Annotated in this window: 103 protein-coding genes (1 of these 103 running past the window's edge); 45 read left to right on the forward strand and 58 right to left on the reverse strand. The window is 58.0% G+C overall.

Features of this window, described 5'->3' with window-relative positions; all coding sequences use genetic code 11:
• Nucleotides 1–407: 407 nt before the first annotated feature.
• Complete coding sequence (gene gmhB / locus CBW22_RS10630) at nucleotides 408–968, reverse strand: D-glycero-beta-D-manno-heptose 1,7-bisphosphate 7-phosphatase (RefSeq protein WP_058759541.1); 561 nt, start codon at nucleotides 966–968, stop codon at nucleotides 408–410.
• Between the two features lie 188 nt (nucleotides 969–1156).
• Here gmhB and metN point away from each other — a divergent pair, with 188 nt between their 5' ends.
• The 6 genes from metN to proS all read left to right on the forward strand — a co-directional run bounded on the left by metN (nucleotide 1157) and on the right by proS (nucleotide 6730).
• Entirely contained in the window at nucleotides 1157–2188 is a 1032-nt protein-coding gene (metN, locus tag CBW22_RS10635) for a methionine ABC transporter ATP-binding protein MetN (protein ID WP_088516617.1), read from the forward strand.
• Complete coding sequence (locus CBW22_RS10640) at nucleotides 2181–2834, forward strand: methionine ABC transporter permease MetI (RefSeq protein WP_021507464.1); 654 nt, start codon at nucleotides 2181–2183, stop codon at nucleotides 2832–2834. Before metN ends, CBW22_RS10640 begins: the two co-directional genes overlap by 8 nt.
• A 37-nt stretch (nucleotides 2835–2871) precedes the next feature.
• Nucleotides 2872–3687, forward strand: coding sequence for a MetQ/NlpA family lipoprotein (locus tag CBW22_RS10645; protein ID WP_021507465.1), 816 nt, complete (start codon nucleotides 2872–2874; stop codon nucleotides 3685–3687).
• Between the two features lie 127 nt (nucleotides 3688–3814).
• Complete coding sequence (gene rcsF / locus CBW22_RS10650) at nucleotides 3815–4216, forward strand: Rcs stress response system protein RcsF (protein WP_021507466.1); 402 nt, start codon at nucleotides 3815–3817, stop codon at nucleotides 4214–4216.
• Nucleotides 4213–4920, forward strand: a complete 708-nt coding sequence (gene tsaA, locus CBW22_RS10655; RefSeq protein ID WP_058774790.1) for a tRNA (N6-threonylcarbamoyladenosine(37)-N6)-methyltransferase TrmO — start codon at nucleotides 4213–4215, stop codon at nucleotides 4918–4920. The genes rcsF and tsaA overlap by 4 nt, the downstream gene beginning before the upstream one ends.
• A gap of 91 nt (nucleotides 4921–5011) precedes the next feature.
• Nucleotides 5012–6730: a proline--tRNA ligase gene (proS, locus tag CBW22_RS10660; protein WP_058759538.1), complete on the forward strand. Its 1719-nt coding sequence runs from the start codon at nucleotides 5012–5014 to the stop codon at nucleotides 6728–6730.
• Nucleotides 6731–6762: 32 nt separating this feature from the next.
• On the opposite strand, the gene arfB is transcribed toward proS, so the two are convergent.
• A complete protein-coding gene (arfB, locus tag CBW22_RS10665) occupies nucleotides 6763–7173 on the reverse strand; it encodes an alternative ribosome rescue aminoacyl-tRNA hydrolase ArfB (protein ID WP_021507469.1) in 411 nt (136 codons plus the stop codon).
• Nucleotides 7174–7389: 216 nt separating this feature from the next.
• On the opposite strand from arfB, the gene CBW22_RS10670 reads away from it, so the two are divergent.
• A complete protein-coding gene (locus tag CBW22_RS10670) occupies nucleotides 7390–7590 on the forward strand; it encodes a YaeP family protein (RefSeq protein ID WP_021507470.1) in 201 nt (66 codons plus the stop codon).
• Nucleotides 7577–7840, forward strand: a complete 264-nt coding sequence (gene rof / locus CBW22_RS10675; RefSeq protein ID WP_021507471.1) for a Rho-binding antiterminator — start codon at nucleotides 7577–7579, stop codon at nucleotides 7838–7840. Before CBW22_RS10670 ends, rof begins: the two co-directional genes overlap by 14 nt.
• 39 nt (nucleotides 7841–7879) lie before the next feature.
• Here the strand turns inward: rof and CBW22_RS10680 are convergent, their stop codons facing one another.
• The 21 genes from CBW22_RS10680 to rpsB all read right to left on the reverse strand — a co-directional run bounded on the left by CBW22_RS10680 (nucleotide 7880) and on the right by rpsB (nucleotide 32063).
• Nucleotides 7880–8188 carry a c-type cytochrome gene (locus CBW22_RS10680; protein ID WP_031279691.1) on the reverse strand — a complete coding sequence of 103 codons (309 nt, stop codon included), beginning with the start codon at nucleotides 8186–8188 and terminating at the stop codon, nucleotides 7880–7882.
• Nucleotides 8189–8203: 15 nt separating this feature from the next.
• Nucleotides 8204–9502: a tRNA lysidine(34) synthetase TilS gene (gene tilS / locus CBW22_RS10685; protein ID WP_088516618.1), complete on the reverse strand. Its 1299-nt coding sequence runs from the start codon at nucleotides 9500–9502 to the stop codon at nucleotides 8204–8206.
• A gap of 54 nt (nucleotides 9503–9556) precedes the next feature.
• Entirely contained in the window at nucleotides 9557–9946 is a 390-nt protein-coding gene (locus CBW22_RS10690) for a VOC family protein (protein ID WP_088516619.1), read from the reverse strand.
• A gap of 75 nt (nucleotides 9947–10021) precedes the next feature.
• The gene (locus tag CBW22_RS10695; protein WP_088516620.1) at nucleotides 10022–12172 is read right to left on the reverse strand and encodes a lysine decarboxylase LdcC; all 2151 of its coding nucleotides are present in this window, start codon (nucleotides 12170–12172) and stop codon (nucleotides 10022–10024) included.
• A 278-nt stretch (nucleotides 12173–12450) separates the two neighbouring features.
• On the reverse strand, nucleotides 12451–13410 hold the full coding sequence (gene accA, locus CBW22_RS10700) for an acetyl-CoA carboxylase carboxyl transferase subunit alpha (RefSeq protein ID WP_021507476.1): 960 nt from the start codon (nucleotides 13408–13410) through the stop codon (nucleotides 12451–12453).
• A 12-nt stretch (nucleotides 13411–13422) separates the two neighbouring features.
• Nucleotides 13423–16905 (reverse strand): DNA polymerase III subunit alpha, encoded by a 3483-nt coding sequence (dnaE, locus tag CBW22_RS10705; RefSeq protein WP_058759534.1) that lies wholly within the window; start codon nucleotides 16903–16905, stop codon nucleotides 13423–13425.
• A 31-nt stretch (nucleotides 16906–16936) separates the two neighbouring features.
• The gene (gene rnhB, locus CBW22_RS10710) at nucleotides 16937–17563 is read right to left on the reverse strand and encodes a ribonuclease HII (protein ID WP_088516621.1); all 627 of its coding nucleotides are present in this window, start codon (nucleotides 17561–17563) and stop codon (nucleotides 16937–16939) included.
• Nucleotides 17556–18704, reverse strand: coding sequence for a lipid-A-disaccharide synthase (lpxB, locus tag CBW22_RS10715; protein ID WP_058759532.1), 1149 nt, complete (start codon nucleotides 18702–18704; stop codon nucleotides 17556–17558). The genes rnhB and lpxB overlap by 8 nt, the downstream gene beginning before the upstream one ends.
• A gap of 3 nt (nucleotides 18705–18707) precedes the next feature.
• On the reverse strand, nucleotides 18708–19496 hold the full coding sequence (lpxA, locus tag CBW22_RS10720; RefSeq protein WP_021507480.1) for an acyl-ACP--UDP-N-acetylglucosamine O-acyltransferase: 789 nt from the start codon (nucleotides 19494–19496) through the stop codon (nucleotides 18708–18710).
• Nucleotides 19497–19499: 3 nt separating this feature from the next.
• Nucleotides 19500–19955: a 3-hydroxyacyl-ACP dehydratase FabZ gene (fabZ, locus tag CBW22_RS10725; protein WP_013507953.1), complete on the reverse strand. Its 456-nt coding sequence runs from the start codon at nucleotides 19953–19955 to the stop codon at nucleotides 19500–19502.
• 194 nt (nucleotides 19956–20149) lie between these two features.
• Nucleotides 20150–21175, reverse strand: a complete 1026-nt coding sequence (gene lpxD, locus CBW22_RS10730; RefSeq protein WP_058780471.1) for a UDP-3-O-(3-hydroxymyristoyl)glucosamine N-acyltransferase — start codon at nucleotides 21173–21175, stop codon at nucleotides 20150–20152.
• 3 nt (nucleotides 21176–21178) lie between these two features.
• Complete coding sequence (gene skp / locus CBW22_RS10735; protein ID WP_021507482.1) at nucleotides 21179–21676, reverse strand: molecular chaperone Skp; 498 nt, start codon at nucleotides 21674–21676, stop codon at nucleotides 21179–21181.
• A gap of 113 nt (nucleotides 21677–21789) precedes the next feature.
• Nucleotides 21790–24201 (reverse strand): outer membrane protein assembly factor BamA, encoded by a 2412-nt coding sequence (gene bamA / locus CBW22_RS10740; RefSeq protein ID WP_021507483.1) that lies wholly within the window; start codon nucleotides 24199–24201, stop codon nucleotides 21790–21792.
• A gap of 51 nt (nucleotides 24202–24252) precedes the next feature.
• Complete coding sequence (rseP, locus tag CBW22_RS10745) at nucleotides 24253–25602, reverse strand: sigma E protease regulator RseP (RefSeq protein WP_088516622.1); 1350 nt, start codon at nucleotides 25600–25602, stop codon at nucleotides 24253–24255.
• 12 nt (nucleotides 25603–25614) lie between these two features.
• Nucleotides 25615–26472 carry a phosphatidate cytidylyltransferase gene (gene cdsA / locus CBW22_RS10750; protein WP_010616187.1) on the reverse strand — a complete coding sequence of 286 codons (858 nt, stop codon included), beginning with the start codon at nucleotides 26470–26472 and terminating at the stop codon, nucleotides 25615–25617.
• Between the two features lie 18 nt (nucleotides 26473–26490).
• A complete protein-coding gene (gene ispU / locus CBW22_RS10755) occupies nucleotides 26491–27243 on the reverse strand; it encodes a (2E,6E)-farnesyl-diphosphate-specific ditrans,polycis-undecaprenyl-diphosphate synthase (RefSeq protein ID WP_058759529.1) in 753 nt (250 codons plus the stop codon).
• A 165-nt stretch (nucleotides 27244–27408) separates the two neighbouring features.
• Nucleotides 27409–28611: a 1-deoxy-D-xylulose-5-phosphate reductoisomerase gene (ispC, locus tag CBW22_RS10760; RefSeq protein WP_058774798.1), complete on the reverse strand. Its 1203-nt coding sequence runs from the start codon at nucleotides 28609–28611 to the stop codon at nucleotides 27409–27411.
• A gap of 115 nt (nucleotides 28612–28726) precedes the next feature.
• Nucleotides 28727–29284 (reverse strand): ribosome recycling factor, encoded by a 558-nt coding sequence (frr, locus tag CBW22_RS10765; RefSeq protein WP_021507488.1) that lies wholly within the window; start codon nucleotides 29282–29284, stop codon nucleotides 28727–28729.
• Nucleotides 29285–29432: 148 nt separating this feature from the next.
• Complete coding sequence (gene pyrH / locus CBW22_RS10770; RefSeq protein WP_010616191.1) at nucleotides 29433–30158, reverse strand: UMP kinase; 726 nt, start codon at nucleotides 30156–30158, stop codon at nucleotides 29433–29435.
• Nucleotides 30159–30311: 153 nt separating this feature from the next.
• Nucleotides 30312–31163 (reverse strand): translation elongation factor Ts, encoded by an 852-nt coding sequence (gene tsf, locus CBW22_RS10775; RefSeq protein WP_058780470.1) that lies wholly within the window; start codon nucleotides 31161–31163, stop codon nucleotides 30312–30314.
• Between the two features lie 180 nt (nucleotides 31164–31343).
• Nucleotides 31344–32063 carry a 30S ribosomal protein S2 gene (rpsB, locus tag CBW22_RS10780; protein WP_031279692.1) on the reverse strand — a complete coding sequence of 240 codons (720 nt, stop codon included), beginning with the start codon at nucleotides 32061–32063 and terminating at the stop codon, nucleotides 31344–31346.
• Nucleotides 32064–32380: 317 nt separating this feature from the next.
• On the opposite strand from rpsB, the gene map reads away from it, so the two are divergent.
• From map to CBW22_RS10800, 4 genes are all read left to right on the forward strand, one after another.
• Nucleotides 32381–33175, forward strand: a complete 795-nt coding sequence (gene map, locus CBW22_RS10785) for a type I methionyl aminopeptidase (protein ID WP_021507491.1) — start codon at nucleotides 32381–32383, stop codon at nucleotides 33173–33175.
• A gap of 198 nt (nucleotides 33176–33373) precedes the next feature.
• On the forward strand, nucleotides 33374–36028 hold the full coding sequence (gene glnD, locus CBW22_RS10790) for a bifunctional uridylyltransferase/uridylyl-removing protein GlnD (RefSeq protein ID WP_088516623.1): 2655 nt from the start codon (nucleotides 33374–33376) through the stop codon (nucleotides 36026–36028).
• 172 nt (nucleotides 36029–36200) lie between these two features.
• A complete protein-coding gene (dapD, locus tag CBW22_RS10795) occupies nucleotides 36201–37025 on the forward strand; it encodes a 2,3,4,5-tetrahydropyridine-2,6-dicarboxylate N-succinyltransferase (RefSeq protein ID WP_088516624.1) in 825 nt (274 codons plus the stop codon).
• Nucleotides 37026–37319: 294 nt separating this feature from the next.
• A complete protein-coding gene (locus tag CBW22_RS10800; RefSeq protein ID WP_010616197.1) occupies nucleotides 37320–37712 on the forward strand; it encodes a DUF3461 family protein in 393 nt (130 codons plus the stop codon).
• Nucleotides 37713–37750: 38 nt separating this feature from the next.
• Here the strand turns inward: CBW22_RS10800 and CBW22_RS10805 are convergent, their stop codons facing one another.
• The 3 genes from CBW22_RS10805 to dgt form a co-directional block, all read right to left on the reverse strand.
• Nucleotides 37751–38908, reverse strand: a complete 1158-nt coding sequence (locus CBW22_RS10805) for a CdaR family transcriptional regulator (RefSeq protein WP_021507495.1) — start codon at nucleotides 38906–38908, stop codon at nucleotides 37751–37753.
• 200 nt (nucleotides 38909–39108) lie between these two features.
• Entirely contained in the window at nucleotides 39109–40548 is a 1440-nt protein-coding gene (gene degP / locus CBW22_RS10810) for a serine endoprotease DegP (RefSeq protein ID WP_058759526.1), read from the reverse strand.
• A 136-nt stretch (nucleotides 40549–40684) separates the two neighbouring features.
• Nucleotides 40685–42178: a dGTPase gene (dgt, locus tag CBW22_RS10815; RefSeq protein ID WP_021507497.1), complete on the reverse strand. Its 1494-nt coding sequence runs from the start codon at nucleotides 42176–42178 to the stop codon at nucleotides 40685–40687.
• A 98-nt stretch (nucleotides 42179–42276) separates the two neighbouring features.
• Between dgt and mtnN the strand changes: the two genes are divergently transcribed.
• From mtnN to CBW22_RS10830, 3 genes are all read left to right on the forward strand, one after another.
• The gene (gene mtnN / locus CBW22_RS10820; RefSeq protein WP_021507498.1) at nucleotides 42277–42975 is read left to right on the forward strand and encodes a 5'-methylthioadenosine/S-adenosylhomocysteine nucleosidase; all 699 of its coding nucleotides are present in this window, start codon (nucleotides 42277–42279) and stop codon (nucleotides 42973–42975) included.
• Entirely contained in the window at nucleotides 42968–43774 is an 807-nt protein-coding gene (gene btuF / locus CBW22_RS10825) for a vitamin B12 ABC transporter substrate-binding protein BtuF (protein ID WP_088516625.1), read from the forward strand. The genes mtnN and btuF overlap by 8 nt, the downstream gene beginning before the upstream one ends.
• A gap of 106 nt (nucleotides 43775–43880) precedes the next feature.
• Entirely contained in the window at nucleotides 43881–44132 is a 252-nt protein-coding gene (locus CBW22_RS10830) for a hypothetical protein (protein ID WP_058780468.1), read from the forward strand.
• A gap of 33 nt (nucleotides 44133–44165) precedes the next feature.
• On the opposite strand, the gene erpA is transcribed toward CBW22_RS10830, so the two are convergent.
• On the reverse strand, nucleotides 44166–44513 hold the full coding sequence (gene erpA, locus CBW22_RS10835; protein ID WP_021507501.1) for an iron-sulfur cluster insertion protein ErpA: 348 nt from the start codon (nucleotides 44511–44513) through the stop codon (nucleotides 44166–44168).
• Between the two features lie 221 nt (nucleotides 44514–44734).
• Between erpA and hemL the strand changes: the two genes are divergently transcribed.
• Entirely contained in the window at nucleotides 44735–46015 is a 1281-nt protein-coding gene (hemL, locus tag CBW22_RS10840) for a glutamate-1-semialdehyde 2,1-aminomutase (protein ID WP_021507502.1), read from the forward strand.
• A gap of 35 nt (nucleotides 46016–46050) precedes the next feature.
• Here the strand turns inward: hemL and fhuB are convergent, their stop codons facing one another.
• The 6 genes from fhuB to hrpB form a co-directional block, all read right to left on the reverse strand.
• Nucleotides 46051–48027 (reverse strand): Fe(3+)-hydroxamate ABC transporter permease FhuB, encoded by a 1977-nt coding sequence (gene fhuB / locus CBW22_RS10845; RefSeq protein WP_088516626.1) that lies wholly within the window; start codon nucleotides 48025–48027, stop codon nucleotides 46051–46053.
• Nucleotides 48027–48905, reverse strand: a complete 879-nt coding sequence (gene fhuD, locus CBW22_RS10850) for a Fe(3+)-hydroxamate ABC transporter substrate-binding protein FhuD (RefSeq protein WP_088516627.1) — start codon at nucleotides 48903–48905, stop codon at nucleotides 48027–48029. Before fhuD ends, fhuB begins: the two co-directional genes overlap by 1 nt.
• A 9-nt stretch (nucleotides 48906–48914) precedes the next feature.
• Nucleotides 48915–49709: a Fe3+-hydroxamate ABC transporter ATP-binding protein FhuC gene (fhuC, locus tag CBW22_RS10855; RefSeq protein WP_088516628.1), complete on the reverse strand. Its 795-nt coding sequence runs from the start codon at nucleotides 49707–49709 to the stop codon at nucleotides 48915–48917.
• A 44-nt stretch (nucleotides 49710–49753) separates the two neighbouring features.
• Nucleotides 49754–51952, reverse strand: a complete 2199-nt coding sequence (fhuA, locus tag CBW22_RS10860) for a ferrichrome porin FhuA (protein WP_088516629.1) — start codon at nucleotides 51950–51952, stop codon at nucleotides 49754–49756.
• 328 nt (nucleotides 51953–52280) lie between these two features.
• Nucleotides 52281–54806, reverse strand: a complete 2526-nt coding sequence (mrcB, locus tag CBW22_RS10865) for a bifunctional glycosyl transferase/transpeptidase (RefSeq protein WP_088516630.1) — start codon at nucleotides 54804–54806, stop codon at nucleotides 52281–52283.
• Nucleotides 54807–54904: 98 nt separating this feature from the next.
• On the reverse strand, nucleotides 54905–57382 hold the full coding sequence (gene hrpB / locus CBW22_RS10870) for an ATP-dependent helicase HrpB (protein WP_088516631.1): 2478 nt from the start codon (nucleotides 57380–57382) through the stop codon (nucleotides 54905–54907).
• A gap of 35 nt (nucleotides 57383–57417) precedes the next feature.
• Here hrpB and thpR point away from each other — a divergent pair, with 35 nt between their 5' ends.
• The 9 genes from thpR to panD all read left to right on the forward strand — a co-directional run bounded on the left by thpR (nucleotide 57418) and on the right by panD (nucleotide 64524).
• The gene (thpR, locus tag CBW22_RS10875) at nucleotides 57418–57957 is read left to right on the forward strand and encodes an RNA 2',3'-cyclic phosphodiesterase (protein ID WP_088516632.1); all 540 of its coding nucleotides are present in this window, start codon (nucleotides 57418–57420) and stop codon (nucleotides 57955–57957) included.
• On the forward strand, nucleotides 57958–58674 hold the full coding sequence (gene sfsA / locus CBW22_RS10880) for a DNA/RNA nuclease SfsA (RefSeq protein WP_088516633.1): 717 nt from the start codon (nucleotides 57958–57960) through the stop codon (nucleotides 58672–58674).
• 239 nt (nucleotides 58675–58913) lie between these two features.
• The gene (dksA, locus tag CBW22_RS10885; RefSeq protein WP_021507512.1) at nucleotides 58914–59369 is read left to right on the forward strand and encodes an RNA polymerase-binding protein DksA; all 456 of its coding nucleotides are present in this window, start codon (nucleotides 58914–58916) and stop codon (nucleotides 59367–59369) included.
• Between the two features lie 70 nt (nucleotides 59370–59439).
• Nucleotides 59440–60375 (forward strand): tRNA glutamyl-Q(34) synthetase GluQRS, encoded by a 936-nt coding sequence (gluQRS, locus tag CBW22_RS10890; RefSeq protein ID WP_394802559.1) that lies wholly within the window; start codon nucleotides 59440–59442, stop codon nucleotides 60373–60375.
• A gap of 38 nt (nucleotides 60376–60413) precedes the next feature.
• On the forward strand, nucleotides 60414–61829 hold the full coding sequence (gene pcnB / locus CBW22_RS10895) for a polynucleotide adenylyltransferase PcnB (protein WP_206099480.1): 1416 nt from the start codon (nucleotides 60414–60416) through the stop codon (nucleotides 61827–61829).
• Nucleotides 61826–62311 carry a 2-amino-4-hydroxy-6-hydroxymethyldihydropteridine diphosphokinase gene (folK, locus tag CBW22_RS10900; RefSeq protein WP_088516635.1) on the forward strand — a complete coding sequence of 162 codons (486 nt, stop codon included), beginning with the start codon at nucleotides 61826–61828 and terminating at the stop codon, nucleotides 62309–62311. Before pcnB ends, folK begins: the two co-directional genes overlap by 4 nt.
• Before the next feature lie 82 nt (nucleotides 62312–62393).
• Entirely contained in the window at nucleotides 62394–63188 is a 795-nt protein-coding gene (gene panB, locus CBW22_RS10905; RefSeq protein ID WP_088516660.1) for a 3-methyl-2-oxobutanoate hydroxymethyltransferase, read from the forward strand.
• 15 nt (nucleotides 63189–63203) lie between these two features.
• On the forward strand, nucleotides 63204–64058 hold the full coding sequence (gene panC / locus CBW22_RS10910; RefSeq protein WP_021507517.1) for a pantoate--beta-alanine ligase: 855 nt from the start codon (nucleotides 63204–63206) through the stop codon (nucleotides 64056–64058).
• Between the two features lie 85 nt (nucleotides 64059–64143).
• A complete protein-coding gene (gene panD / locus CBW22_RS10915; protein ID WP_021507518.1) occupies nucleotides 64144–64524 on the forward strand; it encodes an aspartate 1-decarboxylase in 381 nt (126 codons plus the stop codon).
• Between the two features lie 36 nt (nucleotides 64525–64560).
• On the opposite strand, the gene CBW22_RS10920 is transcribed toward panD, so the two are convergent.
• The 4 genes from CBW22_RS10920 to hpt all read right to left on the reverse strand — a co-directional run bounded on the left by CBW22_RS10920 (nucleotide 64561) and on the right by hpt (nucleotide 68195).
• Nucleotides 64561–65568, reverse strand: coding sequence for an acyltransferase family protein (locus tag CBW22_RS10920; RefSeq protein ID WP_088516636.1), 1008 nt, complete (start codon nucleotides 65566–65568; stop codon nucleotides 64561–64563).
• Between the two features lie 151 nt (nucleotides 65569–65719).
• Nucleotides 65720–66490 (reverse strand): ABC transporter permease, encoded by a 771-nt coding sequence (locus CBW22_RS10925; RefSeq protein ID WP_021507520.1) that lies wholly within the window; start codon nucleotides 66488–66490, stop codon nucleotides 65720–65722.
• On the reverse strand, nucleotides 66487–67413 hold the full coding sequence (locus CBW22_RS10930) for an ABC transporter ATP-binding protein (RefSeq protein ID WP_021507521.1): 927 nt from the start codon (nucleotides 67411–67413) through the stop codon (nucleotides 66487–66489). Before CBW22_RS10930 ends, CBW22_RS10925 begins: the two co-directional genes overlap by 4 nt.
• A 245-nt stretch (nucleotides 67414–67658) precedes the next feature.
• Nucleotides 67659–68195, reverse strand: a complete 537-nt coding sequence (gene hpt / locus CBW22_RS10935; RefSeq protein WP_021507522.1) for a hypoxanthine phosphoribosyltransferase — start codon at nucleotides 68193–68195, stop codon at nucleotides 67659–67661.
• Nucleotides 68196–68349: 154 nt separating this feature from the next.
• Here hpt and CBW22_RS10940 point away from each other — a divergent pair, with 154 nt between their 5' ends.
• The gene (locus tag CBW22_RS10940; protein WP_088516637.1) at nucleotides 68350–69645 is read left to right on the forward strand and encodes a cystathionine gamma-synthase family protein; all 1296 of its coding nucleotides are present in this window, start codon (nucleotides 68350–68352) and stop codon (nucleotides 69643–69645) included.
• On the opposite strand, the gene cueO is transcribed toward CBW22_RS10940, so the two are convergent.
• Entirely contained in the window at nucleotides 69632–71230 is a 1599-nt protein-coding gene (gene cueO, locus CBW22_RS10945; RefSeq protein ID WP_088516638.1) for a multicopper oxidase CueO, read from the reverse strand. The two genes, CBW22_RS10940 and cueO, sit on opposite strands and share 14 nt — an antisense overlap.
• Nucleotides 71231–71407: 177 nt before the next feature.
• Here cueO and CBW22_RS10950 point away from each other — a divergent pair, with 177 nt between their 5' ends.
• From CBW22_RS10950 to speD, 3 genes are all read left to right on the forward strand, one after another.
• Nucleotides 71408–71755, forward strand: coding sequence for a YacC family pilotin-like protein (locus CBW22_RS10950; RefSeq protein ID WP_021507525.1), 348 nt, complete (start codon nucleotides 71408–71410; stop codon nucleotides 71753–71755).
• 109 nt (nucleotides 71756–71864) lie between these two features.
• Nucleotides 71865–72719, forward strand: coding sequence for a polyamine aminopropyltransferase (speE, locus tag CBW22_RS10955; protein WP_088516639.1), 855 nt, complete (start codon nucleotides 71865–71867; stop codon nucleotides 72717–72719).
• A 19-nt stretch (nucleotides 72720–72738) separates the two neighbouring features.
• Complete coding sequence (speD, locus tag CBW22_RS10960) at nucleotides 72739–73548, forward strand: adenosylmethionine decarboxylase (RefSeq protein WP_021507527.1); 810 nt, start codon at nucleotides 72739–72741, stop codon at nucleotides 73546–73548.
• A 78-nt stretch (nucleotides 73549–73626) separates the two neighbouring features.
• On the opposite strand, the gene CBW22_RS10965 is transcribed toward speD, so the two are convergent.
• The 3 genes from CBW22_RS10965 to dtnK are packed head-to-tail and all read right to left on the reverse strand — an operon-like array spanning nucleotide 73627 to nucleotide 76639.
• Nucleotides 73627–74388, reverse strand: a complete 762-nt coding sequence (locus CBW22_RS10965; protein ID WP_022547144.1) for a DeoR/GlpR family DNA-binding transcription regulator — start codon at nucleotides 74386–74388, stop codon at nucleotides 73627–73629.
• 6 nt (nucleotides 74389–74394) lie between these two features.
• On the reverse strand, nucleotides 74395–75423 hold the full coding sequence (locus CBW22_RS10970; protein ID WP_441339111.1) for a D-threonate 4-phosphate dehydrogenase: 1029 nt from the start codon (nucleotides 75421–75423) through the stop codon (nucleotides 74395–74397).
• Nucleotides 75368–76639 carry a D-threonate kinase gene (gene dtnK / locus CBW22_RS10975; protein WP_088516641.1) on the reverse strand — a complete coding sequence of 424 codons (1272 nt, stop codon included), beginning with the start codon at nucleotides 76637–76639 and terminating at the stop codon, nucleotides 75368–75370. Before dtnK ends, CBW22_RS10970 begins: the two co-directional genes overlap by 56 nt.
• Before the next feature lie 188 nt (nucleotides 76640–76827).
• Here dtnK and CBW22_RS10980 point away from each other — a divergent pair, with 188 nt between their 5' ends.
• From CBW22_RS10980 to CBW22_RS10995, 4 genes are all read left to right on the forward strand, one after another.
• On the forward strand, nucleotides 76828–77982 hold the full coding sequence (locus CBW22_RS10980; protein WP_058774814.1) for an iron-containing alcohol dehydrogenase: 1155 nt from the start codon (nucleotides 76828–76830) through the stop codon (nucleotides 77980–77982).
• Nucleotides 77983–77993: 11 nt separating this feature from the next.
• Nucleotides 77994–78878: a dihydrodipicolinate synthase family protein gene (locus CBW22_RS10985; RefSeq protein ID WP_088516661.1), complete on the forward strand. Its 885-nt coding sequence runs from the start codon at nucleotides 77994–77996 to the stop codon at nucleotides 78876–78878.
• Between the two features lie 171 nt (nucleotides 78879–79049).
• Nucleotides 79050–80003, forward strand: a complete 954-nt coding sequence (locus CBW22_RS10990; RefSeq protein ID WP_088516642.1) for a phosphoglycerate dehydrogenase — start codon at nucleotides 79050–79052, stop codon at nucleotides 80001–80003.
• A 41-nt stretch (nucleotides 80004–80044) separates the two neighbouring features.
• Nucleotides 80045–81364: an MFS transporter gene (locus CBW22_RS10995; protein WP_021507533.1), complete on the forward strand. Its 1320-nt coding sequence runs from the start codon at nucleotides 80045–80047 to the stop codon at nucleotides 81362–81364.
• Nucleotides 81365–81403: 39 nt separating this feature from the next.
• Here CBW22_RS10995 and yacL read toward each other — a convergent pair whose 3' ends face one another.
• Nucleotides 81404–81766: a protein YacL gene (yacL, locus tag CBW22_RS11000; protein WP_031279698.1), complete on the reverse strand. Its 363-nt coding sequence runs from the start codon at nucleotides 81764–81766 to the stop codon at nucleotides 81404–81406.
• Between the two features lie 168 nt (nucleotides 81767–81934).
• Nucleotides 81935–84532, reverse strand: a complete 2598-nt coding sequence (gene acnB, locus CBW22_RS11005) for a bifunctional aconitate hydratase 2/2-methylisocitrate dehydratase (RefSeq protein ID WP_088516643.1) — start codon at nucleotides 84530–84532, stop codon at nucleotides 81935–81937.
• Between the two features lie 767 nt (nucleotides 84533–85299).
• On the opposite strand from acnB, the gene CBW22_RS26930 reads away from it, so the two are divergent.
• Entirely contained in the window at nucleotides 85300–85446 is a 147-nt protein-coding gene (locus CBW22_RS26930; RefSeq protein WP_021314460.1) for a Hok/Gef family protein, read from the forward strand.
• Nucleotides 85447–85595: 149 nt separating this feature from the next.
• Here the strand turns inward: CBW22_RS26930 and lpdA are convergent, their stop codons facing one another.
• The 4 genes from lpdA to pdhR form a co-directional block, all read right to left on the reverse strand.
• Nucleotides 85596–87020: a dihydrolipoyl dehydrogenase gene (gene lpdA / locus CBW22_RS11010; RefSeq protein ID WP_021507536.1), complete on the reverse strand. Its 1425-nt coding sequence runs from the start codon at nucleotides 87018–87020 to the stop codon at nucleotides 85596–85598.
• Nucleotides 87021–87194: 174 nt separating this feature from the next.
• Nucleotides 87195–89087, reverse strand: coding sequence for a pyruvate dehydrogenase complex dihydrolipoyllysine-residue acetyltransferase (aceF, locus tag CBW22_RS11015; protein ID WP_088516644.1), 1893 nt, complete (start codon nucleotides 89085–89087; stop codon nucleotides 87195–87197).
• A gap of 14 nt (nucleotides 89088–89101) precedes the next feature.
• Entirely contained in the window at nucleotides 89102–91768 is a 2667-nt protein-coding gene (gene aceE / locus CBW22_RS11020; RefSeq protein ID WP_021507538.1) for a pyruvate dehydrogenase (acetyl-transferring), homodimeric type, read from the reverse strand.
• A 126-nt stretch (nucleotides 91769–91894) separates the two neighbouring features.
• Complete coding sequence (gene pdhR / locus CBW22_RS11025) at nucleotides 91895–92659, reverse strand: pyruvate dehydrogenase complex transcriptional repressor PdhR (protein ID WP_021507539.1); 765 nt, start codon at nucleotides 92657–92659, stop codon at nucleotides 91895–91897.
• 512 nt (nucleotides 92660–93171) lie between these two features.
• Between pdhR and aroP the strand changes: the two genes are divergently transcribed.
• The 3 genes from aroP (at nucleotide 93172) to CBW22_RS11040 (ending at nucleotide 97038) form a co-directional block, all read left to right on the forward strand.
• Nucleotides 93172–94527: an aromatic amino acid transporter AroP gene (gene aroP / locus CBW22_RS11030; protein ID WP_058759500.1), complete on the forward strand. Its 1356-nt coding sequence runs from the start codon at nucleotides 93172–93174 to the stop codon at nucleotides 94525–94527.
• Nucleotides 94528–94681: 154 nt separating this feature from the next.
• A complete protein-coding gene (locus CBW22_RS11035) occupies nucleotides 94682–96088 on the forward strand; it encodes a glycoside-pentoside-hexuronide (GPH):cation symporter (protein WP_058780448.1) in 1407 nt (468 codons plus the stop codon).
• A complete protein-coding gene (locus CBW22_RS11040) occupies nucleotides 96085–97038 on the forward strand; it encodes a glycoside hydrolase family 43 protein (protein WP_088516645.1) in 954 nt (317 codons plus the stop codon). Before CBW22_RS11035 ends, CBW22_RS11040 begins: the two co-directional genes overlap by 4 nt.
• Here CBW22_RS11040 and ampE read toward each other — a convergent pair.
• Entirely contained in the window at nucleotides 97020–97874 is an 855-nt protein-coding gene (ampE, locus tag CBW22_RS11045; RefSeq protein ID WP_031279700.1) for a beta-lactamase regulator AmpE, read from the reverse strand. The genes CBW22_RS11040 and ampE overlap by 19 nt on opposite strands.
• 16 nt (nucleotides 97875–97890) lie before the next feature.
• Nucleotides 97891–98442, reverse strand: coding sequence for a 1,6-anhydro-N-acetylmuramyl-L-alanine amidase AmpD (gene ampD, locus CBW22_RS11050; protein WP_088516646.1), 552 nt, complete (start codon nucleotides 98440–98442; stop codon nucleotides 97891–97893).
• Between the two features lie 182 nt (nucleotides 98443–98624).
• Here ampD and nadC point away from each other — a divergent pair, with 182 nt between their 5' ends.
• The 4 genes from nadC to hofC all read left to right on the forward strand — a co-directional run bounded on the left by nadC (nucleotide 98625) and on the right by hofC (nucleotide 102720).
• Nucleotides 98625–99521, forward strand: a complete 897-nt coding sequence (gene nadC / locus CBW22_RS11055; protein ID WP_021507544.1) for a carboxylating nicotinate-nucleotide diphosphorylase — start codon at nucleotides 98625–98627, stop codon at nucleotides 99519–99521.
• 176 nt (nucleotides 99522–99697) lie between these two features.
• Nucleotides 99698–100147 carry a prepilin peptidase-dependent pilin gene (ppdD, locus tag CBW22_RS11060; protein ID WP_058759497.1) on the forward strand — a complete coding sequence of 150 codons (450 nt, stop codon included), beginning with the start codon at nucleotides 99698–99700 and terminating at the stop codon, nucleotides 100145–100147.
• Complete coding sequence (gene gspE / locus CBW22_RS11065) at nucleotides 100140–101528, forward strand: type II secretion system protein GspE (protein WP_088516647.1); 1389 nt, start codon at nucleotides 100140–100142, stop codon at nucleotides 101526–101528. Before ppdD ends, gspE begins: the two co-directional genes overlap by 8 nt.
• Nucleotides 101521–102720, forward strand: a complete 1200-nt coding sequence (gene hofC, locus CBW22_RS11070; RefSeq protein WP_088516648.1) for a protein transport protein HofC — start codon at nucleotides 101521–101523, stop codon at nucleotides 102718–102720. The genes gspE and hofC overlap by 8 nt, the downstream gene beginning before the upstream one ends.
• 30 nt (nucleotides 102721–102750) lie before the next feature.
• Here hofC and CBW22_RS11075 read toward each other — a convergent pair whose 3' ends face one another.
• Nucleotides 102751–103791: a GMP reductase gene (locus CBW22_RS11075; protein WP_021507548.1), complete on the reverse strand. Its 1041-nt coding sequence runs from the start codon at nucleotides 103789–103791 to the stop codon at nucleotides 102751–102753.
• Between the two features lie 207 nt (nucleotides 103792–103998).
• Here CBW22_RS11075 and coaE point away from each other — a divergent pair, with 207 nt between their 5' ends.
• The 3 genes from coaE to yacG are packed head-to-tail and all read left to right on the forward strand — an operon-like array spanning nucleotide 103999 to nucleotide 105561.
• Entirely contained in the window at nucleotides 103999–104607 is a 609-nt protein-coding gene (gene coaE, locus CBW22_RS11080) for a dephospho-CoA kinase (protein ID WP_088516649.1), read from the forward strand.
• 4 nt (nucleotides 104608–104611) lie between these two features.
• Nucleotides 104612–105355, forward strand: a complete 744-nt coding sequence (gene zapD, locus CBW22_RS11085; RefSeq protein ID WP_058759493.1) for a cell division protein ZapD — start codon at nucleotides 104612–104614, stop codon at nucleotides 105353–105355.
• 8 nt (nucleotides 105356–105363) lie between these two features.
• The gene (gene yacG / locus CBW22_RS11090) at nucleotides 105364–105561 is read left to right on the forward strand and encodes a DNA gyrase inhibitor YacG (protein ID WP_021507551.1); all 198 of its coding nucleotides are present in this window, start codon (nucleotides 105364–105366) and stop codon (nucleotides 105559–105561) included.
• 26 nt (nucleotides 105562–105587) lie between these two features.
• Here the strand turns inward: yacG and mutT are convergent, their stop codons facing one another.
• On the reverse strand, nucleotides 105588–105983 hold the full coding sequence (mutT, locus tag CBW22_RS11095) for an 8-oxo-dGTP diphosphatase MutT (RefSeq protein WP_010618124.1): 396 nt from the start codon (nucleotides 105981–105983) through the stop codon (nucleotides 105588–105590).
• 185 nt (nucleotides 105984–106168) lie between these two features.
• On the opposite strand from mutT, the gene CBW22_RS11100 reads away from it, so the two are divergent.
• Nucleotides 106169–106555 (forward strand): winged helix-turn-helix domain-containing protein, encoded by a 387-nt coding sequence (locus tag CBW22_RS11100; protein WP_088516650.1) that lies wholly within the window; start codon nucleotides 106169–106171, stop codon nucleotides 106553–106555.
• Nucleotides 106556–106595: 40 nt separating this feature from the next.
• On the opposite strand, the gene secA is transcribed toward CBW22_RS11100, so the two are convergent.
• The 7 genes from secA to CBW22_RS11135 all read right to left on the reverse strand — a co-directional run.
• Entirely contained in the window at nucleotides 106596–109301 is a 2706-nt protein-coding gene (gene secA / locus CBW22_RS11105; RefSeq protein ID WP_059010287.1) for a preprotein translocase subunit SecA, read from the reverse strand.
• Nucleotides 109302–109378: 77 nt separating this feature from the next.
• Nucleotides 109379–109879, reverse strand: coding sequence for a secA translation cis-regulator SecM (gene secM, locus CBW22_RS11110; RefSeq protein WP_058759623.1), 501 nt, complete (start codon nucleotides 109877–109879; stop codon nucleotides 109379–109381).
• Nucleotides 109880–110151: 272 nt separating this feature from the next.
• Nucleotides 110152–111069 carry a UDP-3-O-acyl-N-acetylglucosamine deacetylase gene (lpxC, locus tag CBW22_RS11115; protein ID WP_031279703.1) on the reverse strand — a complete coding sequence of 306 codons (918 nt, stop codon included), beginning with the start codon at nucleotides 111067–111069 and terminating at the stop codon, nucleotides 110152–110154.
• Between the two features lie 101 nt (nucleotides 111070–111170).
• A complete protein-coding gene (gene ftsZ / locus CBW22_RS11120) occupies nucleotides 111171–112325 on the reverse strand; it encodes a cell division protein FtsZ (protein WP_021507556.1) in 1155 nt (384 codons plus the stop codon).
• A 71-nt stretch (nucleotides 112326–112396) separates the two neighbouring features.
• Nucleotides 112397–113653, reverse strand: coding sequence for a cell division protein FtsA (gene ftsA / locus CBW22_RS11125; protein ID WP_013507861.1), 1257 nt, complete (start codon nucleotides 113651–113653; stop codon nucleotides 112397–112399).
• Nucleotides 113650–114489, reverse strand: coding sequence for a cell division protein FtsQ (ftsQ, locus tag CBW22_RS11130; protein WP_021507557.1), 840 nt, complete (start codon nucleotides 114487–114489; stop codon nucleotides 113650–113652). The genes ftsA and ftsQ overlap by 4 nt, the downstream gene beginning before the upstream one ends.
• Before the next feature lies 1 nt (nucleotide 114490).
• On the reverse strand, nucleotides 114491–115343 hold the 3' portion of the coding sequence (locus CBW22_RS11135; RefSeq protein WP_088516651.1) for a D-alanine--D-alanine ligase. Its footprint extends 68 nt past the window's final position; the window shows 853 of its 921 coding nt (coding positions 69–921); its start codon lies beyond the right edge, outside the window; its stop codon occupies nucleotides 114491–114493.

Raw genomic sequence — 115343 nt, forward strand, 5'->3', positions numbered from 1 at the left:
AAGTTTGATTTGCTGCAACGAGTGCAGCGATGCTCTGTGAATTAAACTTCGTAATGAATTACGTGTTCACTCAGCAAAGACTTGATATTTTTTAAAGCCCGTAGGCTTGTGATATCAATCCTGCGAGTGCCCACACAGATTGTCTGATAAATTGTTAAAGAGCGGTGCGACGCGGCGCTCGTCCTGCTGTCGCGAGGTGGCGTATATTACGCTTTCCTCCTTCAGAGTCAAACACTTTTTTCAGCGTTTCTCTCCGGCGGGGTGAATCACTTCACGCCCTGCTGAGCCGTCTGCGTTGCCGCTTTGCCGTCTCAGTGGTGGCGCATTATAGGGCGAACTTATGGAAGCGCAAGTGCAAATTTCAACTTTTTTACTGTTCGCTTAAGATTTGTGCAGAAGGCCTGATTTCAGGCCTTTTTCATGCGCGCCGGCAGGTCTGCGAGACTATCAATCACCCAGTCCGCAGCCGCTTCGCCTTCGGCGGTTACCGGCTTACCACTGCGCACCAGCACTTTAGTTCCCACGCCTGCCGCCTGCGCTGCCAGCATATCTTCCAGCTTATCGCCCACCATATAAGAAGCTGCCATATCGATATTCAGGTGTTTCTGCGCCGAAAGCAGCATGCCCGGTTGCGGCTTGCGGCAATCGCAAGTCTGGCGGTACTCCACGACCGTTGCATCAGGCAGATGCGGACAGAAATAGATGCCGTCGAGATCGACATCGCGATCGGCCAGCGACCAGTCCATCCACTCGGTGAGCTGCATAAACTGATCTTCGGTAAACATGCCGCGCGCGATGCCAGACTGGTTAGTTACCAGCACCAGCGCGTAGCCCATCTTTTTTAACGCCTGCAGCGCTTCAATGGTGCCATCAATAAACTGAAAATTGTCGATCTCATGAACATAGCCGTGATCGACATTCAGGGTGCCATCACGATCGAGAAAAATAGCCGGGACTGGGTTCGCCACGTAGAAACTCCTGCTGCAAATAGTGCCGCGCAGTATCGCATGATTGCGCATACCGTGAGAATGGCAGATTGAATGACTTTGATTGATTTAGCCGTCTGGATGCCTTACCATCCATCCAGATTTCGCCTGCCCCGGCGGCGCGAAGACCGATACACCACGGACAACGCAACACGATAACAATTAAACTAATGATTAAACTCGAAAATATCACCAAAGTGTTCCAGCAGGGTTCACGCACTATTCAGGCGTTGTCAAACGTTAGCCTGCACGTGCCTGCCGGACAAATTTATGGCGTCATCGGTTCATCCGGTGCCGGTAAAAGTACGCTCATCCGCTGCGTCAATCTGCTGGAGCGCCCGACATCCGGTCGCGTGCTGGTTGACGGTCAGGATCTCACCGCGCTCTCTTCCGGGCAGTTAACGCTGGCGCGCCGCCAGATTGGCATGATCTTCCAGCACTTCAACCTGATGAACTCCCGCACCGTGTCGGGCAACGTTGCGCTGCCGCTTGAGCTGGGTAACCTGTCACGCGAAGCGATCAAAAAGCGCGTCAGCGAGCTTCTGGAGCTGGTCGGTCTGGCGGACAAACACGACAGCTGGCCGGCGAATCTGTCCGGCGGTCAGAAACAGCGCGTCGCAATTGCCCGTGCGCTGGCCAGCAATCCGAAGGTGCTGCTGTGTGATGAAGCCACCAGCGCGCTGGACCCGGCCACCACCCGCTCGATTCTGGAGCTGCTGAAAGACATCAACCGTCGGCTCGGCATCACTATTCTGCTGATCACCCACGAGATGGATGTGGTGAAACGCATCTGCGATCAGGTAGCGGTGATCAGCAACGGCGAACTGATTGAAAAAGACAGCGTCAGCGAAGTGTTCTCGCACCCGAAAACGCCCCTGGCCCAGCAGTTTATTCAGTCAACGCTGCATCTGGATATTCCGGATGATTACCAGCAGCGCATGCAGGCGAGCGCAGGCATCGAGAGCGTGCCGCTGCTGCGGCTGGAGTTCACCGGTAAATCGGTGGATGCGCCGCTGCTGTCAGAAGCCGCGCGCCGTTTCAACGTCAATAACAACATTATCAGTGCCCAGATGGATTACGCCGGTGGCGTGAAGTTCGGCATCATGCTGGCCGAAATGGACGGCAGTGAAACAGATACACAAGCCGCTATTGCCTGGCTGAAAGAAAATCATGTGAAAGTAGAGGTGCTGGGTTATGTCTGAAGCGATGCTGTGGTTACTGACGCGTGGCGTCTGGGAAACGCTGATGATGACCTTCGTTTCTGGTTTCTTTGGCTTTGTGCTTGGCCTGCCGGTTGGCGTACTGCTGTACGTCACGCGTCCGGGACAGATTCTGGCCAACACTGCGCTGTATCGCGTGCTGTCAGCCATCGTCAATATTTTCCGTTCTATTCCTTTCATTATCCTGCTGGTGTGGATGATTCCGTTTACCCGCGCCATCGTCGGCACCTCCATTGGTCTGCAGGCGGCCATCGTTCCGCTGACCGTAGGCGCGGCGCCGTTTATCGCCCGTATGGTGGAGAACGCGCTGCTTGAGTTGCCGACCGGACTGATTGAAGCCTCGCGCGCCATGGGTGCCACACCGCTGCAGATCGTGCGTAAAGTGCTGCTGCCGGAAGCGCTGCCAGGGCTGGTGAATGCCGCTACAATTACCCTGATTACGCTGGTGGGCTACTCCGCCATGGGTGGTGCTGTGGGCGCGGGCGGTCTGGGCCAGATTGGCTATCAGTATGGTTACATCGGCTATAACGCTACTGTGATGAATACCGTGCTGATTTTGCTGGTGGTGCTGGTGTATTTAATTCAGTTCTGTGGTGACCGCATCGTGCGTGCGGTGTCACATAAATAAGCAAACAACATCAATAGTCCTCTATTAAGGAAAGGATATGTCTTTCACATTTAAAAAGATTGCCGCTGTGGGTGCTCTGATTGGCGCGATTGCGCTGGCAGGATGCGATCAGAAAGAGAAAGATCCCAACCACATTAAAGTGGGTGTGATTGTCGGGGCTGAACAGCAGGTTGCGGAAACTGCCGTGAAAGTCGCGAAAGAGAAATACGGTCTCGATGTTGAACTGGTTACCTTTAACGATTACGTGCTGCCTAACGAAGCGCTGAGCAAAGGCGATATTGACGTTAATGCCTTCCAGCACAAGCCGTACCTCGATCAGCAGATCAAAGACCGCGGCTACAAACTGGTGCCGGTCGGCAACACCTTCGTTTATCCGATTGCCGGCTACTCGAAAAAAATCAAATCGCTGGATGAGCTGCAGAACGGTGCGCAGATCGCTATCCCGAACGATCCAACCAACCTCGGTCGTTCTCTGCTGCTGCTGCAGAAAGTGGGCCTGATCAAACTGAAAGATGGCGTGGGCCTGCTGCCAACCTCACTGGATATCACTGAGAATCCAAAGAACCTGAAGATTGTTGAGCTGGAAGCGCCACAGCTGCCACGTTCACTCGACGATCAGCAGATTGCGCTGGCGGTGATCAACACCACTTACGCCAGCCAGATTGGCCTGACCCCGGCGAAGGACGGCATCTTCGTAGAAGATAAAGACTCGCCGTACGTGAACCTGATCGTTAGCCGCGAAGACAACAAAGACGCGGAGAACGTGAAGAAGTTTGTTGAGGCATATCAGTCAGACGAAGTGTCTGAAGCCGCCAACAAAATCTTCAACGGCGGCGCAGTGAAAGGCTGGTAATTATCCCTTTCATGCGGTGCAGGGCGGCTTCGGCCGCCCTTTCTATTTCAGCATGTGGCAGCTGACTTGTTATTTCTGGTCGTCCTTGTTTCAATAACGCCACTTTTTATTACATGAGGATGTTGCCATGCGTTTTTTACCGCTCTGCTTGTTGGCATTGATGCTGACCGGGTGCGTGCGTGAATATCACCCAATAAGCAGTGCTCCGTCTCGCCCGCAGCAATCAACCAGCGAACCTCAGCGCAAACCGGCTGCGCGTCCGGCCCCGGTGAAGATCTATACCGATGCGACCGATCTGGTCAGCAATCCGTTCCGCGATCTGGGCGAAGTGTCGGGTGATGATTGCCAGAGCAGCACCCAGGACTCACCGCCGAACCTCAATACCGCGCGTAAACGCCTGCAGATTAAAGCGGCCGGCATGAAAGCCAACGCCGTGCTGCTGCACAAGTGTGAAATTGTCTCCAGCACGCCAGGCTGCTATCGCCAGGCCGTATGCCAGGGCTCCGCGCTAAAAGTCTCCAATCAATGAGTGAATTTGCCTTTGCGCAAATCGGCGTGATCCGTTCGCCGTGGAAAGAGAAATTTGCCGTACCGCGCCAGCCGGGTCTGGTGCAGGACGGCGGAGGCGAACTGCATCTGCTGGCGCCGTACAATCAGCCTGAAGCGGTGCGTGGACTGGAGGCATTCAGCCATCTGTGGGTGCTGTTCGTCTTTCACCAGACCATGGCCGGCGGCTGGCGCCCAACCGTACGCCCGCCGCGCCTCGGCGGTAATGCCCGCATGGGCGTATTTGCCACCCGCTCGACCTTTCGCCCCAATCCTATCGGCATGTCGCTGGTTGAGCTCAAAGGCATCCGCTGCGAGCAGCAACAGGTGATTCTGCAATTAGGCAGCCTCGATTTGGTGGACGGCACCCCTGTGGTGGATATCAAGCCTTACCTGCCCTTCGCCGAAGCGCTGCCTGAGGCGCGCGCGGGTTTCGCTCAGAGCGCGCCCGACGCCAGCATGCCGGTGCGTTTCTCCGCGCAGGCGCAGCAGCAGTTGCAACAGCAGCAACGCCACTACCCGCAGCTGGCGCGCTTTATCACTGAAGTACTGGCGCAGGATCCGCGTCCCGCTTATCGCAAAGGTGAAAGCCCTGGCCGTGAATATGCCGCCTGGCTGCTCGACTTTAATGTGCGCTGGCGCATTGACGCGGCAGGAACCGAGGTGATCGCGCTCGATCCGCGCTAAAACAAGCTTTTGAGTGACGGATCTCGCTGGTACACTAGCCGCCAGCAAATTTTTTGTTCGTATCCTTCCGTACAACTGGAATCGTAAATTAATGCGTACTACTCAATATCTGCTCTCCACCCTGAAGGAGACGCCTTCCGATGCTGAAGTGATCAGCCACCAGCTGATGCTGCGCGCCGGTATGATCCGCAAACTGGCTTCCGGTCTCTATACCTGGCTGCCGACCGGTATTCGCGTGCTGCGAAAAGTTGAAAACATCGTGCGCGAAGAGATGAACAACGCCGGTGCGATTGAGATCTCTATGCCGGTGGTTCAGCCAGCCGATCTGTGGGAAGAGAGCGGTCGCTGGGAGCAGTACGGCCCGGAGCTGCTGCGCATTAAAGACCGCCACGAACGCCCGTTTGTGCTGGGTCCGACCCATGAAGAAGTGGTCACCGACCTGATCCGCAACGAGCTGAGCTCCTATAAGCAGCTGCCGCTCAACGTCTATCAGATCCAGACCAAATTCCGTGATGAAGTACGCCCGCGTTTTGGCGTGATGCGTTCGCGCGAATTCATCATGAAGGATGCGTATTCGTTCCACACCTCGCAGGAGTCGCTGCAGGAAACTTACGATGCGATGTACCGCGCCTACAGCCAGAGCTTCAGCCGCATGGGGCTGGATTTCCGCGCCGTACAGGCCGATACCGGTTCGATTGGCGGCAGCGGCTCGCATGAGTTCCAGGTGCTGGCGCAGAGTGGTGAAGATGATGTGATCTTCTCCAGCGAGTCCGATTACGCGGCCAACATTGAGAAAGCCGAAGCGCTGGCACCTGCCGGTGAGCGCCCGGCGGCAACGCAGGCGCTGACGCAGTTCGCTACGCCAAACGCGAAAACCATCGCCGAGCTGGTCGAACAGCACCAGATCCCGGTAGAAAAAACGGTGAAAACGCTGATCGTGAAAGCCAGCGAAGAGAGCGGTCATTCGCTGGTTGCGCTGCTGTTACGCGGCGACCACGAGCTCAACGAAATCAAAGCCGAGCATCTGGACATTGTGGCCGCGCCACTGGAAATGGGCAGCGAGGAAGAGATTCGCGCCGCCATCGGTGCCGGTTTTGGTTCTCTCGGTCCGGTCGGTCTGACCATCCCGGTGATTGCTGACCGCACCGTGGCAAAAATGAGTGACTTCGCAGCAGGCGCCAACATTGATGGCCAGCATTATGCCGGCATCAACTGGGGTCGCGATCTGCCAGAAGCACGCGTAGAAGATATTCGTAACGTGGTAGAAGGCGATCCGAGCCCGGATGGCAAAGGCGTGCTGATGATTAAGCGCGGCATTGAAGTCGGCCACATCTTCCAGCTCGGCACCAAATATTCGGACGCGATGAAAGCAGCGGTACAGGGTGAAGATGGTCGCAATCAGATCATGACCATGGGCTGCTATGGTATCGGTATCACCCGCGTCGTGGCGGCGGCTATCGAACAGAACCACGACGAGCGCGGGATTATCTGGCCTGCAGCGCTGGCACCGTTCGAAGTGGCGATTCTGCCGATGAACATGCACAAATCCTTCCGCGTGAAAGAGCTGGCGGAACAGCTGTACAACGAGCTGCGCGCCAAAGGCATCGACGTCATTCTTGACGATCGTAAAGAGCGTCCGGGCGTGATGTTCGCCGATATGGAACTGATTGGCGTACCGCACACTATTGTAATTGGCGATCGCAACCTGGATAACCAGGAGATCGAGTACAAAGCCCGCGCCGCCAGCGAGAAGCAGATGATTAAGCAGCACGACATCGTCGACTTCCTCAGCCGCGCACTCAACAAGTAATCCCCTGACGCCTCCTGCCGGAGGCGTTTTTTTTAGCGCAGTTTGCCGCGCAGCGCCTTCACATTGCTGCGTCGTGATTTACCTTCCAGCCGCCGCTCTCTGGACGCCCGCGTCGGGCGCGTCGCGCGGCGCACTTTCTCCACCGTTGTTAGTTCGCGTATCAGGTTGATTAGCCGCTGCAGCGCCGCTTCGCGGTTCATCTCCTGACTGCGATACTCCTGCGCTTTGATAATCACCACGCCATCGGCGCTGATCAAATGGTGGTTCGCCTCCAGCAGCCGCTGTTTATAAAACGGCGGTAGCGACGAGGCGTGAATATCGAAACGCAGATGGATAGCGGTCGACGTCTTATTGACGTGCTGGCCGCCCGCGCCCTGAGCGCGAATGGCACTGAGCTCCACTTCATTGTCCGCAATTGAAACACTACGTGACAGCACAATCATCTGCCACCTGCCGTTATCAGCGCGGTTGTATCGGGAAATAACCTGTTCATCAACTTAACCTTTTGTGCGCCGCCAGGCTGGCTGAGACCAGTGCTGGCTGTCACTTTTTGCCCTTTCTTTGCCACCTTCCCTGCGCCCCCTGGCTGATTTCCAGCGAACCCCTGTGATATAGTCGCATATCAACCAGAGTATTGATGCTCTGCTGAGGAGGTGTATGTGCAAAAGTATTGTGAGTTAGTTCGCCAGAAGTATGCCGGGATTGGCAGCGGCGACCTGGGGTATGTGCCAGACGCGATCGGATGCGCACTGAAAGCACTCAATGATATTGCCGCTAATTCTGCGCTAAACTCTTCTGTCAGGGAACAGGCAGCGTATGCCGCTGCAAACTTATTGGTGAGCGACTATGTTGACGAATGAAGCCTACAAACCCATCAACTGTGATGACTACGACAACCTCGAGCTCGCCTGTACCAAACACTGGACGCTGTCGCTGGAGCTCAAAAACGGCGACCAGCTGAAAGCGAAAGCCGTGGACATGGTCTCACGTAAAAACGTCGAGTATCTTGCGGTCGACCTCTCCGGTGAAACGCGCGAGCTGCGTCTCGACCACATCGCCAGCTTCAGCCATCCTGAGCTGGGCACCGTTATCGTCAGCGAAGACGAATAATCTCTCCCCGGGCGGGAAAGCTGTTCCCGCCCACCTCGCTTAAGGCTGCAGCGAAGCGTAGTACGCCGCTAAATCATCCATATCCTGATCGCTCAACCCGGCCACAAAGGCTTTCATCACCTCTGCCTGACCGCCACTGCGCTCGCCTTTTTTGTAGGCCTGCAGCGAGTGCAGCAGGTAAGGCGCATGCTGCCCGGCCAGATTAGGGTAAAGCGGCACCGCGCTCTTACCTTCCGCGCCATGGCACGCCATACAGCTGGCGGCTTTCTGCGCGCCAGCCTTGACGTCGCCCTGCGCAAACGCCGGCAGCGCAGCAGCCAGTAGCGCCGCGACAATCCACTGTTTCATCATTGCTGTTCCTTTTTAGGGTGTTGACCAGATCGCCTGCCAGCCTTGCGTCTCGCCCGCCGCGCCTGCGCGGGTGACAAACAGCCCCGGCGCGGCAATCAGTGTCTGGTTGTAGTAAATCAACGGAATGCGTTCGCGCTGCCACGGCGGGACGCCCAGCTCCTGCCACAGTTTTTTCATTTCGCGACCACCAGCCCGGCCAACAACATGGTGAGAGCCGTGGGCCTGAAAGCGCACAATAACCTGCTCATCCGCCGCCGGCTGGCGCAGTTCCGCCTGCGCCGGACTGGCGCGCAGTTCACCCAGCCCATCAGGCAAAATTAATGGCTGCGTCAGCGGCTGCCAGGTTAGCGAGTGCTGACTCAGTGAGTGCTGTCGCGGCAGCCAGTAAAGCCGCTCCCGGTAGCGCCGCAGTTCGTGCGCGCCAAAGCGCAGACACGGCTGCGCATCTTCACGGCTGTGCATCACCTCGTCGGTAATGCGCTGCAGCGCGTCGCGCGCGGGCATTGCACCACCGCGTTCGCCAATCCAGCGCCGCAGCAGCGCGTGCCGCCGCGCCTCGCTACAGGCCAGCAGCGGCGGAAAATGCAGTGCGCCCTGGGCATCGGTCAGTTGCGCCAGCTGCTCGCTGAGCAGCTCATCCAGCAGTTGCTCCTGCTCACCGCACAGCGCTGCGCTGCGGGCACTGGCCGCGCTGAAGTGCGGCCAGCGCGCCTGCAGCAGCGGCAGCACCTCCTGGCGCAGGAAATTGCGATCGTAGCGGCGATCAGCGTTGCTCTCATCGTCAATCCAGTCCAGCTGGTGCCCGACAGCGTAAGCTTCCAGCTGCTGACGGCTGAGGTTGAGCAACGGGCGCAGATGCCAGTGGCCGTTAACCTGCCGCTGCTGCGGCATCGCCGCCAGACCAGCCGGACCGCTGCCGCGTTTCAGCGCCAGCAGCAGCGTTTCAGCCTGGTCATCGAGGTGCTGAGCAGTAAGTAAGTACTCACCGGGTTGCAGATGACTAAATAACGCCTGATAGCGCGCCGTGCGGGCTGCGGCTTCGATCCCGCCGGCGCGAGCGTCCACCTGAACGCGCAGCACCTCGCAGGGAATGTGCCACTGCTGACACTGCTGCTGGCAGTGCGCCGCCCAGCGATCGGCGTTGGGGCTTAAACCATGATGCACATGTAATGCGCGCACGCGCAGCTGCGGCTGCTGGCGTTGCCAGCTCACTAACTGATGTAGCAGGACGCTGGAATCGAGCCCGCCGCTGAATGCCAGCACGCAGCGGGCATCGGCTGGCAGCAGCGCAGCAAGATGAGAAAAGGACATGCACGCATTCCGTTGAGGTGAACCGCCGGATTGCGGCTCACTGCGCGCGCTATTTTACGCCTGATACAGCTCCAGCGGCAAACCGTCCGGATCGGGGAAGAAAGTACAGGCTTTACCGGTGAGAGCATCGATGCGGATCGGCTCGCACACCACGCCCTTGTCTGCCAGCGCGGCAACCGACTGTTCGACATCATCCACACAAAACGCCAGATGGCGCAGCCCGCACGCTTCCGGCCCGCTAACGCGCGGCGGCGGCGCAGGAAACGAGAACAGCTCAATGGTATAGACGCCATTAAGGCCAAGATCGCCTTTCCATGAGTCGCGCTCAGCGCGATAGTATTCACCCAGCAGCTCAAAGCCCAGCACGTCGCAGTAAAACGCCTTACTGCGCTGATAATCGGTGGCAATAATGGCGATGTGGTGGATCTGTTTTATCTGCAGCATAGCGGCTCCGAAAGTATTCTGAGCCGCTTAGCCTACGTGCCCGGCGCGACGCTGAAAAGAGGCAATTATCTGAAGTTAGCGCGCAGGCTCGTCGCGCAGCACGCGCACCAGATAGCGACCGTCGTCGGTGAGCGTGGCACCGTGAATATCCGTTTCAAAGCCGGGATAGTGCCGCCCGATGGTGCAGAGCATCAGCAGGAAATCCAGCACCGCCCGGCTCTGTTCGGTAATCATCTCGCCCGGCATCACCAGCGGCACGCCTGGCGGATAAGGCAGGATCATGTTGGCTGAAATCCGCCCGACCAGCTCGCGAATGTCCACGGTTTCCACCTGTCCCTGCACCTGCCGCTGAAACGCCAGGTGCGGCGTCATCTTCATCTCCGGCAGAACGTCAAATGCCCGCAGCATCAGACGCGGCAAATCGTGCTGCAGGATCAGCTGATGAATGCCCTGCGCCAGCGTCTGGATGCGCATATTACGGTAGAAGTCAGGATCTTCAGCATACAGATCCGGCAGCATGTTTTTTACCCGCAGGTTGAGATCGTAGGCGCGTTTGAACTCCGTCAGTCCGCGCAGCACGCTCATCGCTTTGGTTTTATCGATGCCAATGCTGAACAGGAACAGCAAATTGTACGGCCCGGTCTTTTCCACCACGATGCCACGCTGGTCGAGGAATTTCGCCACCAGCGCGGCCGGAATGCCCTCTTCCGCCATCTGGCCCAGTTCGCTCATGCCCGGCGTAAGTATGGTGACTTTGATGGGATCGAGATACATATGATCGCGATCGGCGTGGGTAAAGCCGTGCCACGCCTCGTCACCCGGCTGAATCGGCCAGCATTCGGCTTCATCCACCTGCTCCGGCTGCCAGATATCAAAGAACCAGCCGTCAGACTCTTCGCGCAGCCGCTGGATCTCGCGGCGAAAATGCAGTGCGCGCTCCACCGAGCGATTAATCAGTCGCCGGCCCGGATTACCGCGCAACATCGCCGCCGCGGTCTCAATCGAAGAGACGATCGCGTAGCTCGGCGAGGTGGTGGTGTGCATCATGTAGGCTTCGTTGAAGGTGTCGTGATCGTAATCGCCCTTGATGTGAATCAGCGACGCCTGTGAGAACGCCGCCAGCAGTTTGTGGGTCGACTGGGTTTCATAGATCACTTTGCCGGGAATACGCTCGCCGCTCATGCCACTTTTGCCGCTGTAGATAGGGTGAAAATTGGTGTACGGCACCCAGGCGGAATCGAAATGGATGGACGGCACGTCCAGCGTCTGTTTGATGTATTGCGTGTTATACAGCAGACCATCGTAGGTTGAGTTGGTGATCACCGCATGCACCGGCCAGCTGGCGCGCGGGGTATCGTTAACTTTCTGCTGGATGCTGTCGCGGGTGAATTCGCGCTGAGGGATGCCACCCAGGATGCCCAGCGCGTTGCGCGTCGGTTTGAGCCAGATGGGGATGATGTCGCTCATCATCAGCAGATGGGTCAGCGATTTGTGGCAGTTGCGGTCTATCAGTACCGTGCTGCCGGCCGGTGCGGCGTACATTCCAACGATTTTATTCGAGGTCGACGTGCCGTTGGTGACCATATAGCTCTGTTCAGCGCCAAAGGTGCGCGCCACATACTCTTCTGCTTCGAGGTGCGGACCGGTGTGATCGAGCAGCGAGCCCAGTTCGGTGACCGAGATCGAAACATCCGCTTTCAGCGTGTTGGCGCCGAAGAAATCATAGAACAGGCTGCCGACCGGGCTTTTCTGAAACGCCGTGCCGCCCATGTGGCCCGGCGTGCAGAAGGTGTATTTCCCCTCTTTAACGTAGGTGAACAGCGCTTTGGTCAGCGGCGGCATAATTTTGTCGATGTACTCATCGGTGTACTGCCGGATATGCAGTGCGATATCGTCAGCGGCGTTGAGCGCGTATTCGAAGAAGTGCAGCGCCATGCGCATTTCATTAATGCTGACATCCATCTGCGAATGGGTGTTGATGAAGGCATACAGCGGCAGCGATTCGTTGAGCTGATTGATGTCGCTGCACAGCGCCAGGCTGTAGTCGTCCCAGTCAAATATCACCCCGCAGACGCGCGGGTTGTGTTCAATCAGTTTCAGCAGGTCGCTGGCATTGTTGGGATAAACGGTCTGGAAACCTTGCAGCTTCAGCGCCGCGTCCAGTTCGCGAATCGGTTCATCTTTGTAGAACGCGCCGTGCGGTCCCATGATCGCAATAATATTCAATGCTCACCTCCTGTGGTGTTGTGGCACGGAATAAGGATAGCGAAAAGTGGCGGGTGAATGTTCCGGAATAGCGCCGTTGTTGGCCTGATGTTTGCCAGCGATGCATCTCAGGTCGCCATGAATGGCGCCCCTACAGGATTACTGCCCGGTTTTTCCCAGGGTGCGCATTAATGCGCACCGTCATAAATGACAACCCAGCGGGGCACTCAAGCCTGATCGCGGAAAACAGGCATAAAAAAAGCGGACCGGGGTCCGCTTCTGTGAAGGCTTTTCGGCGCTTACGCGTAGCCGTAGCTCATCAGGCGCTGATAGCGGCGGTTAAGCAGCTCTTCCGTGCTCAGCACATCGAGATCGGCCAGATCGGCCAGCAGCTGCTGCTTGAGCGCTGCCGCCATGTCCACCGGATGACGGTGCGCGCCGCCCAGCGGTTCCGGGATGATCGAATCGATCAGCTTCAGCTCTTTCAGACGCCCGGCGGTGATGCCCATCGCTTCTGCGGCCAGTGGCGCTTTGTCGGCGCTCTTCCACAGAATTGACGCACAGCCTTCCGGTGAGATCACCGAATAGGTGCTGTACTGCAGCATATTCACTTTATCGCCAACGCCAATCGCCAGCGCGCCGCCGGAGCCGCCTTCGCCGATCACGGTACAGATCACCGGGATCTTCAGGCCTGACATCTCGCGCAGGTTGCGGGCAATCGCTTCAGACTGACCGCGCTCTTCCGCGCCCACGCCCGGATAGGCACCCGGCGTGTCGATGAAGGTGATCAGCGGCATCTTAAAGCGCTCGGCCATCTCCATCAGACGCAGTGCTTTACGGTAGCCCTCGGGTGCTGGCATACCGAAGTTACGCCGGATTTTCTCTTTGGTTTCGCGGCCTTTCTGATGGCCAATGACCATCACAGGACGCCCATCCAGACGAGCGATGCCGCCGACAATGGCTTTATCATCGGCATAGGCGCGGTCACCGGCCAGCTCGTCAAAATCGTCAAACGCATTGCGGACATAGTCCAGCGTATAAGGACGCAGTGGATGGCGCGCCAGCTGCGCAACCTGCCATGCACCCAAATCGGAGAAGATTTTACGGGTCAGCTCGACGCTTTTCTCGCGCAGACGCTGCACTTCTTCATCCAGATTAATGTCGTGTTTCTCATCCGAACGACCAATCGATTTCAGCGAGTCGATTTTCGCTTCCAGTTCAGCGATTGGCTGTTCAAAATCCAGGTAATTAAGACTCATAATGTTCCTGTTTTAGTCAAACTCCAGTTCCACCTGCTCCGACCCTACTAACGACCGCAAATCGTTGAGTAAACGATCGCTGGGCGAAATACGCCACGCTGCACCAAAGCGCAGCTTCGCCCGCGCATCTGCTCTCTGATAATAGAGATGCACCGGAATGGTCCCGGAGCGATGAGGCTCCAGAGACTGGCGGAGACGGTTTAAAAGCTGGTCATCAATTTGCCTGTCCGTCAGCGAGATAGCAAGTCCGCGCGCGTATTTTTCCCGCGCTTCGTCGATGTCCATGACTTCCCGGGCGGTCATTTTAAGCCCACCGCTAAAGTCATCAAAGCTGACCTGTCCACTGACGATCAGGATACGGTCCTTCTCCAGCAGCTGCTGGTATTTATCTAACGCATCGGTAAATAACATCACCTCGAGACGGCCAGAGCGGTCGTCAAGAGTACAGATACCAATTCGGTTGCCGCGCTTGGTGACCATGACGCGGGCGGCAATCACCAGCCCGGCCGCAACGGTCACTTTACCACGTTCTGTTGGATGCATGTCTTTCAGGCGCATGCCGCCAACGTAGCGCTCAATTTCTTTCAGATACTGATTGATCGGATGGCCGGTGAGATACAGACCGAGCGTCTCACGCTCGCCATCCAGCTGCACCTGCTCCGGCCACGGCGTAATGGCCGCGTAAGATTGCTCAACCTGCTCGGGCTCTTCGGCCAGCACGCCGAACATATCCGCCTGTCCCGTCGCTTCGGCTTTGGCATGCTGATCCGCCGCTTTCAGGGCGTCACCCAGCGCGCTCATCAGCGCCGCGCGGTGCGGGCCAAGACGATCGAACGCGCCGGACATGATCAGTTTTTCCATCACGCGACGGTTGATCTTTTTGGTGTCGGTGCGGGCGCAGAGATCAAACAGCTCTTTAAAGTAGCCGCCCTGATTACGCGCTTCGAGGATCGCTTCGATCGGCCCCTCACCCACGCCTTTGATGGCGCCGATGCCGTACACGATCTCCCCGTCATCGTTGACGTGGAACGGATAGAGCCCGGAGTTAATGTCTGGCGGCAGCACTTTCAGCCCCATGCGCCAGCACTCATCCACCAGTCCAACCACCTTCTCGGTGTTATCCATATCGGCGGTCATCACCGCCGCCATGAACTCGGCCGGATAGTGTGCTTTCAGCCACAGCGTCTGATAGGAGACCAGCGCATAAGCAGCAGAGTGCGACTTGTTAAAGCCGTAGCCTGCGAACTTCTCCACCAGATCGAAGATTTTCATCGACAGTTCGCCGTTGATGCCCATCTTCTCAGCACCGTCCTGGAACACCGAACGCTGCTTGGCCATCTCCTCTGGTTTCTTTTTACCCATGGCGCGACGCAGCATATCCGCGCCGCCCAGCGTATAGCCGGACAGCACCTGGGCAATCTGCATCACCTGTTCCTGATAGAGGATGATGCCGTAGGTCGGCTCCAGCACCGGCTTCAGGCTCTCATGCTGCCACTGAATATCCGGGTAAGAGATGGCTTCACGGCCGTGCTTACGGTCAATAAAGTTATCGACCATGCCCGACTGCAGCGGCCCCGGACGGAACAGCGCCACCAGTGCGATCATATCTTCGAAGCAGTCCGGCTTCAGGCGCTTGATCAGATCTTTCATGCCGCGCGATTCAAGCTGGAACACCGCGGTGGTTTCCGAGCGTTGCAGCATGTCGAAGCTTTTTTTGTCATCCAGCGGGATGGCGGCGATATCGATCGGCGGTAAACCCTGCTTTTCACGCCGCGGGTTGATCATCTTCAGCGCCCAGTCGATGATGGTCAGCGTGCGCAGGCCGAGGAAGTCAAACTTCACCAGTCCGGCGTATTCCACGTCGTTTTTATCGAACTGGGTGACCGGGAACTGGCCGTTCTCATCGCAGTACAGCGGCGCAAAATCGGTGATTTTGGTCGGCGCAATGACCACGCCACCGGCGTGCTTGCCGGCGTTACGCGTGACCCCTTCCAGCTTGCGCGCCATGTCGATCAGCGCTTTGACCTCTTCGTCAGCTTCGTAGATCTCCGGCAGCTGCGGTTCCGCCTGGAACGCTTTTTCCAGCGTCATGCCGGGATCCGGCGGGATCAGTTTTGAGATGCGATCAACAAAGCCGTACGGATGCCCCAGCACCCGACCAACGTCGCGAATCACCGCTTTCGCCGCCATGGTACCAAAGGTGATAATCTGCGACACCGCATCGCGGCCGTACATCTCAGCCACGTGATCGATCACCTGGTCACGTTTTTCCATGCAGAAGTCGACGTCAAAGTCGGGCATCGAGACACGTTCCGGGTTAAGGAAACGTTCGAACAGCAGGTCAAACTCCAGCGGATCGAGATCGGTAATTTTCAGCGCATAGGCCACCAGCGAACCGGCGCCGGAACCACGCCCCGGCCCGACCGGAATGCCGTTGTCCTTCGACCACTGGATAAACTCCATCACGATCAGGAAGTAGCCGGGGAAGCCCATCTGGTTAATGACGTTGAGCTCGATGTCGAGACGCTCGTCATACTCCGGCCGGCGTTCAGCACGCACCTGCTCATCCGGGAAGAGAAACGCCAGGCGCTCCTCCAGCCCTTCGCGCGACTTCATCACCAGGAAATCTTCGGTCGACATGTCGCCGGTCGGGAACTGCGGCAGGAAATATTCGCCGAGGCGCACCGTGACGTTACAACGCTTAGCAATCTCTACGCTGTTTTCCAGCGCTTCCGGGATGTCCGAGAACAGCTCGCACATCTCCTCTTCGCTGCGCATATATTGCTGAGGACTGTAGTTGCGCGGACGTTTAGGATCGTCCAGCGTGTAGCCGTCGTGAATCGCCACGCGGATTTCATGGGCATCAAAATCTTCTTCATTGAGGAAGCAGACTTCATTGGTGGCCACCACCGGCACCGATTCAGCAATCGCCAGCTCAACCGCGGCGTGCAGATAGGCCTCTTCATCTGGCCGGCCGGTGCGCGTCAGTTCCAGATAGTAGCGGTTGGGGAAATGCTGCTGATAGAAGCTCAGGCACTGCGCCACCAGCGCGTTATTGCCGCGCAGCAGGCTGCGACCGACGTCACCGCGCCGTCCGCCCGACAGCAGAATCAACCCTTCGCCCAGCTCCAGGAGCCAGTCGCGATCGATAATCGGTCCGGCGATACCGTAACCGCGCTGGTAAGCGCGCGAAATCAGCAGCGTCAGATTCTGGTAACCGGTGTTATTAGCGGCCAGCACGGTGAGCTGCGTCAGCTCATCGCCCATTAAATCGCTGGCCACCTGGAAGTCAGCCCCGACGATCGGTTTGATACCGGCGCTGTGCGCGCTGCCATAAAAGCGCACCAGCCCGCACAGGTTGGTGTAGTCGGTGATGGCAATGGCTGGCATGCCGAGCGCGGCCGCCTTTTTTACCAGCGGCCCGGTCTTGGCCAGACCATCGACCATGGAGTAATCGCTGTGTACGCGCAGATGTATAAAACGAGGTTCAGCCATATCAGTTTCCGGTTAAAACAGCGTCAGGCTATTAAAGCGTAGTCGGCTGGCGCGCGGCCAGCACATCAGCATCAATCAGGGCGTTACGCACCGGCGCAAAGCTGCGGCGGTGGTGAGGTGTGGCACCAAACTGCGTCAGTTTTTCCATGTGCAGCGCGGTCGGATAGCCTTTGTGCTGGGCGAAACCGTACTGCGGAAACAGCAGGTCCAGCTCGGCCATTTCACGGTCGCGCGTGACTTTGGCAATAATCGAGGCAGCGCTGATTTCCCGCACCAGGCTATCGCCCTTCACCACCGCCTGCGACGGCATCGGCAGCACCGGACAGCGGTTGCCATCAATCAGGACAAAATCCGGTGCAATATGCAGACCGGCAACCGCGCGCTGCATCGCCAGCATGGTGGCGTGCAGGATGTTCAACTGATCAATCTCTTCCGGTTCAGCGCGGCCCAGGCTCCACGCCAGCGCTTTCTCTTTGATTTCATCAAACAGCGCAAGGCGGCGCTTTTCAGACAGCTTTTTGGAATCTGCCAGGCCGGCAATCGGCCGCGCCGGATCGAGGATCACGGCGGCGGTCACCACGGCACCGACCAGCGGGCCACGTCCGACTTCATCAACGCCGGCAATCAGCCGGGCATCAGGATAGATAAATTCAGCCATTGGCAATCTCCAGTACCGCATCCGCCGCCTGTTCGTCGGCGTTCCAGCGAATCTGCTGATGCAATTGGGTGAAAGTGGCCAGCAGCGCGTCACGCTCCGGACCGGCATGCAGCAGCGGCTCCAGCGCCGCGGCTAACGCTGCAGGCTGGCACTCCTCCTGCAGCAGCTCCTGCACCAGTTCACGGCCGGCCAGCAGGTTAGGCAGCGAAACGTACGGGGTTTTCACCAGCCGCTTCGCCAGCCAGAAGGTGAACGGCTTCATACGATAGCCCACCACCATCGGGCATTTCGCCAGCATGCACTCCAGCGCTGCAGTGCCGGAAGCCAGAATCGCCGCGTCGCTGGCGATCATCGCCTGACGCCCTTTGCCATCCAGCAGGTGCATCGGCAATTCCGGCGCGACGCTGGCTTTAATCTGCTCGAACTGCGCGCGCCGCTTCGCGTTAACCAGCGGCACTACGATCTCCAGCGCCGGATAGCGCTGGCGCAGCAGCTGTGCGGCGCGCAGGAAATCGGCGCTGAGCATCTCCACTTCCGCGCCGCGGCTGCCCGGTAGCAGGCCAAGGCACAGCGCATCGTCAGCGATGCCTAATTCACGCCGCGCGGCCAGTTTGTCCGGCTGCAGCGGCATCGCATCGGCCATGGTGTGCCCGATAAAGCGGCACGGCACGTTGTAGCGATCGTAAAACGCTTTTTCAAAAGGCAGAAACGCCAGCACCAGATCGGTGTTGCGGCCAATTTTGAACACACGCTTTTGTCGCCAGGCCCACACGGAGGGACTGACGTAATGAATGGTGCGAATGCCGGCACGCTTGAGGTTGCCTTCCAGCGTGATGTTGAAATCCGGGGCATCGATGCCGACGAAGACATCCGGCCGCAGTTCGGTAAAGCGCTGGGTTAAATCCTTGCGGATGTGCAGCAAACGGCGCAGGCGGCCAAGCACCTCAACGATGCCCATTACCGCCAGCTCTTCCATCTCGTACCAGGCTTCGCAGCCTTCGGCCTGCATCAGCGGACCGGCAACGCCAACGAAGCGCGCGTCAGGATGGCGCGCTTTCAGCGCACGAATCAATCCGGCACCAAGAATATCGCCGGAGGTTTCTCCGGCGACCAGGGCAATCGTTAAGGGACGCACTGACATGAATTAACGAATCAATCCACGGGTAGAACGGGCAAAGAAGTCGTAGAAAGGCTGCACTTCGCTATGAAGTTTGGCCAGTTCTTCGATCTCCGGCTTCACTTCATCCAGCGTTTTACCGCTGCGGTACAGCAGCTTGTACGCGTTACGAATGGCGTGCAGTGCTTCTTTGCTGAAGCCACGACGCTTCAGGCCTTCGATATTGACACCGAACGGCGTGGCATGGTTGCCCTGCGCAATCACGTACGGCGGCACGTCCTGCGCGACGCCGGAACAACCGCCTACCATCACGTGGGCACCAATGGTGCACCACTGGTGCACCGCCGTCACGCCGCCGATGATGGCAAAATCATCCACGGTAACGTGGCCGCCCAGCGTTACGTTGTTGGCCAGAATACAGCGATTGCCGATCACGCAGTCATGAGCAATGTGCGCATTGACCATCAGCAGGTTGTCGCTGCCGACTTTGGTCAGGCCGCCACCCTGCGTGGTGCCACGGTGAATGGTGACGCTCTCGCGGATGCGGTTGCGATCGCCGACTTCAACGCGGGTCGGTTCACCGGCATATTTCAGATCCTGATTCACTTCGCCAATCGAAACGAACTGGTAGATCTGGTTATCTTTACCGATACGCGTGTGGCCATTCACCACCACGTGCGATTTCAGCACTGTGCCTTCGCCAATTTCCACGTTCGCTCCGACAACACAAAACGGACCGATTTGGACATTGGCGCCGATCACCGCACCTTCTTCAATGATGGACGTTGGATGGATGCTGGCGGTTGAATCAATCACTAATTATGCCTCCCGGCTACGGGCACACATCATGGTCGCTTCACAGACAATCTTACCGTCTACGGTTGCCACGCCTTTGAAGCGCGTCAGGCCACGGCGGGTCTTCTCGAAGGTGACTTCCATGATCATCTGGTCGCCCGGCACTACCGGACGCTTGAAACGGGCTTCGTCGATACCGGCGAAATAGTACAGCTCGCCCGGTTCCAGTTTTCCAACGCTTTTAAACGCCAGAATACCGGTCGCCTGCGCCATCGCTTCCAGGATCAGAACGCCAGGGAAAATCGGTTTACCAGGGAAGTGTCCCTGGAAAAACGGTTCATTAACAGAAACGTTCTTTACCGCACGCAGATATTTATGCTCTTCAAATTCCAGCACGCGGTCAACCAGCAAAAACGGGTAGCGGTGCGGCAGCAGTTCTAAAATCTCTTCAATTTTCAGAGTATGCGTTTCAGTTGTCAAAATACTCTTCCTGTCCTAAAAAATCTGATGGCAACAATAACACGGCCTGCACCGATCAAAATGATCTTTCGCAGGCCGCAAATCAGTTCAGTGGCGTTTCGCTTACCATGATACCTGCTGCCGCACTCTGGTTAACCCCGAGGTGAAAGAAGGTACGCTGCTTTATTATGAAAGCGGGTAGAGCCGGGATGTGCTCAGTCGTCTTTGCCGACCTTGCGTTCGATGGCTTTTAAGCGTTTGCTCATGTCATCGATGTTCATCACCAGCGCTGCCGTTTTACGCCAGGTTTTGTTGGGTTGCAGCGGGATACCCGATGAGTATACCCCAGGCTCTGTGATGGGACGCATGACCATGCCCATGCCGGTTACCGTCACTTTGTCACAGATTTCCATATGGCCGTTAATGACGCTGGCTCCGCCAATCATACAGTAACGCCCAATCTTCAGACTACCCGCCATGATCACACCACCGGCAACCGCGGTGTTATCACCAATCACGACGTTATGCGCAATCTGACACTGGTTGTCTATGATAACACCATTGCCGATCAGAGTGTTATCCAGCGCACCGCGATCGATCGTGGTACAGGCACCAATTTCTACCCGATCGCCAATCACCACGGTGCCCAGCTGAGGAATTTTCACCCAGTTGCCGCGGTCGTTAGCATAACCGAAACCATCGGCACCAATCACGGTGCCAGACTGAATCAGACAATCCTGACCCATCTGAATCTCATGATAAACCGTAACGTTGGCCCACAGACGGGAACCACGGCCAATGCGCGTGCGCTTGCCGACAAAGCAGCCGGCGCCAATCACCACGTCATCACCCAGCTCAACGCCGGACTCGATGACCGCGTTAGCGCCCACCGAGACATTGTTCCCCAGCTTCGCGCTCGGATCGATCACGGCGCTGGGCGCGATATTTTGCGCGGGCTGCGGCGTGGTGTCCAGCAGTTGTGCCATGCGGGCATAAGTCAGATAAGGGTTTTTCACCACCAGCGCGGCGGTTTTACACCACTCCAGATCCGCTTCCGTCAGCACCACGGCTGAGGCCTGAACCTGTGCGAGCTGCTCGCGGTAGCGGCTGTTGGCAAGAAAAGTGATTTGACCAGGGGTGGCGGATTGCATAGAAGCAATGCCGGAGATGGCGATATCGCCATCTCCGTGCAATTCTGCATCCAACTGCTGGGCTAAATCAGCCAGTCGAATTGATGACATCGATTATTTAACCTGTTTCAGCACGTCAGCAGTAATGTCTTTCGCGTTAGAAGCATAGGCAACGGCATTGGCGTCGATTACCACGTCATACCCTTCGCTGTCCGCCACTTTCTTCACTGCGTCCTGAATACGGCTCAGCAGTTTGTTACGCTCTTCCATCTGACGACGGCGGTTATCCTGATCGAAAGCCTGCGCTTTCGTCGAGAACGCTTCGCGCTGTGACATGATGTCTTTTTCCATGCGGCTGCGGTCGCTGGCCTTCATGGTTGAACCATCACGCTGCAGTTTCTGCATTTTAGTCTGCAGATCGCGCTCCTGGCTCTGCAGCTCAGTGGCACGGCCCTTGAATTCGTTTTCCAGCTGTTTAGCAACGGTCGCACGTTGCGGTAACTGTTGGAAAATGCTGGACACGTTTACCACTGCAATTTTGTCAGCAGCCTGAACGCCCGCGGAAACCGCTAAAGCAAGACCCAGACCTGCGGCACACAACAACTTTTTCACTATAAACTCCTTACCATCAACGTTTGTGTCAGCGACACAGTGTTGGCATCGTCCGGCTCCCGTCTGGCGCCGGCGCGATGCCGTACTACGACTCTGCTTCCGTGCTCAGAACCTTACCAGGTTTTACCGATGTTAAACTGGAACTGTTCTGCTTTGTCTCCCTCGACTTTTTTCACTGGCTGTGCGTAGGAGAACACCAGTGGTCCAAGTGGCGACATCCACTGCAGCGCAAGACCGGCAGAGACGCGAATGTTGTTCGGGTCGCTGTAGTCCGGAATGCCCGCCGCGCGGGTTTCCGCGGTGTTCTGCCACTTGGTATCCCAGACGGTACCGGCATCCATAAATACCGAGGTACGTACTGAGTTTGCATATTTTTCGCTCAGGAACGGCGTTGGCGTAATCAGCTCAAGGCTGGCGATCGCCATGGCGTTACCGCCCACCGCATCGTCAGACTTACAGATGCCGTCCGGATCGGTCAGATTACAGCTCGACGAGCGATCGTTCAGGTAAGCGGCTTTCGGACCAATGGTGTTGGACTGGAAGCCACGCACGGTGCTGGAACCGCCGGCGTAGAAGTTCTCATAGAACGGCATCTCTTTGCCACCGAGTCCGTCACCGTAGCCAACACGGCCACGACCCAGCACCACCCAGGTGCCATCACGGTTCAGCGGCACGTACTGCTGGGTGTCCAGCGTCGCTTTGTAGAACGAGTTATCAGAGCCCGGAATGGTCACTTTACCGTTCAGGTTGGTACGGTTACCGCGCGTCGGGAAGAAACCACGATCGAGCGTGTTGTACGTCCAGCCATAGTTGAAGGTGAAGTCATCCGCAGAGAAATCACCGTCATCATTCAGCCCCTGATGACGCCCCACCGAGTCAAGGTAACGCCACATCGCCACCTGCGGACGCATGTTGGACAGGTCGTTGTGCACATAACCTAAGCCAACGCGCAGCGTGTTGTTTTCGTTAACCGGGAAGCCCAGCGTACCGTCCACACCGTAACTTTTGTTGGTGTAGTCGGAGAGATCAGCATCATCCGCTTTAAAGTCGTTGTAGAAGAGGCGGCCGCCGAGGCTCACACCGTCCACCGTGAAGTACGGATCGGTGAGTGAGAATTCTGCGTAGGTCTGGTAGTCGTTCTTGGTACCGCTGATGCCGACGGTATTACCGGTGCCGAGCCAGTTCTCCTGGGTCACGCCGACCTGGAAGCTGACGCCACTCTCCGTACCGTAACCAACACCAAAGTTGAAGGTACCGGTGTTACGCTCTTTGACTTTGTAAACCACGTCAACCTGGTCTGGCGAGCCCGGAACGCGCTGGGTATCAACGTCCACGGTTTCGAAGTAACCGGTACGGTTCAGGCGCTCTTTGCCCTGATCGACGAGGTCGCTGCCCAGCCATGCGCCTTCCATCTGACGCATTTCGCGGCGCAGTACGGCATCTTTCGAGGTGTCGTTACCTTCAAAACGCACTTTACGCACGTAGTAACGGTTACCGGCATCAACGTTGATGTGCAGCTTAACGGTTTTATCCGCATCGTTGATTTCCGGCTGCGTCACCACGCGTGGATAGGCGTAGCCATAACGGCCCAGCAGCTTCTTAATGTCATCTTCCATCTGGGTGACTTTGGTGCCGTTATACAGCTCACCGTTAGGAATCTGCGTCAGGTGCTCAATTTCCGCCGAGTGGCCCGCCATACTGCCGTTGACGATCACGCCGGCAATCTTGTACTGATCGCCTTCGGTGATGTTGACGGTGATGTAGATGCCTTTCTTGTCCGGCGTCAGGCTCACCTGCGTGGAATCAATATTGAAACGCGCATAACCGCGATCCAGATAGAAGCTGCGCAGGGTTTCGAGATCGCCCGCCAGTTTCTGCTTCTGGTATTTACGGTCGCCCACCACGTTCCACCACGGCACTTCATCGCGCAGCTGGAAGCGGGAGATCAGTTCGTCTGAGCTGAACGCTTTGTTGCCGACAATGTTGATCTGCTGGATCTTGGCCGAGACGCCTTCCTGGAAGACGAATTTCAGATCGACACGGTTACGCGGCAGCGGCGTCGCGATGGCTTTGACGCTGGCGGTATATTTACCGACGCTGTAGTAAAAGTCCTCCAGCCCCTTCTCGATGGAAGAGAGCGTGGTGCGGTCAAGCGCTTCGCCGACGCGCACACCGGAGGCCTCAAGATTCTCCTTCAGCTGATCCTCTTTCACCGCTTTGTTACCGGAGAAGGTGATGCTGGCAATGGTCGGACGTTCCTTCACCTGAACAATCAGGGTGGTGCCGTCACGCAGAACCTGGACATCTTCAAAGTTACCGGTAGCGAACAGTGAGCGAATGGTGTTTCTGATGTCATCATCATTCACCGTATCACCGACGCGTACCGGCATGCTGAGCAGAGCCGCGCCGACGGCGACTCGCTGTAGACCTTCGAAATGAATGTCCTTCACTACGAAATCGTCTGCACCGTAAACGGTGGCGCTGCTAAACAGCAGCGACGCTATGAGCAACTTTTTCATCGCCATCGTTGTTATGCGTTTTCCTAACACATCCCGCGCCTGTCTGCGTTCCAGCGATTACAGGCGAGAGAAATCATTGAAAAGTGCAAGCCCCATTAAAAGCACCAGCAAAATTGAGCCGATGCGATAACTGAAGTCCTGAACTCGCTCGGACACCGGTCCACCTTTGATCTTTTCGATCGCCAGAAAGAGCAGATGTCCACCATCTAAAACCGGCAGAGGGAACAGATTGATGATCCCTAAGTTGACGCTAATCAGCGCGAGGAACATCAGGTAATAAATCACCCCATATTCAGCTGATAATCCGGCACCCTGCGCAATCGAAATTGGCCCGCTCAGGTTATTCAGCTTGACGTCCCCGGTTATCAACTTGCCCAGCATCGAAACCGTCAGCTTCATCAGTTGCCAGGTTTTGACACCGGCTTCACCAATCGCGGCGAAAGGTCCGTACTGTTTTACCGTTTTGTACTCATCCGGCAGCGGGATCACACGCGGGATCACCCCGGCAAAACCTTCCGCTGCGTTGCCCGGTTTCGCTTCCGGCGTTAGCGTCAGCGTTAACGGTTCACCGTTACGCTCAACCTCCAGCGCCATGTTTTTGCCGGGATTATCCCGAACCTGAGCCGCAAAAACCTGCCATTGCGTTAATGGCTGACCATCGACTTTAACGATCCTGTCGCCGGCTTGCAAACCGGCAGCATTTGCCGGTGAACGCGCCTGCACTTCTGCCAGCGTGGTTTCGATTTGCGGCCCGCGCGGTCGAATACCTAAAGCGACCACCGGGTCCTGTTTGTCCGGTTCAAATTGCCAGTCACGCAGATTGAGCTGCTTCTGCTGCGTCGCCTGCTGACCAAACTGTGACACGGTCAGCATGGCGCTGCTGTCGCCGATTTTACCGATCAGCGCCAGGCGCACAGCATCCCAGTCAGGCGTTTCGATACCGTCAACCGCTTTAAGTTCCATGCCGGAGGTAATTTGCGCTTCTGCCGCGACGGAACCGCTCATAATTTCGCCGACCACCGGGCGAACACCCGGCACACCATGGATGAACACCACCCAGTAGGCAAACACGGCAAAGATAAAATTGGCGATGGGACCGGCGGCAATGATTGAGGCACGCTGCAGCACGGTTTTATTGTTGAAGGCCTGATGACGCAGCTCAGCGGGCACGCTCTCTACGCGCTCGTCGAGCATTTTGACGTAGCCACCGAGCGGAATCAGCGCGATCACGTATTCCGTGCCCTGGCGGTCAGTGCGACGCCACAGGGCTTTGCCGAAACCGATCGAGAAGCGTTCTACTTTGACACCGCAGCGACGTGCCACCCAGAAGTGGCCGAACTCGTGCACCGTAATCAGCACGCCGAGCGCCACGATAAAGGCGACAAAACTCCAGAGTATGCTCAACATCGTCGCTTATCCTCAGAGGGTGCGGAACACCAGCAGCAGCAGGCAGGCAAATACCGGCACTGCGGCTGTCAGGCTATCAATGCGATCGAGGATACCACCGTGCCCCGGAATCAGGTTACCGCTGTCTTTGATACCGGCTTCACGTTTGAACATACTTTCCGTGAGATCGCCCAGCACGGAGGCCAGCGTGGCAATCACGGCGCAGATAATCAGCGTGCCCGGCGCCACCGACAGCGGGGCCAGCAGCGCAAACAGCCAGGCGATAATCGCCGATGACAGCAGTCCGCCAAAGAAGCCTTCCCAGGTTTTGCCCGGTGAGACTTTCGGTGCCAGCTTATGCTTGCCGAACAGACGACCAAACATGTAAGCACCGGAATCCGCGCCCCAGACGAGGAACATCACGAACAGCAGCCACCAGGCGCCGGCGAAATGGTCGGTGTCATAGTGATACTGGCGCAGCGCCATCATGCCCCAGAAGAACGGCACCACGGTCAGCACGCCAAACAGCAGGCGCAGCGGACGCGATGCGCGCCACAGCGCAGCCGAGGCCGGATAAAACAGCACGAGAAATAGCGCGACAATCCACCAGCCCAGTGAGGCCCAGAGCGAGCTCTCCATCTGGAACTGGTGCAGATTACGTTGATAGGGTTGCAGGGTGAACAGCATCACCGCCAGCAGCAGGCCGCATAGCACCGCCAGCCAGATACGCTGCTGACGCGTTGCCATCCCCGCCAGCTGCCCCCACTCCCAGGCGGCAAGCATGCAGATGATGATGGTGGTAATCGCAAAACCGGACAGCGGCAACCAAAACAGAGCAGCGATCACCAGCGGAATCAGAATAAACGCGGTGATCAGACGAGACTTCAGCAAAGGTTACCCCCAGGTTGCTCAGGCGCCGCCTGGTGCAGCGCCGCCATAGCGTCGCTCCCGCAGAGAGAATGCATTCAGTGCACCTTCAAAAACGTGTTCATCAAAATCAGGCCAGAGAACATCGGTAAACCAAAACTCAGCATAGGCGATCTGCCACAGCAGGAAGTTGCTGATCCGATGCTCTCCCCCGGTCCTTATCACTAAATCCACCGGCGCCAGCTCCTGCATACACAGATGCGGAGCCAGACTTTCTTCAGTTATCTGGTCAGGACGTAGCAGTCCTTCCTGAACCTGTTCAGCCAGTTTTTTTACACCCTGGATAATATCCCAACGGCCGCCATAGTTGGCAGCAATGTTGAGGGTGAGTCCATCATTTTGCTGAGTCAGTTCCTCGGCGCGGCGAATGCGTTCCTGAATGCGGTTATTGAAACGGCTGATATCACCAATAATGCGCAGACGCACATTGTGCTTGTGCAGGCTTTTGACTTCGCTGTCGAGCGCCCAGACAAACAATTCCATTAAGGCCGTCACTTCCTGTACCGGTCGGCTCCAGTTTTCACTGCTGAACGCATAGAGCGTGAGCGCTTCCAGCTTGTTGCTGACCGCAAAGCTGACGGCCCGGCGTACTGATTTTACCCCGGCTTTGTGGCCTGAAATACGCAGTTTGCCCTGATTTTTTGCCCAGCGACCATTACCATCCATAATGATGGCCACGTGACGTGGCGTGCAGTACGACCCGTCATCGATTGTATTGTGATTGTTGGACGACATAACGCGTAATAATTCCTTTCATCAGAAATGCTGTGGTTTCTGAATACATTGCGCCTGCGGCAAACGCCGGTAACCTCACCGGATGACATCGAAACAATGTCGGGCCGTAAAACGCGAGCGAGCGACTATACCATTTTCACCCTGAGCGAACAAATAGCGCCACCATCAACCGGCTAAACGAAAGCGCGGCAGCAACGCCGTAGCCCGCACGCGTGCGATCCGATCAATCTCCATCACGTCATCCACGCTGCCCGGCTCCTGACACTGCAGGGTTGCCAGCACTTCACTGTTGATGGCCGCGATATCGGTAAAGCGAATCTGATGCTGCAGAAATGCCGCTACCGCGACTTCATTGGCTGCGTTCAGCGTGGTGGTGGCCGCCTGTCCGGTTGCGCATGCATCGATTGCCAGCTTCAGGCAGGGATAGCGTGCGTAGTCCGGCTCAGCAAACGTCAGCGCCTTCATTCGGGTGAAATCAAGCGGCGTTACGCCTGCGGTAATACGTGCCGGCCAGGCCATGCTGTGGGCGATTGGCGTGCGCATATCGGGTGAACCCAGCTGTGCCAGCACGCTACCGTCGCAGTATCGCACCATGGAGTGAATCACCGACTGCGGATGCAGGATGACCTCCATTTGAGCGTCGGTGGCGTTAAACAGCCAGCGGGCTTCAATGTATTCAAGACCTTTATTCATCATGGTGGCCGAATCAACGGAGATTTTACGCCCCATTGACCAGTTCGGATGCGCACAGGCCTGATCTGGCGACATAGCGGCCAGCTCGGCTAATGGCGTGTCACGAAAAGGACCACCCGATCCCGTAAGGAGAATCGACTCGATGCCATTCTCCCGCAGATCAGCGTACCCCAACTGATGCTGTATGGAAGCGGGCAAACTCTGAAAAATGGCGTTGTGCTCGCTGTCGACCGGCAGCAGCTGCGCCTGATGCTGGCGTACCGCCTCCATAAACAAACGGCCGCATGTGACAAGCGATTCTTTATTGGCAAGCAGGACGGTTTTGCCGGCGCGAATGGCGGCCAGCGTCGGTTGTAAACCGGAAGCGCCCACAATGGCGGCCATCACCTGATCGACCTCGTCCAGCGCGGCCAGTTCGCAGGCGGCCTGAACGCCGGAGAGCACTTCCGTATCGATGTTGAGTGCTTTCAGTCGTTCACGCAACGCCGCAGCGGAAGCGTCGTCGGACATCGCCGCATAGCGCGGTTTAAATTGCTGACACTGTTCGGCCATCAGCGCCACATTCTGACCAGCCACCAGCGCAGTCACCTGATAGCGCTCAGGATGCGCTGCCACTACCGCCAGCGTGCTGGTGCCAATTGAGCCGGTCGAACCCAGCAGAGTTAATCGCTTCATGGTGCTGTCCCTGTGAAGTCGTGGTGTGCGCCCGCGCGTACGGCGGGCACAATGTAAAACGCCGCCAGAGTCGTACTACGTCTCTGAACGGCGTTTTGTCAGGCAAATGACGGAATCAGAATTCCATCAGTTCCTTCTCTTTCTCGGCCAGCGCCGCATCAACGTGTTTGATGCGAACGTCGGTCATTTTCTGGATCTCGTCCTGCGAGCGACGTTCGTCGTCTTCGCTGATCTCTTTGTCTTTCAGCAGCGCCTTGATCTTGTCGTTCGCGTCACGGCGCACGTTGCGCACAGAAACACGGCCCTGCTCGGCTTCGCCACGCACAACCTTGATCAGATCTTTACGACGCTCTTCGGTCAGCGCAGGCAGTGGAACACGAATGTCGCTACCGGCTGAGCTTGGGTTGAGGCCGAGGTCAGAAGCCATGATGGCTTTCTCGACTGCCGGACCCATTGAGCGATCGAACACGTTGATTTTCAGCGTGCGTGAATCTTCAACGGTGACGCTGGCCAGCTGACGCAGCGGCGTTGGCGTACCGTAATATTCCACAACGATGCCGTCGAGCAGTGAAGGCGAAGCACGACCGGTGCGCACTTTGCTGATGGTGTTTTTGAATGCTTCCACGCATTTGTCCATGCGCGTTTCAGCATCTTTTTTAATATCGTTAATCACGTTGAAACCCTTGGATTCGGTTTGACCTGGCCACTTCCGGACGCAGCGGAACGGAAACGGTATCGATAAACATCGATCATCCTGAATGCTGCGCGACAGCAGTGCAGCGCGCCAACAGAATATACCTTATTTTATCCTGCGTCGGGTATTAATGCGTAATCAGGGTGCCTTCTTTTTCACCCATCACCACGCGACGCAGCGCGCCAGGCTTGTTCATATTGAAGACGCGGATCGGCAGTTGATGGTCGCGCGCCAGCGTAAAGGCGGCCAGATCCATCACTTTCAGCTCTTTTTCCAGCACTTCACCGTAGGTCAGCTGTTCGTACAGCGTGGCATCCGGATTTTTCACCGGGTCGGCTGAGTAGACGCCGTCGACCTTGGTGGCTTTCAGTACCACGTCCGCTTCGATTTCGATGCCGCGCAGGCAGGCCGCTGAGTCGGTGGTAAAGAACGGGTTGCCGGTACCGGCAGAGAAGATCACCACGCGGTTATTGCGCAGCAGGCTGATGGCTTCTGCCCAGCTGTAGTTATCACACACGCCGTTCAGCGGAATCGCCGACATCAGGCGCGCGTTGACGTACGCACGATGCAGTGCGTCACGCATTGCCAGGCCGTTCATCACGGTCGCCAGCATCCCCATGTGGTCGCCGACCACGCGGTTCATACCTGCCTGCGCCAGACCCGCGCCACGGAACAGGTTACCGCCACCAATTACCACACCCACCTGAATGCCCAGCTCAACCAGCTCTTTCACCTCTTGCGCCATACGGTCAAGCACGCTCGCGTCGATACCAAAACCTTCGGCACCCTGCAGTGCTTCGCCGCTCAGTTTCAGTAAGATACGTTGATATACAGGTTTTGCGTTGGTCGCCATGGTCAATTCTTCCTGGAAGATAAGATGAATGAGAAGTTAAATCTGATCGATCATCCGCTTAGCGCGTGAGAAAAGCTATTGGGATGAGACTGAAAATTGCTGCGCCAAAACGCAGACAAAAAAGAACCGCCTCTCGGCGGTTCCTGCAAACCATTAAGACTGTTTGGACATGGCAGCAACTTCGGCTGCAAAGTCAGATTCGACTTTCTCAATGCCTTCGCCCACTTCGAAGCGGATGAAGTTGATCACGTCAGCGCCTTTCTCTTTCAGCGCCTGGCCAACAGTTTTGCTTGGGTCGATAACGAAAGCCTGACCGGTCAGAGAGACTTCGCCGGTGAATTTCTTCATGCGGCCTTCAACCATCTTCTCTGCGATCTCTTTTGGCTTGCCAGACTGCATCGCGATGTCCAGCTGAACCTGGTACTCTTTCTCAACCACGTCAGCAGAAACGTCTTCTGGCTTCACGAACTCTGGCTTGCTGGCAGCAACGTGCATCGCAATCTGCTTGCTCAGCTCTTCATCAGCGCCGGTGGTAGAAACCAGTACGCCGATACGTGCGCCGTGCAGATAGCCGTTCAGCTCAGCACCTTCGAGGACAGCAACACGACGGATGTTGATGTTCTCACCGATTTTCGCAACCAGTGCCACGCGCTCTTCTTCGAACTGCGCTTTCAGAACTTCCACATCAGTCACTTTACCGGCAGCAGCAGCGTCCAGCACTTTGTCAGCAAAGGCCTGGAAACCGGCATCTTTTGCCACGAAGTCAGTCTGGCAGTTCACTTCCAGAATCACGGCGTAGCCGTCAGCGATTTTGGTTTTGATCACGCCGTCAGCAGCCACGTTGCCTGCTTTCTTAGCAGCTTTGATCGCACCAGACTTACGCATGTTCTCGATCGCCAGCTCAATGTCGCCGTTCGCTTCGGTCAGCGCTTTTTTGCAGTCCATCATGCCTGCGCCAGTACGCTCGCGCAGTTCTTTTACCAGTGCAGCGGTAATTTCAGCCATTCCAGAATCCTCGATTCGTCTCGCAGTGCTTTCACACTGTCAGAAACTTGTTGCGGAAAATTTACTTGCCCCGCCAGCCCGAACAGGGTGCGTGACTAAGTGAGATAAATAAAGGGGCCTTCACGGCCCCTTAACAGATCACATCTGATGTCTAAGGGCTCTCAGAAAGAGCGAACCTTATTAAGCTTCAGCAGCTTCTTCAGCCTGCTCAGCCAGGTCCTGTGAACGGCCTTCGCGCACGGTAGTGGCAACGGCAGTCAGGTACAGGCTTACAGCACGGATCGCATCGTCGTTACCTGGGATAACGAAATCAACGCCGTCTGGATCAGAGTTAGTATCAACGATAGCAAATACCGGGATACCCAGGTTGTTTGCTTCTTTGATTGCGATGTGTTCGTGGTCAGCGTCAACAACGAACAGTGCATCCGGCAGACCGCCCATATCTTTGATACCGCCCAGGCTGTTTTCCAGCTTGGCCAGCTCACGAGCACGCATCAGTGCTTCTTTCTTGGTCAGTTTGTCGAAAGTACCGTCCTGAGACTGAGTTTCCAGATCTTTCAGGCGTTTGATTGACTGACGAACGGTTTTCCAGTTGGTCAGCATACCACCCAGCCAGCGGTGGTTAACGAAGAACTGGTCGCAGCTCAGTGCAGACTCTTTTACCGCTTCGGCAGCAGCGCGCTTGGTACCAACAAACAGAATCTTACCTTTACGGGAAGAGATCTTGTTCAGCTCAGCCAGGGCTTCGTTGAACATTGGTACGGTTTTCTCAAGGTTGATGATGTGAACTTTGTTACGCGCACCGAAAATGAATGGCTTCATTTTTGGGTTCCAGTAACGGGTCTGGTGACCGAAGTGAACACCAGCCTTGAGCATGTCGCGCATGGAAACAGTTGCCATGATTACCTCTAAAAGTTTGTTTGGGGTTGGGCCTCCATGTATCCCATACAACCGACCTCTTACGAGGCACCCCGGCGTACGTGTCGATACATGTGTGTTTTAGTACACATAATGAGATTTATGCGTTTCCTGCCCTCTCATACGAGGTGACAGAGAATCGTCGGCGCGCTTTATACCACAATGCGCAGGAATACGCCAACAGTTGTTAGCATGAGCGGCAGGCTGTAATCCCGATTTGGCAGCCTATTTGCTGACTGCTAACATGACTGCCACAGAACTCATTATTGTCGAAAATTGCGGCGATTGCGGATTATTTAATGGCCATTTCAATCAAAACCCCAGAAGAAATCGAAAAAATGCGCGTGGCGGGCCGTCTGGCTGCAGAAGTGCTGGAGATGATCGCTCCGCACGTCGTGCCAGGCGTCACCACCGGCGAGCTTGACCGTCTGTGCCACCAGCACATCACCGAAAAGCAGCAGGCCATTTCAGCCTGTCTCGGCTACCACGGTTTCCCGAAATCAGTGTGTATTTCGGTCAACGAAGTGGTATGTCACGGTATTCCCAGCGATGATCGCGTGCTGAAAGACGGGGATATCGTTAACGTCGACGTCACGGTGATCAAAGATGAATACCATGGCGATACGTCAAAGATGTTCATCGTCGGCAAACCGACGATTCAGGGCGAGCGCCTGTGCCGGGTTACGCAGGAGAGCCTGTACATTGCGCTGCGTCTGGTGAAGCCGGGCATTCGCCTGCGTGAACTGGGCCGGGCGATTCAGAAATACGTGGAAGCACAGGATTTTTCCGTGGTTCGCGAGTATTGCGGACACGGCATCGGTAAAGGCTTCCATGAAGAGCCGCAGGTGCTGCATTACGATGCCGACGACAGCGGCGTGGTGCTGCAGGCTGGCATGACGTTTACCGTCGAACCGATGGTAAACGCCGGTGATTATCGCATCCGCACCATGAAAGATGGCTGGACGGTGAAAACCAAAGATCGCAGCTTGTCCGCACAGTATGAGCATACTATTGTGGTGACGGAAAACGGCTGTGAGATCCTGACGCTGCGCGCCGACGACACTATTCCAGCGGTGCTGGAAAACAACGCGTAACGCTCGTCATCAGGATAACAGGCCGGCTCAAAACGAACGCCTGTCAGTTTAGGTTCACCCATCCCTGCACCTCCCGTAGCGGCGCCATCAGTTGCGCGTTAACCCGCGCCGCTACTGCGGTGGTGTCACGGACGGTGACTAACTGAACGGCATCACGGCGTTAAGCCCGCTTTTTTATGGCGCAGAAGAGGCATGTTGATGAGTGGTAGCGTGACCGAAGCAGTACACAAAGGCCTGACCGATTCCCCCGCCAGCTGGCCAGACGACGCGCTGACGCGCGACAAACTCAAACAGTATCTTGAACAGTTCCAGCAGCATCTGGGCTGCGCTTTTGACGCCGGCAGCGATATCGAATCGCTGATTGATGCGCGCACGCTGTTTATCGATCGCCTGCTGCGCCGGCTATGGCGACTGTTTGGCTTTGACCAGATGAAAGAGATCGCGCTGGTGGCGGTGGGCGGCTATGGCCGCGGCGAGCTGCATCCGCTGTCGGACATCGACGTGCTGATCCTGAGCCGTCAGCCACTGGACGAAGCTGCCGCGCAGCGCACCTCAGAACTTCTGACGCTGATGTGGGATCTCAAGCTGGAGGTCGGCCACAGCGTACGCACGCTGGAAGAGTGTCTGCTGGAGGGCTTGTCGGATCTCACCGTCGCCACCAACCTGATTGAGTCGCGCATGCTGACCGGCGACGTGGCGCTGTTTCTCGAACTGCAAAAGAATATCTTCAGCGACGGTTTCTGGCCGTCGTCACGCTTCTTCGCTGCCAAAATTGAGGAGCAGCTGGAACGCCATCAGCGTTATCACGGCACCAGCTACAACCTCGAACCGGATATCAAAAGCAGCCCGGGCGGGCTGCGCGACATTCATACTCTGCAGTGGGTCGCGCGCCGCCACTTTGGCGCCACCACCATGGATGAGATGGTCGGCTTTGGCTTTCTCACTGAAGCCGAACGCAATGAGATCAATGAGTGCCAGGAATTTCTCTGGCGCATCCGTTTCGCGCTGCACCTGACGCTGCCGCGCTACGATAACCGCTTACTTTTCGATCGCCAGCTCAACGTGGCACAGCGCCTCAACTATGGCGGCGAAGGCAATGAGCCGGTTGAGCGCATGATGAAAGATTTCTATCGCGTCACGCGCCGTATCGGCGAGCTGAACCAGATGCTGCTGCAGCTGTTTGACGAAGCCATTCTGGCGCTGTCGACCACCGAGAAGCCGCGCAGTATCGATGAGGATTTTCAGCTGCGCGGTAATCTGATCGACCTGCGCGATCCCACGCTGTTTGAGCGCGAGCCGCAGGCGATTCTGCGCATGTTTTACGTGATGGTGCGTAACGAAACCATCACCGGCATCTATTCCACCACGCTGCGCCAGCTGCGCTACGCCCGCCGTCATCTGCAACAGCCGCTGTGTCAGATCCCCGAAGCGCGCCGCACCTTTATGGCAATTCTGCGCCATCCAGGCGCGGTAAAGCGCGCGCTGCTGCCAATGCATCGCCACAGCGTACTGTGGGCCTATACGCCGCTGTGGGGCAACATTGTCGGCCAGATGCAGTTCGACCTGTTCCACGCCTACACCGTGGATGAGCACACCATCCGCGTGTTGCAGAAGCTGGAGAGTTTTGCCGACGAAGCCACGCGCCCGATGCACCCGCTGTGCGTCGAGCTGTGGCCGCGTCTGCCGCAGCCGGAGCTGCTGCTGATGGCCGCGCTGCTGCACGATATCGCCAAAGGGCGCGATGGCGACCACTCGATTCTTGGCGCGCAGGACGCGCTGGACTTTGCTGAGCTGCACGGCCTCAATTCGCGCGAAATGCAGCTGGTGGCGTGGCTGGTGCGTCATCACCTGCTGATGTCGGTGACGGCTCAGCGTCGCGACATTCAGGATCCTACAGTGATTCAGCAGTTTGCTGAAGTGATGCAAAATGAAAACCGGCTGCGCTATCTGGCCTGCCTGACGGTTGCCGACATCTGTGCCACCAATGAAAGCCTGTGGAACAGCTGGAAACAGAGCCTGCTACGTGAGCTGTTCTTCGCCACCGAAAAACAGCTGCGCCGCGGTATGGAGAACAGCCCGGATCTGCGCGAGCGCGTGCGTCATCACCGGCTGCAGGCGCTGGCGCTGCTGCGCATGGAAAATCTCAACGAAGAGCGCCTGCACCATATCTGGAGCCGCTGCCGCGCCGACTACTTCCTGCGCCATACGCCCAACCAGCTGGCGTGGCACGCGCGGCATCTGATCAACCATGATCTTAGCAAACCGCTGGTGCTGGTAAGCCCGCAGGCCACGCGCGGCGGCACCGAGATCTTCATCTGGAGCCCGGATCGCCCTTACCTGTTTGCCGCCGTAGCCGGAGAGCTCGATCGCCGTAATCTGAGCGTGCACGATGCGCAGATCTTTACCAGCCGCGACGGCATGGCCATGGATACCTTTATTGTGCTGGAGCCGGACGGCAGTCCGCTGGCAGCGGATCGCCATCCGCTGATTATTCAGGCGCTGGAGCAGGCGATCACGCAAACGCAGTGGGTGCCACCGCGTACGCGCCGGCCGTCGTCACGTCTGAAACACTTCAGCGTCGATACCGAAGTCAACTTTTTGCCCACCCATACCGACCGCCGCAGCTATCTGGAGCTGGTGGCGCTGGACCAGCCAGGTTTGCTGGCGCGCGTCGGCGAAGTGTTTGCTGACCTCGGTGTTTCGCTGCACGGCGCCCGCATCAGTACCATCGGCGAACGGGTGGAGGATTTGTTCATCCTTGCCAACAGCGAACGACGTGCGCTGGATGCCGAAATGCGCTCCGTGCTGCAACAACGGTTGACAGAGGTACTTAATCCAAACGATAAAATGTGACCCGGCTTCCATTCTTCACGTTGCCGATGCATTGGCCTGGTGACCCGGCCCATCCGTGGATCTCGCTCCGATAGGCGCGCCACCGTTCTGCAGCATGAAGAATGTTTGCCCGATAATTTTACTCTGCACGCCAGCTGGCGTGCATCCGCAATGACAGACTCAGGAATTAAATATGCAACAGTTACAGAGCGTTATCGAATCTGCCTTTGAACGCCGCGCCGACATTACGCCGACCAGCGTGGACAGCGCCACCCGTGAAGCGATCAACCAGGTGATTGGCCTGCTGGACAGCGGTGAACTGCGCGTGTCAGAAAAGATCAACGGCGAATGGGTAACGCATCAGTGGCTGAAAAAAGCGGTACTGCTGTCGTTCCGTATCAACGACAACCAGTTGATCGACGGGGCAGAGACCCGCTTCTACGACAAAGTGCCGATGAAATTTGCCGGCTGGGATGAAGCGCGCTTTAAAAGCGCCGGCTTCCGCGTCGTGCCACCGGCAGCGGTGCGTCAGGGTGCATTCATCGCGCGCAACACCGTGCTGATGCCGTCCTATGTCAACATCGGTGCGTATGTCGATGAAGGCACCATGGTAGATACCTGGGCCACTGTCGGCTCCTGTGCGCAGATTGGTAAAAACGTGCACCTGTCCGGCGGCGTCGGCATCGGCGGCGTACTGGAACCGCTGCAGGCCAATCCAACCATCATCGAAGATAACTGCTTTATCGGTGCCCGTTCCGAGATCGTTGAAGGCGTGATCGTCGAAGAAGGCTCAGTGATCTCTATGGGCGTTTACATCGGCCAGAGCACCAAAATTTATGACCGCGAAACCGGTGAAGTGCACTACGGCCGCGTACCGGCGGGTTCGGTGGTGGTTTCCGGTAACCTGCCGTCTAAAGACGGTAGCTACAGCCTGTACTGTGCGGTGATCGTGAAGAAAGTCGACGCGAAAACGCTGGCAAAAACCGGCATCAACGAACTGCTGCGTACCATCGATTAAGTTTTTTCTTCCCGCTTATTTTTATGCCCACGGGCCTGTATTCAGGCCCGTCATTTTTTCTTTACACTCCTGCCGCTATTACCTGTTTCGCGCCGCGAATTAACAGGTGCGTTTGTTTTTCAAACAGGTCATAATCCGCGCCAGTTAACTCCGGTCGCGCACTGTTCATCCCGGTTTTTGTGTCTACAGTTGATTAAGTATGCCGTAAGCGTTCGGTTCGTTGCGCTTATTACGCAGCCTAATGATGATGATAATCCTGCGCGCTCACTCACTCTCAGATGGAATATAAACGCTATGTACGACAACCTGAAAAGCTTAGGTATCAGCAATCCTGAAGACATTGACCGCTACAGCCTGCGTCAGGAAGCCAACAACGACATCCTGAAAATCTACTTCCGCAAAGACAAGGGCGAGTTCTTCGCCAAAAGCGTGAAGTTTAAATACCCGCGTCAGCGCAAAACCGTGGTGGCCGATCACACCACCCAGGGTTATAAAGAGATTCAGGAAATCAGCCCTAACCTGCGTTACGTGATCGACGAACTGGATCAGATCTGCCAGCGCGATCAGGTAGAAGTGGATCTGAAGCGCAAAATCCTCGCCGATCTGCGCCATCTGGAGAACGTGGTGTCGAACAAAATCGCCGAAATCGAATCCGATCTCGATCAGCTGACCCGCAACGGTCGCTAATTCCCGCCGCTTCTCAGGCCAGCTGCTGCTGGCCTTTTTTATGCCTGCTCATCAAGCTGCAGCGCCACATACAGCAGCAGCCGATCGTCAAAGTTCGCCAGATTAAGGCCGGTCAGTTCCGAGATGCGGTTCAGGCGGTACTCCAGCGTATTGCGATGAATAAACAGCGCGCGCGCTGTGGCGCTCGGCTGCACGTTATGACTGAACCACGCAACCAGCGTGCGCCGCAGCAAACCGTTATTGTCCATGCTCTTCAGCTTAGCCAGCGGACGTGCCAGCTCGCTGGCCTGCCAGCCGCCGCGCAGGCTATCCAGCAGCACCGGCAGCACCAGATCCTGATAGAAGAAGCTCCGCTGCTGCGGCATGCGCTGTTTGCCCACCATCATGGTGGTGCGGGCGGTGCGGTAAGAGCGCGCAATGCTGCCGGGCCCGGTAAAGAAATTGCCGAGCGCGATACGCATCCGCACCTGACCGCTCTCTTTCATGCGCTGCAGCAGTTGATCGACGCGGCGGCGATGATCGTCCTGATCGTAACGGCCATGGGCATTCAGCGCTGGCTTCAGCACCACCATTTCGGTGAGCGAAACAATGGCGATCAGGTTGTCACGATCGGGCGTGGTCAGCAGCGTCTGTAATTGCTGCAGCTCCGACATCGCGCTATCGACCCCCAGCTGTCCGCTGTCCACTTCCACCACCGCCACCACGCGCGGCTGATTGAGATCGATGCCCAGTCGCTGCGCCCATTCGTTCAGCGCTGGCGACAGCGTATCGCTGCGGATCAGGTTCAGCACCAGCTCCTCACGCAGGCGGCTGTCCTGCGCCAGCATATGCAGCAGGCGCGCCTGTTCCAGCATCATCTCTGCCGTCATGCACACCAGCTCGCCGTAATGGCGTAACGTGCTGGGCTGGCCGGTGAGGCCAATCACGCCGACGATGTCGCCGTCAATGCGCAGCGGTAAATTGATGCCCGGCCGCACGCCGTGCAAGTGTTTAGCTACCGCTTCGTCAATATCAACCACCCTGCCCTGTGACAGCACCAGCAGCGCGCCCTCGTGCAATTCGCCAATACGCTCGCGATCGCCACTGCCAATAATGCGGCCGCGCGCATCCATCACATTGACATTACTGTCGATAATTTTCATGGTGCGGGCAACGATATCCTGAGCCAGTCGCGCATCAAGATGATAGGTGGCCATCAAACACTCCAGAATTCGGGACGAACCGACAGAATACGCATCCCGATTCCCCCTGGCATTGTGCAACTGCACATAGCCGCAGGGCGATTACCGGAATTGCGGCAGCGGTCACACTGGGAAGGCACAGATGACTGGGGGCGCAGCAGCATACAGGCAATAAAAAGGCGAGCCGAAGCTCGCCTGAGAGACCAATAAAAGGATTACTGCATCAGCAGATAGAGGCTGCTGTCGCCGCGCTTGACGTTGAGCGCCAGCACCGACGGTTTGGTGTCGAGGATTTTACGCAGCTCGCCAAGGTTGCTTACCGCCTGCTGGTTCACACCGAGGATCACATCGCCTTTCTTCAGGCCGATACGTGCCGCTGCGCTGCCGGCCTTCACGCTGTCAACGCGCACGCCCTTCTGGCCGTTGCTGTCAACGTTACTGAGATCGGCGCCTTCAATGCCGGTGTAAATCGTCGCGGACTGCACTTTATCCTGTGAGCTCTGCTGCAGCTCAACCGTCACGTTCAGCGGTTTGCCGTCGCGCAGCAGGCCCAGCTGCAGTTTGGTGCCGACCGGCAGCGAGCCGACTTCCGCACGCAGCGCCGCAAAGCTGGTCAGCGCTTTACCGTTCATAGAGACCACCACATCGCCCGCTTTCACGCCGGCTTTCGCCGCCGCGGAGTTTGGCAGCACCTGGCTGACAAAGGCGCCGCGCTGCGCATCCACTTTCATCGCTTTAGCCAGCTCGGAGTTGAGCTCGGTGCCCATAATGCCCAGCTCGCCGCGTTTCACCTGGCCATACTCCACCATCTGCGCGGTCAGGTTTTTCACCATGGAACTCGGGATGGCAAAGCCGATACCGATGTTGCCACCGTCCGGTGCGAGGATCGCGGTGTTAATACCGATCAGCTCGCCGTTCAGGTTAACCAGCGCACCGCCGGAGTTGCCGCGGTTGATGGCGGCATCGGTCTGGATAAAGTTTTCGTAATTTTCGACGTTAAGGCCGCTGCGCCCCAGCGCCGAGACGATGCCGGACGTGACCGTTTCGCCCAGGCCGTACGGGTTACCGATGGCCACGGTGTAATCACCGACGCGCAGATTGTCGGAGTCTGCGATCTTAATTGCCGTCAGGTTTTTCGCATCCTGCAGCTGGATCAGCGCGATGTCAGACTGCGGATCTTTGCCGATGACCTTAGCATCGTAGCGACGGCCATCGCTCAGCTGTACCTGAATTTTGGTGGCGTTATCCACCACGTGGTTGTTGGTCACCACATAGCCTTTGTCGGCGTTGATGATTACCCCAGAACCCAGCGCGCGGAACTGCTGCTTCTGCGCGTTGGCGCCATCGTCGCTACCGTCACCGCCGCCGCCCTGGCACATAGGTGAACCCTGGAACGGCGATCCGTCCTGACAGAAGGGGGAATTATCGCCAAAGAATTGCTGGAACTGCTGCGGCATGCGCGGGGTTTTCACCGTGGTGCTGCCTTCCACGCTGATACTGACCACGGAAGGCATCACTTTTTCCAGCATGGGTGCCAGGCTGGGCAGTTGCTGACTGGAGGAAGACGCTGTCTCCGCCGCGAAAACACTGACAGGGCTTAACGCCATGCCCAGACTAAGCGCCAGCGCACTTAACATTAATGTGCTTTTTTTCATTCGTCTGTGTCTCTCTGAAATTAACGTGCAGACCATTGCTGTGGTCGTGATGATGAGATTAAGTTTTTAGCGCGAAGTTCCTGATAAAGTATTGGGTAAAGGTAAAAATTTATTCTTCGTCTTTACAAAACTGCGCTTATTCCACCGCCATCAACCGACGATACTCATCCCAGGCGTAATTGTCCGTCATCCCGCTGATATAGTCCTGAATCAGCCGCGAGCGGTAATAACGTTCCCATAACAATCGCTGATATTTATGCTGCACCACCAGATTACGCATCTGTTGCTGATAAGCTTTACGATGTTTACCGGAAAGTTTATGAAACAGTCGGGTTTCGATCGGATGTTTCGCGAGAAAATCCTCATTCATTAACGTGGTAAACTGTTCATAATCGAGCTGCATCAGCGACTGATAAATTTCCAGTAATCCTTTAATGACCCGATAACCCTGTAATTCCAGCTGCTCAACTTCAGGGTGATTAAACACCTGCTGGCGCGCCACGGTTTTAAATAATTTTAACAGGCGCCCTTCATCACCGTCGTCTTCCAGTAGCGCATGGTTAAAGTTGCCGGCAAAAATGGCAGGTAAATTATCAACAAAGCGGCGCACCGCATGGCTGACCAGCACGCTCTGGACGTTAACCCGCAGCGACATGAAAAACTGATCGCTAATACTGCGACGCTTTTTCTGATTGGCCTCTTTCCACGCTTCATTAATGGTGCGGCTAAACGCGTCGCCAGGTTTCACCGGGCCCCAGGCGTTGAGCAAAGAATGATAGAGCGTATCGACGGTGAAGATGTCTTTTTCTACGGCGTCATCAAGGTCGGCAATACAATAGGAGATATCGTCAGCCGCTTCCATTATCCAGGTCAGCGGATAACGATGGTGCTCAGGTATATCCGTTGCCGCGCGAAGATCGGCCACATATTCACGTTCGGATAAATAGAAACCCGGCTTTTTCATTAATACGCTGAACTCCGCCGGCTTATCGCCCTGCCACCACGCCGGCGCGGTGTATTTTAAAATACACGCTACCTGCGCATAGCTAAGATTTAGCTGCAGCAGGGTATGCACCAGCCGAATGGCCTGCGCATTCCCTTCGAAATGGCACAAATCCTGACGAATCATTGCATTTAACCGGTCGAAATCGGCACGCTGCGCGTCATCCGCCACGCCCGCCACCAGCGGATCCACCAGTTCGGCCGGCAGGTTGTCATCAAACCAGTCATTGATCGCCGCTTCACCAAAATGGCCAAACGGCGGGTTGCCGACGTCGTGCAGCAGGCAGGCCATCTCCACCAGGCTCTCGACCGCGCCCTCAAAGCCATCGAGGCCGTAAGCCGCCAGCCCGCCGCCCTGGGTTTTCAGCGTATGCAGAATCTCTTTGGTGATGTAACGTCCGGTTTGCTGCACCTCAAGCGAATGGGTCAGGCGCGAGCGCACGGCCGCATTCCGCTCCAGCGGAAACACCTGGGTTTTTTGTTGCAGACGGCGAATCGCGGCAGAATTAATAATGCGTCCACGATCGCTTTCAAAGTGGCGGGTAATAAAGTATTCGCCTTCGGGATCTTTGCGGCTGGTATAAGGGCGGGTGAAACTGATCTTCTTCCTGAAATTGATCGTCGCCATTGTTACCCCTTATTTTTTCCTGAATTGATCCCCATTGAGCCATGTTAGACTATGCCTCACTTTAGCCTTATACATCCATAACTACAGCGAGATTCTTTATGAAAGCAGGCATTATTGGCGCGATGGAGCAGGAAGTCACACTGCTGCGTGACAAAATTGAAAACCGTCAGACGCTGACGCTGGCCGGCTGCGAAATTTACACCGGTACGCTCAACGGCGTTGAGGTGGCTCTGCTGAAATCGGGCATCGGCAAAACCGCGGCCGCGCTGGGTACCACGCTGCTGCTGGAGCTGTGCAAACCAGATCTGGTGATCAACACCGGTTCCGCAGGCGGTCTGGCACCAACCCTGCAGGTGGGCGATATCGTGGTGTCCGATGAAGTGCGTTATCACGATGCCGATGTCACCGCCTTTGGCTATGAGCCTGGTCAGATGGCGGGCTGCCCGGCGGCGTTTGTCGCGGACAGCGCGCTGATTGCCGCCGCAGAGCAGGTGATCAAACAGCTGGATCTCAACGCGGTGCGCGGTCTGGTGGTCAGCGGTGACGCCTTTATCAATGGCGCCGCGCCGCTGGAGCGTATCCGCAGCACCTTCCCGCAGGCGATTGCGGTAGAGATGGAAGCCACGGCGATTGGTCACGTTTGCCATCAGTTTAAGGTGCCGTTCGTGGTGGTACGCGCTATTTCTGACGTGGCCGATAAAGCGTCGCATCTGAGTTTCGAAGAGTTCCTCAGCGTGGCGGCTAAACAGTCGTCGCTGATGGTGGAAAACCTGCTGGCTCAGCTGGCGCGTGGCTAAATATCTGCTGCTCGGGCTGTGGCTGCTGTGCCACAGTCTGCTGGCCGCACCGCGCGTCATTACCCTGTCGCCGCATCTCACTGAACTGGCGTTTGCCGCTGGCATCACGCCGGTGGCGGTGAGCGCGTGGTCAGACTATCCCGCCGCTGCTCGCCAGCTGGAGCAGGTGGCGAACTGGCAGGGCATTCGCGTTGAACGCATTGTGCAGCTCAGACCGGATGTGGTGCTGGCCTGGCGCGGCGGCAATCCACTGCGCCAGGTGGAGCAGCTGCAGCGTCTGGGCATCCATGTAGAATGGATCGATCCGCAATCACTCGACCAGATGATTGACGCGCTGGCGGCGCTGCAGCGCTGGAGCCCACAGCCCCAGCGGGCCACCGCGGCCGCACAGGCGTTACACCAGCAGCTGCAGACGCTGCGTCAGCGCTATCAGCAGCAAACGCCGGTGCCGCTGTTTCTGCAGTTTGGCCAGCAGCCGCTGTTTACCGCCGCGCGCAGCACGCTGCAGAATGAGGTCGTCACACTGTGCGGCGGTCGCAATATCTTTGCTGACAGCAGCGTGAGCTGGCCTCAGGTGAGCCGGGAGCAGGTGCTGACGCGGCACCCGCAGGCGATTGTCACTGGCGGTGATGCCAGCCGCGCCGCCAGCGTCGCGCGCTTCTGGCAGCCGCAGCTTAACGTGCCGGTGATTGCGCTTAACGATGACTGGCTGAGCCGGCCGGGTCCGCGCTTGCTGCTGGCGGCAAAGCAATTGTGCGAAGCTTTACATCCGACGAAAAATAAAGCATTACCAGACTAAAGATTCGACGATTCATGTCGAAAATCAAATAACAAGGCACAGCGGCCACGTATGCTCTGTGCCCTTTTAGCGCGTAGCGCACTTTTGACATCACCAGGATTTCACCATGACCAGAGCGCTGCTGCTGGCCATAGGGCTGATCGTGGCTGCACCGATCGGTGCGGCAACCACCACGGGCTCTATCGCCGTCTCGCTGACGATTTTCTCCCGCTGCGATATCTCACGCCCGAGTGAGCAGACGCTGCCGTCTGTTGACTGTGGCCGGCATTTCAGCGCGCAGCCGCGCGTGACACAAAGCGTATTGAACCGCGATGCGATGCGCCGTGAAACGGCTCGCTTAGTGACGATTGAGTGGTAAATCATGGCTGCCAGAACGGCAGCCAGCCCAGCATCAGATGCTGAAAGAGGAGCCGCAGCCGCAGGTGGTTTTGGCGTTGGGATTGGTCACGATAAAGCGTGAACCTTCCAGACCTTCGGTGTAGTCAACCGATCCACCCACCAGATACTGCAGGCTCATCGGGTCAACTACCAGCGCCACACCCTGCTTCTCGATGGTCATGTCGCCGTCATTCATTTGATCGTCAAAAGTAAAACCATACTGGAAGCCACTGCAGCCCCCGCCGGTGATATATACGCGCAGTTTCAGCGCCGGATTCTCTTCATCCGCAATCAGGTTTTTTACTTTTTTCGCTGCTGCATCGGTGAACTGCAGAGGCAGCGCGGCTACGTCGTCACTCATCTTTTACTCCGGGTAAACGTCCAGGTCAGAAAACGACCTCAATTTCGCTATTATCTGCCAGCCGTCCAGTGCAATCAAGTAGCGCCCTTGACACTGTGTGCCGCCAGTTATGGCATAAAGTATAGCAATGTCGCAGGCGCAAGCGGCCGCGCGCCTTTCTTCACCGGCCGCTCTTCCGTAGAATGGCGCCAGATTTTTTCCAGAACAGCAGGAGCCGAACCATGAGTAAGTCAGAAAACCTGTATGCCGAAGCACAACGCCTGATCCCGGGCGGCGTGAACTCCCCGGTGCGTGCCTTTACCGGCGTGGGCGGCGTGCCGCTGTTCATCGAACGCGCCGACGGTGCCTATCTGTATGATGCCGATGGCAAAGCCTATATCGATTACGTCGGCTCCTGGGGACCGATGGTGCTGGGCCACAATAACGCCACCATTCGCAATGCGGTGATCGAAGCCGCCGCGCGCGGCCTGAGTTTTGGCGCGCCGACCGAGATGGAAGTGAAGATGGCCGAGCTGGTGTGCGAGCTGGTGCCGAGCATGGATATGGTGCGTATGGTTAACTCCGGCACCGAAGCCACCATGAGCGCCATCCGCCTGGCGCGCGGTTTCACCCAGCGTGACAAAATCATCAAATTTGAGGGCTGCTACCACGGCCACGCTGACTGCCTGCTGGTGAAAGCCGGTTCCGGTGCGCTGACCCTCGGCCAGCCCAACTCGCCGGGCGTGCCGGCGGATTTCGCCCGTCATACCCTGACCTGCACCTATAACGATCTCGACTCGGTGCGCGCGGCGTTTGAGCAGTATCCGCAAGAGATCGCCTGTATCATCGTCGAACCGGTGGCGGGCAACATGAACTGCATCCCGCCGCAGCCGGAATTCCTGCCGGGCCTGCGTGCGCTGTGCGATGAGTTTGGCGCGCTGCTGATTATCGATGAAGTGATGACCGGCTTCCGCGTGGCGCTGGGCGGTGCCCAGGCTTATTACGACGTTACGCCAGACCTGACCTGTCTCGGCAAGATCATCGGCGGCGGTATGCCGGTTGGTGCTTTTGGCGGCCGCCGCGAAGTGATGGCCGCGCTGGCTCCCACTGGCCCGGTGTATCAGGCGGGCACGCTGTCCGGCAATCCGATTGCCATGGCCGCCGGTTTTGCCTGCCTGTCGCAGATTGCGCAGCCTGGCACCCATGCGACCTTAACCGCACTCACCGACCAGCTGTGTGCTGGCCTGCTGGCGGCGGCGGAGGCGGAAAATATCCCGCTGGTGGTGAACCACGTCGGTGGCATGTTCGGTATTTTCTTCACCGACGCCGACAGCGTGACCTGCTACGCCGACGTGACGAAGTGCGATGTGGAGCGCTTTAAGCGTTTCTTCCATCTGATGCTGCAGGAAGGTGTTTACCTCGCGCCATCGGCCTATGAGGCCGGCTTTATGTCACTGGCGCACAGCCAGGAAGATATTCAGCGCACCGTCGATGCCGCCCGCCGCTGCTTCGCGCAGCTGTAAACCTGCCGGGGCGCCATTCATAGCGCCCCGCTTCACTAAGCGCGCCTTAGCAGCCAGATAAAATACGGCGCGCCGAAGAAGGTTGCCATCAGACCTGCCGGGATTTGATCCGGGAAGGCCAGCATGCGGCCGCACCAGTCGGCGAACACCAGCAGCCCCCCGCCGAGCAGGCCAGCCATCAGCAATTGCGGCAACGCGCGACGGAAGCCGAGCATGCGCACAATATGCGGTGCCATCAGGCCAATAAAACTCAGCGGACCGATAGTGAGCGTCGCGGTGGCGGTCAGCGCAGCCGCCAGCAACAGCAGGCTGAAGCGCGATCGGTTCAGCGCCATGCCGGCTGAGCGCGCCGTGGCACTGCCGAGCGGCAGCAGCGTCAGCCAGCGGCTGGCCAGCGGTGCCAGCGCCACCAGTATCATGCCCACGACAGCACTCTGCAGCGCCTGCGTCATTGAGATGTTGTACGTCGAACCGGAAATCCAGCTCAGCAGCCCGGCCATGCGCGGATCGCCGCTCGCCAGCAACACCATCAGTAACGTGACAAACGCACTGTTCAGCGCCATTCCGGCCAGCAACATGCGTTCCGGTGCAAAACCGCCGCGGCTGGCCACCAGTATAATCACCAGCAGCGTCAGCGCGGCGCCCAGCACGCCGGCCGGCAGCAGCCAGGCGACCGCGTTGCCGGGCACAAAGAACAGCATAACCACTACCCCGCAGGCCGCCCCGGAGCTGATGCCCAGCACTTCCGGACTGGCCATCGGATTACCGGTCAGGCGCTGAATCAGCACCCCGGCGACGCCCAGCATCGTGCCGACTACCAGTGCCGCCAGCACGCGCGGCACACGCCACGGCAGCAGCTGTTGCAGCATATCGCCGCTGACCCACGTCCAGCCGTGTGCGTCGCGCCCAAACGCGATGCCTGCCAGACTGCACAGCGCCAGAATCATCACGCCCGCCAGGCACCAGCGCAGCACGGCCTGTCGCTCCTGCGGCACTGTGTCGCCGGCATTCATCGCCGGCGGCAGCGAGCCCGTGCGCAGACGCGGCAGCAGCCACAGCAGAATCGGCACGCCAATCAGCGCGGTAGCCGTCCCGGTTGACACTTCACGCCAGTGCGCGGTTAGCCACAGCACGCACTGATCGGCCAGCCACAGCAGCAGTGCGCCAATCAGCGGCGCCAGCAGCAAGCGGCTCAGCAGACGACGCGCCCCCAGCATCTTCGCCAGCAGCGGCGCGAACAGCCCGATAAAGCCGATGATGCCGGCGACGTTAACCAGCTGCGCACTGAGCAGGATCGCCAGCGCCAGCGCGGCAATGCGCGCCGCCGACAGCGCCAGACCGAGGTTTTTTGCCACGCCATCATCCAGCCCTATCAACGTCAGCGGACGCAACAGCGCCAGCGCCAGTGCGAACGCCAGCAGCAGGCGCGGCCACAGCAGCGCCACGTTGTGGCCGTCGAGCTGGTTCAGCGCGCCAGTGCTCCACAGAAACATGTTTTGCAGCTGATCGTGATTGAAGATGGCAAAGATTTGATTAACCGCGCCGGCATACAGGCTCAGTACCAGACCGGCCAGGATCAGCGTCACCGGCGACAGACGCTTGCCCCAGGCGATGCCAAACACCAGCACGCCGACCAGCACCGCCCCGCCCATCGCGGCAAACTGCTGCGTCAGCTCCCCGCCCGGCAGCTGCCACAGAGTAGCGACGGTCAGGCCAAGCTGCGCGCCGGAAGAGACGCCCAGCGTGGTCGGCTCCGCCAGCGGATTGCGCAGCACCTGCTGAAACAGCAGGCCCGCAAGGCCAAGTCCGGCCCCAACCAGCAGCGCCAGCGCCAGCCGCGACAGCAGGCTGTAGTGGAACACCACCTGACGGATGTTATCGATATCCGGCGCGAACATCGCCTGCTGCCACTGCGCCAATGGCAGCGCCTGGTGCAGGTTGATAAACGTGAGCGCCAGCGCCAGTAAACTGAGCACGCTGAGCAGCGCGACGGGAAACAGACGGTTGCGCATCAGTGCGACTCCAGCGCGCGTTCCAGCACGCGAATAAATTTGATGGCTGAGTAAGTGGCGCCGTAGTACCACACCGCCGGCACCCGCCGGAAACGGCCGGAACGGACAAACGGCAGCGCCTGCCACAGTGCGCTTTGCGTCACCTGCTGCATATCGCGTTCGTTATCGTGATCGAAACAGATCACCTCAACGTCACCGACCTCCGCCAGCCGCTCCAGCCCGACCACCGCACTGCCCCAGAAGTTGGTTTCGCCCTGCCAGGCATTGCGCAGGCCAAGCTGCTCCATCACCTCGAGGAACAGGCTGCCTTTACCGAAGGTAATGGCGTGACGCGGATCCATCAGCGACATCAGCAGCAGCGGACGCTGCGCCCACGGACGTAACCGCTCACGCGCGGCAGCCACTTCACCATCCACCCAGTGCAAATGGGCCTGTGCCTGCGCTTCAAGGCCAAGCCGGGCACCCAGCGCATGCAGCGATGTGCGCGCGGTGGTGAACGGTTTGCCATCGCCGCTGTTGAGGTCAAAGCCCATCGTCGGCGCAATGCGCTCCAGCTTGTCGACCGCCGGGCCGTAACCGTTGGAGTGCAGGATCAGCGACGGTGCCAGCTGGGTCATCAGTTCCAGATTGGGTTCGGTACGTAAGCCGAGATCGACGGTGCCGGCCGGCAAGACCGGGTCACCCACCCAGATGGCGTAGTTATGCAGATCGGCCACGCCGAGCGGGGCGACGCCGAGCGCCATCAGCAACTCCACCGGCAGCCACTCCAGCGCCAGGATGCGCTGGCTGTCCGGCGGCGCGGCGCGCAGCGGTGCAAGGTTCATCAGCGGTGAGAGCGCCAGCGCGGTCAGCAGACGGCGACGGGAAAGGTCGAACATCACGAGGCCTCAGTAGACAAAGCTGACGGGCGCGCCGCCCTGCGGATGCGGCAGAATGCCCATCGGAATGCCATAAATATCACCCAGCACCCCGGCCTGCATAATCGCTTCCGGTCCGCCTTGCGCGATCACTTCGCCCGCGCGCAGCGCCACCAGCCGGTCACAGTAGCGAGCCGCCATGTTGAGATCGTGCAATACCGCTATCACCGTCAGGCCGCGTTCGTGGCTGAGGCGCTGAATCAGCGCCAGCACATCCACCTGATGGGCGATATCCAGCGCCGAGGTGGGTTCATCCAGCAGCAGGCAGCGGCTGTTCTGCGCCACCAGCATCGCCAGCCACGCACGCTGCCGCTCGCCGCCGGACAGGCTGTCCACCAGGCGCCCGGCGAAGGGTTTCAGTCCAACCAGCGCAATCGCCTCGTCTACCCGATCGCGATCTTCCTGGCCGTAGCGCCCCAGCGCACCGTGCCACGGATAGCGCCCAATCGCCACCAGCTCGCGCACCGTCATGCCCTCCGCCGCGGGCAGTTGCTGCGGCAGATAGGCTACCTGACGTGCAAAAGCTTTACTGCTCCAGGTATCAACCGCCTCACCGTTCAGCATCACGCGCCCTTCGCTGGCGGCGTGGTGACGGCCGAGCATCTTCAGCAGCGTGGATTTACCGGAACCGTTATGCCCGATCAGCGCGGTGACTTTGCCCGGGGCGAAAGTCAGCGACAGCGGATGCAGCAGCGTGCGGCCGGGCACACGGAAGCTGACGTTTTCCAGTGAAAAGGTGGTTTCTGCGTGGTGCGGATGCTGCATGATAATCCCTGGTTAACGGGCGCCACAGCGCCCTGTGTTCAGTATCAGAAGCGGAAGGTGGCGGTACCGACGATCTGGCGCTCTGCGCCCCAGTAGCAGGCGTAGTCGCGGTAGCAGCTGGCAACGTATTCGCGATCGAACAGGTTGTTGATGTTGACGCCGACGGTTGAGCCCGGCAAGCCGAAGCGGCCCAGATCGTACTTCAGTGCGGCATCTACAGTGGTGTACGCGGCGACGTCAAAGTTCTGGTTGGCATTTGCGCCGCTGGCGTACAGACCTTTGCTTTCACCCACGTAGCGCACCCCGGCACCCACGGTGAAGCCCGACAGGGCGGTTTCGTGGAAGGTGTAATCACCCCACAGCGAAGCCATATGCTTCGGCACCTGCACCGGCGTACGGCCTTTCAGCAAGGTGTCTTCGGTGTATTCCGCATCGGTATAAGAGTAAGCCGCCGTCAGGTTAATGTTGGCGTTAAGCGCCGCCTTGGCTTCCAGCTCGACGCCACGTGAGCGAATCTCCCCTCCCTGCACACTAAACTGCAGGCTGTTCGGATCTGCCGTCAGGTTTTTGGTTTTAGTCAGCTGATAAACCGCTGCGGTGACCACAATCGGGCGATCTTTTGGTACGTATTTTACGCCAGCCTCATACTGCTTCGCGCGGGATGGGTCAAAAGGTTTCCCATCAACCGTGGTGCCAGTCGTTGGGATAAAGGATTCGCTGTAGCTGAAATACGGCGCGATACCATTATCAAACACATAGTTCACACCACCGCGCCAGGTAAATGCCTGGTCGTGGTTTTTTACTTCGCTGTTACCGTTACGGTTCAGTGCGGAGGTCATCGCATAATCGTATCGCCCGCCCAGCGTCAGCACCCATTTATTCCATTCCATCTGATCCTGCGTATACAGGCCAGTTTGTTCCTGACGGTTCAGATATTGATAGGGGAAGGCGGCACCCACAGCATCATTACCGTACTGCGGATCAATCGCGTTGATTGGCGCTGCGGAGGCAAAGGCAGCATCAATATCATTACGGGTGCGCTGATAATCAACCCCCATCAGCAGCGTATGATCCACCGCACCGGTAGCAAATTTTGCCTGCACCTGATTATCGACGGCAAACTGATTCAGTTTCTCATCGGAAATGGCTGAACCACGCGTAATCTGTTGTGACTCAGGCAGATAGCCGTTGCCATAAATACTGCGATAATTCGTTTTCAGCTCGGCATAGCGCAGATTCTGGCGCACCGTCCAGGTATCGTTAAAGCTGTGCTCAAAGTTGTAGCCAACCATTTTGGTGTTGCGCGAGATCTTATTGCTGTCTTCGCCTTCATCAAAATTGGTGGGCAGCTTATAGCTGCTGCCGTCCGGCCGGGTGATGCCCACCACGGTGCCTTCACGCGGCAGCCAGCCGTAATAGCCGGTTTCCGGTTCGTTCTGGAAGTAGGTCAGCAGGTCAAAGCGGGTATTGGCATCGGGACGCCAGCTGAACGAAGGCGCAAGGGTATAGCGCTTCTCTTTGTTCATCTCCTGTTGCGCATCGGCGCTGCGCGCCAGGCCGGTCAGGCGATAGCTGTAAACACCGTCATCATCCAGTGAGCCGCCAAAATCGAAGCCGGTGGAGAACAGGTTGTCGGTGCCCATCTGGAACTGGACTTCACGCAGCGTCTCCTGGGTCGGCCGCTTGCTCACCAGTGATACCACACCGCCCGGGTTGCTCTTACCGTAGAGCACCGACACCGGACCACGCAGCAGTTCCGCGCGCTCAAGGAAATAAGGATCGATAGCGAATTCGGAATAGTTGTCACCCTGCAGCTTCAGGCCATCCAGATACTGGTTGGTGTTGGTTTCGCTGAAGCCGCGAATCGACAGCGCATCGATAACGTCCGAGCTGCCGCGGTTACCGGTCAGCACGCCTGGCGTGTAATTAAACGCACCTTTGACGCTGGTCACCGCATGCATTGACATCTCTTCCTGCGTCACCACCGACACCGACTGCGGATTCTTCTCGATTGGCGTATCGGTTTTGGTGCCGGTCGCGCTGTGTTTAGCGGCGATGGTCGGCGACGGTCCCCATGCGCTCTCCTGCGCGACGCCGCTGCCGCCATCAGCCGTCACCACCACGGTATCTTCGGCCAGCGCCTGCATGCTGAGTGTGCCCAGAGTCAGGGAAATCAATAACGCGAGCGGTCGACGGGTGGTCACCGCGCGCAGAGAACAAGGAAAAGTGTTTCGCGCATTCATAGTGGGATCTCATGAAAATAGAACAATGCAGGCGAATGGAAACGAGAATGATTATTAGACGCACGGATTTTAGGCGAAACCCGGCAAGCACCGCAAGATGTAATGCCTGATGGCGGTGAGTTTGCCAGCGGATCGCACATATCCATGATCGCGGCTAAAAAAATGGCGGGCAAAGAAAAAGGCGCCGCAGCGCCAGAGGGAGTTACATTTAGCTTATAGGTAAGGCTCAGGCTGGAGCGTCGCCATGTATCTGGTGCCGCCACGTGGTGGTAAAACGCCGGCACTGCACAGGCTCTGAAGGTATAAAGCCGGTGCAGTGCCGGATGGCTTATTTACTGCCGAACATATCTTTAATCCAGCCCGCGACGCCGTCAGAGTCCTTCTGCTCGCCCTGCGGCTGCTGCTGTTGCTGTTGTTGCTGTTCTTGCTGTTGCTGCTGCTGCTGAATCTGCTGCTGTTGCTGCTGGCACAGCGCGTTCGGATCCAGCGCCCACACCGGCAGCGAACGCCAGGTGCTGCTGCCGCTGCCGCAGACAAAGTTACCGGCCGAATCGATATTCATCTGAGTGATATCTTCCGGTGGCGTCAGGACCAGTGGCATCGGCGCCTGGTTGTCGAGGTAGCGACGATAGATCTGCATCGCACCGCTGGCACCGTACAGCTTCGAGGTCTGGTTGTTGTCGCGGCCAACCCAGGTGATCGCCACTTCTTTGCCATCAATACCGGCAAACCAGCTGTCGATCAGGTCATTGGTGGTACCGGTTTTCGCCGCCAGATGCGCACCCGGGAAGCGTGCGCCCAGCGCCCGCGCCGTACCGTGATCGGCCACCTGCTGCATGGTATACAGCGTCAGATACGCCGCCTGCGCCGGCTCAACGCGCTGCGCCTGCGGGAAGCTCTGATACAGCACCGTGCCATCTTCCGCAATTACCGAGCGCACCGCCGACAGCGCAGCGCGGTTACCGCCGCTGGCAATTGACTGGAACGCCTGCGCCACTTCAATCGGCGTCAGGTTAAGCGCCCCCAGCAGCATCGCCGGTACCGGATGCAGCTGATCTTTTGGCACGCCCAGTTTGGTCCAGGTATCCACTACCGCGTCGAGTCCCAGCGTCATACCGAGGTTAACGGTTGGCACGTTCATCGAGTTAGTCAGCGCATCCACCAGCATCACTTTACCGCTGAAGCGACGATCGTCGTTCATCGGCTTCCACACCGAACCGTTTGGCTGTTTCAGCGCGATCGGCTCGTCGGCGATCCAGCTGTTCAGGCGATAGCTGTTTGGCTGGCTGAGGGCGGTCAGATAGGTCGCCGGTTTTGCCAGTGAACCAATCGAGCGACGCGCCTGCAGCGCGCGGTTATAGCCGGCAAACTGTGGATCGGCACCGCCGACCATGGCGCGCACTTCACCACTGAAGCGGTCGACCACCACCATCGCGGTTTCCAGATCTTTCAGCCCGCGCTGTTTCTTCAGCGTGGGAATGCCGTCTTCAACCGCTTTTTCCGCCGCATCCTGCGAAATCGGATCGAGCGTGGTGAAGATCTTCACGCCGGAGAGGTCTTTGACCTTATCACCCAGCTTCGCCTGCAGCTCATTACGCACCATCTGCATAAACGCCGGCTGCGGCGTGATCACCCCGCCTTTCGGCTGAACGCCAAGCGGCCGCGCCGACAGCATGTCGTACAGCTCCTGATCGATCACTTTCTGCTGTTGCAGCAGACGCAGCACCAGGTTACGTCGCTCCAGCGCCAGCTGCGGATTACGCCACGGATTGTACAGCGACGCACCTTTAACCATGCCGACCAGCATCGCCTGCTGATCAAGACTCAGTTCGTCCACCGGGCGGCCAAAATAGTACAGGCTGGCCAGCGGGAAACCGCGGATTTGGTCGTTGCCCGCCTGGCCGAGATACACCTCGTTCAGGTAGAGCTCAAGAATGCGATCTTTGCTGTAGCGCGCATCCATGATCACCGCCATATAGGCTTCACGCGCTTTACGCCACAGCGAGCGTTCGTTGGTGAGGAACAGGTTTTTCACCAGCTGCTGCGTCAGCGTGCTGCCGCCCTGCACCGCTTTACCGGCGGTGATATTGGCGAGGAAGGCGCGACCAATCGAGTACGGGCTGATGCCGTCATGCTCGTAGAAGTGGCGGTCTTCGGTGGCGATCAGCGTATCGACCAGCAGATCCGGGAACCCGGCGCGCGGCACAAACAGACGCTGCTCGCCGTTTGGCGACTGCAACATGGTGATCAGCCGCGGATCGAGGCGGAAGAAGCCAAAGTCGCGTCCGGTATCGAGGTTTTTAATCTCGCTCAGCTCGTTGTTGCTGAAGGTGAGACGCGCGTTAATCTGGCCCTCTTTGCTGTCCGGAAAATCAAACGGACGGCGCAGCAGGTCGATGGTGTTGCCTTTCACGCTGAACTCACCCGGACGGGTAATGCGCGACACTTCGCGATACTGCGTGCCTTCCAGCAGCGCAATCATCTCTTTCTTGTCGTAAGCCATGCCCGGTTCGAGGCTAACCATGCGCCCGTATACGGCCGCCGGCAGCTGCCACACTTTACCGTCAATGCGGCTGCGGATTTCCGAATCGAGATAGACGCCCCAGGCGGCCATCACCACGACAAACACCAGGAAGAGTTTAATCAACCAGCCTAACCAGCGGCTTTTGCCACGCGCGGGTCGTTTTCCTTTACCTTTGGGTGGCACCGGCGCACTCTCCTCATCATCTTCGTCAAAATCGTCCTGATCGATATCATCTTCAGGCTCCCTGCGGCGACCCCGGCGCGTAACGTTACGCGGCGGCTTTGGCGCTTTTCCTTTGCGCCCAATAGGTTCGCGATCGTTCCCAGACATGCTTTGTTTTCTCCAGGCATAGCTACGGCAGCGCCGCTACTCTAACTGCTTTCTCGTGCCGCGCATGGCAGAACCCTCTGAATTCGATCCACTGCGGGCTACGAGGAATATTTTTTGGTACGCCTCGTCGGCAAGGCGCTGGCCGGATCGTCCGGCCACGGATGTTTGGGATAGCGCCCTTTCATCTCTTTCTGCACTTCAGGATACGCACCGCGCCAGAACGCCGCGAGGTCACGGGTGATCTGCAGCGGACGGTGTGCCGGCGAAAGCAGCTCCAGCACCAGCGGAACGCGCCCATCGGCAACCGCCGGGTTCTGCGCCTCGCCAAACATCTCCTGCATACGCACCGCCAGCGCGGGGGGCTTTTCCGCGTCGTAGCGAATCGGCAGGCGACTTCCGGTCGGCACAGTGTAATGAGTTGGCAGCACAGTATCCAGCCGCTGCCGCTGTGACCATGTCAGCAAATGTAATAAAGCGCTGACAAGATTAACGCTCTGCAGCCCTTTTAAATCGCGTACTTTGCCCATCTCCGGCAGCAGCCAGTGCTCCAGCGAGGCCAGCAGCGTGTCATCATCCAGCGTCGGCCACGCCTCTTCCGGCAGCCACTGCGCGGCGCACTGCAGGCGCACACGCAGCTGATCTGCCTCTGGCGTCCAGCCGAGCACCGCCAGCCCTTTTTCGCGGATCCAGCGCAGCATCGCCGGATGCAGGATCTCCGGCTCGGGCCGCGCCTGCGGCTGGGCCCGCAGGATCAGCGCGCCAATCGCTTCCCGCTTCCACGCGCGCAGCGTGCCTTTGTCGTCATCCCAGTCCACATCGGTGCGCTGCTCCACCAGCTGCGGGCACTGCTGGCGTAACGCATCCATCTCTACCGGCAGCGCCAGCAGCATGCGTGCATCGGCGCTGCTGGCCCCCTGCAGCAGGCTTGGGGCAATCAGCCACTCATAGCGGCTCAGGCCGTCGTGCTCATCCAGCATTGCGCCGATACCATTGGCGAGCTGATAGCGCGCGCTGTGACCGCGACGCTGCGCCAGCCGGTCAGCAAATCCGGCGGCCAGCAGCGCCGGGAAGCGATCGGCGTCAACGCGCCCCTGACCTGCATTCAGGCGCTGCTGCCAGTGGCGCGCGCGCCGCAGCCACTGCGGCTGTGGCTGGTTGAGCGCATCACGCAGATCGACACTGCCGCTGCGCGGCGGATCCTCCAGAATCGCCACCAGCAGCGCCGCGCTGGCGATGGCGTGCACATCGTCGCCGGCGGCGCACAGCATCGCCGTGAGACGCGGATCGCTACCGAGCTGCGCCATTTTACGGCCGCGCGCGCTGAGCCGCCCTTCGCTATCCAGCGCGCCGAGCCGCTGCAGCTGTTGACGTGCCGCCTGCAGGCTGCGCGCCGGTGGACTATCCAGCCATTGCAGCTGAGCCGCGTCCTGACAGCCCCACTGCAGTAAATCCAGCTGCAGCGAGGCCAGATCGCTGGTGAGTATCTCCGGCTCACTCTGCGCCGCCGCACGCAGCGCCTGCTCCTGCGGCAGCAGATGCAGGCAGATCCCCGGCGCCAGGCGACCGGCGCGGCCAGCGCGCTGCGTCATTGATGCCTGGCTGATGCGCTGGGTCAGCAAACGCGTCACGCCGCTGCGCACGTCAAACTGCGCCGCGCGCTCCAGCGCGCTGTCCACCACCAGGCGGATGCCTTCAATGGTCAGGCTGGTCTCGGCGATATTGGTGGCGAGCACCACTTTACGCCGGCCCGGCGCGGCCGGCAGGATGGCCCGCCGCTGTGCCTCCAGCGACAGCGCACCATATAAAGGAGATAAATCCACCTCATCACTGACGCGCGACGCCAGTTCACGCTTCACCCGTTCAATCTCCGCCACGCCGGGCAGAAACAGCAGCAGCGAACCGGGCTCGTCCCGCAGCAGCTGTGCTACCTCGCGCGCCACCGCCTCTTCAAACCGCTGCTGCGGATTGAGCGAAGCGTAACGTCGCATCACCGGAAAGCTGCGCCCCTGTGACGCAATAAACGGCGCGTCGGGCAGTAGCGTGCGTAGCTGCTGATTATCCAGCGTTGCCGACATCAGCAGAATTTTCAGGTCGTAGCGCAATCCCTGCTGCACATCAAGCAGCAGCGCCAGCGCCAGGTCAGCCTGCAGGCTGCGCTCATGGAATTCGTCGAGGATCACCAGCGATACGCCCTCCAGCAGCGGATCGCGTTGCAGCATGCGCGTCAGAATGCCTTCGGTGACCACCAGCAGACGCGTCGCTGCGCTGCTGCAGTTTTCCCCGCGCAGCCGATAGCCTACCGTCCCGCCCGGCTGTTCGCCCAGCTGTTCCGCCAGCCGCTGTGCCACGTTGCGTGCCGCCAGCCGGCGCGGCTCCAGCATGATGATTTGCCCTGACAGCTGCGCCTGTTGCAGCAGCTGTAGCGGCAGCCAGGTGGATTTCCCGGCGCCGGTCGGGGCCGCCAGCAGCACCTGTGGCGACTGCGCCAGCGCGGCCAGCAATGCAGGCAGTACTTCGCTTACCGGTAACTCACTCACACTCAACTCCCACTCTGCCTGTGCTAAGATGGCGCGCATTGTACACCACCCGGCGCCAATTACCGGAGTTCAGCATGGCCACGCAACGACTGTTTTTTGCCCTCGAATTGCCTGATGCCCTCCAGCAACAGCTGGTGCAATGGCGGGCCGATTGCTTCGCCGCAGACGCGGGTAAACCGGTGGCGGCGGCGAATCTGCACCTGACGCTGGCGTTTCTCGGTGAGGTCAGCACGGAAACGGCGGGCCAGCTGCAGCAGCTGGCGGCACGCATCCGCCAGCCGGGCTTTACGCTGGATCTCGATGACGCCGGTCACTGGCCGCGTCCCGGCGTGGTGTGGCTTGGCTGCCAGCGCGCGCCGCGCGGTTTACTGCAGCTGGCCAACCTGCTGCGCGCCCAGGCCGCGCGCCATGGCTGTGCGCAGAGTACGCAGCCGTTCCATCCCCACATCACCCTGCTGCGCCACGCTGCGCAGGCCGTGGCGCTGCCGCCGCGCGGTTTTCACTGGCGCATTGAGGTGAGTCATTTCGCGCTGTTTGCGTCCAGCTTCACGCAGGGACGCACGCGCTATCGCCGGCTGGCGCGCTGGCCACTGTTATCTGTCGCAGGAGCATAAATGCAGTTCGATCCGCCGTTACAATCAGCCCGCTTAATCACCCGCTATAAACGTTTTTTAGCCGATGTCATTACGCCGCAAGGTGACACCTTTACTCTGCACTGCGCCAATACCGGTGCAATGACCGGCTGCGCCACGCCAGGCGACACGGTGTGGTACTCCACCTCGGCCAGCGCGACGCGCAAATATCCGCACAGCTGGGAAATAACGCAAACCGCGCAGGGCCACTGGATTTGCGTCAACACCCTGCGCGCTAACCAACTGGTGCGCGAGGCGCTGCTGCGCGACGCAATTCCGGAATTATCCGCTTATAGCCACTGCCAGGCTGAGGTGAAATACGGCACGGAAAAAAGCCGAATTGACTTCCTGTTGCAAGCGGAGGGCAAAGCCAACTGCTATATTGAAGTCAAGTCCGTCACCCTTTTACAAAATGGTAAAGGCTATTTTCCGGATGCGGTGACGGCTCGTGGACAGAAACATCTGCGCGAATTAAGCACTATCACGGCAGAAGGCCACCGGGCCGTTTTGTTGTTTGCTGTTCTGCACACGGGGATTGAGGACGTTTCCCCGGCGCACCATATCGATGCGCAATACGCAGAACTACTGGTACAGGCGCAGCGCTGCGGTGTGGAAGTGTTGGCGTATCAGGCTCAGATTTCACCGGCAGAAATGTTACTTACCCGGCCGTTAACGGTAACGATTAACGCACAGTTGTAATATTTAACGTTATTTGCTGTGATAAGAATGTTCTGAGCGGTGCGCTAAATACGCTGTTCCTCACAGGCTTGTCAAGGTGCGTTCATGAATAATTGCCAACCTTGATTGCTTCTGCTATTTATAGCGGCCTGTTTTTTTCCCTGATGGGAATCGATATGCCCCGCATGCGTCGGGTTGCAGGCAAAGGCTTTCGCAATCTGAAACAGAACGGGTAGTGCGTGTTATCCAGGAGAAACAACATGCAAGAAGGGCAAAACCGTAAAACATCGTCCCTGAGTATCCTCGCCATCGCTGGGGTGGAGCCGTATCAGGAGAAACCGGGCGAAGAGTATATGAATGACGCCCAGCTGAGCCATTTCCGCAAGATTCTGGAAGCCTGGCGCAACCAACTCAGGGATGAAGTAGACCGTACTGTGTCGCATATGCAGGACGAAGCTGCCAACTTCCCGGATCCGGTTGACCGTGCCGCCCAGGAAGAGGAGTTCAGCCTGGAGCTGCGTAACCGCGATCGTGAGCGCAAACTCATTAAAAAGATTGAGAAAACGCTCAAGAAAGTGGAAGACGACGACTTTGGCTACTGCGAATCCTGTGGGGTCGAAATTGGTATCCGCCGTCTCGAAGCGCGTCCGACCGCCGATCTCTGCATTGACTGCAAAACGCTGGCAGAAATCCGCGAGAAGCAGATGGCAGGCTAATGGCCGTTAACAGACTGTCGCCGCACAGCCGGGAAAACCACTGTTTTCCCGCCGTGCGGTGTACCACAGCATGATGTCCGCCACGCTTCCCTGCATCGGGCGTTTCGCCCCCTCTCCTTCCGGTGATCTTCATTTCGGTTCGCTGATAGCCGCATTAGGCAGCTACCTGAGCGCGCGCGCGCAGCAGGGCCGCTGGCTGGTGCGCATTGAAGATATTGATCCGCCGCGTGAAGTCGCCGGTGCCGCAACGCGCATCCTGCGTCAGCTGACCCATTATGGGCTGCACTGGGACGGCGACGTGCTGTGGCAGTCGCAGCGCCACGAGGCTTATCGCGCGGCGCTGAGCTGGCTGCGCGAACATCGTCAAAGCTACTTCTGTACCTGCCCGCGCAGCCGCATTCAGCAGCTGGGCGGCTTTTACGACGGTCACTGCCGCGATTTACATCTGCCGCCGGAGGGCGCCGCGCTGCGGCTGCGTCAGCATGCGCCGGTGTACGGTTTTGACGATCGCCTGCGCGGCCATCTGCAGGCGGAGCCGCGTCTGGCGCAGGAAGACTTTATTATTCACCGTCGTGACGGACTGTTCGCCTATAACCTTGCGGTGGTGGTCGATGACCATTTTCAGGGCGTGACGGAGATTGTGCGCGGTGCGGATTTGATTGAGCCAACGGTGCGTCAGATTGCGCTGTATCAGCAGTTTGGCTGGCCGGTGCCGGCTTATCTGCATCTGCCGCTGGCAATTAACCCGGACGGTAATAAATTGTCGAAGCAGAACCACGCGCCAGCCTTACCGGACGGCGATCCGCGACCGGTGCTGGTGCAGGCGCTGAGCTTCCTGGGGCAGTCGGTTTTACCAGGCTGGCAGGACCATGGGCTGGAGGCGCTGCTGGACCATGCCGTTACACACTGGGATAGCGCATCGATTCCGCGGCATGATGCGCAACAACCGGATGAGGCGACAACGCCATTCCTAAATGGTTCGCAACAGGCTATGATTAGCCGCTGATTTTATTCACACCCATTTTCTCACTGTCGAGGTGTCCCATTTTTACCCGAGTCGCTAATTTTTGCCGGAGAGTCCTCAAGCGTGATGAGGAGGCCCCTGAAGAGGTGGAAACCGTAAGTCTGATGACCGTTATCCCCCGGGAAAGCCACAATATCTCACGCAAAGATATCAGCGAAAACGCTCTCAAAGTGCTGTATCGCCTGAACAAAGCCGGATACGAAGCCTATCTGGTTGGCGGCGGCGTGCGCGATTTGCTGCTGGGTAAAAAGCCGAAGGACTTTGACGTGACCACCAACGCCACGCCGGAGCAGATGCGTAAGCTATTCCGCAACTGCCGCCTGGTCGGGCGTCGCTTCCGTCTGGCGCATGTGATGTTCGGTCCGGAAGTGATTGAAGTCGCCACATTCCGCGGCCACCATCAGGAAGAGAGCGTCGACGATCGCAACGGTTCGCAGCGCGGTCAGAACGGCATGCTGCTGCGCGACAACATTTTTGGCAACATCGAAGATGATGCGCAGCGCCGCGATTTAACCATCAACAGCCTCTATTACAGCGTGGCTGATTTCACCGTACGCGATTACGTCGGTGGCCTGCAGGATCTGCAGGAAGGCATCATCCGCATGATTGGCGATCCGGAAACGCGCTACCGCGAAGATCCGGTGCGTATGCTGCGCGTGGTGCGCTTCGCCGCGAAGCTGGATATGAGCATTGCGGCGGAAACCGCCGAGCCGATTCCCCGCCTCGCCACGCTGCTGAATGACATTCCGCCGGCGCGCCTGTTTGAGGAGTCGCTGAAGCTGCTGCAGGCCGGTTACGGTTATCGCACCTATCTGATGATGCGCGAATACCAGCTGTTCCAGCCGCTGTTCCCGACGCTGGCGCGCAACTTCACCGAACAGGGCGACAGCCCGATGGAACGCATGCTGGCGCAGGTGCTGAAAAACACCGATACCCGCCTGCACAACGATATGCGCGTGAATCCGGCGTTCCTGTTTGCGGCAATGTTCTGGTATCCGCAGCTGGAGTCAGCCGAGCAGATTGCGCAGGAGAGCGGCCTGACCTATTTCGACGCCTTTGCGCTGTCCATGAACGAAACGCTGGATGAAGCCTGTCGTGCGCTGGCGATTCCTAAACGTATTACCACACTGATTCGCGATATCTGGCAGCTGCAGCTGCGCATGTCGCGCCGTCACGGTAAGCGCGCATGGAAGCTGATGGAGCATCCTAAATTCCGCGCTGCCTACGACCTGCTGGCGCTGCGCGCAGAAGTCGAGAACAACGCCGAGCTGCTGCGCCTCAGCCAGTGGTGGGGCGAGTTCCAGTCGGCGGTGCCGACACAGCAGAAAACAATGCTCAACACTTTGGGTGACGATCCGGCCCCGCGCCGTAAACCACGCCGTCCGCGCCGTCGTCCAGCTGGCCCGCGCCGCGACAGCAACCATAGCGCGTCATGACGCGGGTCTATCTCGCCTTAGGCAGTAATCTCGCCGATCCGCTGCATCAGGTTGATGCAGCGCTGGCCGCGCTGGATGCCATTCCCGATACCCACCGCGTAGCCACCTCCGCGTTTTATCGTACGCCACCGTACGGCCCGCCGGATCAGCCGGATTACCTTAACGCCGTGGTGGCGCTGGAGACCACACTGGCCGCGGAAACGCTGCTCGATCACACCCAGCGCATTGAGCTGGAGCATGGCCGGATGCGCAAAGCCGAACGCTGGGGACCGCGCACGCTGGACCTCGATATCATGCTGTTCGGCAATGCGGTGATCCACACGCCGCGCCTGACGGTGCCGCACTACGATATGCACAACCGCGCCTTCATGCTGGTGCCGCTGCTGGAAATCGCGCCGGCGCTGCGCCTGCCGAACGGCCAGCCGCTGGCCGGCATTCTGGCGACGCTGGACCGCAGCAGCATCCGTTTGTGGTCCGCCTGACGCGGCAGAATCGCACGCCCGTCGTATCGCCTTTGCAATCAATCCAGTACACTGCGCGCATCAGAAAATGCTGGAGATTGCGATGAAACCCACCACCCTCTCTCACTTACGCCAGCTGAAAGCCAGCGGCCGCAAGTTCGCCACGCTGACCGCCTACGATTTCAGCTTCGCGCGCCTGTTTGCCGACCAGGGCATTCCGCTGCTGCTGATTGGCGATTCGCTCGGCATGACCGTGCAGGGCCATGATTCCACGCTGCCGGTGACGGTCGACGATATTGCTTATCACACCGCCGCCGTGCGGCGCGGTGCGCCTAACGCGCTGGTGATGGCCGACCTGCCATTTATGAGTTACGCCACGCCGCAGCAAACCTTTGACAGTGCCGCGCAGCTGATGCGCGCCGGTGCCAACCTGGTAAAACTGGAAGGCGGCGCCTGGCTGGCAGAGACCGTGCGCATGCTGACCGAACGCGCCGTGCCGGTGTGTGGTCATCTGGGATTGACACCGCAGTCGGTTAATATCTTCGGTGGCTACAAGGTGCAGGGGCGCGATGAAGCGGCAGCCGAGCGCCTGCTGGCGGATGCGCTGGCGCTGGAAGCGGCCGGTATGCAGCTGCTGGTGCTGGAGTGCGTGCCGGTCGCGCTGGCTGAGCGCGTCACAAAAGCGTTGTCGGTACCGGTGATCGGCATCGGTGCCGGTAACGTCACCGACGGCCAGATTCTGGTGATGCACGACGCGTTTGGTATTACCGGCGGCCACATTCCAAAATTTGCCAAAAATTTCCTTGCGGAAACCGGCGACATTCGTGCGGCAATTCGCCAGTATATGGCCGACGTTGAGGCAGGCACCTACCCTGCTGCCGAACACAGTTTCCAGTAAATCAGGAGATTTGCAGTGCTGATCATTGAAACGCTGCCGCTGCTGCGCCGTGAGATTCGACGCTGGCGCCAGGCAGGTAAACGCATCGCGCTGGTGCCCACTATGGGCAACCTGCATGAGGGGCATCTGACGCTGGTGGATGAAGCACGCCAGCGCGCAGATATCGTGGTGGTATCGATCTTCGTTAACCCGATGCAGTTTGATCGCGCCGACGACCTGGCGCGCTATCCGCGCACGCTGCAGGACGATTGTGAAAAACTCAATCGCCACAGCGTCGACCTGGTCTTTGCCCCGGCGCCGGCCGATGTCTATCCGCAGGGTCTCGACAGCCAGACGTTTGTTGAAGTCCCGGGCCTCTCCTCGCTGCTGGAGGGTGCCAGCCGTCCCGGTCATTTCCGCGGCGTGGCCACCATCGTCAGCAAGCTGTTTAATCTGGTACAGCCGGATATCGCCTGTTTTGGCGAGAAGGATTTTCAGCAGCTGGCGATCATCCGCAAGATGGTAGCGGACATGGGCTTTGACATTGACATCGTTGGCGTGCCGACGGTGCGCGCCAAAGACGGTCTCGCGCTCAGCTCACGTAACGGCTATCTTACTGCCGATGAACGCAAGCTGGCGCCGGTGCTCAGCCAGGTGATGAACAGCATGGCGCAGCGCCTCAGCAACGGCGAGCGGCACGTGGATGAGATTATTGAACACGCCGAACAGACGCTGCGCGATCAGGGCCTGCGCCCCGACGGCCTGGCCATCTGCGATGCCGATACGCTGCAGCCGCTGACGGTCGACAGCCAGCGCGCAGTGATTCTGATGGCCGCCTGGCTCGGCAATGCGCGTTTGATTGATAATCAGCAAGTGGATCTGACGGTTTAACGCCGTCGTTTATGGGCAGCATGTACCCGCTACACACTGCGCGGTGGAAACCGGCCGCGCACGGGTATAACAAAGGTATCACGCTATGATTCGTACCGTATTACAAGGCAAACTGCACCGCGTAAAAGTGACGCAGGCGGATTTGCATTATGAAGGCTCCTGCGCCATCGATCAGGATTTTCTTGATGCCTCCGGCATTCTGCAATACGAAGCCATCGACATCTATAACGTCACCAACGGCCAGCGCTTCTCTACCTATGCCATTGCCGCCGAGCGTGGCTCAAAAATCATTTCGGTCAACGGTGCAGCCGCGCGCTGTGCCTGTCAGGGCGATCTGCTGATCATCTGTTCTTATGTGCAGGTGGAAGATGAAGTGGCGCGCAGCTGGCAGCCCAAAGTGGCCTACTTCGACGGCGATAACGAGATGAAACGTATCGCTAAAGCGCTGCCGGTACAGGTGGCCTGATCATCCCGCGCGCTGTACTGACAGCGCGCCTTTCCCTTATACGCCCGCCAGCTGCGGCTGCCCTTTGCGCTTCAGCGTAAACAACCAGTCAAACCATCCTTTTGCCCGGAGTACGCACAGCGCCGTTGGCAACGCCAGCGCGACGCTGAACGCCAGCACAAAATGCAGGTCAGCCAGCCACGCAGAGTGGCCGTCGTGGCGCAGCAATTTACTGCACACCTGAATCGCCAGATAGTGCGACAGATAAAACACAATCGAATGGCGGCCAACGTAGTTAATCGCCCGCAGATTGATACGGCAGGCCAGCGCAACGAACAGCGGGATTGAGGGCAGCGCCAGCGGCAGCAGCCACGGCGAATGCTGACGCAGCCCGCCCCACAGGCTGAACGCCGCGAGCAGCATAAAGGCGGTCAGCGACAGCAGCAGCGGCGTACGACGCTGCGCGAACGCGGCAATATCAATATCCTGGCGCACCAGCCAGTCGGCGCTGTAGAAGAAGGCAAACAGCACCAGCGACTTGTTCAGATGCAGGTTGTCGAAACTGGCAAACAGCGAGTCAGGCGGCACCGGCGGCAGCAGCACCGCACCGGCAACGCACAGTGTCAGCACCAGCGCCGCAGGCAGGCGGCGCGCCGGGATAATCAGCACAAAGAACAGAAACAGCGAGTGCAGAAACCAGGTGATATCGCCGCCGCTCAGATGGCCGAGCGCGATGGCCAATGGCGACTGCGGGTGATTGGCCATCGCGCTGAAGGTCCACTTCAGCCCGCCGTAGATCAGCGCCCAGACGGCAAACGGATAGAGAATGCTGCTGACTTTGTTTCGCAGATAGCGCGCCTGCCCGTGGCGTAAACCGCTGGCGACGAACAGTCCGGAGACAAAGCACATCAGCCCCATACGCACCGGCGCCAGCAGCTGATTCACCAGCTCGTTAAAGGCAGTGAAGTGCCCGGCCTGCTGGTTCACTGCAATCATGCAGTGCAAAAAAATCACCGCCAGAATGCTCATGCCGCGTAAATTATCAATCCATGATACCCGATTCACTCTTCGCTTCCCCGCTGCTTTTTTGGTCAGCGGCCACTATGGGGAAAGCCACAGACTGAAAGCACAAGACGCGTCTGGAATTACGAAGAGTGGGTAAAAAAAAGCCGCCGCCGGACGACGCCGGCAGCAGCTTCTTGTTCGGAGCTGCGCCTCAGGTGCGCAAGCCGCGTCCGCGCTGAATCAGCGCATACACCAGCACGTAAAACACCACGATAAACGCCACCAGCACTGACAGCGTCAACACCAGCGGAACATCGTTGATGCCAAGGAAGCCATAGCGGAACCCGCTGATCATGTACACCACCGGATTGAGCTTCGACACCGCCTGCCAGAACGGCGGCAGCAGCGCCAGCGAGTAGAATACGCCACCGAGGTAAGTTAACGGCGTCAGCACGAAGGTCGGGATCAGGCTGATATCGTCAAAGGTGCGCGCAAACACCGCATTCAGCAGGCCCGCCAGCGAGAACAGAATCGCTGTCAGCAGCAGCGTGATCGCCACCATCGGCCACGAGAATACGTGGAACGGCACGAAAAACAGCGACACTGCCGTCACCAGCACGCCCACGCACACGCCGCGCGCTACGCCGCCGCCGACATAACCGGCGATAATGATGTGCGTCGGCACCGGCGCCACCAGCAGCTCTTCAATGTTGCGCTGGAACTTGGCGCTGAAGAATGACGAGGCGACGTTGGCGTAAGCGTTGGTGATCACCGCCATCATAATCAGGCCCGGCACGATAAACTGCATATAGCTGAAGCCGTGCATATCGCCGATGCGTGAGCCGATCAGATTGCCAAAGATAATGAAGTACAGCGTCATGGTGATCACCGGCGGCACCAGCGTCTGAATCCAGATGCGGGCAAAACGGTTGATCTCTTTGCTCCAGATACTCTTGAGCGCCACCCAGTACAGATGCGTCATGCGGTTACTCCTGTTTTTCCCTGCGTCAGGCTGACGAACAGCTCTTCCAGACGATTCGCTTTGTTGCGCATGCTGAGCACCTGCACGCCCTGCGCGCTCAGCTGGCTGAATACGCTATTCAGCCCCTGCTCACGCATCACTTCCACTTCCAGCGTTGAGGTATCAACCAGACGATACTGGAAGCCCTCCAGCTGCGGCAGCGGGCTGCGCGGCGCCAGGTCGAGGATAAAGGTTTCCGACTGCAGCTTGGACAGCAGCCCTTTCATTGAGGTGTTCTCCACCAGCTCGCCGCTCTGGATGATGCCGATGTTACGGCACAGCATTTCCGCCTCTTCCAGATAGTGGGTGGTCAGGATGATGGTGGTGCCTTTGGCGTTCAGCTCTTTCAGGAACACCCACATTGAGCGGCGCAGTTCGATATCCACGCCAGCCGTCGGCTCATCAAGAATCAGCAGTTTCGGTTCATGCATCAGCGCCCGGGCAATCATCAGCCGGCGCTTCATGCCGCCGGACAACATGCGCGCCCGTTCGTTACGTTTGCCCCATAGGTCGAGCTGATTGAGGTATTTTTCCGCGCGCTTGTTCGCTTCGGCGCGTTCCACGCCGTAATAACCGGCCTGATTAACCACAATCTGCATTACGGTTTCAAACGGGTTAAAGTTGAATTCCTGTGGCACCAGCCCAAGCTGCCGCTTGGCGTTGACCACATCTTTCTGCAGGTCGTAGCCAAACACGCGCACGCTGCCGCTGGATTTGTTCACCAGCGAGCTGATAATGCCAATGGTGGTGGACTTACCGGCACCGTTAGGGCCCAGTAAGGCATAAAAGTCGCCTGCTTCCACGTTGAGATCGAGGCCTTTCAGCGCCTGTACGCCGCCGGGATAGGTCTTGGTCAGCCCGGAAAGTTCCAGTGCATAAGTCATTGCGAGTCCGTACCCTGTTGTAGTGACATCATAGCCATATGAAATGATAGTGCGCTCGCGTCGAGCGTGCGGGGTTATTCAGCGATAACGGTTGTGAAATCAAAGGAATTGCGCAGAGTGATAACCCACCACACTCTACCACTCTGCGTGCCGCAGGAAAACGCGTGCCGAGCCCGTAAGTCATTGAGTTACGGGCTGCGCATCTTATCGCAGGCGGAGGGAATCAGCCTTGGAAGATTGTGCGGTTATTCGTCCAGCAGCGTAACTTTGCCGATATACGGCAAATGGCGGTAGCGCTGTGCGTAGTCGATACCGAAGCCGACCACGAACTCATCCGGAATGGTAAAGCCGACAAACTCGACCGGCACCTCAACTTCACGACGCTCCGGCTTATCCAGCAGCGTGCAGATCGCCAGCGATTTTGGCTCACGCAGCTGCAGAATTTCACGCACTTTGCTCAGGGTGTTACCGGAATCGATGATGTCCTCGACGATCAGCACATCTTTGCCGCGAATGTCTTCGTCGAGATCTTTGAGGATTTTCACGTCGCGCGTGGAAGACATGCCGCTGCCGTAGCTGGAGGCGGTCATGAAGTCGACTTCGTGCGCGACATCAATGGCGCGGCACAGGTCTGCCATAAACATGAAGGAGCCGCGCAGCAGGCCGACCAGCACCATTTCGCTGCCGCTGTTGCGGTAGTGCTCGCTGATCTGCTTGCCCAGTTCGGCAATACGGGTTGCGATCTCCTGCTCAGAGATCATCACGTCGACGGTGTGTTTCATTGCATTCGCCTAAGAAGGTTTTCAGAAAGCCGCGCATTCTATCATAGTCGACGCACAGGCTAACGCCGCGCACAGAACGCAAACGTTATCGTGGCGAAATTTATTGCGCTGGCGTTAACTGTAAGCATCCTGCCCTCTCTCTCTGGAGATCCCTATGGCCGCTTCATCAGGTAAAAAAACGCAGATCGGCACGCGTGAACTGCATCCGGAAACGCAGATGCTCAACTACGGTTACGATCCGCGCCTGTCAGAAGGTGCGGTGAAGCCGCCGGTGTTTCTGACGTCAACCTTTGTGTTTAACAGCGCCGAAGAGGGCAAAGAATTTTTCGATTTCGTTGCCGGCCGGCAGCAACCGCCGGCGGGCAAAAGCGGCGGGCTGGTCTATTCCCGCTTCAACCACCCTAACAGCGAGATCGTCGAAGATCGGCTGGCCATTTATGAAGGTGCCGAAAGCGCCGCGCTGTTCTCATCCGGCATGTCGGCGATTGCCACCACGCTGCTGACCTTTGCCCGGCCCGGCGAAGTGATCCTGCACTCGCAGCCGTTGTACGGCGGCACCGAAACGCTGCTGAGCAAAACGCTGCACGATCTGGAGATCAAAGCGGTGGGATTCAGCGACGGCACCGATGAAGATAAAGTGTATGAAGCCGCGAAGCTGGCGTGGCAGCGCGGGCGCGTCGCGATGATTCTGATTGAAACGCCGGCCAACCCCACCAACAGTCTGGTAGATATCCAACTGATGCGTCAGGTGGCGGAGGTGATCACCCAGCAGCAGGGCTCCCGGCCGATTCTCGCCTGCGACAACACCCTGCTCGGCCCGCTGTTTCAGCGTCCGCTGCAGCACGGCGCGGATATCTCGCTCTACTCGCTGACCAAATATGTCGGCGGTCATTCCGATTTGATTGCCGGCGCCGCGCTGGGCAGCCGGGCATTAATCAACAAAGTGCGTTCGCTGCGCAGCGCGATTGGCACCCAGCTTGATCCGCACTCCAGCTGGATGATTGGCCGCTCGCTGGAAACGCTGTCGCTGCGCATGGAGAAAGCCGCCAGCAATGCGAAACAGGTTGCGGCATTTTTACGCGATCACGCGCAGGTGGCGAAACTGCACTGGCTGCCCTATCTCGACGCCAGCAGTCCGGCAGGAGAAACCTGGCAGCGCCAGTGCAGCGGCGCCGGTTCCACCTTCTCCTTTGATATCGAGGGCGGCCAGGCTGCGGCATTCCGCTTTCTCAACGCGCTGGCGCTGTTCAAACTGGCGGTGAGCCTCGGCGGCACCGAGTCGCTCGCCAGCCATCCCGCCAGCACCACCCATTCCGGCGTGCCGCAGGAGGTGCGGGAGCGCATCGGCATCACCGACGCGACGGTGCGCCTGTCGATCGGCATCGAACATGCCGATGATTTGATTGAGGATATCCGCCTGGCGCTGGAAGCGGCCGTCAGCTCACCGTAAAGCCCAGCATCATGCCGGTATCTTCATGCTCCAGCAGATGGCAGTGCGCCATATAGGCATTTTCGCTATCGGCGACGTAGTTGAAGCGCACCAGCACTTCACTGCGCCAGCCGTTGACGCTGACCATATCTTTCCAGCCGGCGCGATGCGCCGCAGGCGGCTTGCCGTTCTCGGACAGAATGCGGAACTGCGTGCCGTGAATATGGAACGGATGCAGCATGGCGTCGCCTTCGCCGGAGATGGTCCATTTTTCATATTTGCCCAGCGGCACGGCAAACATGGGCTTTTCCATGTTGAAGGCCTGGCCGTTGATTTTGTTGCCGTTGTGGAAATCATATGCGGCGCTGCGGGCAGGGTTGCCCTGATCCATCTCCATATTGCCATGATCCATCGCGCCATGGTCCATGTTCATGCTGCCATGATCCATCGCTTTGCCCGCGCCGTGCTGGCTGCCCATCGCTTTGGCACCGTAGCGCTGCTGCAGCGCCTGCATGCCCTGCTGATCCAGCTGAGGATCCATCATTAGCTGCAGCCAGCGGCTCTGCAGCCCTTCCGTTGCCGGCAGCGGCGGCACATCCACCAGCTGGTCCGGCAGCGTACCGCTGGCCATCACGCGCAGCGGCAGAATCTGCACCAGCGGCAGCGGCTGATCGAACGGCGCCAGCGTCATGCCCATCTGCGTGACCGGCAGCGTTACGATATCGAAGGTTTTGCCGTCTGAGGTATCCACCAGCACTTCAAAGCGCTCGCCCGGCAGCAGCGGCAGGCTCTCCACCTTCACCGGTTCAGCCAGCAGGCCACCGTCGCTCGCCACCACGTACAGCGGACGTCTATCGCTGGCGGCGATGTGCAGCGAGCGCGCGTTGCAGCCATTGAGCAGGCGCAGCCGCAGCCAGCCGCGCGGCACCGCGTGCTGCGGATACGGCACGCCGTTGGTCAGCATCAAATCGCCAAACCAGCCCACGGCGGCGCGCATGATATCCAGCTGATAATCGATACGCGTGCCGTCCTGAGTGAGCTGCTTATCCTGGAAAATCAACGGCACATCATCTTCGCCCCACTGCATCGGCAGCCGCAGCTTGCCGGACGCCTCATCTTCCAGCAGTACCAGCCCCGCCAGCCCCTGCGCCACCTGATAGCCGGTCTTGCCGTGCTGATGCGGATGGAACCAGCAGGTCGCTGCCGGTTGATCGGGGGTAAAACTCACCTGACGCGTGGCGCCGGGCGCAATCAGCGCTTGCGGACCGCCATCCACCGCGCCGGGAATTTCCAGCCCGTGCCAGTGCAGCGTGGTGGCTTCCGGCAGGCGATTGTGAATATTGACGGTGACGCTTTTCTCACGCTGCAGGCGCAGCGCCGGGCCGAGCAGGCTACCGTTGTAACCCCAGGTTGGGACGGATTTGCCGTTCCACTGGCTGCTGCCGGTCATGGCGGTCAGCGTGTACTGGCCGTGTGCATCGGGCTCCAGCAGCGACGGGATGGGCAACAGCGGGCGCGTAGCAGCCATCAGCGAGCGGCTCCACAAGGGCAGCGCGCCGGCTGCACTGAGGGCGGCAGTCAGCTTGAGAAAATGACGACGTTGCATATTCATATCCTTATCGTGAATAGGGGCACAGCGTAAACCTTTCCCCTGCGGGAGGGTCAAGCGATGAAAGCGCCCGCCGGGATAAAAAACGCGCCAGTGGCCCATTTAGCCAAATTTAGCGGAATCCCGGCAATAACTGTGCTAACGTCATTAAATTGTCCCTTGTTGAGAACGATTATGACGAAAAGCATCAAGATCCTGCTGCTGGCGGGACTCCTTGGCTTCTCCTCCACCAGTTTTGCCCTGAGCGAATCCGAAGCAGAAGATCTGGCTGACCTCACCGCGGTGTTTGTCTATCTGAAAAATGATTGCGGCTATCAGGATCTGCCCGACGCGCAGATTCGTAAAGCACTGGTGTTTTTTGCCCAGCAAAACCGCTGGGATCTGAGCAATTACAGCGCTTACAACATGAAATCCCTCGGTGAAGAGAGCTACAAAGATTTGAGCGGTATCGCCATCACCAACGACAAAAAGTGTAAGTCGCTGGCGCGCGATTCCCTCAGCCTGCTTGCCTACGTGAAATAATCCTCCGCCCTGCGCTGCTGTTAACGCCCTGACCGTGCAAGCACGGTCATAATTCGTTATGCTTTTTTCTGGCATTATTGCGCGTTAACAGCATAAGGAGCGCTCCGGCATGGCCGACAAAGAGACCTGGCATGAGACGCTGCATAGCGGCTTTGGCCAATATTTCAGCGTAGATAATCTGCTTTACCGCGATAAAACCGCGCATCAGGATCTGGTGATCTTTGAGAACGCCGCGTTTGGCCGCGTGATGGCGCTGGACGGCGTGGTGCAAACCACCGAGCGCGATGAGTTTATCTATCACGAAATGATGACGCACGTGCCGATTCTGGCGCACGGCAACGCCCGGCGCGTATTGATTATCGGCGGCGGTGACGGCGCGATGCTGCGCGAGGTCGCCCGGCATCAAAGCGTTGAGCACATCACCATGGTGGAAATTGATGCCGGCGTGGTGAATTTCTGTCAAACCTATCTGCCTAACCACAGCGCCGGCGCCTTTGACGATCCGCGTCTGCAGCTGGTGATCGACGATGGCGTTAACTTCGTCAGCCAGACGCAGGAACGGTTTGATGTGATCATCTCCGACTGTACCGATCCAATCGGTCCCGGCGAGAGCCTGTTTACCTCGGCGTTTTATGCCGGCTGCAAACAGGCACTCAATCCCGGTGGCGTGTTTGTCGCGCAGAACGGCGTCTGCTTCCTGCAGCAGGATGAAGCGGTCAACAGCCACCGCAAACTCAGCCACTATTTCGCTGACGTCAGCTTTTACCAGGCGGCGATTCCGACTTACTACGGCGGCATCATGACCTTTGCCTGGGCGAGCGATAATCCGGCGCTGCGCCAGCCGGACCTTGCGACGCTGCAGTCACGTTTTGCCGCGGCCGGACTGCCCTGCCGTTACTACACACCCCAGCTGCACATCGGCAGCTTTGCCCTGCCGCAATACCTTTTAAACGCGCTCAGCTGACCTCAGGAGGTGAACCCAATTGCAAAAGCTAAAACTACATGGCTTCAATAATCTGACCAAAAGCCTGAGTTTTTGTATCTACGACATTTGCTATGCCAATAGCGAAGCCGAACGTGATGGCTATATCGCCTATATTGATGAGCAATATAACGCCAACCGCCTGACGGAAATCCTCACCGAGACCTGCTCAATCATCGGCGCTAACGTGCTGAATATTGCGCGCCAGGATTATGAGCCGCAGGGTGCCAGCGTGACGATTCTGGTCAGCGAAGAGCCGATCAATCCGCAGGATATCGATAATTCCGAGCATCCCGGCCCGCTGCCCAGTTCGGTGGTGGCGCACCTCGACAAGAGTCACATCTGCGTGCACACCTATCCGGAGAGTCACCCGGAAGGCGGTTTATGTACCTTCCGCGCCGACATTGAAGTCTCGACCTGCGGCGTGATTTCGCCCCTGAAGGCGCTGAATTATCTCATCCACCAGCTGGAGTCGGATATCGTAACCGTGGATTACCGCGTGCGCGGCTTCACCCGCGACGTCAATGGCGTGAAGCATTTCATCGACCATGAGATCAATTCCATTCAGAACTTCATGTCCGAGGATATGAAAGCGATGTACGACATGGTGGACGTTAACGTTTATCAGGAAAACATCTTTCATACCAAGATGTTGCTGAAGGAATTTGATCTGAAGTATTACCTGTTCAACACCAAACCTGAAGAGCTGAGCCCGCAGGAGCACAAGCGCATTACCAATCTGCTGTGGAAGGAGATGCGTGAGATTTACTACGGGCGCAATATCCCGGCGACGGGATTGAAGTTGTTATAACTCCGCGCCAGCAGTGGGTGAAGGCTGCGCCGCGGTAGCGCAGCGCACGTCATTCACCCGCTGATGCGGGCGGCACATTTACGCGGTCAGCTGCAGGCCAATGCCGCGCTCGCGCAAATCACGGCATACCGCCTCATCAAGGCGGGAATCTGTCACCACATCGGTCAGGCTATCAATCGGTGCCGCGCAGTACAGCGACCATGAACCATATTTGCTGCTGTCGGCCAGCAGAATGCGCCGGCGCGCGTTGGCCAGCAGATCCATCTTCAGCCCGGCTTTGTCTTCCGTCGGCGTGGTAATACCGCGCTCAATACTCCATGAGTTACAGCTGACAAACGCGATGTCCGGATTGATACTGCGCAGCAGGCGCCGGCCGTGCTCACCAATGCACGACTGGCTGGAGTCGTCGATGCGGCCGCCGATGATGGTGGTCTCAATCTGTTTAAACTCCGACAAAAACAGCGCAATGTGCAGATCGGCGGTGATCACCCGCAGCTGCAAATGGGTCAGCTGTCGTGCCAGTTCCAGCATGGTGGTGCCGGCATCCAGCACCACCGCATCGCCGGACTGCACATAGCTGGCGGCGAACTGGGCGATGGCCTGCTTCTCCGCCAGGTTACGCTGCATCTTCTCCAGCGTGGTCGGCTGCGTCGGGATAAAGCGGTTCAGCGTGACGCCGCCGTGGCTGCGGCTAATCACCCCTTCCTTGTCCAGCTTAATCAGATCGCGGCGAATGGTGGCTGGCGAAGCAGAAATGGCGCTCACCAGCTGTTCAACAGTGACCAGATTATGACTTTTGAGATAGTCCATAATCTGGTCGAGACGGCTTTGTCCCTTCATATTTCCCTATGCAAGCTGCATCGCGAGTTTTATCGAGATCGCCATGCTCGCAGAGTTCGCTTTACCTGTCCAGGCGATATCAAATGCCGTGCCGTGGTCGGCGGAAGTGCGGATAAACGGCAGTCCCGCCGTGATGTTGACGCCATCGTAAAAACCAAGCAGTTTCAACGGGATATGCCCCTGATCGTGGTACATCGCCACTACCATATCGTACTGCCCCTGCTGGCACTGTAAAAACACCGTATCCGGCGGGCACGGGCCATGGACATCAATGCCCTGCTGCTTCATTGCCTGGATCGCTGGTGTCACCGTGGTGATCTCTTCATCACCAAACAGGCCATTCTCGCCCGCGTGCGGATTGACCCCGGCGACGGCGATGCGCGGTTGGTCATAGCCCACGCGACGCAGGAAGCTGTCAGCCATGCCGATCACCGTCTGAATACGTTCTCCGTTCAGCGTGTCGAGGAACTTACGCAGCGCGATGTGCGTGGTCACGTGGATCACTTTCAGATGGTCGGTATACAGCACCATGGCGTAATTTTTGGTATTGGTCAGCTGTGCCAGCAGTTCGGTGTGACCGGGATAAAGGTGGCCCGCCGCGTGCAGCGCCTCTTTGTTCAGCGGGGCGGTGGCAATCGCCTGCACGTCGCCCGCCAGCGCCAGTTCGGTGGCGCGCTTCACGCAGCGCCAGGCCAGATCGCCGGCCTGCTTCTGCACCTTGCCCGGCTGCAGCGCGTCAGGATCGGCCAGCGGCTCATCGATGACGTTAATGATGCCCGGTGCGAAATGCGCATCCTGCACGCTGTCCAGCACGCGCAGCTCGGCGTGCGGCGTAATATTCAACGCCAGCACCCGACGCAGCGTCGCGGCACAGCCGACCACCACCGCCGGAATGCCCGCCAGCTCCCCTTCTGCCAGTGCTTTAATGATGATTTCCGGGCTGATGCCCGCCGGATCGCCCATGGTCACCGCAATAGTGTTATTCACTCGACTTCTCCTCAATAAAACGAATGGCTTCTGCCAGGGTGTTTTCATCACCAAAGCCACCCGCTTTGGTCATCACCGGCAGGTGTAATTCACTGTTAAGCAGAACCCCGTGCGGCACACAGCCCGCCACCTGGCCCTGAATCTGAAAGCCGCTGGCCCCGAATGCCTGCGCCACTGCGATGGCCACGTCACCGCCGGAAAGAAACAGGCCGGCAGGCTGAATGTGTGCGCAGACGGCGCGCGTCAGCTGCGCCAGAAACTGGCAGATGCGCTCGCCGAGCTGCTGGCGCGTAATCTGCTGCTGCTGACACAGCTGCGCAATCGCGTGGCGCTGATCAGCCTGTTGCGTGGTGCGCACCACACAGTGCACGCCCTCGCGCAGCGCCTGGACCATCGCCTGCTGCCAGGCCGCCGCCTGCGGCCATGCCGGTGTGGCAAACAGCTGGCAAATATCAATATCAATCAAGCAGATGTCACGCTGGCTGGCGAGCCGGGCGATTTGCTGCTGCGCCATGGCGCTCATCGAACCGACTATCGCCAGCACCGGGCGAGAGGGTCGCGCAGCAAGATGCGCACCCAGCGCATCGCTTAACCCGGACGCGCCGACCAGCAGCGGACGTTCCGGCAGCGTCGCGGCAGCCGCGATAATGGCGTCGATATCCGCCTGCTGTTCCGCGTCCAGTACCAGCAGGCCCTGACTGGTCGCCAGCCGTGCGGCCAGCGTGCCACTGCGTACCGTGGCAAGATCGATCTGCTCGCCCGGCAGATCGCATTGCATCTGCAGGCGCGTCAGCACGTTACTGCTGGTCACCGGGGTTTTAGGATCGCTGGCAAATTCGGTGTCGATCAGGCGCTGTTGATGGATCCACACTTCCCCGCCGCGCGTGATGCGGCCCAGCTTTGGCACCGCCGGCACCACCAGCGCCAGCCGTTTCGCGCTGACCTGCAGCGCGGCCGCCACCTCAGCGCCTGGATTGCCGCGCAGCGTTGAGTCAATCTTCTTAAACAGCCAGCCGTGTTGCGCTATCTGCTGATGCGGCTGCATGGCGGCATGCGTGCGGCTGGCGGCTTCCGCTGCGCTGACCGCACGGCTATCGGTGCTGATCACCAGCACATCCGCAGCGCCGGCCTCCGGGGGTGTCAGGTTATTGAACAGCACGTGGACGCGCGCGCCGGCCAGCGCGAAGCCGCTGCCTGCGTCATTGGCGCCGGTAAAATCGTCGGCAATCACCAGAACGGGCGTTTTCCATGGCGATGAAGTCATTCTCTCTCCTGTCACGGCACCTTGCCGTGCTGCATTTGATTATATTCAATCATGATTGATTATATGTGAGCAAGATCAAATTAATTGAAATCGATATCGCCTATAAATTTAGCCTCAGAAAGGGATACACCCCGCACAGCATTGAGCAAACCTAATCATAATGTGCAAAACCGTTATAAGGGCATGACATGAATATCAACAGCACCGTGATCAGTGGCTATCAGGCTCTGAACGATCTCAGCTATTTACTGCAGGATAAGCAGAAGGCGTTGCTGGTCACGGATAAAAACATTCTGGGCATTCCGGCGGTGCAGGCGCTTATCGCCCGGCTGCAGCAGCAGATCGCCAGCCTGAGCCTGATTGATACGGTGCCGCCCGAGCCGAGCCAGCATGATGTGGCGGCGATTGTTGCGGCGCTGCCGCACGGCGACGTCGATCTGGTGATCGGCATTGGCGGCGGCAGCGTACTGGATGTGGCCAAGCTGCTGTCCGTGCTATGCGTGGCCGATGCGCCAACCCTGACGGCGCTGCTGGCCGGTGAGAAGCCGCACACGCGTACCGCTTCTTTACTGATCCCGACCACGGCCGGTACCGGCTCGGAAGCCACGCCCAACGCCATCCTTGCCATTCCGGAGAAAGAGACCAAGGTCGGTATTATTTCGCCGGTGATGCTGCCGGACTACGTGGCGCTGATTCCGGAACTGACCACCAGCATGCCGGCGCACATCGCCTCGTCGACAGGGATTGATGCGCTGTGTCACCTGATTGAGTGCTTCACCGCCACCGTGGCCAATCCGGTGAGTGATAACTATGCGCTGATCGGCATGAAAAAGCTGTTCGCCAGCCTCGAAAAGACCCTTGCCGAACCGGACAACCTGGAAGCACGGCTGAATATGTTGTGGGCGTCCTACTACGGCGGAGCGGCGATCGCCCATGCCGGGACACACCTGGTGCACGCCATGTCGTATCCGCTGGGCGGCAAGTATCATCTGCCGCACGGCGTGGCCAACGCCATTCTGCTGGCGCCGTGCATGCAGTTTGTGCGTCCGGCGGCGGTGAGCAAGTTCGCGCAGGCCTACGATCTGCTGCCGGATGCCGATAGCGCACTGGATGAAGAGGCCAAATCGCACGCGCTGGTGGCCTATTTCGCCGCGCTGGTGCAGCGCCTTAAACTGCCTGCCAGCCTGGAAGCACTGGGCATCGGGCCGGATCATCTGCCGTATCTGGTCGAAGCCGCGCTGGACGTGCAGCGCCTGATGAAGAATGTACCGATGAAAGTCAGCGCCGACGATGTGCGCAACGTCTACCTGACGCTGTTTCCGGCGTTAAATCACTCAGCATGAGCGGGGAAATCATGAGCAACAACATTCAGGGCGTACTGACCGCCATCGTCACCACTTTTGATCGCGACGGAGCTTACAATCCTGCCGCGCAGCGTGAACAGATTCGGCGTCAGCTGAGCGCCGGTAACGGTATTTTCTGCGGCGGCACCAACGGGGAGTTTTTCGTGCTGAACGAGCAGGAGAAGCTGGCGGTGACCGAGACCTGCGTCGACGAAGTAAACGGCAGCGCACCGGTGGTGGCGCACATTGGCGAGATCTCGACGCGTGAGACTATCCGGCTGGGCAGGCAGGTGGCAAAGCTGGGCGTGGATGCCGTCTCGGTGATCACCCCTTACTTTGTCCCGCTTAAACAGGAAGAGCTGATTGATCACTACCGTGCCGTGGCCGACGCCCTCGACGTCCCGCTGTTTCTCTACAACATTCCGGCGCGCACCGGTAATACGCTGCTGCCGGAAACCGTGCGCACGCTGGCAGCGCATCCCAACATCATTGGCATCAAAGACAGCGCCGGCAGCTACGAAAGCCTGAGCGGCTTTCTGCAGGCAGCGGCAGGTATTGCGCATTTCAACGTGCTGAACGGGCCGGATTCACTGATTCATCAGGGCTTCGTCGATGGCTGTTCCGCCTGTATTTCCGGGCTGGCTAACGTGGCGCCGAAAGAGATTAACGCCATCTGGGCGCGCTTCCATGCCGGTGACATCGCCGGATCGCGCGCCGCTCAGGAGAACGTCACCGGCCTGCGTACCGATCTCTACAGCATTGGTTTTTCCCCGGCGGCGGTGAAAAAAGCCGTGGCGCTGCTCGGCTATGAGGTCGGCGACAGCCGCTATGCGGTGCGCTTCTCTGCCGCAGAGGAGCAGAAAATCCGCCAGATCGTGAATCAGTATTTGCAGTAAAGCCAGTAAATTCAAAGCACTTACCGCACGTAGCTGTGGTAGCGGCGCGATTCATCGCGCAACACAGGCGCCACTCCCCCTTGCCGCCATCAGGGTTAGGGTTAATCTGACGGTGGCGGGGCGGATTCAGGCAGCGATGGCTGCTGTTATTAATACCGGGACGCATTTGCTATGAAAGTCATCTGTACTTCACCTTCGTTCGCCCGCTATGACGCCGCGCCGATCGACACACTGCGCCAGCAGGGCTTTGAGCTGATTACGCTGCCCGCCGACGCGCCGCTCAGCGCGCTGGCGCCGCATCTCGCCGACACCGTCGCCCTGATCGTGGCCTTTACCGAGGTCAACGATGCGCTGCTGTCGCTGGCACCGCAGCTGAAAATTGTCTGCAAGCACGGCGTGGGCGTCGATAACATCGACCTCGACGCAACGCGTGCGCGCGGTATTTACGTGACGAACGTGCCGGACGCGAACAAACACGCGGTTGCCGATTTCGCCTTTGCGCTGATTCTCAATAGCGCGCGCCAGATCACCACCGCCGCAATAGAGACCCGCGCCGGCCACTGGCCACGCATTTTTGCCACCGACGTCTACGGCAAAACGCTCGGCATCATCGGCCTGGGCAATATCGGTAAGCAGGTGGCACTGCGCGCTAAAGGCTTCAATATGCGCATCCTCGCCTTCGATTTTTACCCCGATGACGCCTTCGCCGCCGAACACGGCGTGACGTTTGTCAGCCTCGATCAGCTGACGGAGCACAGCGACTTCATCACCTTACATATGCCGCTCACCGACCAGACGCAAAACCTGTTCGATGCTGCGCGCCTGAAGCGCATGAAGAAGAGCGCGTTTCTCATCAACGCGTCACGCGGTGGCGTGGTGAATGAGCAGGATCTCTACCAGGCATTGCAGGATAACGTGATTGCCGGTGCGGCGGCAGATGTCTTTATGCAGGAGCCGCTGGCGCAGCATCCGCTGTTCACCCTGAGCAACTTTATCCCCACGGCGCACCTTGCCGGATATACCGACGGTGCCATCAGCGCCATTGGTGAACGCTGCGTGACGCAGATTGTGCAGTGTATAAAACAGGGCGAACGCCCGATGAATGTCATGAACGGGCTGGCCTGACGCCGCCCTCCTCTGTCACCCTTTTCGCGTGGATAATGATTATGACCAACACCGCACGCTCAACACGCATCAGATGGTGGATCGCCGGCCTGATGTGGCTGGCCATTGCCATTAACTATATTGATCGTACCGTACTCTCTGCCGCCGCACCGCACCTGATCACCGAGCTCGACATCAATCCGGAAATGATGGGCTTTATCATGGCGGCGTTTTTCTGGTCCTATGCGCTGTTGCAGATCCCGGCAGGCTGGTTTGCCGACCGCTTCGGCCAGAAAAAAGGCCTCGGTATCGCTGTCGGCTGGTGGTCGATTGCCACCATGGCGATGGGGCTCGCCACCGGCTTTAAATCGCTGCTGGCGCTGCGTCTGGCGCTCGGCGTGGGTGAAGCAGCGGCTTATCCCAGCAACGCCGGTATTACCGCGCGCTGGTTCCCGGATCGCGAGCGCGCCACCGTCTCCGGCCTGTTCGACAGCGCATCAAAATTTGGCGGGGCCGTCGCCATGCCGCTGATCGTCTTTATGATCGCGCTGTTTGACTGGCGTCTGACCTTTCTGGCGATTGGTGCCGTCGGGCTGATTTGGGTCATCGCCTGGTACTTCATTTATGCCGAGAACCCGGAAGACCACAAAGCGATCAGCGCCGATGAAGTGCGCCTGATCCGCGATGGCCAGGCGCAGAAGCACGGCGATAAGAACGTGCGGCCGATGAAGTGGTACAAGCTGCTGCGTTACCGCAACATCTGGGCGATGTGTATTGGCTTCTTCACCATCAATTACACCTCCTACTTCTTTATCACCTGGCTGCCAACCTACCTGGTGAAAGACAAAGGGATGGATTTCCTGAAAATGGGCATGGTGGCGGCGCTGCCGCTGATCTGCGGCATGGTGATTGAAGTGCTGGCGGGCTGGGCGTCGGACCGTATGGTGCACAAAAAAGTGCTGTCGCTGACCGCCACGCGCAAGCTGTTCCTGACGATTGGCCTGCTGATGGCGCTGTGCATCGGGTTCGCGCCGTTCACCGATTCCGTGTTCATGACGGTACTGCTGCTGTGTATTGCCAAGTCCGGCACCACCGTCGCGGCCTCTCAGGTGTGGGCGTTGCCGGGCGATGTTGCGCCCACCAACAGCGTGTCAATTGTTGCCGGGCTGCAGAATACCGTCTCCAATATGGGCGGCGCGGTCGGGCCGATCATTACCGGCGCTATCGTCGGTGCCACCGGCCACTTTACCTGGGCGCTGGTGTTCTCGGCGGTGCTGGTGGTGATCGGAATCCTTAACTACCTGTTCCTGCTCGGCAAGGTCGAACCGATTGTGGATGAGGAACCTTTATCCCACGCCCGTTCCGCCATTAACGGCGTGTAACCTGCGTAACGGCAGTGGCGCCCCGGCTGCGGGCGCCCGTTAGCGGCCGGCCATAAACCGGCGATAAGCAGCAATCACCGCAAGAAAATCCTCCACGCCGCAGAACGACAGGCTCTCCTCATCGTAATAAGTCATGCCCTCTTCCAGGCCGTCATCCTCTAACGCCAGCTGATTGGCGCGGATCATCACCTCTTCCTCATCCAGCCACAGCGTATATTCGTGCCCGACGCGCTGCCACTGCTGCTGTGTGCCTTTGACTGCACGCACCGCGGCTTCGACTTCATCCAGCAGCGCAAAGTTCTCTTTCACTTCTTCATTGAACCAGTGCCCCACCGCTTCGTGGTCCATCGACATGCGCACCCGGACCTGACCGGTCACGTCACGCAGAAATTCATATTCCATGTTGGCCTCATACCAGTGGCGCGCCAGACGGCACGCTTTCGTGCATTTTGTGCGCAGTGCGCGCAAGAAAGTGGGATCGCGCTCGCATTATGCCTGGAGACGGCGAGGGAAAAAAGCGCATAAAAAAAGGGACGATGCGCTCGTCCCTTTTTTACTGGCAGGCGTATTTTACACCGCGGTCTGGAAAATCACTCCATCCGCTTTTTCGGTGTACTGGCCCAGCTGATCGAAGTTCAGGTAGCGGTAGGTATCGGCAGCGGTTTTATCCACCTGCACCATAAACTGCTGATACTCGTCCGGCGTAGGCAGTTTACCCAGCAGGGAAGCGACCGCGGCCAGCTCGGCTGATGCCAGGAACACATTGGCACCGGTACCCAGACGGTTCGGGAAGTTACGGGTCGAGGTGGAAACCACCGTCGCGCCGTCTTTCACGCGCGCCTGGTTACCCATGCACAGTGAACAGCCCGGAATCTCGATACGCGCACCACTTTTACCAAAGACGCTGTAGTAGCCCTCTTCCGTCAGCTGCGCGGCATCCATCTTGGTTGGCGGCGCCACCCACAGGCGGGTCGGCAGCTGGCCTTTGTGCGCGTCCAGCAGTTTGCCTGCCGCACGGAAGTGACCGATGTTGGTCATGCACGAACCGATGAACACTTCGTCGATCTTCTCGCCCTGCACGTCAGACAGCCAGCGTGCGTCGTCCGGATCGTTCGGCGCACACAGGATTGGCTCTTTGATTTCCGCCAGATCGATTTCGATCACCGCTGCGTATTCCGCATCGGCATCGGCTTCCAGCAGTTGCGGATCGGCCAGCCATTTTTCCATGCCCTGAATACGGCGCTCCAGCGTACGACGGTCGCCGTAACCTTCGGAGATCATCCACTTCAGCAGCACGATGTTGGAGTTCAGATACTCGATGATCGGCTCTTTATCCAGCTTGATGGTACAACCCGCCGCAGAACGCTCGGCCGAGGCATCGGTCAGCTCAAACGCCTGCTCAACTTTCAGCTTCGGCAGACCTTCGATTTCCAGCACGCGACCGGAGAAGATGTTTTTCTTGCCTTTCTTCTCAACGGTCAGCAGGCCCTGCTTGATGGCGTACAGCGGAATCGCATGCACCAGATCGCGCAGCGTGATGCCCGGCTGCATTTCGCCTTTAAAGCGAACCAGCACTGACTCCGGCATATCCAGAGGCATTACGCCCGTCGCCGCGGCAAACGCCACCAGACCAGAACCGGCCGGGAACGAGATGCCAATCGGGAAGCGGGTGTGTGAGTCACCGCCGGTGCCGACGGTATCCGGCAGCAGCATACGGTTCAGCCAGCTGTGAATCACGCCATCGCCTGGACGCAGCGAAACACCGCCACGGTTCATGATGAAGTCCGGCAGCGTGTGGTGTGTAGTGACATCGACCGGCTTCGGATAAGCGGCGGTGTGACAGAAGGACTGCATCACCAGATCGGAGGAGAAGCCCAGACACGCCAGATCTTTCAGTTCATCACGGGTCATCGGACCGGTGGTGTCCTGAGAGCCGACCGAGGTCATTTTTGGTTCACAGTAGGCGCCAGGACGAATCCCTGCCACGCCGCAGGCGCGGCCCACCATTTTCTGCGCCAGCGAGTAACCACGGTTGCTTTCGGCCACATCTTTGGCTTTGGTGAACACATCGCTGTGCGGCAGACCCAGCGACTCACGCGCTTTGGTGGTCAGGCCGCGACCGATAATCAGCGGAATACGGCCACCGGCGCGCACTTCATCCAGCAGCACGTCGGTTTTCAGCGCAAAGGTCGCCAGCAGTTCATTGGTCTCGTGATTGCGTACTTCACCCTTGTATGGGTAAACGTCAATCACATCGCCCATGTTCAGGCGCTCAACGTCGAGTTCGATCGGCAGCGCGCCAGCATCTTCCATGGTGTTGAAGAAGATCGGCGCAATTTTACCGCCGAGGCACAGACCGCCGCCTTTTTTGTTCGGCACATACGGAATGTCGTCACCCATGAACCACAGCACTGAGTTGGTCGCGGACTTACGTGAAGAACCGGTACCAACCACGTCACCGACGTAGGTCAGCGGGAAGCCTTTCTGCTGCAGTGCTTCAATCTGTTTGATCGGGCCAACGTTGCCAACATCGTCGGGTTCGATGCCGTCACGTGGGTTTTTCAGCATCGCCAGCGCGTGCAGTGGAATATCCGGACGTGACCATGCATCCGGCGCCGGAGAGAGGTCGTCGGTGTTGGTTTCGCCGGTCACTTTGAACACGGTAGTGGTGATTTTTTCTGCCAGCTTAGGACGCTTAAGGAACCATTCCGCGTCAGCCCAGGACTGAAGGATTTTCTTCGCGTGGGGATTACCCGCTTTGGCTTTCTCTTCGACGTCGTAGAAGTTATCGAACATCAGCAGCGTGTGGGACAGTGCTTCAGCGGCAATCGGTGCCAGAGCCTCATCGTCAAGCGCCTCGATCAGCGCATGGATGTTGTAGCCGCCCTGCATGGTGCCCAGCAGTTCGACTGCTTTTTCACGAGTGACCAGAGGAGAGTGGGCTTCGCCCTTTGCGATAGCTGCCAGGAATCCGGCTTTTACATACGCCGCTTCATCAACACCCGGCGGGACACGGTTGACCAGCAGGTCAGTCAGGAATTCTTCTTCACCCGCTGGCGGGTTTTTCAGCAGTTCAACCAGCGCGGCCATCTGGGAAGCATCTAACGGCTTAGGTACGATTCCCTGGGCAGCACGCTCGGCAACGTGCTTACGGTATTCTTCTAGCACGACGTTCTCCTCGCTCTCATTGTATAGCTTTCCGGTGCACCTGTTGATGCTGTCAAACAGTAGGGTGAGGTGCCCGGTTCTGCGTCGGCCAGCATAGCAGGATTTCGGCTGATTGTTAATCCGTTTACAAAAAAGCAACATCCGCGCGTTATTTAGCAGATTTGTCTGCGCTTTGCGCCAGGAGAGAAGCCAGAGCGGCTCTGGTAGTGCCTGTTCGCGCCTGTGCCGATAGCCAGCGGAGCCAGGTTGTAGCGCATAATTTGTTGCATCCGGCCTTCATAAAGCGAATCCATAACCTGCAATCCCCTTTCAGGCCGGTTCATTCACTTTTGGTTATGTGCTGATGCGCTTGCACTAAACGGCTACCGTTCAGCTTCCCACACACGTTTTCCTGAGGAAAAATTAATACCAAATCACCTGATAAATATTGAACGCAATGCCTTGCGCACATCTAATTAATTATCAACGCAGTGCCGGTTTAAATGAATCTTTAAACTTAGTCACTCAATTAAAATACACCCTTAAAAAATAACTGCGATTTAAAAAAGAGATAAAAAATAAAAGAGGAAATGATAAATAAATAGCGTAGACTGCCTGCGGGCGCTTGAGGCTATCTGCCTTAAGATCTGCAAAAGAAATTGGGGTGGATGGTGGAAGGTGAACCGTGCGATTAATTTTCATTAACCGCACGGGTGAGCCACTACCCAAAACACCCAGACAGTGTAAGGGTAGTGGCTTGCTCGTGCTAATGCAAGGAGTAAGTGATTATGAAGGTGAAATTCAGCACGCTGATTATCAGCGGGCTCATCCTGTTAGGTTTATGCCTGGCAAATCGCAGTTCACTGTGTGAATTACGATTGCGGATATTCGCGGCTGAATTATCGGCTGTCATGGCTTACGAAGCACAACAGTAAACTTCAATAGCGGAGGGTTTCCTCCGCTATTCCGGCATCGTTTAAGGTGATGCTCCTGCGCCCACTTTTATCTATTCAACTTACGTTTTCAATTAATAAAAAAACGGCTCCTTACAGGAGCCGTTAATTAACCTAAGCCTCAGGCGAAATTATTTCTTTTTCGCTTTCGGATTTGGCAGGTCAGTAATGCTACCTTCAAACACTTCCGCCGCCAGGCCAACCGATTCGTGCAGGGTTGGGTGCGCGTGGATGGTCAGCGCGATATCTTCGGCATCACAACCCATCTCGATAGCCAGACCGATTTCACCCAGCAGCTCGCCGCCGTTGGTACCGACAATCGCGCCACCAATAACACGGTGCGTCTCTTTGTCGAAGATCAGTTTGGTCATACCGTCTGCACAGTCAGACGCGATAGCACGGCCCGATGCCGCCCACGGGAAGGTGGACACTTCGTAGCTGATGCCTTTCTCTTTGGCTTCTTTCTCGGTCAGACCCACCCAGGCCACTTCTGGCTCGGTATAAGCGATAGAAGGGATCACTTTCGGGTCGAAGTAGTGCTTCAGACCGGAAATCACTTCTGCCGCCACGTGACCTTCGTGCACGCCTTTGTGCGCCAGCATTGGCTGACCGACGATGTCACCGATAGCATAGATGTGTGGCACGTTGGTGCGCATCTGTTTGTCGACGCGGATAAAGCCGCGATCGTCCACTTCCACGCCTGCTTTGCCAGCATCCAGACCTTTACCGTTCGGTACACGGCCAATCGCCACCAGCACTGCGTCGTAACGCTGTGGTTCAGCCGGCGCTTTTTTACCTTCCATGGATACGTAGATACCGTCGTCTTTCGCTTCTACCGCGGTGACTTTGGTTTCCAGCATCAGGTTGAATTTCTTGCTGATACGCTTGGTGAACACTTTCACCACGTCTTTATCGGCGGCCGGGATCACCTGGTCAAACATCTCGACCACGTCGATCTCTGAACCCAGCGCATGGTAGACGGTACCCATCTCCAGACCGATGATGCCACCACCCATAACCAGCAGACGCTTCGGAACTTCTTTCAGCTCCAGCGCATCGGTAGAGTCCCACACGCGCGGATCGTTATGTGGAATGAAAGGCAGTTCGATTGGACGCGAGCCTGCAGCGATGATGGCGTTGTCAAAGTTGATGGTGGTTGCGCCACCTTCCCCTTCTACCACCAGCGTATTGGCACCGGTGAATTTACCCAGACCGTTGACCACTTTCACTTTGCGGCCTTTTGCCATGCCAGCCAGACCGCCGGTCAGCTGAGTGATGACTTTCTCTTTCCAGGTACGGATTTTGTTGATGTCAGTCTGCGGCTGGCCAAACACGATACCGTGCTCTTCCAGAGCCTTAGCTTCTTCGATGACTTTCGCCACGTGCAGCAGCGCTTTTGACGGGATACAGCCGACGTTCAGACAGACACCACCGAGGGTGCTGTAGCGCTCTACCAGTACGGTTTCCAGACCTAAATCAGCGCAACGGAAGGCTGCAGAGTAACCTGCAGGACCTGCCCCAAGTACCACGACTTGAGTTTTAATCTCTGTACTCATCATGACCTCTTGTTAGATTGCCGGCGGTCAAAAGCGACCCTTTCCCAGGCTCTTGATGCCCTATCTCCACCGGGACATTTCACCGCGAGAGTTTACAGAATTGTTAACAAACTGCCAACCGCGGCAACTCCGAATGCTTACAACAAGGCCGGCATTTGCCGGCCTTGATTAACGTCACATCACCAGACGGCGAATATCAGACAGCATATTGTTAATGATGGTGATGAAGCGCGCACCATCCGCACCGTCGATGACGCGGTGGTCGAACGACAGCGAAATCGGCATCATCAGGCGCGGAGCGAACTCTTTGCCGTTCCACACCGGCTCCATCGCCGACTTAGACACCCCGAGGATAGCCACTTCCGGCGCGTTAACAATTGGCGCGAAGTGCGTGGTGCCCAGGCCGCCAAGGCTGGAGATGGTGAAGCAGCCGCCCTGCATATCGCTGGCAGTCAGTTTGCCATCACGCGCTTTCTTCGACGTCGCCATCAGCTCACGCGACAGCTCAGTGATGCCTTTCTTGTTCACGTCTTTGAACACCGGAACCACCAGACCGTTTGGCGTATCGACCGCCACACCGATGTTGATGTACTTTTTCAGCGTCAGCTTCTGGCCATCTTCCGACAGCGAGCTGTTGAAACGTGGCATCTGCTCCAGTGCCGCGGCGACCGCTTTCATGATGAACACCACCGGGGTGAACTTCACGTCCAGCTTGCGCTTCTCGGCTTCCGCATTCTGCTGCTTACGGAACGCTTCCAGATCGGTGATATCGGTTTTGTCGAAATGGGTCACATGCGGAATCATTACCCAGTTACGGCTCAGGTTAGCGCCCGAGATTTTCTGGATACGACCCAGTTCCACTTCTTCGATTTCGCCGAACTTGCTGAAGTCCACTTTCGGCCATGGCAGCATGCCCGGAATACCGCCGCCTGCGGCCGCAGCCGGTGCCGCTTCAGCGCGTTTCACCGCGTCTTTCACGTAAGCCTGCACGTCCTCTTTGAGGATGCGACCTTTACGGCCGGTGCCTTTGACTTTCGCCAGGTTAACACCGAACTCGCGCGCCAGGCGACGAATCACCGGCGTGGCGTGCACGTAAGCGTCGTTTTCAGCAAATTCGCTCTTCACATCGGCTTTCGCCGCTGCTGGCGCAGCTGCAGCAGCCGGTTTGGCTTCTGCAGCGGGTGCAGCTTCCTGTTTCGCATCCGGTGCCGCAGCAGCCGGCGCAGCGCCTTCTACTTCGAACACCATGATAAGCGAACCGGTGCTGACTTTATCGCCGGTAGCCACTTTCAGCGCTTTAACCGTACCGGCAAACGGCGCCGGAACTTCCATTGACGCTTTATCGCCTTCCACCACGATCAGTGACTGCTCAGCCTCAACTTTATCGCCTACTTTGACCAGCACTTCGGTGACTTCCACTTCGTCGCCGCCGATATCCGGGACGTTAACGTCTTTGGCACCCGCAGCCGCGGCTGGCGCGGAGGCCGCCGCTTCTTTCACGGCAGGTTTGGCAGCCGCTGCTGGCGCCGCGCCTTCGGCTTCAAAGATCATGATCAGTGAACCGGTGTTCACCTTGTCGCCCGTGGCGATTTTGATCTCTTTCACCACACCGGCAAACGGTGCAGGCACTTCCATGGAGGCTTTGTCGCCTTCGACGGTGATCAGCGATTGCTCAGCCGCCACTTTGTCGCCCACTTTAACCAGAATTTCAGTGACTTCGACTTCGTCGCCGCCGATATCCGGTACGTTAACGTCTTTCGCTTCGCTGGCGGCGGCCGCAGCAGGTGCGGCTTCCGCTGGTTTCTCTTCGGCGGCCGGTGCCGCAGCAGCTGCACCTTCGGCGTCGAAAATCATGATCAGTGAACCGGTATTCACTTTGTCACCGGTCGCGATTTTGATCTCTTTAACCACGCCGGCCTGCGGCGAAGGCACTTCCATCGAGGCTTTATCGCCTTCCACGGTGATCAGCGACTGTTCGGCTTCAACCTTGTCACCCACCCTGACCAGAATCTCGGTGACTTCAACTTCGTCTGACCCGATATCCGGTACGTTAATTTCGATAGCCATTACTCTCTTACCTCTTAAGCCAGACGCGGGTTAACTTTATCGGCATCGATGTTGAATTTCGCGATCGCATCCGCCACCACTTTCTTCTCGATTTCGCCGCGTTTAGCCAGTTCACCCAGGGCTGCCACCACTACGTATGACGCATCCACTTCGAAGTGGTGACGCAGGTTTTCGCGGCTGTCTGAACGGCCGAAACCATCGGTACCCAGCACGCGATAATCGCTGGCTGGCACGTAGCTGCGAACCTGCTCTGCGAACAGCTTCATGTAGTCGGTCGATGCCACCGCCGGCGCGTCGTTCATCACCTGAGCGATGTACGGTACGCGTGGAGTTTCCGTTGGGTGCAGCATGTTCCAGCGCTCACAATCCTGACCGTCGCGTGCCAGCTCGGTGAACGAGGTCACGCTGTAGACGTCAGAACCGATGCCGTAATCCTTCGCCAGGATCTGTGCCGCTTCGCGCACGTGACGCAGGATAGAACCTGAGCCCAGCAGCTGCACTTTGCCTTTGCTGCCTTCTACCGTCTCCAGCTTGTAGATACCCTTACGGATACCCTCTTCCGCACCCTGCGGCATCGCAGGCATGTGGTAGTTTTCGTTCAGCGTGGTGATGTAGTAGTAAATATTTTCCTGCGCTTCGCCGTACATACGTACCAGACCGTCATGCATGATGACTGCCACTTCGTACGCGTAAGACGGATCGTAAGAGATACAGTTCGGGATAGTCAGCGACTGAATGTGGCTGTGACCATCTTCGTGCTGCAGACCTTCGCCGTTCAGCGTGGTACGACCGGACGTGCCGCCCACCAGGAAGCCGCGCGCCTGCTGGTCGCCTGCCAGCCACATCAGATCGCCGATGCGCTGGAAACCAAACATTGAATAGTAGATGTAGAACGGAATCATCGGCAGGTTGTTGGTGCTGTAAGAGGTCGCCGCCGCCAGCCAGGAAGACCCTGCGCCCAGCTCGTTGATCCCTTCCTGCAGAATCTGGCCTTTCTCGTCTTCTTTATAGTAAGCAACCTGCTCACGGTCCTGCGGCGTATACTGCTGGCCGTTCGGGCTGTAGATACCAATCTGACGGAACAGACCTTCCATACCAAAGGTACGCGCTTCGTCCGCGAGGATCGGCACCAGACGATCTTTGATCGACTTGTTCTTCAGCATCACATTGAGCGCACGCACGAAGGCGATGGTGGTGGAGATCTCTTTGCTCTGCTCTTCCAGCAGCGCACTGAACTCTTCCAGCGCCGGCATTTCCAGCTTTTCGCTGAACTCAGCCTGACGGGTTGGCAAGTAGCCGCCCAGCTTCTCGCGCTGGCCGTGCAGGTAGTTGTACTCTTCTGAGCCTTTTTCGAAGGTCACATACGGCAGCTGTTCGATCTTGTCGTCAGCCACTGGCACGTTGAAGCGATCGCGGATGTAGCGAACGCCATCCATGTTCATCTTCTTAACCTGGTGCGCGATGTTCTTACCTTCCGCGGTGTCACCCATACCATAGCCTTTGATGGTATGCGCCAGGATCAGCGTTGGCTGACCTTTGGTCTCCTGCGCTTTCTTCAGGGCCGCGTAGATTTTCTTCGGATCGTGACCACCACGGTTCAGGGCGAAGATCTCTTCGTCTGACCAGTCTTTCACCAGCGCTGCGGTCTCCGGGTATTTACCGAAGAAGTGCTCGCGCACGTACGCACCGTCGCGTGATTTGAAGGTCTGATAGTCGCCGTCAACGGTTTCGTTCATCAGCTGAATCAGCTTGCCGCTGGTGTCTTTCTTCAGCAGCTCGTCCCAGCGTCCGCCCCAGATCACTTTGATCACGTTCCAGCCAGCACCGGCAAAGATGCCTTCCAGCTCGTTGATGATCTTACCGTTACCGGTGACCGGACCGTCGAGACGCTGCAGGTTACAGTTGATGATGAACACCAGGTTATCCAGCTTCTCACGGGTAGCGATGGTGATCGCCCCTTTGGATTCTGGTTCGTCCATCTCGCCATCGCCAAGGAAGGCGTAAACAGTCTGCTTAGAGGTATCTTTCAGGCCGCGGTGTTCCAGATATTTCAGGAACTTCGCCTGATAGATGGCGTTCAGTGGGCCGAGACCCATCGACACGGTCGGGAACTGCCAGAAGTCCGGCATCAGTTTTGGATGCGGATAGGAAGAGAGACCGTTGCCGTGGACTTCCTGACGGAAGTTGTTCATCTGCTCTTCAGTCAGGCGTCCTTCAAGGAACGCACGCGAGTAGATGCCCGGAGAAATGTGGCCCTGGAAATAGACCAGATCGCCGCCATCCTGCTCGCTACGCGCGCGGAAGAAGTGGTTGAAGCACACTTCATAAATGGTGGCAGAAGACTGGAAAGACGACAGGTGACCACCCAGCTCCAGATCTTTCTTCGACGCACGCAGAACCGACATAATGGCGTTCCAGCGGATTGCGGAACGGATACGACGTTCAAGAGAGGTGTTCCCCGGATATTCCGGCTCATCTTCGACCGCAATGGAGTTGATGTAGTTGCTGACGGCGTTGCCGCCCGCTGCCACTTTCACACCGCCTTTGCGTGCAGCACTCAATACCTGATCAATCAGATACTGCGCGCGCTCAACACCTTCTTCACGGATGACCGATTCGATCGCCTGTAGCCAGTCACGAGTTTCGATCGGATCCACGTCATTCTGTAAACGTTCTGACATGGGGTGTATTCCTTATCTGTGTCTAATACGTTGAATTATCAGGAGCCTGTCTGCTTGTGCTTTGCTTCTGATTCACAGCACAAGAAGACAGGCCCGTCGTTTATGTCGCACGTTCATTGCCGTGCGTTATTCCTTACGTTGCTGTAAACGACGCAGGGAGCGTTCACGACGGCTCTGCTCCCGACTTCTGTCCAGCAAGATTTCCTCAATGAACGCCAGGTGACGATGGGATGCCTCGCGTGCTTGTTCTGGCTCACGAGCCACAATCGCCTCAAAGATACTGGCGCGGTGACCGCTCACTTTCGCCAGCATTTCGCGGCGAGCGTAGAGCAATTCGAAATTCTGACGGACGTTCTGTTCCAGCATAGGGCCCATCGAACGCAGCAAATGCAGCAGCACCACATTATGGGCGGCTTCTGTGACAGCGATCTGATACTTCATGACCGCATCGGCCTCAGCATCTAAATCGCCGCTGTCCTGCGCCTGCTGGATGTTGACGTGACAGTCGCGAATACGCTGCAGGTCTTCATCGGTGCCGCGCAGCGCAGCGTAGTAGGCCGCAACGCCTTCCAGCGCATGGCGGGTTTCCAGCAGGTCAAACTGGGATTCAGGATGTTCAGCAAGCAGGCCGACCAGCGGGTCGCTCAGGCTTTGCCAGAGATTCTGCTGTACGAAGGTGCCACCACCCTGACGGCGCAGCAGCAGGCCTTTGGCTTCCAGACTCTGGATCGCTTCGCGCAGCGATGGACGTGAGACATCAAACTGTTTGGCCAGTTCACGCTCGGGAAGCAGTTTTTCACCCGGCTGGAGCGTCCCTTCCATAATCAGGGATTCCAGCTGCTGCTCGATTGCATCGGAGAGCTTGGGTTGGCGAATTTTACTATAGGCCATCATCCCTTCTTATGAGCCAAACGTCCGGAGTAAATTGGTAATACCAATTGAAAAATGGTGCCCGTAAAGTAACAAAGTATTCACCTTGTGTCTATATGGCCCCCCGCACACTTTCACCTCAGACACCGGTTACCGTGCGCTAACTTACCGGGATCTGGCAGAAAAGCGTCTCAGCGCGGCAAATGTTAACAGATTTCACTTTTACCAAACCTTACACTGCATTAGCGCGCACCAGGCTGCGTAGCCATAAGCGAATGCTATTCGTGTTTAAGCCTTATTCATGGCAGAAATAGCGCAAGGGAAGCGCAGAGGATGCTGCTGCTTTTTCAGCCATCTCTCAGCACAAAAAGCAAAAGCAGGTGCAAAGCGGCGCGCTTATCACTATTCTGGTCGCCAGGGTAGCTCAGGCTTGCACACAGCCCGCCGGATACCGTAAAGAAAAACGTACACAGATAGAACAGCCTTACAGTGCGCGCACTGCAGGTGCACAATAACAACATCATGAGGTTTGTATGGAACAACAGCATGGCGAAACGCTGCATCGCGGCCTGAAAAATCGCCATATTCAGCTGATTGCGCTGGGCGGTGCCGTCGGTACCGGTCTGTTTCTGGGCAGCGCATCAGTGATTAAATCGGCCGGTCCGGCCGTGATTCTCGGCTATGCCATCGCCGGTTTTATTGCCTTCCTGATCATGCGCCAGCTCGGCGAAATGGTGGTGGAAGAGCCGGTGGCCGGCAGCTTTAGCCACTTCGCCTATAAATACTGGGGCAACTTTGCCGGCTTTGCCTCCGGCTGGAACTACTGGGTGCTGTATGTGCTGGTGGCGATGGCTGAACTCACCGCCGTCGGCAAATATATTCAGTTCTGGTGGCCGGAATTCCCCACCTGGGCCACTGCGGCTATCTTCTTTGTGGTGATCAACGCCATCAACCTGACCAACGTCAAAGTGTTCGGTGAGATGGAGTTCTGGTTCGCGATTATCAAAGTGGTGGCGGTCATCGGTATGATCCTGTTTGGCGGCTGGCTGCTGTTTAGCGGCAACGGCGGCCCACAGGCCAGCGTCAGCAACCTGTGGAACCAGGGCGGTTTCCTGCCACACGGCGTCAGCGGGCTGGTGATGATGATGGCGATCATCATGTTCTCCTTCGGTGGCCTTGAACTGGTGGGGATCACCGCCGCTGAAGCCGACAATCCGCAAGAGAGCATCCCTAAAGCCACCAACCAGGTGCTGTGGCGTATCCTGATTTTCTACATCGGCTCACTGGCGGTACTGCTGTCCCTGCTGCCATGGACGCGCGTCACCGAAGAGACCAGCCCGTTTGTACTGATTTTCCACGAACTGGGCGATGCGCTGGTGGCGAATGCGCTCAACGTGGTGATCCTGACCGCCGCGCTGTCGGTGTATAACAGCTGCGTTTACTGTAACAGCCGCATGCTGTTCGGCCTGGCGCAGCAGGGCAACGCGCCAAAAGCGCTGCTGAAAGTGGATCGTCGTGGTGTGCCGGTGGCGACCATTCTGGTCTCGGCAGTAGCCACTGCGCTGTGCGTGTTGATTAACTATCTGATGCCGGGCGAAGCCTTCGGCCTGCTGATGTCGCTGGTGGTCTCCGCGCTGGTCATCAACTGGGCGATGATCAGCCTCGCGCACCTGAAATTCCGCAAGAAAAAAGACCAGCAGGGCGTGACCACCCGTTTCAGGGCGGTGCTGTATCCGCTGGGTAACTGGATCTGCCTGCTGTTCCTGGCGGCCATTCTGGTGATCATGCTGATGACGCCAGGTATGGCGATTTCAGTGTGGCTGATTCCGGTGTGGCTGCTGGTGCTGGCCGTGGGTTATACCGTTAAAAATCGGGTACAGAAAGCCTGATGCTTCACCGGGCCCGGCACGCTGCTGCCGGGCCGATCCGCTTCACACTTTTGCCCGCCCGCGTATTTTGTCCATCATCCTGACCGATTGTTCCCCACCAGGTTACTGATTTAACGCTGATAATTTTTGCTCCACTTGTCGCAGGAGACGACTGATGAAAGGAGCAGCCCTCTCGTTCAGAGAAAAACTGGGATACGGCATGGGTGACGCCGGATGCAACATGATCGGCGGTGCCATCATGCTGTTCCTCAACTACTTCTACACCGACGTATTTGGCCTTGCTCCGGCGCTGGTCGGCACGCTGTTGCTGTCAGTACGGGTGCTGGATGCGGTGACCGACCCGATAATGGGCGCGATTGCCGACCGCACGCAGAGCCGCTGGGGACGCTTTCGCCCGTGGCTGCTGTGGATATCGCTGCCCTACGTGCTGTTCAGCGTGCTGATGTTTACCACCCCGGACTGGAGTTATGAAAACAAGGTGATCTGGGCATTTGTCACCTATTTCCTGATGTCGCTGACTTACACCGCCATCAATATTCCTTACTGCTCGCTGGGCGGCGTCATCACTAACGATCCCGGTGAACGCGTCTCCTGCCAGTCATACCGCTTTGTCATGGTGGGCATCGCCACGCTGATCCTCTCGCTGTCGCTGCTGCCGATGGCCGAGTGGTTTGGCGGCGACAACAAAGCGCGCGGCTATCAGCTGGCGATGAGCGTGCTGGCGCTGATTGGCCTGGTGATGTTTCTGTTCTGTTTTGCCACGGTGCGCGAGCGTATTCGCCCGGCGGTACCGAGCAACGATGATCTGAAGAAAGATTTGCGCGATGTATGGAAGAACGATCAGTGGGTGCGCATTCTGCTGCTGACGTTCTGTAATGTCTGTCCCGGTTTTATTCGCATGGCCGCCACCATGTATTACGTCACCTGGGTGATGGGCCAGTCGACGCACTTTGCCACGCTGTTTATCAGCCTGGGCGTCATCGGCATGATGCTGGGCAGCACACTGGCGAAAGTCCTCACCGATCGCTGGTGCAAGCTCAAGGTGTTTTTCTGGACCAATATTGCGCTGGCGCTATTCTCCAGCGGCTTTTACTGGATCGATCCGCACGCCACCGTCACCGTGGTAATTGCTTATTTCCTGCTGAACATCCTGCACCAAATCCCGTCACCGCTGCACTGGTCGCTGATGGCTGATGTCGATGACTACGGCGAATGGAAAACCGGTAAACGCATCACCGGGATCAGCTTCTCCGGCAACCTGTTTTTCCTCAAGGTCGGACTGGCGGTAGCGGGTGCCATGGTCGGGTTTTTATTGTCGATGTATGGCTATGACGCAGCAGCGAAACAGCAGTCTGCCAGCGCGCTCAACGGCATTGTGCTGCTGTTTACCCTGATCCCCGGCGTCGGCTATCTGATCACCGCCGGCGTGGTGCGCCTGCTGAAAGTGGACCGCGCGCTGATGCGCACCATCCAGCAGGATCTCGCCCTGCGTCGCGCCAACTTCCATGACCTGTCCGCCCCTGTTCGCCGCGCAACCTCACAACCAGGAGAAATTAAATGAGCTGGCCTAACCCGTTTATTACGCAACGTGCCGATCCGTTTATTTTGCGCCACGGCGATGGCTACTACTTTATCGCTTCGGTGCCCGAGTACGATCGACTGGAGCTGCGCTATGCCAGCACGCTTAACGGCCTGATTACCGCCCCGACCACTACCGTGTGGCGTAAACCGGAAAGCGGTCCCTGCAGCGCCCTGATCTGGGCACCGGAACTGCACCTGATTAATGGCCAGTGGGTGATTTACTTTGCCGCCGCGCCGTCCCGCGAAATCAAAGAGGGGCTGTTTCAGCACCGTATGTACGCGCTGGTATGTGATGATGCCGATCCACTCAGCGGTCACTGGCAGCCGTGCCGCCGCGTGCAAACCCACCTCGATACCTTCGCCCTTGACGCCACCCACTTCGTGCATCAGGGTAAAAACTGGTACCTGTGGGCGCAAAAAGATCCGGCGATTCCCGGTAACTCCAACCTTTATCTGGCGGAATTACTGAATCCGTGGACGCTGAAAACCCAGCCGCTGATGCTCAGCCGGCCGGAGTATGAGTGGGAGTGTGCCGGCTTTAGCGTTAATGAGGGACCGGCGGTGATTCGCCATGGCGAGCGGCTGTTTGTCACCTACTCAGCCAGCGCCACGGATGAAAATTACTGCCTCGGCATACTGAGTATTGACGCGCAGGCCGATCCGCTCGACATCAGCGCATGGCATAAATCGGCGCGGCCGGTATTTGCCACCAGCTGGGATAATCATCAGTACGGTCCGGGGCATAACAGTTTTACCGTGGATGAAGCAGGACGGGATGTACTGGTGTATCACGCACGGAATTACACCGAAATTGAGGGCGATCCGCTGTGGGATCCCAACCGCCATACGCGGCTTAAATATTTTGCCTGGCGCGAAGACGGCACACCGGATTTCGGCGTGCCGCCTGCCGATCACACTAACGTGCCGTAGATAGTCAGCAGCGCCACTACCACGACCAGCACCAGCGAAACGCGTTTGGCCAGCGCCACGGCGACCCGTGGCGTTTCCACTTTATCCAGATGCGGATCGCGCGCCAGCGAGAACTGCGCCAGGCTGGTCAGCACCTGATACTGTGGACGATGCACATCGCTGAGCGCGGCAAACCATGCCGGCAGCGCACGCTCGCCATGGCCGAGCAGCGCATAAGCCACACCGGCCAGCCGCACCGGAATCCAGTCCAGCACGTGCAGAATGCGATCGATGCCGGACTGTGCGCGTTCCAGCGGGGAACGGTGTTTTGCCAGCCAGCTCTGCCAGGCGCGCAGAAACGCATACCCCACCAGCAACACTGGCCCATACGGGCCACCGACCACAAACCAGAACAGCGGCGCAAGATAGAAGCGGAAATTAATCCAGATCAGCGCGTTTTGCAGCGCCTGCAGAAATTCGCGCTCGCTACAGTCAACCGGCACGCCGTGAATCAGCGTCAGCTCTGCCGCCATCGCCTGATGGGCCGCTTCATCATCGTGGCTCGCCGCTTTAAGATACTGGTGATAATGCAGCCGCACCGAGCCGGCACCAATACACAACAAACCGACCACAATCCAGAACAGCAGCTGCGCCACGCCAAACAGAATGCCCTTCAGGCTCCACACCACCAGCCAGACCAGCAGCATGGCGATCACGGTCATCAGCAGCGTACGCAGCAACGAGAAGCGCTGGCGACCGCGAAACAGCGGCTCAAGCCGATGATCCAGCTGCCAGTGTTCACCTAATTTAAAAAGGCGTTCCCAACCCAAAACTAACAACAAACTAAACAACGTCATACCTGCTCCTGCGGTGTCAGGGGTGCTCCTGCCCGATAGCCTGTTTATAGCGTATCCAGTCAAATGCCGGACCGGGATCGGTCTTGCGTTCCGGCGCAACATCGCTGTGACCGGTGATACGCTGCGGCGTCAGCGGATAATGCTGCATCAGCAGGTGGGTAACCTGCTGCAGCGTAGCGTACTGGGCATCGGTGTAGGGCAGCGTATCGGTACCTTCCAGCTCAATGCCCATGGAAAAATCGTTGCAGTTTTCCCGTCCGGCAAACTGCGAAATGCCGGCATGCCAGGCGCGCTGGTCAAAGGAAACATACTGTACCAGCTCACCGTCACGGCGGATCAGACAGTGCGCCGCCACGCGTAACTGGGCGATATCCGCAAAATAGGGATGCGCATCAGCCGGTAGCGTACCGGTGAACAGCCGGTCAATCCACGGACCGCCAAATTCGCCCGGCGGCAGACTGATGTTATGAATGATCAGCAGCGACGGCGCTTCGTTATCCGGCCGTGCATTGAAGTGCGGCGACGGCACCTTGCGTGCGCTCGTGATCCAGCCGTGTTCCAGTTTCATGCCTGTTATCCTGAACAAAATCTGGCTGAGAATACCATGATTCCACCTCGCTGCTTGTGACTTAATGCGTTATGGCATCAGCAAGTTAAGGATACTAAACATTTCACTTAGCGTGTCTGGCAATAGCTGCAAAATCAGGCTAAGGTGAGCGCACGTAATCCGCAGGGTGGAGCCGCAAAATCATGGTGTCGCGTCGTTATAATCCCGAACATCGTCGTCAGGAATTGCTTAAACGTATTCAGCTGGATATCCCGGAAACCGTGGCGCGCGCGCTTCAGGAGGATTTAGGCGGTGACGTTGACGCTGACCGCGACATCACCGCCCAGCTATTGCCGCAGGCGGCGCAGGCTGAAGCGCGCGTTATCACCCGCGAAGCCGGTGTTTTCTGTGGTAAACGCTGGGTGGAAGAGGTGTTTATCCAGCTGGGCAATAACGTTTCCATTACCTGGCACGTCGAAGACGGCCAACCGCTGGTGGCCGATCAGCTGCTGTTTGAATTACAGGGACCGGCGCGGTTGCTGCTGACGGCAGAACGCACCGCGTTGAACTTTGTGCAGACGCTCTCCGGCGTAGCGACAGCCGTGAACCGCTATGTGGCGCTCTTGTCTGGCAGCAATACCCAGCTGCTGGATACGCGCAAAACCCTGCCCGGCCTGCGCACCGCGCTTAAGTATGCGGTGCTGTGCGGCGGCGGGCAGAATCATCGCCTGGGCCTGTCCGACGCTTTCCTGATTAAAGAAAACCACATCATTGCCAGCGGTTCGGTCAGTAAAGCGGTGGAGAAAGCCCTGTGGCTGCACCCGGATGTGCCGGTCGAGGTGGAAGTGGAAAGTCTCAGCGAACTGCAACTGGCGCTGGCGGCCGGCGCCGACATCATCATGCTGGATAACTTCACGCTGGCGATGATGCAGCAGGCGGTTACGCTGACGGCGAAGCGCGCGCTGCTGGAGGTGTCCGGCAACGTGACGGAGACGACGCTGCCGCAGATTGCCGCCACCGGAGTGGATTATGTCTCGGTGGGCGCGCTGACTAAGCACGTGCAGGCGCTGGATCTGTCGATGCGTTTTCGCGAAGTCTGACGTAAGGCCATGCCGCCGGCGCTGGCGGCAAATTGCGAGCCGGCGTCCATCATCATGTGGCTTCGCCTGTAACGCGCCACATTGTCTGCGCGCCCCTTTCCGGGATTGAAACGCGCCCCCTTCCGCTTTTGCCCGCCCTTTCTTACCGTTGCGGCTCCACAACAAGGAGCCTCATTATGGATAAACAACGCGGTTTTACCCTGATCGAGCTGATGATTGTCATCGGTATCGTCGCCATCCTCAGCGCTATTGGCCTGCCCGCTTACCAAAATTATCTGCAACGTGCCGCGCTGACCGACATGCTGCAAACCATGGTGCCCTATAAAACTGCCGTGGAGCTGTGCGCCATCGAGCGCGGCGGACCGGCGCAGTGTCAGGCCGGCGAGCGCGGTATTCCCGCCGCCAAAGGCTCACGCTATGTGGCGAACCTGAGCGTGGTGAATGGTGCCATTACGCTGACCGGCCAGGAGAGCCTGACGGGGTTAACCGTTGCAATGTTGCCGATATGGAATGCGGCGGAAGGCGCACTCAGCTGGCAACGCAGCTGCACCAGCGACAACACCAGCCTGCGCGACAGCTGCCTTGAGCAGTTCCGCTTTGCCGACAAGGAAGAAAACAATGGATAAGCCGGATAGCGCCCTGCAGGCGCTGTGTGCCCGCTATCAGGCCGTGATACTGCACCATGACGCCACGCACTTGCGCGTGGCGGTCGCGGACGCGCCAGACCCGCTGTTGTTAGAGGCGCTGCAGTTTGCCAGCCAGTGCGCAGTCGAGGTTGAGTGCTGGCCCGCCGCACGGCTGGAGCAGCTGCTGCACCAGCCAGAAAGCAGTGCGGCACCGCGCGAACAGGCCAGCGCCGAGTCCGCCATTCACGCGGTGGATCAGATTCTGCGCCAGGCCATACAGCGACGCGCCTCCGATGTGCACTTTGAACCGCAGCGTCACGGGCTGCGCGTGCGGCTGCGGATTGACGGCGTGCTGCATCCGCTGCCGCAGTTACCGGATGCCCCACCCGCCGCCGTGCTGGCACGGTTGAAAATTCTCGGCGGTCTGGATATCGCGGAGCGTCGGCTGCCGCAGGATGGCCAGTTCAGTCTGGAGATGGATGACAAACCGGCGGCGTTCCGCCTGTCGACCCTGCCGGTCAGCCAGGGCGAAAAAGCGGTGGTGCGCCTGCTGCAAAGCGAAAACAGCGCCATTGCGCTCGATAAGCTGGGCATGCCGGCGCCACAGCTGCGCCTGCTGAAAAACGCGCTGGCCAAACCGCAGGGGCTGATTCTGGTCACCGGCCCAACCGGCAGCGGCAAAACCTTTACGCTTTACAGCAGTCTGAGCGCCCTCAACGTGCCGGAGAAAAACGTCTGCAGCGTGGAGGACCCGCTGGAAATTCCGCTACAGGGGATTAACCAGACGCAGGTACAGCCACGGAGCGGTCTCGACTTTAACCGCGTCCTGCGCGCGCTGCTGCGGCAGGATCCGGACGTCATAATGATCGGTGAAATCCGTGATGCTGAAACCGCCAGCATCGCCGTAAAAGCGGCGCAGACCGGACATCTGGTGCTCTCGACTTTGCACACCAACTCGACGGCCGAAACCCTGACCCGCTTACGGCAGATGGACATTCCCGGCTATCTGCTTGGCCCGGCGCTACAGCTGGTGGTGGCGCAGCGGCTGGTGCGCCGTTTGTGCGTGCACTGCCGTCAGCCGGGCCAGGCGATTGCCCATCTGCCTGGCGACATGTGGCCCGGCACGCTGCAAACCTGGCGTGCCCCCGGCTGCGATCACTGCTTCTCGGGTTATTACGGCCGCCTGGCGCTGTTTGAAATCCTGCCGATGAGCAGCAGGTTGCAGAACGCCATCTCGGCTGATATGCCGCTGGAGCACCTGCTGACGCTGGCTGCGGAGCAGGGAATGAAAACGCTGCTGACCGCCGGGCTGGAAGCGGTGAGCCGCGGTGACACCTCATTCGAGGAGATGCAGCGCGTGGTGGGCCTTGGCAATGGCTAATCGCTACCAGTTTCACTGGCAGGCACTGGACAGCATGGGCCTGCTGCAGGAGGGCGAGTCGCTGCAGCCCACGCAGGATGCCCTGCTCGGCCAGCTGGGCGATCGCGGCATGCTGGTGGTGAGCTGGCAGCGCGGGAAATGCTGGCGCGCGCGTGACTGGAAGTGGCAGCAGAAAATTGACCTGATGCGCCAGCTGGCGACGTTGCTGAAAGCCGGGCTGCCGCTGGCGGAGAGTCTGACATTGCTGGCCAGCGGCCATCCTCATGCAGGCTGGCGCGTGCTGCTGAGCCTTCTGCAACAGCGGGTCATGGCCGGAGAGCCGTTTTCTCAGGCGCTGCGCGCCTGGCCGGATATTTTCCCGCCGCTGTTTCCTGCACTGATGCAGGTTGGTGAGCTGACCGGGCAACTGGACGAGTGCTGCCGCCAGCTGGCACTACAGCAGAGCAGGCAACAGTTTCTGCGCCAGAAAGTGGTGAAAGCGTTGCGCTATCCGCTGTTTATCCTGCTGGTGGCGCTGGCGGTCAGCGCCGGGATGCTGCTGTTTGTACTGCCGGAATTTGTTGCGGTGTACGCCAGCTTTGACGCACCGCTGCCGGCCTTTACCGCCGGCGTGATGGCGCTGTCAGCACTGTTGCAGCAGGCGGCGCTGCCGCTGCTGTTGTGCGGTGTGGCGTCCGGGTGGCTGGCGCGTCTGACCTACCGACGATCCGTTGCGTGGCAAAAGCGCTGTCAGCAGTGGCTGCTGCGGCTTCCGCTGCTGGCCCCGTTGTGGCGCGGCGGTCAGCTCAGCCAGATATACGCGATTCTGCAACTGACGCAGCAGGCCGGACTGACGCTGCTGCAAAGCCTGCAGGCGGTAGAAGTGACGCTGGCCGCACGACTGTGGCGCGATGCCATCGTGGCGTTACAGCAGCATATTGCCGCTGGCGCGCCGCTGCATCAGGCGCTACAGGGATATCCGCTGTTTACGCCGCTTTGCGCTCAGCTGATCCGCGTCGGTGAAGAGGCCGGTGCGCTGGATGTGATGCTGGCGCGGCTGGCGGAGTGGCACGAAGCGCAAACGCTGACGCGCGCAGACAGCCTCGCCGCTTCGCTGGAGCCGTTGATGATGGTGGTGATTGGCGGCATTGTCGGCACGCTGGTGATTGCCATGTATCTGCCGGTATTTGGTCTGGGAGACGCCATACGTTAAACGGGCGCACGCGGCGCCCGTTGCGGCACATCAGCGGTTAAAGACGCGGTTTTCCTGCTCTGCCACACGAATAAAGGTGGTGCGTTTGGTCAACTCTTTCAGGCGCTCTGCGCCAACGTAAGTACAGGCCGAGCGCAGCCCGCCGAGGATATCTTTCACCGTCTCCGCGACCGGTCCACGCAGCGGCAGACGAACGGTTTTACCTTCTGCGGCGCGGTAGCCCGCCACACCGCCCACATGACGTTTCATCGCGGATTCGGAGCTCATGCCGTAGAACAGCATGAACTGCTCGCCCTGCTCTTCAACAAGAGTGCCTTCGCACTCATCGTGCGCCGCCAGCATGCCGCCGAGCATCACGAAGTCAGCGCCGCCGCCGAACGCCTTGGCGATATCGCCCGGCACGGCGCAACCGCCGTCACTGACAATCTGCCCACCGAGGCCGTGCGCCGCATCAGCACACTCAATCACCGCTGAGAGTTGCGGGTAGCCAACGCCGGTTTTGACGCGCGTGGTGCAGACCGAACCCGGACCGATTCCCACCTTCACAATGTCGGCCCCGGACAGAATCAGCTCTTCGACCATTTCACCGGTCACCACATTCCCGGCACAAATGGTTTTCCCCGGGAAGCTTTCCCGCGCGCGCTGCAGGAAGGCAACAAAGTGCTCGGAGTAGCCGTTTGCCACATCAATACAGATAAAATTGAGCTGGGGCGACAGCGCGAGGATCGCGCTTAACTTTGTGAAATCTGCTTCTGAGGTGCCGGTGGAGACCATCACGTGGCTGAGCACTGTAGCCGGTACGCGCTGGATAAAGGTTTGCCACGCTTCAACACTGTAGTGCTTGTGAACGGCGGTCAGCACGTTAAAGCCAGCCAGCGCTTCGGCCATGGTAAAGGTGCCGACGGTATCCATGTTGGCGGCAATCACCGGAACGCCGGACCAGGCGAGGCCTGAATGTTTGAAGGTGAACGTGCGTTCCAGCTCAACCTCAGAACGGCTTTTCAGCGTGGAGCGTTTCGGGCGGATCAATACATCTTTAAAGCCCAGTTTTACATCTTCTTCGATACGCATAGCAGAGTGTCCTGGTTAGTGACGACGAACCGCAGTTCGGGTAGCGCTCACGGCTCCAGTGTCGTTATCATACGCGCCATTCGTTCCGCGACAAGACTGCGAATTTCACTTTATTTAAGCTACAATCCGTTAAATTTAGCTGAGAAAACCGATTGTGATCGGGCTCTCATCACGCTGCGGCAGATGAGAAAATGTTGAGAGAACGCTATGCCTTTTACCGTTGCACTGACCGGCGGCATTGGTAGTGGTAAAAGCACCATTGCTAACGCTTTTGCCGCGCTGAACGTCGACATCATTGATGCCGATGTGATTGCCCGCGAGGTGGTTGAACCGGGCACACCTGCGCTCAATGCGATTGTGAAACGCCACGGAGAATCGATTCTGACCGCAGAAGGCACGCTTTACCGCGCGCGGCTGCGGGAAATTATTTTCCAGCAGCCGCAAGAGAAAAACTGGCTCAATCAACTGCTGCACCCGCTGATTAACGCCCGTACCCAGCAGCTGAAGGCGCAGGCAGCTTCGCCTTACGTCATGTGGGTAGTGCCGCTGCTGGTAGAAAATGGTCTGCAGCATCAGGCCGATCGGGTATTAGTCGTGGATGTCGATGAGGCCACGCAGCTGCAGCGCACCCGCCAGCGTGATGGTATCTCTCTCAGCCAGGCGCAACGGATTCTTGCCGCGCAGGCCAGCCGTCAGCAGCGTTTAGCCTGCGCGGATGACATCATTGATAACAGCGGCACGCCGGAACAGGCTTTGCCGCGCGTTGCTGAACTTCACCAGCGCTATTTACGCCTGGCAGCAACCGGACGGGATTAATATCATGAGCACAGTGGTTCTGTTTGAACACCCATTGAATGAGAAAATGCGCACCTGGCTGCGCGTGGAGTTTTTGATCAACCAGCTGCATGAAACGCTGCCGGTTAACAGCTCGGTTGCCGCACTCGGTGTGTTTCGTATTATTGGCGACCTGCTGGATATCTTCGAACGCGGCGATATGCGCACCGAGCTGTTAAAAGAGCTGGAACGTCAGCAGCAAAAACTGCGTGCCTGGCTGGATGTGCCGGGTGTCGATGAACACACCGTCAGCCAGCTGCGCGAACAGCTGAAGCAGCAATCCAGCGAGCTGATGGCCGCGCCGCGCATGGGTCAGCAGCTGCGTGAAGACCGGCTGATTGCCTCAGTGCGTCAGCGCCTGAGCATTCCCGGCGGCTGCTGCAGTTTTGATCTGCCGGGTTTACACATCTGGCTGCACCAGCCACAGGCGCTGCGCGATACCCTGGTGAATAGCTGGCTGGCCTCGCTCGATCCGCTGCGCAACAGCCTGACGATGATCCTCAACCTGATTCGTCAGTCGGGCGTGTTTCGCCATCAGACCAGCCTCAACGGCTTTTATCAGGATAACGCCGAAGGGTCCGACCTGCTGCGCCTGCAGCTGACGCTGGAAGATGCGCTCTATCCGCAGGTCTCTGGTCATAAAAGCCGCTATGCCATCCGCTTTTTACCGCTCGATAGCGAACGCGGTGAAGTGCCGGCGCGCCTGAATTTTGAATTAGCCTGTTGTTAGAGGATGTTATGCAGGAAGAGATGATTACCGTACCTTGCCCCAACTGCGGTAAAGCCGTGATGTGGGATGAACTCAGCCCGTGGCGCCCGTTTTGCAGCAAACGCTGTCAGTTGATCGACCTGGGCGAGTGGGCCGCTGAGGAGAAACGCATTCCCAGCAGCGGTGACATGACGGAGAGTGACGACTGGAGTGAAGAGCAGTCGTGATCGGCAGGGGCACGCGGCCCCTGAGTTTAAATCTCGCCCGCCACTAAGCGGGCAATCAGGGCGTGGTTGGCAGGTGGAAATTCATCGGCCACTAAATCACGCTGCTCGACCCAACGCTGCGGCTGACCTTCGCGTCCCCACGGCTCACCCTGCCAGCCCTCCACAAGGAAGAAATGCAGCGTAACACGCAGGTCATCGTAACTGTGGTCGGCCTGACCAATCGCTTTCGCCGCCGTCACTTCAATACCGGTTTCTTCCATCAGCTCACGTTTTAACGCCTGTTCTGCGCTTTCGTGCTGTTCAATTTTTCCGCCCGGGAACTCCCATTTGTTGGCCATGTGGGAGCTTGCTGCGCGCTGGGCAAGAAAGATCTGACGACTGGCATTGCGAATGATGCCCACCGCCACCTGCAGGTGTTTCATAAGCTGGATTCCGCTTGTAGTGAGTGAGCGCTGATTTTAAAGCAGACGCCGGACGATGTTAACTGCTGTCGGCTTCACCGCGATCCTGTCGCACAGATTCCAGTTATTAAGACAGGTCGTAATGATCGCACCGCGCCATGTTGGGAATACTCGCAGCCACTTTACTCTAGCCAGGCCGACTACACATGGAACGCAAACTAACAACGTTTCTGGCGCAAGACGCACAGAAACAGATGAATACCTTACGCCATTTGGTTTTTCACGACATCCTGACGCTCGACAGCGCGCAAAACACCTTAACCTGTTGGCCAGAACAGAAGACCATCCCGCTTAATGAAGCGCAAAAGCGCTTCTTCTCCTGCCTGCTGCTGCGCATCACCTCAAAACGGCAGATCATTGCCACGGTATGGAATGAGAGCTATCCGGGGATCAGCGACAACAATTATCACCAACTGCTGTTTCAGAGCCGGGCGTTGCTGAAACGCTATGGTTTGCCGGATGGGCTGCTGGTTACGCTGCCCTATCATGGCGTGCGGCTAAATGAGGAGAAGCTGATGGCGATTACCCGCTAATCAGCCAAAGAAAAAGGAGCCCGCGGGCTCCTTGTTGTTATCAGGCCAGACGACCGTGACACTGTTTGTATTTTTTACCTGAGCCGCATGGGCACGGATCGTTACGTCCCACTTTCCGCTCACCGCCCTGTGCCGCCAGTGCAGCGGCCGCTGCGGTGTCGTCATCGACGTGACTGAGCTGCTGCTGCTGTGCCAGGCGCTCTGCTTCTTCACGACGCTGCTGCTCCATCGCTTCCACTTCTTCCGGCATCCGCACCTGCACTTTGCTCAGGGTGCTGATCACTTCGTACTTCAGCGACTCCAGCATCGCGGCAAACATGGCGAAAGATTCACGTTTGTACTCCTGCTTCGGATCCTTCTGCGCATAGCCACGCAGATGGATACCCTGACGCAGATAGTCCATCGCCGCCAGATGCTCTTTCCACAGCGAGTCGAGCGTTTGCAGCATCACGCCTTTTTCGAAGTTGCGCATCATTTCTGCGCCGACCACTTCTTCTTTCGCCGCATAGTTTTCGCTGGCGCGGCTCATGATGCGCTCACGCAGCGTCTCTTCATGTAGATCCGGCTCTTTATCCAGCCACTCGGCAATCGGCAGATCCAGATCGAAATCATTGCGCAGACGCTCTTCCAGCCCCGGGACGTCCCACATCTCTTCCAGAGACTGCGGCGGAATGTAAGTGTCGATAGTGGCTTTGAACACATCCTCGCGGATGCTATTGATGGTGTCCGACACGTCAGAGACATCCAGCAGTTCGTTACGCTGGCTGTAAATGGCGCGGCGCTGATCGTTAGCCACGTCATCGTATTCCAGCAGCTGTTTACGGATATCGAAGTTGCGGCTTTCCACTTTGCGCTGCGCATTAGCAATCGCTTTGGTTACCCACGGATGTTCAATCGCTTCACCCGGCTTCATACCCAGCTTACGCATCATGTTAGACACACGATCGGAGGCAAAGATACGCATCAGCGCATCTTCCATCGACAGATAGAAGCGCGAAGAACCGGCGTCACCCTGACGGCCCGCACGGCCGCGCAGCTGGTTATCGATACGGCGTGATTCGTGGCGTTCGGTACCGATAATATGCAAACCGCCTGCCGCCAGCACCGCATCATGGCGTAGTTTCCACGCCGCCTTGATGGCTTCAATCTGCTCTTCCGTCGGGTTTTCCAGCGCGGCCACTTCTGCCTGCCAGCTACCGCCGAGCATAATGTCCGTACCACGACCGGCCATGTTGGTCGCGATGGTTACCGCGGCTGGCTGACCTGCCTGCGCCACGATATCCGCTTCGCTGGCGTGGAACTTGGCGTTCAGTACGCTGTGCTTGATACCCGCGCGCGTCAGCTCCTGAGATACCACTTCCGATTTTTCAATCGAGATGGTGCCTACCAGTACCGGCTGCCCGTTAGCCGTACAGGTGCGAATATCTTCGATAATGGCGTCGATCTTCTCTTTCTCGGTCATGTAGACCAGATCGGCCATATCTTTACGCACCATCGGACGGTTGGTCGGCACCACGATGGTATCGAGCTTGTAGATGGAGCTGAATTCAAACGCTTCAGTATCAGCGGTACCGGTCATACCGGCCAGTTTCTCGTAGATACGGAAGTAGTTCTGGAAGGTGATGGAAGCCAGCGTCTGGTTTTCATTCTGGATCTCCACGCCCTCTTTGGCTTCGACCGCCTGATGCAGGCCATCAGACCAGCGACGTCCCTGCATGGTACGGCCGGTGTGTTCATCAACAATGATCACCTCGCCGTCCTTCACGATGTAGTCAACGTCGCGGGTGAACAGTGCATGGGCGCGCAGCGCTGCCGTCACGTGGTGCATCAGCATGATGTTGGTCGGCGAGTAGAGTGATTCGCCCTCATCCATGATGCCCTGGCTGACCAGCAGCTCTTCCACTTTCACCAGACCGCGCTCGGTCATGTGCGCCTGACGGGCTTTTTCATCTACCCAGAAGTCACCTTCGCCCTGGAAGTTATCCGAGTCTTCTTTTTCCTGGCGCACCAGGTGTGGAATGATTTTGTTGACCTTGATGTAGAGATCGGAGCTGTCTTCGGCCGGACCCGAGATAATCAGCGGCGTACGCGCTTCATCGATCAGGATCGAGTCCACCTCATCCACCAGCGCATAGTGCAGTTTACGCTGTACGCGCTCTTCCGGACTGAAGGCCATGTTATCGCGCAGATAATCGAAGCCGTATTCGTTGTTGGTGCCGTAGGTGATATCGGCTGCATAGGCAGCGCGCTTGGCCACCGCCGGCATGCCCGGCAGGTTGATACCGACCGTCAGACCAAGGAACTCAAACAGCGGACGGTTGTTTTCGGCGTCACGCTGCGCCAGATAGTCGTTGACGGTCACAACGTGAACGCCCTTGCCGCTCAGCGCATTCAGGTAGGCCGGCAGCGTCGCAGTCAGGGTTTTACCCTCACCGGTACGCATCTCCGCGATGCAGCGTTCGTTGAGCACCATGCCGCCGATCAGCTGCACGTCAAAGTGGCGCATGCCAAACACGCGCTTACTGGCTTCACGCACGGTGGCGAAGGCTTCGGGAATCAGGCTCTCCAGCGTTTCACCTTTTTTCAGGCGCTCGCGGAATTGATCGGTTTTCGCTTTCAGTTCGTCGTCAGACAGTTTGACGAACTCCGGCTCCATCTTATTGATGACATCGACCACTTTACGCATGCGGCGCAGAGTACGATCATTGCTGCTACCAAAAACTTTCGTTAACAATTTGATTAACATAATAAATTTATCTCAATTCAGCCGTAACAATACGGGCTGCAAAGGCAAAAAACAGAAAAAGGAAAAAAACGTTAGCGTTAAGCAATGAAAGGTCCGGCGCGGATGCCATGAATAGCAGCCTGCCAGTCAGCAGAAGAGTGAACGTTGGGCAAAACATGATGCGCTCGCGACGGCGGTGCCATCGTGGCTAAAGGTTGCGCGGGTGAAGTCAGCAGCGCCTGCAGCGAGTCAATCAGCGCCAGCTTTTGCGCCGCCAGCGGCAATGCATGTTCCGCTTCCGCTGTCGCGGGCGGCGTCATGCTAAATGAGAGATGGCGAATGACGGTGCGGATGGCGTGCTGATGCCAGTAATCAACGTTGAAACTGGGGCGACGCGCGCTTTCCTGCAGGCGAATCAGGTGATCAAATCGCACCACCTTGCCGGTAAACAGGCTGCTGACCGGCGAATCGCTGCTGGTGGGCTCTGCGCTTTGTGCACAGGCAGGCAGGCCGAGACTGGCCGCCACCATTCCCAACAGGAGATGAGGCCAGAAATAGCGTCTGCCGAGTTGTCGCCAGCGTGAGAAAATCCCGATCACCTTTCGTCCATCATGCCAGTCATTAAGCGCTAAGCCAGAGTTGCGTTACGCACCCTGCTTACATGAGCGCCAGATAATAGCACTTATGTGGGGCTTCGACATCAGGGATTAAAGGGCTTACGGCGGATTTCACGTTTTTTTGCGCAGGGTTTGGTCGCTGACAACAGGGTTTTGCGAGCGGGATTACAGCCTCAGCGGCGGGCAATAAAAAACGGCGGGTTCCACTGACCGGAGAGGGTGTCAGGGAAGCCCGCCGTTTGATGGCTGACTAATTAAGCCAGCACTAAATTTGGCGCTTTGAAGGCCAGTGGCAGTTCAGCTTCGTCTTCGAAGGTCGCCCATTCCCAGGCTTCCTGCTTCGCCAGTACCGCCTGCAACAGTTTGTTGTTCAGCGCATGGCCGGACTTGAACGCAGAGAATGCGCCAATCACGTTATGACCACACATGAACAGGTCGCCGATGGCGTCCAACATTTTGTGACGCACGAACTCATCTTCAAAGCGCAGGCCATCTTCATTCAATACGCGGAAGTCATCGAGGCCAATCGCACAATCTAAACTACCGCCCAGGCACAGGCCTTTAGACTGCAGATATTCGATTTCACGCATAAAGCCAAAGGTGCGCGCACGGCTAATCTGACGCACAAAGGATTCAGCCGAGAAATTGAGCTGGTAACGCTGCGAGCTTGAGTCGATCGCCGGATGTTTGAAGTCGATGGTGAAGTCGAGTGAAAAACCGTTGTACGGTTTGATCTCGGCCCACTTATCGCCATCTTCTACCCGTACCGTTTGCTTCACGCGCACGAATTTCTTCGCACTGTTCAGCTCTTCGACACCGGCATCCATCAGCAAATAAACAAAAGGCGCGGCACTGCCATCCATGATCGGAATTTCTGGCGCATCGACTTCAACAATAATGTTGTCGATACCCAGACCTGCCAATGCAGCATTCAGGTGTTCAACCGTCGAAATACGCACGCCTTCATCATTCACCAGGCAGGTACTCAGCATGGTGTCGCGCACGTATTTTGCATCAGCCGGGAAATCAACCGGTGGATTCAAGTCAGTGCGACGATAGATGACCCCGGTATTAGCCGACGCAGGGCGTAAAGTCAGCGTGACTTTTTTGCCGGTATGCAAACCGACGCCAGTCGCCTGAACAATACGTTTTAATGTCCTTTGTTTGATCATCGCATTATCTCGCAATATTACCCATCCGACCGCCAGTATAAATTACCGGCGGGCGAATACTTTAGCACAAAGAGCGGAGAATCCCAATTCTCAGGATATTCTTAGTCTGCCTGTTTACGCAGGAAGGCTGGAATATCAAGATAGTCAGGCTCTTTGCTGGATGACGCTGGCTGGTCATTCACCACTTTTGCGGCCGGTTTCTGCTCCTGCGGCAGCGGCGCCATGCCGTGCTGCTGGTAGCGATGATCCATGACCGGCTGAGTCGCAGGCTTGTTAGTCACCAGGGTGATTTCCGGACGCTTGTCCATGCCGATACCGGTCGCCACCACGGTGACGCGCAGCTCGTCGTTCATCTCTGGATCCAGTGAAGTACCGATAACCACGGTCGCGTTGTCCGAGGCGAAGGCGCGGATAGTGTTACCCACGGTTTCGAACTCATCCAGGCGCAGATCGAAGCCCGCCGTGATGTTGACCAGCACGCCACGCGCACCCGACAGATCGATATCTTCCAGCAGCGGGCTGGAGATCGCCATTTCGGCCGCTTCTTCAGCACGGTCTTCACCACAGGCAACGCCAGAACCCATCATTGCGTAACCCATTTCTGACATCACGGTACGCACGTCGGCGAAGTCGACGTTCATCAGACCCGGACGGGTAATCAGTTCTGCGATACCCTGCACCGCACCTTTCAGCACGTCGTTAGCCGCACCGAAGGCATCCAGCAGAGAGATACCACGGCCCAGCACTTTCAGCAGCTTGTCGTTAGGAATGGTGATCAGTGAATCAACATGCTTAGACAGCTCTGCGATACCCTGCTCAGCAAACGCCATGCGTTTTTTCCCTTCGAAGTTGAAGGGCTTCGTCACCACCGCAACCGTCAGGATGCCTAAATCTTTGGCTACTTCAGCCACCACAGGAGCTGCACCGGTACCGGTACCGCCACCCATGCCCGCGGCGATAAACACCATGTCTGCCCCTTCCAGCGCAGAACGCAGTGCTTCGCGATCCTCTTCCGCCGAGGTACGACCGACTTCCGGGTTAGCACCCGCACCGAGACCTTTGGTGATATTGGTCCCGATCTGAATCGTCTGGCCGACCGCCGTTTTACGCAACGCCTGCGCGTCGGTATTCACAGCGAAGAATTCCACACCTTCGATACGCTCGCGTACCATGTGCTCTACGGCGTTGCCACCGCCACCGCCGACGCCGATGACTTTAATCACCGCGTCATTGGTTAATTCCATAGGTTCAAACATGATTTCTCTCCGTTATGTGCCTGTCGCCTGGAGATCATAAACATTGCCTGATGATCTCCTTTTTCAAAAAATTAAAACTCTTTCTTCAGCCAGCTGTTGATGCGTTTAAACCAATTGCCCACTGAAGCACGTTTTTCCGTTTCTGCATCACCGTTCATGTGTGACTCTTTGCCGTAATGCAGCAGGCCAACCGCCGTCGAGTAGTACGGCTCCTGCGCATAATCCGTCAGGCCGGTGATGTTAAGCGGCTGACCGATGCGCACCTGGGTGTGGAACACCCGCTGGGCACAGGCCGCCAGACCTTCAATCTGCGCCGCACCGCCGGTCAGCACAATACCGGCTGCCAGATGGTGCTTCACGCCCTGCTGGCGCAGTTGCTCCTGCAGTTGCAGAATCTCGTCGTTCACCAGATTCAGCAGTTCGGTGTAACGCGGCTCAATCACTTCTGCCAGCGTCTGGCGCTGCAGGCTGCGCGGTGGACGTCCACCCACGCTCGGCACCTCGACGTTTTCGTCTTTGCCGACAATCGAACCCAGCGCACAACCATGACGCACTTTAATCGCTTCGGCGTCGGTTGGCGGTGTGCCAAAGGCATAGGCGATATCGCTGGTCACCACGTTCCCGGCATAGGGAATCACTTTGGTATGACGCAGCGCGCCGCCGGTGTACACCGCGATATCCATTGTACCGCCACCGATGTCAACAACACAGACTCCCAGCTCACGTTCATCTTCGGTCAGCACCGAAAAACTGGATGCCAGTCCGGCAAAAATCAGTTGGTCAACTTTCAGGCCACAACGTTCAACGGCTTTCACGATATTTTTTGCCATATCGTTGTGGCAGGTGATGAGATGCACCTTGGCCTGCATACGCACGCCGGAAAGGCCAACCGGATTTTTGATGCCTTCCTGATAATCGATGGCGTATTCCTGTGGAATCACATGCAGAATACGATGTTCGTCGCGCACGCGAACGGATTTCGCCGTATGCACCACGTTTTCCACATCATCCTGAGTGACTTCCTCTTCGGAAATCGGAACCATCCCGATTTCGTTCTGACAACTAATATGTTTGCCCGATAAAGCAAGGTATACCGACGAAATCTGGCAGTCTGCCATCAATTCCGCCTGGTCGATGGCGCGCTGAACGCACTTCACCACCGACTCCAGATCGTTCACGCCGCCTTTGTCCATACCGCGGGACGGGCAGCTGCCGACGCCAATAATGTTGACCATACCATCGGGCAGAATTTCCCCAACCAGGGCGGCGACCTTCGCAGTGCCGATTTCAAGTCCTACTACCAGTTTTCTGTCCGTTGCCTTGATCATTGTGGTTTAGCCTGTGCCTGGTTTTGTTGCTGATTACTGTCCTGTGGCTCAATCGGTGCCGGTGCCCAGCCTACTGCGGCGCCGGAGTCATAGCGTAGATCAACATAGCTGATGCGCTGGTTCTGACTCTGGCCCTGCTGCTGCAACTCCGGATAGAGCTCAATAAAACGGTTCAGACGCTTCATGGTATCGCTGCGCCCCAGTTCGATGCGCACATCGTCGCTGGTCACCAGCTGCCACGAGCGCCGCGCCGTCATCGACGCGACCTTCAGGGTAAACTTACTGGCCCGCAGCACATCACTCATGGTGTGATAGCCAGCCAATACCTCTTTCTCACTGCCTTCCGGACCATACAGCATCGGCAACGTCTCTTTGCCGATGTGGCTGGCCGGGACGCTGAAAGAGACGCCATCGGCGTCCACCATGTGCGAGTCATTCCAGCGTGCCACCGGGACGTACTCCACCAGGTTTATCTTCAGCTCATCAGGCCACTGCTTGCGCACGCTAACCTGTTTAATCCACGGTAAACGCTCGATCTGCTGCTGGATAATGTCCACGTTCTGCGACATGAACGTTCCCGGCGCGCCGAGCGATAAAATCGCCTGACGAATATCATCGTGCGTGGTGTAGTGGGTTTCGCCCGTCACCACCAGCTTCGACAGCGGCAGACGAGACGCATCATTCATCCACTTCAGCACCACGAGGCCGCCAGCCACCATGATGCCCATCACCAGCAGCAGGAACACGATGCCAAACAGCCGTGCTCCGTTGCTCCGTCCGGAGCGCGCACGCTCCTGAGGTTCGCGATTTCTAACGCGCAGTGCCGCCTGAGACATATCAGTCAGCCAGCTCCAGAATGCGCGCCACCAGTTGCGGGAAGCTGTATCCCGCCTGCTTTGCCGCCATCGGCACCAGGCTGTGGCTGGTCATGCCTGGCGACGTGTTCACTTCCAGCAGCTGGAAGTTGCCGTCGCCGTCGACCATCACATCAACCCGTCCCCAGCCGCTGCAGCCTAACGCGCGCCACGCGGCCAGCACTAATGTCTGCAGTTCCGCCTCTTTCTCCGCACTCAGGCCGCTCGGGCAGAAGTATTGAGTATCGTCAGAAATGTATTTTGCTTCATAGTCATAGAACTCGCTGGCGGTCTGAATTCTGATTGACGGCAGAATTTCGTCGCCGACGATGCCCACGGTGTATTCGGCACCGCTGAGAAAAGCTTCCACCAGCACGTCATCATCATGGCGAAACGCCTCCTGCAGCGCGGCTGGCAGCGCTTCCGCCTGGTTCACGCGGCTGATGCCAACGCTGGAACCTTCACAGCTTGGCTTCACAAACAGCGGCAGTCCGAGCGCGTCAATCGACGCCTGCGCTGCAGCATCCAGCCCCTGCTCATACTGCTGGCGCGTCAGCCAGACAAATTTGCCCGCCGGCAATCCCCTGCCCTGCCACAGCAGTTTGCTGCGCAGTTTATCCATGGTGATGGCCGACGCCATGACGCCGCTGCCGGTGTAGGGCAGTTGCAGAAACTCCAGCAGCGCCTGCAGCGTGCCATCTTCGCCACCGCGACCGTGCAGCGCGATAAACGCTTTGGCAAAGCCCTGCTGCGGGAGGTCCAGCACTGAGACGTCACGGGTGTCGACACCGTGCGCATCAATGCCCATCTCGCGCAGTCCCGCCAGCACCGCGCTG

The organism is Pantoea sp. VS1, from assembly GCF_002207995.1.
Taxonomy (GTDB): domain Bacteria; phylum Pseudomonadota; class Gammaproteobacteria; order Enterobacterales; family Enterobacteriaceae; genus Pantoea; species Pantoea dispersa.

Excerpts from the sequence above, each read along its gene's own strand:
- CBW22_RS10980 (WP_058774814.1), top strand. The coding sequence starts at position 76,828 with ATGAATATCAACAGCACCGTGATCAGTGGCTATCAGGCTCTGAACGAT.
- rnhB (WP_088516621.1), bottom strand. The coding sequence starts at position 17,563 with ATGGCTGAATTTATCTATCCTGATGCCCGGCTGATTGCCGGCGTTGAT.
- tsf (WP_058780470.1), bottom strand. The coding sequence starts at position 31,163 with ATGGCTGAAATTACCGCTGCACTGGTAAAAGAACTGCGCGAGCGTACT.
- glnD (WP_088516623.1), top strand. The coding sequence starts at position 33,374 with ATGAGTGGTAGCGTGACCGAAGCAGTACACAAAGGCCTGACCGATTCC.
- CBW22_RS10985 (WP_088516661.1), top strand. The coding sequence starts at position 77,994 with ATGAGCAACAACATTCAGGGCGTACTGACCGCCATCGTCACCACTTTT.
- CBW22_RS10940 (WP_088516637.1), top strand. The coding sequence starts at position 68,350 with ATGGCCGCTTCATCAGGTAAAAAAACGCAGATCGGCACGCGTGAACTG.
- aceF (WP_088516644.1), bottom strand. The coding sequence starts at position 89,087 with ATGGCTATCGAAATTAACGTACCGGATATCGGGTCAGACGAAGTTGAA.
- CBW22_RS10800 (WP_010616197.1), top strand. The coding sequence starts at position 37,320 with ATGTACGACAACCTGAAAAGCTTAGGTATCAGCAATCCTGAAGACATT.
- folK (WP_088516635.1), top strand. The coding sequence starts at position 61,826 with ATGACGCGGGTCTATCTCGCCTTAGGCAGTAATCTCGCCGATCCGCTG.
- lpxB (WP_058759532.1), bottom strand. The coding sequence starts at position 18,704 with ATGTCAGTGCGTCCCTTAACGATTGCCCTGGTCGCCGGAGAAACCTCC.
- dksA (WP_021507512.1), top strand. The coding sequence starts at position 58,914 with ATGCAAGAAGGGCAAAACCGTAAAACATCGTCCCTGAGTATCCTCGCC.
- yacL (WP_031279698.1), bottom strand. The coding sequence starts at position 81,766 with ATGGAATATGAATTTCTGCGTGACGTGACCGGTCAGGTCCGGGTGCGC.
- rof (WP_021507471.1), top strand. The coding sequence starts at position 7,577 with ATGTTGACGAATGAAGCCTACAAACCCATCAACTGTGATGACTACGAC.
- CBW22_RS10965 (WP_022547144.1), bottom strand. The coding sequence starts at position 74,388 with ATGAAGGGACAAAGCCGTCTCGACCAGATTATGGACTATCTCAAAAGT.
- tsaA (WP_058774790.1), top strand. The coding sequence starts at position 4,213 with ATGAGTGAATTTGCCTTTGCGCAAATCGGCGTGATCCGTTCGCCGTGG.
- CBW22_RS10990 (WP_088516642.1), top strand. The coding sequence starts at position 79,050 with ATGAAAGTCATCTGTACTTCACCTTCGTTCGCCCGCTATGACGCCGCG.
- CBW22_RS10680 (WP_031279691.1), bottom strand. The coding sequence starts at position 8,188 with ATGAAACAGTGGATTGTCGCGGCGCTACTGGCTGCTGCGCTGCCGGCG.
- CBW22_RS26930 (WP_021314460.1), top strand. The coding sequence starts at position 85,300 with ATGAAGGTGAAATTCAGCACGCTGATTATCAGCGGGCTCATCCTGTTA.
- rseP (WP_088516622.1), bottom strand. The coding sequence starts at position 25,602 with ATGTTGAGCATACTCTGGAGTTTTGTCGCCTTTATCGTGGCGCTCGGC.
- tilS (WP_088516618.1), bottom strand. The coding sequence starts at position 9,502 with ATGTCCTTTTCTCATCTTGCTGCGCTGCTGCCAGCCGATGCCCGCTGC.
- secA (WP_059010287.1), bottom strand. The coding sequence starts at position 109,301 with ATGTTAATCAAATTGTTAACGAAAGTTTTTGGTAGCAGCAATGATCGT.
- sfsA (WP_088516633.1), top strand. The coding sequence starts at position 57,958 with ATGCAGTTCGATCCGCCGTTACAATCAGCCCGCTTAATCACCCGCTAT.
- fhuA (WP_088516629.1), bottom strand. The coding sequence starts at position 51,952 with ATGAATGCGCGAAACACTTTTCCTTGTTCTCTGCGCGCGGTGACCACC.
- lpxC (WP_031279703.1), bottom strand. The coding sequence starts at position 111,069 with ATGATCAAACAAAGGACATTAAAACGTATTGTTCAGGCGACTGGCGTC.
- ampD (WP_088516646.1), bottom strand. The coding sequence starts at position 98,442 with ATGAAACTGGAACACGGCTGGATCACGAGCGCACGCAAGGTGCCGTCG.
- CBW22_RS10640 (WP_021507464.1), top strand. The coding sequence starts at position 2,181 with ATGTCTGAAGCGATGCTGTGGTTACTGACGCGTGGCGTCTGGGAAACG.
- pyrH (WP_010616191.1), bottom strand. The coding sequence starts at position 30,158 with ATGGCGACCAACGCAAAACCTGTATATCAACGTATCTTACTGAAACTG.
- gspE (WP_088516647.1), top strand. The coding sequence starts at position 100,140 with ATGGATAAGCCGGATAGCGCCCTGCAGGCGCTGTGTGCCCGCTATCAG.
- gluQRS (WP_394802559.1), top strand. The coding sequence starts at position 59,440 with ATGATGTCCGCCACGCTTCCCTGCATCGGGCGTTTCGCCCCCTCTCCT.
- CBW22_RS10925 (WP_021507520.1), bottom strand. The coding sequence starts at position 66,490 with ATGACGCATCTGTACTGGGTGGCGCTCAAGAGTATCTGGAGCAAAGAG.
- fhuC (WP_088516628.1), bottom strand. The coding sequence starts at position 49,709 with ATGCAGCATCCGCACCACGCAGAAACCACCTTTTCACTGGAAAACGTC.
- degP (WP_058759526.1), bottom strand. The coding sequence starts at position 40,548 with ATGAAAAAAAGCACATTAATGTTAAGTGCGCTGGCGCTTAGTCTGGGC.
- yacG (WP_021507551.1), top strand. The coding sequence starts at position 105,364 with ATGCAGGAAGAGATGATTACCGTACCTTGCCCCAACTGCGGTAAAGCC.
- hrpB (WP_088516631.1), bottom strand. The coding sequence starts at position 57,382 with ATGCGCGCCATCTTAGCACAGGCAGAGTGGGAGTTGAGTGTGAGTGAG.
- proS (WP_058759538.1), top strand. The coding sequence starts at position 5,012 with ATGCGTACTACTCAATATCTGCTCTCCACCCTGAAGGAGACGCCTTCC.
- ispC (WP_058774798.1), bottom strand. The coding sequence starts at position 28,611 with ATGAAGCGATTAACTCTGCTGGGTTCGACCGGCTCAATTGGCACCAGC.
- CBW22_RS10645 (WP_021507465.1), top strand. The coding sequence starts at position 2,872 with ATGTCTTTCACATTTAAAAAGATTGCCGCTGTGGGTGCTCTGATTGGC.
- panD (WP_021507518.1), top strand. The coding sequence starts at position 64,144 with ATGATTCGTACCGTATTACAAGGCAAACTGCACCGCGTAAAAGTGACG.
- CBW22_RS10995 (WP_021507533.1), top strand. The coding sequence starts at position 80,045 with ATGACCAACACCGCACGCTCAACACGCATCAGATGGTGGATCGCCGGC.
- panB (WP_088516660.1), top strand. The coding sequence starts at position 62,394 with ATGAAACCCACCACCCTCTCTCACTTACGCCAGCTGAAAGCCAGCGGC.
- arfB (WP_021507469.1), bottom strand. The coding sequence starts at position 7,173 with ATGATTGTGCTGTCACGTAGTGTTTCAATTGCGGACAATGAAGTGGAG.
- fhuB (WP_088516626.1), bottom strand. The coding sequence starts at position 48,027 with ATGCGCAACCGTCTGTTTCCCGTCGCGCTGCTCAGCGTGCTCAGTTTA.
- CBW22_RS10970 (WP_441339111.1), bottom strand. The coding sequence starts at position 75,423 with ATGAAAACACCCTGGCAGAAGCCATTCGTTTTATTGAGGAGAAGTCGA.
- CBW22_RS11035 (WP_058780448.1), top strand. The coding sequence starts at position 94,682 with ATGAAAGGAGCAGCCCTCTCGTTCAGAGAAAAACTGGGATACGGCATG.
- ispU (WP_058759529.1), bottom strand. The coding sequence starts at position 27,243 with ATGTCGTCCAACAATCACAATACAATCGATGACGGGTCGTACTGCACG.
- ampE (WP_031279700.1), bottom strand. The coding sequence starts at position 97,874 with ATGACGTTGTTTAGTTTGTTGTTAGTTTTGGGTTGGGAACGCCTTTTT.
- nadC (WP_021507544.1), top strand. The coding sequence starts at position 98,625 with ATGGTGTCGCGTCGTTATAATCCCGAACATCGTCGTCAGGAATTGCTT.
- dgt (WP_021507497.1), bottom strand. The coding sequence starts at position 42,178 with ATGGCGACGATCAATTTCAGGAAGAAGATCAGTTTCACCCGCCCTTAT.
- CBW22_RS11100 (WP_088516650.1), top strand. The coding sequence starts at position 106,169 with ATGGAACGCAAACTAACAACGTTTCTGGCGCAAGACGCACAGAAACAG.
- CBW22_RS11075 (WP_021507548.1), bottom strand. The coding sequence starts at position 103,791 with ATGCGTATCGAAGAAGATGTAAAACTGGGCTTTAAAGATGTATTGATC.
- map (WP_021507491.1), top strand. The coding sequence starts at position 32,381 with ATGGCCATTTCAATCAAAACCCCAGAAGAAATCGAAAAAATGCGCGTG.
- accA (WP_021507476.1), bottom strand. The coding sequence starts at position 13,410 with ATGAGTCTTAATTACCTGGATTTTGAACAGCCAATCGCTGAACTGGAA.
- rpsB (WP_031279692.1), bottom strand. The coding sequence starts at position 32,063 with ATGGCAACTGTTTCCATGCGCGACATGCTCAAGGCTGGTGTTCACTTC.
- hpt (WP_021507522.1), bottom strand. The coding sequence starts at position 68,195 with ATGAAACACACCGTCGACGTGATGATCTCTGAGCAGGAGATCGCAACC.
- aroP (WP_058759500.1), top strand. The coding sequence starts at position 93,172 with ATGGAACAACAGCATGGCGAAACGCTGCATCGCGGCCTGAAAAATCGC.
- lpdA (WP_021507536.1), bottom strand. The coding sequence starts at position 87,020 with ATGAGTACAGAGATTAAAACTCAAGTCGTGGTACTTGGGGCAGGTCCT.
- bamA (WP_021507483.1), bottom strand. The coding sequence starts at position 24,201 with ATGGCGATGAAAAAGTTGCTCATAGCGTCGCTGCTGTTTAGCAGCGCC.
- thpR (WP_088516632.1), top strand. The coding sequence starts at position 57,418 with ATGGCCACGCAACGACTGTTTTTTGCCCTCGAATTGCCTGATGCCCTC.
- hemL (WP_021507502.1), top strand. The coding sequence starts at position 44,735 with ATGAGTAAGTCAGAAAACCTGTATGCCGAAGCACAACGCCTGATCCCG.
- CBW22_RS11040 (WP_088516645.1), top strand. The coding sequence starts at position 96,085 with ATGAGCTGGCCTAACCCGTTTATTACGCAACGTGCCGATCCGTTTATT.
- ftsQ (WP_021507557.1), bottom strand. The coding sequence starts at position 114,489 with ATGTCTCAGGCGGCACTGCGCGTTAGAAATCGCGAACCTCAGGAGCGT.
- mtnN (WP_021507498.1), top strand. The coding sequence starts at position 42,277 with ATGAAAGCAGGCATTATTGGCGCGATGGAGCAGGAAGTCACACTGCTG.
- rcsF (WP_021507466.1), top strand. The coding sequence starts at position 3,815 with ATGCGTTTTTTACCGCTCTGCTTGTTGGCATTGATGCTGACCGGGTGC.
- ftsA (WP_013507861.1), bottom strand. The coding sequence starts at position 113,653 with ATGATCAAGGCAACGGACAGAAAACTGGTAGTAGGACTTGAAATCGGC.
- ppdD (WP_058759497.1), top strand. The coding sequence starts at position 99,698 with ATGGATAAACAACGCGGTTTTACCCTGATCGAGCTGATGATTGTCATC.
- CBW22_RS10805 (WP_021507495.1), bottom strand. The coding sequence starts at position 38,908 with ATGGCCACCTATCATCTTGATGCGCGACTGGCTCAGGATATCGTTGCC.
- CBW22_RS10830 (WP_058780468.1), top strand. The coding sequence starts at position 43,881 with ATGACCAGAGCGCTGCTGCTGGCCATAGGGCTGATCGTGGCTGCACCG.
- ftsZ (WP_021507556.1), bottom strand. The coding sequence starts at position 112,325 with ATGTTTGAACCTATGGAATTAACCAATGACGCGGTGATTAAAGTCATC.
- metN (WP_088516617.1), top strand. The coding sequence starts at position 1,157 with ATGATTAAACTCGAAAATATCACCAAAGTGTTCCAGCAGGGTTCACGC.
- lpxD (WP_058780471.1), bottom strand. The coding sequence starts at position 21,175 with ATGTCATCAATTCGACTGGCTGATTTAGCCCAGCAGTTGGATGCAGAA.
- mrcB (WP_088516630.1), bottom strand. The coding sequence starts at position 54,806 with ATGTCTGGGAACGATCGCGAACCTATTGGGCGCAAAGGAAAAGCGCCA.
- dapD (WP_088516624.1), top strand. The coding sequence starts at position 36,201 with ATGCAACAGTTACAGAGCGTTATCGAATCTGCCTTTGAACGCCGCGCC.
- erpA (WP_021507501.1), bottom strand. The coding sequence starts at position 44,513 with ATGAGTGACGACGTAGCCGCGCTGCCTCTGCAGTTCACCGATGCAGCA.
- zapD (WP_058759493.1), top strand. The coding sequence starts at position 104,612 with ATGAGCACAGTGGTTCTGTTTGAACACCCATTGAATGAGAAAATGCGC.
- aceE (WP_021507538.1), bottom strand. The coding sequence starts at position 91,768 with ATGTCAGAACGTTTACAGAATGACGTGGATCCGATCGAAACTCGTGAC.
- mutT (WP_010618124.1), bottom strand. The coding sequence starts at position 105,983 with ATGAAACACCTGCAGGTGGCGGTGGGCATCATTCGCAATGCCAGTCGT.
- dnaE (WP_058759534.1), bottom strand. The coding sequence starts at position 16,905 with ATGGCTGAACCTCGTTTTATACATCTGCGCGTACACAGCGATTACTCC.
- coaE (WP_088516649.1), top strand. The coding sequence starts at position 103,999 with ATGCCTTTTACCGTTGCACTGACCGGCGGCATTGGTAGTGGTAAAAGC.
- cueO (WP_088516638.1), bottom strand. The coding sequence starts at position 71,230 with ATGCAACGTCGTCATTTTCTCAAGCTGACTGCCGCCCTCAGTGCAGCC.
- speE (WP_088516639.1), top strand. The coding sequence starts at position 71,865 with ATGGCCGACAAAGAGACCTGGCATGAGACGCTGCATAGCGGCTTTGGC.
- CBW22_RS10950 (WP_021507525.1), top strand. The coding sequence starts at position 71,408 with ATGACGAAAAGCATCAAGATCCTGCTGCTGGCGGGACTCCTTGGCTTC.
- dtnK (WP_088516641.1), bottom strand. The coding sequence starts at position 76,639 with ATGACTTCATCGCCATGGAAAACGCCCGTTCTGGTGATTGCCGACGAT.
- hofC (WP_088516648.1), top strand. The coding sequence starts at position 101,521 with ATGGCTAATCGCTACCAGTTTCACTGGCAGGCACTGGACAGCATGGGC.
- fhuD (WP_088516627.1), bottom strand. The coding sequence starts at position 48,905 with ATGTTCGACCTTTCCCGTCGCCGTCTGCTGACCGCGCTGGCGCTCTCA.
- pdhR (WP_021507539.1), bottom strand. The coding sequence starts at position 92,659 with ATGGCCTATAGTAAAATTCGCCAACCCAAGCTCTCCGATGCAATCGAG.
- CBW22_RS10930 (WP_021507521.1), bottom strand. The coding sequence starts at position 67,413 with ATGACTTATGCACTGGAACTTTCCGGGCTGACCAAGACCTATCCCGGC.
- CBW22_RS10690 (WP_088516619.1), bottom strand. The coding sequence starts at position 9,946 with ATGCTGCAGATAAAACAGATCCACCACATCGCCATTATTGCCACCGAT.